The organism is Rhodoferax sp. RT4P68 (assembly GCF_056521305.1).
Map to the genome: position 1 here is coordinate 115344 of NZ_JBWMBB010000013.1, position 114763 is coordinate 230106.

Below are 114763 nucleotides of genomic sequence, written 5' to 3' on the forward strand. Positions count from 1 at the left end.
CGTCGGCGCCTCGGCTGCGATCTCCAGGCGCAGCAGCGCCTCGGTCGCTGCCTGCGCGTCGACTGCCGGGGCAGCGATGCTCTGCACCCACTGGCCGCGCGTGGCGGCATTGACACCACCGCCCAACTCCTGGGCGCTGGGCACCTGGTCGGCCTCGCGCTTCTCCCAGGCGCCGAGCAGGTGCGTCAGCACTTCGCCATGGGCTTGGGCCGCCAGCTTGCGCAGGGTCGCTTGCGCGTGGTCGACAGCGTCGCGCTGGGCGCGGAAGGCGGCATCGCCCAGACGCGGGCCGCGGTCTGCCATGGCCGGGCGGTCGCCGAAGCGGCCACCATCGCGGCTGTCGCGGCCTTCACGGTGCGGCTCGAAGCGGTTCTCGCCGGGTCGCGCAGGTCCACGGTCGCGCTCGCCGAAGCGGCCACCGCGCGCTGGGGCGGGCGCGGCCTTCTGCATGCCGGGGCGGTCGTCGCCGCGCCGTGCCACCACCGGCTTGCGCACGGGAACAGGCGCGGGTGCAGGTGCCGGTGCCTCGGCGACGGCGCCATCTGCAGCCGGCGCATCGGCATCTGCCGGTGCAGAAGCTGGTGCGCCATCGGTGGATGCAGCGGCAGGTGCATCGCCGTCTGCGGAAGCCGTTGCGGGCTCTGCAAACGCTGCAGATTCTGCGGGCGCAGCAGCTTGCGCTGGCGCTGCCGAACCACCCGCGGCACGCTCGGCCGCCACGGCCGCAGCCTGACCACGCGTGGCGGCTTCCAGATCGGCCAGCGCCTTGCGGATCTTCTGCGCATCGCCGCTGGCGTTGGCAGCCTCGACCGCGCGCGCGGCATCCAGCACGGCGCGGTCCACCAGGCTCATGGCACCTGCGGCTTTCTCGCGCTCCTCGGTCTTGCGCTGGAAGGCTTCGTCGATCGGCTTTCGGAAGGCGTCCCACAGCTTCTGCTCGAACTTGCGCTCCAGCGGAATGGTCTGCGCCTCGGTCTGCCAGCGCTGCTGCAGCGCCTTGACGGCGTCGATGCGCAGCATGGGCGCGGCGCCGAGCTCCTTGGCCTCTTCGATCAAGGCGCGGCGGCGGTCGATGCTGGCCTGCTGGGCTTGCTCCAGTGGGGCGGCGGCGGCCTTCAGGGCCTCTTTCCACTGGGTCAGCACCTCGGCGATGACCTTCTCGCCCGGGTAGCCGGCTTCACGCCAGCGGTGCTCGAACTGCTGCAGGCCACGGCCCAGCAGCTTCCAGTCGGTCGAACCGGCGTGCTCTGCACCCCAGGCCGTCAGCTCTTCGACGATAGCCAGGCGCTGGGCCTTGTTCTCGGCGGCCTCGGACTTGCGCTTGTCCAGCCAGGCTTCGACCACTTTGTGGGCTTCGTTGCAGGCTTCGTCAAAACGCTTCCACAGGCCATGGTTGGGCACCCCGCCCTGGTCGGTCTGCTTCCATTGCTCGCGCATCTGGCGCAGGGTGTCCTGCATCTTGCGGCCGCCCAGCGCATGCCCCTCGGGCCGCTTGAGCAAACCCTCGGCCTTGATGACCAGTTCTTCGCGCAACTGGTCGGCGCGCCAGCGCTGCCAGCCTTCGAGCTCGCCAGCAGACGCCAGCGCGGCGTGCACTTCGGCTTCCAGCTTGTCGTCCAGGAAGCGAGCGTTTTCCTTCAACGCGTTGCGCAGCGAAGCGGCGGCGGAGGCACTGGCCTTGCCGTGGCCCTCGGTCATCTCTTGCTGCAGTTTCAGCAGCGCTTCATTCACGCGCTGCTGCGCCTGGGCGCGCACGGCCGGATCAACCGGCGGGCGGGCCGGCCGGGGCGCCGGCGGGGCAACGGGCTCCAGCGTCTCACCACGCGCCAGGCGCAGGGCGTCCGCCCACACCGGCACCGGGGGAAGCGGGGCCTGCGGATCTTCAGAGGCGGCTCGGGCCTGCTCCAAAGAGGCCTGGAAGGCTTCCCACACCACGAGCAGCTGGGCCTTGGAGGCATCCAGCAAAGGCGGGAATTTGCCGTCCACGCTGGCCCAGTTGGCATCGGCCGCCAGGCTGTCGGCCTGTTCCTGCCAGTGCGCGATGTCGGTCTTGAGGACTTCCAGCACGGCCAGCGCGTCCTGCCACGGCTTGGTGGACAGCACTTCGATGCGCTGGGCCAGCAGAACAGCGGCCTCGCGCTGCACCTGCACACGGTGCTGCAGGTCTTCGATGCCTCGCACACGATCCGCCAGGCGGGTCTTCAGCGAGGTCAGCGGTTCCTTGGACAGTGGCGCGCCGGCCTTGGCGGCGTCGCGTTGCCAGGCCATCGCGTCGGCAATGTTCAACCGGGCCAAAGCCATCAGTGCCTCGGCCTTGGCAGCCCATTCGGCGGCGAGAACTTCCTGGCCACGGGCACGCTTGATCTCGTCGAGCTTCTCACGCAAGGGCTTGGCCGCCCCACGGTCGCGCACGCTGAGTTCTTGGAACACCTGTTGGATCTGCTCGGCATCGGGGTTACCGGCCAGCCAGTCGCGGATACGGGCCGCCCGCTCGCCCGAGGTGGGTGCGGAAAAGGCACCACCGGTCAGCACGTCGAGCGTTTGGTTGTCTTGGGTTTTGGAAGGGGTCGAGGTCACCACGGGCGTTCTAGGAAGATAAGTAGGAGGCGGACAAGCTCAGCGTCGACGAGCGGCGGCGATGGGCGCCGGGCGCTGGAGGACCCGGCATTTTCGCCGCATTTGCAAAGCAGGGCCCGATCAGGGCGTGGCCAGGTCAAGATCGGCCCGCGGCGACCAGCCGGCATCGCTGGTCACGGCCTTGGGCGCACCGAGGAACAGGCGCTCCAGCGGCACCTGTCGTGAGGCGAGATAGTCGCGTACGGCGACCCCGCGCTGCACTGCCAAGTTGCGGATCGAGTCTTCGGAGACTGTCATGTTGGCCAGCAGAAGTTGTTCCATTTGCGTCACAGGGATGTCCTTGGCCATGCCGATCGCGTTGCGCGGCTTGTCGGCCAGTTCTGCACGCCGGTAGAGCGACGCCAGCAGCGCCGGGAATTCCTCTGCGCTGACGACAACAGGTGCAGGCAGCGGCGGCGTCGCGGCCGCACCGGGCGTGGTCGACTCAGCGTTGGCCACACCGCCTGCGCCGGGCGGAACAACGCCGGGCGGCGTCTCCCGATTGGTCACAACCTGGCGACGCTTCTCGGCCTGCACCATGCGCTGCAGGCGTGCGCGCTTGTAGCCCTCGCGCTCGATCTGCAGGCTGGCGCTGCCGGCCACTGACAGCTTCAGCGCCGGACGGTTGATCAGCGCGGTCGCCACCTTGTCGAGTTTCTGCTCTGCGGCTGTGTCCAGCGCCGCGCTGCCGGCTGCGAAATCGATTTGACCCAGGGCTTCACCACCTCCGCCGAAAGCGCTGGCCAGCAGGCTGAACGGTGCCGTCACCGCCTTCATGATGAGGTTGCCCAGGATCTTCATGATCACCGGCCCAATGCTGAACTGAGGGTCGTTCAAGGAACCCTGGATCGGCAGGTTCAGATCGATCACGCCGTTGCGGTCGGCCAGCAGCGCCGTGGCCAGGCGAACCGGCAGGCTGGCTGGCGCCCCCGGCACCGGGTCGCCGAAGACCAACTGGTTCAGCACCAACGTGTTGTTGGCGGTCAGCTGGCCATTGGGCAGCACCTCGTAGTGCAGGTCGACGCTGAGCTTGCCGCGCTCGATGCCATGGCCGGCGTACTTGACTGAGTACGGCGACAACGGCGGCAGTTCCAGATCACGCACCTTCGCGCGGATGTCCAGGGCCAGTGGCTTGGCCAACGGGTTGAGCTTGCCGCTGATGTCCAGCGACGCCGTGCCCTCCGCCCGGCCTTTGAGCTCCAGGTCGGCCAGCGCTGGGGTGGCACCATCGGCTGCAGCCGACGCAAAGCTGCTGAGCCGTCCGTTCAGTTCGGTCAGATTGGCGGTGTAGTTGGGCTTGACGAAGCGGTCGGAGAACAGCACACGGCCGTTCTGCAGCTCGATCGGACCGAAACGGATGTTGGGCGCCGGTCCTTCAGTGGCTGGGGGTGGCGCCGCAACCACCGCTGCGGATGCAGGCGCCGGTGCCGACGCCGACGCCTGTGCGGCCTGCACTACAGGTGCCGGCGCAGTGGCAGATGCAGATGCAGATGCAGCCGCAGCGGGCACAGAGGCCGCAGCGCCTGCACTGGCAGCACTGGACTTGGTCAGGTCCTGCAAGTTGATGCGACCGGTCTCATCTACGATCACACGGGCGTAGAAATCGGTCATGGTCGTTTGCTGCACCACCACCGCGGTGGTGGTGCCAGGCGCCAGGTCGACCCCCAAGCCACGCAGGCGCAGGGCATTCCAGGTCAGCAGCTCGCGGCTGCTGCCCGCGCCCTGCTCGGCCCGCATGTCTTCCACCCCCAGGTCGCCCGCCAGTTTGACAGACGGCCCGGCGGCGCCAGCTGCATAGCGCAAGGTGCCCTGGTAGCTGGCATCGGCCCGCGTCAGGCGCAGGTTCAGCGCATCGCCGAAGTAAGGCTCGAGCGCGTGCACCGGAAACTGCCGGACGTCGACCTCCCCCTGGGCCAGCAACGGATTCGGCGTGAGCTGTCCCGTGAAGCCTACGCGCCCCGGCGTGGCCCCACCCGAGCCGACGTTGGCCGTCAGCTGCACGCGCATGGGCTTGTCCAGATCGGAATGCAGGTCGCGCACACGCAGCTTCAGCGCGGTCACGCCCAGTGCCACCGGGCGCGCGCTGGACTGGTCGGCATAGGAGACAGCGCCGTCGTCGAGCTCCAGGCCGGCCAACGCCACCGTCCAGGCGGGCGCAGCAGGCTTCGGCACGGCGGTCGCGGCGGCCGCAGAAGGCGGGGCGGCCGCCATCCAGTCCTCGAACATCCAGCGCCCCTGGCTGCTGCGGGCCACGTCGATGCGCGGACGGTCGATGCGCAGCAGCTCGGCGGCAACAGCCTGGCGCGCCAGGTCGACCCGCGCTTTGCGCAGCTCGACGGACCGGATGGTGGTCTCCTGGGGGCGCACGGCGGCGGGCGCCCCAGCGCGCGCGCGCTGGGGCGCCCCAGCGCGCGCGCGGGCACCAGCGTCCAGCGCCAGTCCGGCCAGCGTGAGGCGTTCGGCGGTGATCACCACGCCGGCATCGGCGTTCCAGTTCACGGTCATTTCGGCAGACAGCTCGCCCTGCAAACGAGGCTTCAGGATGCCGGCCAGATAGGGGGTCGCCCATGCCAAGGGCGTGCGGTCCAGACGGATTTGCACATCGGCAATACGGTCCGTCGCCGAGCCCGAAAACACCAGGTCGGCCGGCTGGCCAGCGGCGCTCCCACCGTCAGCTGCGTTCAGCTGCGCCGAGCCCTTCAGGCGCATGGGTTGCTCGAATGGCCACCGCACATCGTCCAGCTGCAGGGCAAGTCGGTCCGCCTGAAGTCTGGCGGTCTGACCCGGCGATGCCGCCTCGTCGGTCCAACGCACCGCGCCATCCTGCAACTGCAGCTTGGCCAGACTGACGGACCAGGCTGGCGCGGCTTGCACCTCCCCGGCCGGCGCAGAAGCAGCGGACGCCGGCGCGACGGCGTTGTTGGCGGCGGCGGGAGCCGCGTGGCCTTCTGCCGGCGCCAGGTTCACGCGGCCTTGCGCATCACGCCGCACGGAAAGCTGCGGGGCCACGATGTCCAGCGAAGCGAAGCGGGCGATACGCTCCAGCGGCCGCAGGTCGTCAATGGCCAGCGCGATGCGTTCCACCTCGAGCAGTTCGCCCTGCGCTGCATCTTTCACGGCCAAGTCTTGCAGCGTCAGCTTCCCGTCGAGCACCAGTGACACGCTGGGTGTCTGTTGAAAGCGCACCCGGATGTCGGCGTCGACCACGCCCGCTGCCAACGACACCGGCAGGCCGGCCGGCAGGTAGCCGAGATAGGGCGCCAGGTCCAGTTGCTGGACCTCCAGCTTCAACTCCGTCTTGCGCGACGCCACGAACGGCGTGCTCTGGGCTGCCGAATCGAAGGCGCTGCCATTGAGTTCAAACGCGAGCCGAGGTTCGGTTTCGATCTCCCGATGGGCGGGGAAGTTGCTGAGGAACGGCAGGCCGAGGTTCAGGTCGCGGATCGTGTGTGTCTTGCCGACGACCTGGTCGGTCACATCCGCACGGCCGCCAGACAGGGACACGTTGTAGACCGCGAACGCAAGCGGTTCGCCCGGCGGCTTGTCCGACGGTGTCGACAGCCGCGCGAGGATGTCGTCGACGTCATAACGCCCAGGCGCCATCTGTACCAACTGAAGGCGAGGCTGATCGATGCTGAGTGCGTCGATCACCGGTCCCAGCCGCAGCAGCGATTGCACCGCGAGGTTGGCGTACAACTGGTGAACGCTGAACTGCTCGGTACTGCCGTCCTGCGAACGCACGACGAGGCCGTGGACAGTCAGTTCCAGCGTCCATGGTCGAAAGTCGATCTTCTCGATCTGCACCTCGCGCCCCAGCGCCTCGCCACCGAGGCGTTCGATCTGCGGCTTGAGGATGGCCGGCAGCCACCACATGGCGGCGCTCCATAGAAAAGCCAGGGCCAGGAGCGTCAAACCCAGCCTGCGGGCCCACGATGGCAGGCGGTTTCGAAAGGCGGCGCGCATGCTCGGGATGGTACTTCGGGCCATTCGGACTACGCGATGGGGGGCCCAAATGAAAAGCCCGGTGACAGGCAAAACCTGACACCGGGCTGGGCGGCTGACTCATCGTCTTTTGCCGCCGGTTTCGCAGGCGGGAGGTCAATGTCCCGACCATACGGTGAAGGCAAGAGATTGCCTTCGTGGTGTACCGGGGCTACACGTGCGGGCCACAGCCTGCGTTGTGCTCCTACCGGTGAATGCTCGCGATGTGCAAGCGCCTTCACTCTAGTTGCCGGCTGGGCGCATTTCAAAGACACCGTGTCAATGGCAGAACCGCACGTCATTGAAGCGTTTGTGTTGACACGCAAGGGCGCTGCCGCACACAAAAAAAGCAGCGTCTCCAAAACACCAATTGATATAAAAGATAGCATCGTTATGCTTGACTCGATATTAGAACCATTTCTACAATTCGCCATCTCCAACCGGAGACCTGGGGTTTTCCCGTAGCGCCATGAGGCCAAGAATCGCTTTCCATCATCAGGAACGCCGCGATTCCCGGAAACAACCCGTCCAATCGACAGGACGACGATGGCGCCCCCGCAGGGCTCCACAAGTCGCCTTCTGAGATGAGGGAAGCGATGAAATCATTGCGAAAATTCGGCAACGGATTGCGGACTTTCGGGTCGGACGTTGCACAAGGATTCTTCGAAATCACCCACAACGGTTTTGCCTTGCTGGGTTTGGTGGTCGTGGTTTGTGCCGTCAGTGTGCTGGCCAAGCCAGAGCTGCGCCAGTCGGCCGAACTGGAACTGATGGGCTGGCTGAAGCAGCGTAACACCGTCGTGGCCGAACCAGTCTGGGAGCCGGTGGAACTCGGTGCGGTCGACCGCGCGACGGCCGCCAATCCAGCCAATCTGCCCAAGCAGCAAGCTGCTGTGGCGTTCTGGTTGAGCAAGAAGTACCGCGTCGCGCCGGAGCCGCTGAGCGCTCTGGTCTCCGAAGCGTACGAAGTGGGTCGCGCCACCAAGCTCGACCCCACCCTGATCCTTGCGATCATGGCGATCGAGTCAGGCTTCAATCCGTTCGCCCAGAGCACGGTGGGTGCTCAGGGCCTGATGCAGGTCATGACGCGCGTGCACACGGAGAAGTACGAGAACTTCGGTGGCACCATGGCCGCGTTCGACCCTGTCACGAACCTGCGCGTAGGGGTGAAGATCTTGCAGGAATGCATTGCGCGAGCTGGCTCCGTGCACGGCGGCTTGCAGCACTACGTTGGCGCTGGCAACAGCGATGCCGGCAACAGTTACGCGATGAAGGTGATGGCCGAGCATGCCCGGCTGTTCCGCGTCGCCACGGGCCAAGCGCTGCCGGCGCCAGCGCCGACTGCCATTCCCGTCCTTGCGCCAGTCGAGGCCGTGCCCTCGACTGCCGAGGACACCCTTGTGTCCTTGTCCACGTACTGAAGAGCCCCGCGCGGCGCTGGGCTACACTAGCGCCTGTACGCAACTGGCGATAGGCGGCGGTCTCTCGCAGACCGCGCTGACGTGGACCCGCCGGACACTCTGCTCCTCGACAACCACTGGGAAGCGTACCGCAGGATTTCTGATCCTCGCGTTCAGCCGTTCGCCTGGGCAGCCCTTGTTCTCCTACAAGGTCACACCGCTGAGGACTGCCATGTACGACCGCAATATCCTGATCGAACAAGTCGACCCCGAACTGTTCGCCGCTATCCAGGCCGAAAACGCGCGCCAGGAACACCATATCGAGCTCATCGCGAGCGAAAACTACGCCTCGCCTGCGGTCATGGCCGCACAGGGGTCGCAGCTGACCAACAAGTACGCCGAAGGCTACCCGGGCCGTCGCTACTACGGCGGTTGCGAACACGTGGATGTGGCCGAGCAATTGGCCATCGACCGCGTGAAGCAGTTGTTCGGCGCAGACGCCGCGAATGTCCAGGCACATTGCGGCGCATCGGCGAACGAGGCTGTATTCCTGGCGTTTTTGAAACCCGGCGACACCATCATGGGGATGAGCTTGGCCGAGGGCGGACACCTGACCCACGGCATGGCCTTGAACATGAGCGGCAAATGGTTCAACGTCGTCAGCTACGGTCTGAATGCGCAGGAAGAGATCGACTACGACGCCATGGAGCGCCGCGCCCATGAGACCCGACCCAAGCTGCTCATCGCCGGTGCGTCCGCCTACAGTCTGCAGATCGATTTCGCGCGCTTTGCCAAGGTGGCCAAGGACGTCGGGGCGATCTTCATGGTCGACATCGCCCACTACGCTGGTCTGGTGGCTGCGGGCGTTTACCCCAATCCGGTGCCGCACGCCGACGTCGTCACATCCACCACGCACAAGAGCCTGCGCGGCCCGCGTGGCGGCATCATCTTGATGAAGTCGCAGCACGAAAAGGCGATCAACAGCGCCATCTTCCCCGGCTTGCAGGGCGGGCCGCTGATGCACGTGATCGCCGCCAAGGCCGTTGCCTTCAAAGAAGCCATGGCGCCAGCATTCAAAGTCTACCAACAGCAGGTGGTCGCCAACGCCCGTGTCGTCGCCGAGACGCTGACCGAGCGCGGCCTGCGCATCGTCAGTGGGCGCACCGAAAGCCACGTCATGCTGGTCGACCTGCGCGCCAAGGGCATCACCGGCAAAGAAGCCGAAGCCGTTTTGGGATCGGCCCACATGACGATCAACAAGAACGCGATTCCCAACGACCCGGAAAAGCCGATGGTCACCAGCGGGATTCGCATCGGAACCCCCGCCATGACCACCCGTGGTTTCGGCCTGGACGAGGCACGTGCGACGGCCCATCTGATTGCCGACGTACTGGACAACCCCCGCGACGAGGGCAATCTGGCCAGCGCCCGAGCCAAAGTCGCTGAGCTGACCGCTCGCTTCCCGGTCTACCGCTGAGCGCCACGCGCCGAACCGAGCGATGAAGTGCCCGTTCTGCAGCCATGCGGAGACGCAGGTCGTCGAGACACGCGTCGCCGAGGACGGCGCCTTCATCCGCCGCCGCCGCCAATGTGGCGGCTGCGACAAGCGCTTCACTACGTACGAGCGGCCGGACGTCAGCTTCCCCACCGTCGTCAAGAAGGACGGGCGGCGCACTGATTTCACGGCGTCTAAGCTGCGGTCGTCGTTTTCGCTGGCGCTGCGCAAACGCCCGGTCAGCACCGAGCAGATGGACCAGGCCATCGATCGTGTTGAAGAAAAGCTGCTGAACCTGGGTGTCCGGGAGGTTCCGTCCAGCCGCATCGGCGAGCTTGTGATGCGCGAACTAAAAAAGCTCGACAAGGTTGCCTACGTGCGCTTCGCCAGTGTCTACCGCAGCTTTGCGGACATTGACGAATTCAAGACGCTCGTAGACGAAGTCAAAAAATAGCACGCAATTTCTCGCTTCGATTTCGCTCGCTCCATTGTGCATACATAACATCTAATTTGTGACCTTTGCACTAACTTGTAACTAAGTGCATCAATACACTGTCTCCAGTTGATCAACGCCACTGGAGGCACACGTGAACCAAACTCGGGCTCTGCCCAGCTCGCCACGCATCGGGGGGTTCACATTGCTGGAGGCCCTGCTGAGCCTGGCCATCCTGGCGGTGCTGGCCTCGCTTGCCGCCCCGCATTTCCAGGCCACGCTGAGCAAGCAACGCGTCGGCGCCGTGCGCACCGAGTTGGTCTCCGCTATTCAGTGGGCGCGCTGGGAAGCCCTGCGGCGCAACACCAGGGTCTCGCTACTGCGACGTACCGACTGCAGCGCACACCTCTCCTCAGCCGACCAATGGGACTGCGGCTGGACCATCGTGGCGGGTGAAGACATCACGCGCAACAGCGTCGCCACACCCGACAACATCCTGCAAAGCTTCTCCGTGCCTGCGGGCGTCCGCATCCTGCACCAAGGCGGCGGCCCCGCGTTCCAGGTCGCGCGGTCCGGCTACCCGCTGTTGGTCGCCAACAAATTTGTCATCGGCAATCCCGCCCCTGGCACGACCGGTGTCGCCTCCGGGCGCCACGTTTCAACCCTGTGCATGAACCGCACAGGCCGCATCCGCACCATTGAAGGACAAATCACATGCTGAACAGCCACCATGGCCAGGCTGGCCATTCTCTGATCGAGGCGCTCGTCGCCATGCTGGTGTTGGGACTGGGGGTCGCAGGCCTGGCCTGGGCCCAGGCGCGTCTCGTGGTGGATGGCCGCGATGCCAACGGTCGGTCGAACGCGATCCTTTTGGCGGCGGACCTGTCGGACCGCATGGCGTTCAATTCCGCGACAGCAGCGGGCGGCGGGTACGCACTGCGCTGGCATGAGACGCCTGCAGCGCGCGATTGCCACACTGCAGCGTGCAACGGCACCCAACGGGCGCAGTTCGACTTGGCAGATTGGCGCGGCGCACTCGCCCGGTCTTTGCCCGCAGGTAACGCCGCAGTGTTTCGCTCGTCTTCCGATCCACGGCAAATCGGAATCGCGATCGCTTGGGGGCACGATCCAATGGCGTCGACCGCGCCGCTGACAGCTGCCGCCAACGAAGAAGGCACGTGCCCATCCCGGCAGCAGTGCCATGTGGTCTACGTGCAACCCTGAAGATGCAGCAGCCTACAGCACGCCACGCCCAGCAGGGCGCCATGTTGGTCGAACTGATGACCGGCTTGGTGGTCGGCCTGCTGGTGACCATCACGGCCCTGGCGATGCTGGCGTTCTTGCAAGTGAACGCCAGCATCCAACGCGATGCTTTCCTCCTGCAGCAGCGCAGCGACCTTGCACTGCATGCCATCGGATCCCAGCTGCGCCAGGCGGGCGCCATCGAACTGCAGCCCGCCGCACAGGGCGACACCATCCGCTTCAGCAACGCCTACAGCAGCGCGGCCATCAGTGGCGACGATGGCACCACCGACAGCTTGCGGATCAGCTACCAATACGCTGCAGGCGCTCGCGATTGCCTTGGCAATGAGCCGGATCCGGAGGAGACCGGCTCCAGCGTCAACAGTCGGTTCAGCGTTCTGGCCGGGCAGCTGCGCTGTCTGGGTAGCGACACTCAGGCAGGCAACCAGGTCATTGCGGACCGGGTGGAGGACTTCCAGGTGCGCTACGGCATCCGCACGGCTTCGGCACTCGGCGCGCAGTTTCGCGACGAAGACGCGCGCACCATCGGCTCGCGCTGGAGCGATGTGGGCGTTGTACGTGTCTGCCTGCAACTCGCTGGTGACCTGCGTCGACGCAGTTTCTCTGGTCCCGCACAGCGAGACTGCCAGGGCCGCGTGCTGCCGCCAGACGGGCGCTTGCGCCGCGTCGTGCATGCCAGCTTCAGCCTGCGCAACGCCGCGCCGATCTGACCATGCGCGCCCTTCGCTCCACGCCCCGACGCTCGCGCGGGCTGGTATTGATCACAGTGCTCGTGGTGCTGGCGATGTGCGTTCTGATCGTCGCCGCCAGTGCGCGCTCCGGCCTGCTGCACGAGATGCTGACCGGCCACCAGAGCGACCAGCAACGCGCCCGCGCTGCAGCCGAGGCTCTTGTGCGGGATGCGCAGATCGACATCCTCGGCGTCCACCCCAATGGTCGGCCGTGTCGGCAAGCGGTCGCCACCGGCCAACCGCAGCAAGGGTTCATCGGGTGCCGAGAACGCGGCAGCGCTGCCGTACCGCTGGCGCCCTATTTCCCGCAAGACACGGACGAGTTCGAGGAAGTACGTGCATTGCTTCAGGTCGGCGCCGCCATTCCCTGCCGGGACGGCATCTGCTTTCCGTCCAGCCTTGCCGCGCTGGCCCACATCGAAGATGCTCTCGAAAGCATGAAGCCCACAGCCGCCGTATATGGGCAGTTCACACGCTCTGACGAGCCCGATGCCGGAAGCACCGGCAACCCGTTGCTCTCACGCAACGCGCCCCGAGGCTGGTACTGGGTCGAGGCGTTCCGCCACGAAGCGGACGCGCTGCCCACCCTGCGCCATGCGCATCTGGTGCCCGACCCCACCCGCCCGTTTGTCTACCGCATTACCGCCGTTGCAGAGGGTCTGAAACCGGGCACTCGAAGTGTGATCAAGACGCTATTTGTTCCCTACCCTAGCGCGCAGCTGCGATGAGAACTGCACGCGCCGCCAGCCTCATCACCGCGCTGCTGCTCTCGCAGACGGCTCTGGCGCAACTGCATACCGTCGCCATCGCGGCGGAAACATCCAGCCTGGCAGGCAACCCGCGCATCTATACAGGCAGCCGCGATGCGCTGACTGGCCAGGGCGACATCGTTGCCGCACGGGTCGCAGACAGCGCCGGCACGGCCCCCGCCTGGAGTGCTGCCAGCATGCTAGACGCGCAACCCATCGCCACCCGGCTACTGCTGACCGCAGATGCGACGGGTGCGGCTTTCGCGCTGGACTGGAGCCTGCTGCCCGACGTCCAACGCGTCCTGTTGGCCGGCCACGGGCTGGACGAATCCGCACTCGCCTACCTGCGCGGCGACCGGCGCGACGAGGGCACGGCATCAGGCTTGCGGCCACGCGCATCACGCTTGGGAGAAGTGGTCAACGGCAACTTCTGGCTGGTGCGCGCACCTGCGGGCACCAGCCCGTCGAGCAACACGCTCTACGTTGGAACCGGCGACGGCATGTTGCACGGCTTCGACACGGCAACCGGTGCAGAAACCCTCGCCTACGTGCCACGTGGCCTTCTGCCACGGCTGGCCGACAGGATGCGCGGCAGCGATCCGCAGCCCCACGCCGTCGACGGCCCGCTCTTCGCGTCCCAGGTGCCAATTGGCGCCAACCACGCCCGTAGAACCGTGCTGGTCGGCGCCCTAGGCGCAGGCGGCAAGGGCTACTTCGTGCTCGATGCCAGCGAGCCCGCAACGGCCAGCGCTGCGGCCGGTAGTGGTTTCGTCGTCGTCGATGCGACGGCATCCACCGACCCGGACATCGGCCACATCTACACACCACCCGTCGTGGACGCCGCCCAAGCGCACCGCTCCCGCCAGATCGTGCGGTTGAACGACCGGCGCTGGGCCATCGTCATGGGCAACGGGTATTTCAGCGCACACGGTCGCCCCGTTCTGCTGGTGCAGTACCTCGACGGTGCACGCGAACTGACCAAGGTGTCGCCCTGCAGCGACGGCCAGCCGTGCGCCTACGAGGGCGGCAACGGGCTGTCAGCGCCACAGTTGATCGACGTCAACGGTGACGGCATGGTCGACCTGGCCTACGCCGGCGACTTGCACGGCCAGGTGTGGAAGTTCGACTTGAGCGCCAACCCCGCCGGTGGCGGCACCTGGCGCGTCGGCTTCGGTGGCCAGCCCTTCTTCACGGCTCGCGCACCAGACGGGCGTCGCCAACCGATCACCACCGCACCCCACTGGATGCCGCATCCCCAGGGCGGCCTGATGCTGGCCGTCGGCAGCGGTCGCCACCTAAATGCCACCGACACCGTCGATTCCAGCATTCAGTCCATCTACGGGTTGCGCGACGACAGCGCCATGGCCATGATCGCCTCCGGCGTCACCATCACCGACGGCGCACCGATTCCATCGGACTCCATCCAAAATCGAGCAGCCGCCCTGGTTCAGCAGCACTACGGCGTCGGGCGTGCCGGCGGCGGGACCACTTACTACGACGCCAGCCGCGAGCCCGTCGTCATGTCCGGGCCGCAGGCACATCGCGGCTGGTGGATCGACCTGCCACACGCCGGCCAGCGCGTGCTGCAGAACCCACGCAGCTTTGAAGGCCAAAAGCTGCTGGTCCATAGCGTGCGGCCGGTACCAGATGCCAACGCGCCCGCCAATGCAGCTCGCGTGTGGACTGCTGGCGACAGCTATCTCTCCGTACTGAACATGCTGACTGGGCATCCACCTGCGGAGCCTGCGTTCAGCCCCTCAGACGCCACGCTACCGTCCATCACGATCGGCATGGCAACAACGCCCGCCGGGCCGGTGCTGCAATCGCGGGTCGGGCCCAACTCCCAACATCTGCAGTACCCCGGGGGCCAACAAGTCGTATTGCGTACTGGCCGCACTGTCGGCGCCCGCGCCGGCTGGCGCGAACGCTGACACACGAAAGACGTGTACGCAACGCCGTGTGGACAGCGGCAGTGCACCTTCACGGATTCCATACCGCCGAGCGGTCGATTGGCTTCGACGGACGGGCCGCTTTGGCCGCCACGCAATCTGCGCTCGCTTCTATGCTTGCGCCACAGTTTTCAGCGGTCAGGCAGAGGTATGCGACGCAGGGTGATCAGACAATCCGCCGGGCAGCTGCGCGGCTTTTCGTTGATCGAGGTCTTGATCTCCATCATCGTGCTGTCATTCGGCATGCTGGGCATGGTCGGCATGCAGGCGGCGGCGTTGCAGTCGAACCGGGAGGCACGCTTGCAGTCGGTGGCGTATGGGTTGGCGCAGGAGTTGGCTGAGATGATGCGGGGGAACAAGGATGTGGCTGTCCTACCTCAGGGGACTAACCCGTATTTGGTGGCACTAAAGACCCCATTCGCTCCCGCCACTGTGAGCGACTGTCTCAGCGTGGGCTTGAGCTGCCCCGGGACGAGCTTGGCAGACCAGACGACTTTGGCAGTTGCGCAAATGACGGAATGGCTGGCGCGTGTCGACGCAGAACTGCCCGGCGCCCGCGTCGTCGTCTGCCGAGACAGTGCCCCGTTCGACACGACGACCGACTTGGCGGTTTGGCCGTGTACGACATCGCCGACGACAGTGCCGCCCGGACCGGTCGCGCGGACCTACGTCAAGATTGGCTGGAACCAAACCAACACCAACCGCGCCGCCTCGCCTTCCAGCGCCATCCTCTTCGCCAAGGATGACACATCTCCTCCCGGCCTTGTAGTGCCGATCACTGCTGGCCGAACCAACGACTGACCGAGATGCTCCTGTCCCACCATCAACGTGGCCTGACTCTCGTTGAACTTCTGGTCGCTGTGGCGTTGTCCGTGCTCGTTGCACTGGCGGCCATCTCGGCGCTGGTCGTCAGCCGTAGAGGATTTACGACTATCGATGCCGCATCGGAGCTGAGAGACAACGCACGTTTTGCGGCTGCGCTGGTTCAACGACTGACGACACAGGCAGGCTTCCTCGACAGCGAGTTCGCAGGCAAGCAGCGCGACCTACCCAATCAAGGACCGATGTTGCCGGACGCAACTGTTCCACCGAATATTCAGGGTTTTGACAACGCCTCGATTGCGAATACCGGCAACCCATGGGCCGCCTCGGCCATCATTGGCCGCACGGCCGCGTGCAACACCATGGCTGGTGGAGGATGCAGCGACATCCTCGTCGTGCGCTACCAAGCGCAAGCACTATCGCGCGCCCAGACAGCTGCCAGCTCCCCCAGTGACTTGAGCATGATCGACTGCCGCGGCGAGCCAATTCCGGTGGCTCCACGCAGTCGCGACGAACGCGGTGTCAGCATCTTCTACGTGGCCGAGAACCGTGGCGAGCTGGCGCTGATGTGTCTGTCCGCCCTGGAGACCGTCGACGCCACCGGCGCACTGCAAGTCGTTCAGTACGACGATCCGCCCACGGCGGGTTGGTACGCGCCCGTCCCCGTCGTGCAGGGCGTTGAAGGCTTCCAGGTCTTGTACGGCACCGATGGGGTCGTTGCAGCAACTGCTCCCGTTGCCTCGGCCGCAGATTCCGTGCCGGACCGCTACCTGCGCGCCGACCAGATCGTGGTTTCGGGGAGCGCCGTCGATACCAATCGCAACTGGCGACGGGTGCGCAGTGTGCGCATCGGCATGGTGCTGCGCGGCGCCACAGGGTCTCAACAGGAGAGTGGCAATGTGGACACCGTGTTCCCGTTCGGGGCTGCGGCGCGCGCGGGCGCATCAGCGGGAACTGCATTGTCCAGCACCGACGACAGTGGTAGCCGCTACGTGCCTCCAAATGACCGCCGTCTCCGCCAGACACAGACTTTCACGGTCTATCTTCGCAACGACCAAGGGTTGTGCGTCGGGCCGACGTGCGCACCGGAATGATGGCTATGCACAAGATTGCACGAACCGAATTGCGGTCCGGCGCATTGGCGCAGCGCGGCGCATCATTGATCACGGTCATGCTGCTACTCATCGTCGTTTCGGCATTGGGAATCGGTGCGGTGCAGATTTCCATGATGGGCGAACGCAGCGCCCGCAACGACCGCGACATGCAGGTGGCTTGGCAGGCCACAGAAGCCGCCCTGATGGACGCACAGTTCGACATCCAAGGCGACGGAGCACTCACCAATACGATCAGCAGCCGCAGCGCAACCTTCGGCAAAGCACCCCTGACACCGCCATTGGTCGGGATGTTTTCTAAAGCCTGCGGCACCACTGGCGACGAAACAGGGCTTTGCGATGCCCGCGAGGTACCAGTGAACGACCCACCTCCATGGCTGGCCATCGACTTCACGCCAGGCAGCACCCCATCTGTCGAATTCGGCACTTTCACGGGCGCTTCATATCCCCACAGCGGAGGCGTGCGCTCGGCCCATGCGCCGCGCTACTTGATAGAACTTCTGCAGGACTACAACGCCGGCCTCGACGCACTGGACAAATCCAAACAGAGCGCTCACTACATGTATCGCGTGACGGCCATGGGGTTCGGGCCGCGCGAGGATATACGTGCGGTGGCTCAGATGTTGTTGCGTCCCTGATTTGGCGAGAACCACCATGACGACCCCAGCCTACCCACAGTCCAAAGCCCAGCGCCAAAGCGTGCCGCAGCATGCGTGGCGGCGTGCGAGCACCTGGCTGCGACACCGCGCGATCTTGTGGGTCGTCTTGCCGACGGCAGCGCTGCTGACTGTGATCGCAGTCACGCATGCCAGCACATCCGGCCCCTTGATGTTGCTCACCGCAGATCCGCCATTTGCGGCCAGCACCAGCGAGAAGCCGGCAATTGCGCTTGCGTTGTCAGTTGAGTTTCCAACAGTGGGCGCGCAGTACATTGGCACGGCCGGCTCCGCGACCGACGCGACTTACTCCAACACCAACGAATACCTTGGCTACTACGACGCGGAGGCCTGTTACAGCTACAACAATGCGCCGAGCGAGACCCCGCCGTCGGGCATGACCGCACCTGACCTCAAGCGCTTCGACCGCACCGGTCCCGCCACCGCCCGCCAGTGCAGCGACGGATTCAGCGGCAATTTCCTGAACTGGGCGACAAACTCCGCTGTGGACATGCTGCGCATGGCCTTGTCGGGCGGCGACCGCTACATCGACACACCTGACCTCACCATCCTGCAGCGTGCGGTCATTCCCAATGTCGACAACGACCCGACCTGCATGTGGAACTCTGGCAACTTTCCAGCCAAGCGCGTGCAACGCAACGGCGGCGGCACCGACGCCTACTGGGGTGCCGTGCCGCAAGCCATGATCACCGCAGCGAACGGCGACGACATCTGGGTCGCCAATACCCTCAACCGCATCTACTTCAAGGCGGGGACCGCAAGAAGCGGAAGCTGCACTGCCACGACCGACTACCGGCTCACCGGGGCGGGATCCACCATCGGCCCGATCACCGCCAACCGCTATGACAGCCAGGGCACTGCGGTCACCAACTTCAATGGAACTCTGTGCGCAACCGAGGCCGGCACCTGCAGCTTCACGGGCAAGATGGAGGTGCTGTATGGCGCGCCCACAAGCGGGAACATCGCCGGCGGTTGGATCACCTTCCTGGCCTCCAACGGTGCCGCCTGCACCAACAACGTCACTGGAACCTTCGTGGATCCAGCGCCGGGCATCGCCAAGAACTGTTACTTCCGTCCCTACACGGGCGCCAACACCTGGACCCCTCCAGCCACACCCGGCAGCCTGAATTCAGAAGGCTTCTTTTTCTCGCGGGTTCAGGTTTGCAACGTGGATGCAGCAGGCGTGCTGGAGGACGCGCGCAACTACGGCCCCGACATCACGTTCTGCCGCCAGTACCCGAACGGCAAGTACAAGCCCAGCGGCGCCATCCAGAAATACAGCGAAGACTTGCGCCTCGCCGCGTTCGGTTACGTGATGGACCAAACCCCCAGCTACAACAGCGGCGGGCGCTACGGCGGCGTGCTGCGCGCGCCGATGAAGTACGTCGGCGCCAAAACGTTCGACGAGAACGGCGTCGACAACACGCCCTCAGGCGGCAACCCCGCGAAGGAGTGGGACACCACCACTGGGGTGTTCTATGCCAATCCCGATGGCGACACGACGCAGGCCAAGCCGATCAGCGGGGTCATCAACTACCTCAACAAATTTGGTCGCACCGGGCCGGTGCAGGGGCGCTATAAGCGCTACGACCCGGTGGGCGAACTGCACTACGAGGCGCTGCGTTACCTGCAAGGCCTGCAGCCTTCGGCCGATGCAGTCAGCGGCCTGGCGACAGTTTCGGCCCTGTACGACGGCTTTCCGCTGTTCACTGCGTGGACCGACCCCTATGGCGGCACACGCACCAACACATCTGACTATTCATGCTTGAAGAGCAACATCGTGGTGGTGGGTGACATCAATACGCACGACGGTGGCCGCCTACCCGCTGTCAGCGCAGCGAACAACATTCCTGACATCAACCTCTGGCGGGGGATCGTCCAGGCGTTCGAGCGAAACACCGCGACCAACTACACAGACGGCCAAGGCGCCAGCCGCACCACCGGCAACCCCAATGGGGCCAACAACAACGTACCCGTGGCGTACTACGACAGCCAGATCATGGGGACGGCCTACTGGGCGCACACGCACGACATCCGAGGGGCAGACTGGACCAATGACACGGCCAAACAGCGGCCCGGCCTGCGTGTGAAGACCTTCCTTTTCGACGTCAACGAAAACGGGTCCCAGAACGACGCGACCAGACGGCGCACTGGCAACCAGTTCTTCCTGGCAGCGAAATACGGAGGCTTCGAAAGTCAGCAGCCGCTCAACGGCAGCAAGACCTACAACACCAAGGGCAACCCGTTCCAGACGGAGGATGGGGCCAACAACAATGACGTATGGCAAAAACCCTCAGACCCCGGCGAGGCCGGTACGTACTACCTGCAAAGCAGCGCGCGCGGCGTGCTCAATGCATTCGAGGACATCTTCGGGCGCGCGGCCACGGCAGCGCGCAGCATCGCCCCCCGCCCTGTCAGCAACAACAACTTAGTTGACCAAACGGGCCTGTCCTTCGAAGCGTTCTACAACACGCTGGATTGGAGCGGCGACCTCAAGGCCTACGACATGTCGGCCTCGAATGGCGTGCTGACCGTGATCGCCCAGGAGGCCTGGTCGGCCAGCGCCGAACTGTCGAAGCGCGACCAAAGCAGCAGTCCACGCAACATCGTCGTCGGCCATAGCGGGGGGGCTTCTACGCCAAAAGCGATCGCCTTCACCTGGGCGGCTGTCAATGGCTCAACGAACACCACCATTCGGGACGCGCTGAACCGGCCCGCTGCAGGCTCTCCTGTCGACAACCTGGCACAGGACCGGCTGGCTTTCCTGCGTGGCGATACCAGCAAGGATGGCACCACGTTCCGCCAGCGCAACAACAAGCTGCTGGGCGACATCATCAACTCGGGGGGCGTGTACTCGGGCAGCCCGAATCGGTCGATCAGCGGCACCGGATACTCGACGTTTGCCAGCAGCAATGCATCCCGTACTTCCGCCGTGTTCGTCGGCGCCAACGACGGCATGCTGCACGCCTTCAACGCAGAGAACGGCACGGAACTCTTTGCCTACATCCCCAGCTGGCTGGTACCCAACCTGCCACTGCTCAGTAGCAAGACCTATCTCAATTCGCACAAAGCTTTCGTAGATGCGACGCCGGCTGTCGGCGAGGCCGATCTGGGCACACCGACAACAAGCGACTGGAGGACCGTACTGGTGGGCGGCACTGGCGCCGGTGGCAAGGGCGTGTATGCCTTGGACGTCACCAACCCTGCTGCGTTCGGCGCGGCCAACGTCATGTGGGAATTCACGAACGCGGACGACGCAGACCTTGGCCATGTCACCGGCAGTCCGCGCATCGTAAAGCTGCGCACGAATGCGCCCAGCGTGGCGACTGCCACCTACAAGTGGTTTGCGATCGTCCCCGGTGGGGTCAACGGGACCAATCCATCGATCTTCGTGCTCGACCTGGCCAAGCCGGCCGGTACGGCTTGGACGCTCGGCAGCAACTACTACAAGATCACGCTGCCGGTCAATGCAACGTTGAGCACCACACTGTCCAGCGGCGTCACGCAGCTGACGGCTGAAATCGGCACGGCTGGCGAAGCTGTGCGGGTCTATGCGGGCGACCTGCATGGCCGCCTGTGGCGGCTCGAGTTCAGGCAAGTTGGCACCGCCGACTGGAACATGTCCAAGTTGACGGCGTTCAGTACCAGCTATGGCTCGGATGGGCTCCCGACTGGGACCCCGTTGCCGCTGTACATCGCAACCAACGCGGGGGGCCAGGTCCAGCCGATCACCATGGCGCCGTCGGTGCTCTATGGTGGCACCGCAAGCACCAACATCATCGCGTTCGGCACCGGCAAGCTCATGGAAGCCAGCGACAACACGTCCACGACCACGCAGTCGTTTTATGCGCTCTTCGACAACATCGGAACCGGCATGCAGGGCAAGGACACGTCCAACACGTCGAGCGCGGTGATCCAGGGCCGCGCGCGGCTCAAGGTCGGGACGGTCAACACCAGTGCGCGCACCGTCAATGTCGATGCTTTCAAGTGGGGGCGCCGAACCGACCAGGACGTGACCGGCAGCACGTCGATCTATTCGGGCTGGGCATTCGATTTTCCGGACACGGGCGAGCGCGAGATCTACAACGCTGTTGTCAACGGCATCAACCTGGCATTCAACACGGTGCTCCCCGTGAACACGACTGCGGCCGCGTGCAGTAGTTCAGGCCGAAGCAACAGCTACAGCGTTGACATCTCCACGGGGGACGGCAGCTATACCTCTCACCAAGAGCCTCTGTCCCAGCCCAACTTCGTGATCACCAATGTCGAGTACGCCACGCAGGGGGGCTTCCGGCAGGAGATCACCACGGGCTCTGCAGGACGCGGGGTGCGTAGGGTGACGAAGGTCGACGTTGGGACGGGTAAGGCTTCCGATGAAAGCGTGTTTGTCGGCCGTCTGAGCTGGCGGCGCATCAACAACTACGACGAGCTGCGGTAATGCCCACATCCACCAACGCCAACAACCGGGATCTCGGCCGGCAAAGCGGCTTCACTCTGATCGAACTGATGATCACGGTCGCGATCGTCGGGATCCTCGCGAGCATCGCTTATCCCGCATATACCGACTCTATTCTGAAGGGCCGCCGTGCTGAAGGGCGGACTGCTCTGATGGAACTGATGCAGCAGCAAGAGCGTTACGCAACGCAGCGTAACGAATACATGTGCTGGCCAGGATCGGCTCCTTGCAAATCCGTCGCCGACGCGAAGCTGGTGTTCAAGGTCTTCAGCGGCGACAAGGAATCCGGCGCTGCTTACACATTGACCGCCAGCATTTGCGCCGCCGGTGTTGACATCAGGGATTGCGTGCGGTTGAACGCCACGCCGTCGCGCCCAGACCCAGCAGCAGGCGTGCTGTCGATCACCAGCGTTGGCGAAAAGAGCTGCGACGGCACCAAACCTGCACTGTGTTGGAAATGAACAAGCTACGCGGCTTCACGCTGCTGGAGTTGATGGTGACGATTGCCATTGTGGCCATCGCGATGAGCGTCGCCGTACCCAGCATGCTGGAGTTCCAACGGCGGGCGGAGCTGACCACAGCCACCAACACACTCTCAAGCGCACTCAACGTAGCGCGTAGCGAGGCCATGAAGCGTTCGATGATGGCGTTTGTGGTGCCATTTAGTGGTACCGACTGGAACACGGGGTATCGCGTATTCGTGGACAAAGACCGCACAAGCACTTACGACGCCTCGAAGGACGAGACCGTCACGACCCAACAGGCGAGCCTTGGAGCTCTTGACGCCAATCTTGAGCTCACCGGCAGCGGCAGCGCCGCCGGAACCGCTCCTGCCTTCATATTTGACGCGACAGGCTACCTGCGCAACTCCGCGTTTGGCTTTGCAAGCGCCGCTGTCACGATCACGCGGCGCGACACCAAGGGGACCGCTGACGAACCTAGACAGACCCGCAACGTGATGGTGGCGCAGACCGGGCGCGTGCGCACCTGCACCCCTTTTCCTGCTTCAGAAGCGACCACCAACTGCAACCCCGCCTCCCCCTGACCGCTGTCCGCCCCCGTGACCCCGCCCCTCATGCAGGAAGCCCTCGCGCTAGCCCAGCGCGCGCTGACCCTGTCCAACCCCAACCCCCGCGTCGGCTGCGTCATCGCCACCCCTGGCGGCCAGGTGCTCGGCCGCGGCCACACCCAGCAAGCCGGCGGCCCCCACGCCGAAATCATGGCCCTGCGTGACGCCCAATCGCAAGGCCACAACGTCGCCGGCGCCACCGCCTGGGTCACCCTGGAACCCTGCGCCCACCACGGCCGCACCGGCCCGTGCTGCGACGCGCTGGCAGCCGCCGGCATCGCCCGTGTCGTGGCCGCCTGCACCGACCCGAACCCACTGGTGGCCGGCCAGGGCCAGGCGCGCCTGGCAGCCGCCGGCGTGCAAGTGGAAACCGGCCCTGGTGCCGAGCCCGCACGCGAGCTCAACCTGGGCTTCTTCAGCCGCATGCTGCGCAACACCCCCTGGGTGCGCATGAAGACCGCCGCCTCGCTCGACGGCACGACGGCACTGGCCGATGGCCGCAGCCAGTGGATCACCGACACACCGGCCCGCGCCGACGGCCACGCCTGGCGCGCCCGTGCCTGCGCCGTGCTGACCGGCATCGGCACCGTGCTGCAAGACGACCCGCTGCTGGACGTGCGTCTGGCCGAGACCACGCGCCAGCCCCACCTGGTGGTGGTCGACAGCCAGCTGCAACTGCCGCTGCAAGCCCGGCTGTTCGAACCTGACCGTCAGCTGTGGGTCTACACCGCCAGCGACGATGCCGACAAAACCGCCGCCCTGCTGGCCCGCGGCGCCACCGTCACGCGCCTGCCCGGCATCACACCCGACACCGCCACCAAGGTCGACCTGGCCGCCATGCTGCACGACCTGGCGCTGCGCGAGGTCAACGAACTGCATGTGGAGGCTGGCACCAAACTCAATGGCTCTTTGCTACGCGAGCAGCTCGTCGACGAGCTGCTGGTCTACCTGGCGCCCAAGCTGATCGGTCCCGGCATGGGCGTCGCCAGCCTGGCGCCGCTGGCGGATCTGGGGCAGGCCATGGCACTGGATTTCCGTGCCGCCGACATGGTCGGGCGCGACTTGCGCATCCTCGCGCGGCTGAGCGGACGCGACGTGTTCTGACCGCTTCAGAGGCCCCGCCAGGCCCGCCGCGCAAAGCCTGCGAAAATGCGCGGCTATGTTCACGGGAATCATCACCGCTGTGGGGCGCATCGCCGCTGTCCACGACCTCGGCAGCTCCTTGGCCTATGGCAAGAGGCTCAGCATCGCCGTGCCGCCCGGCTATCTGGACGATGTGGGCCTGGGTGACAGCATCGCGCTCAACGGCGCCTGCATGACGGTCACCTCACTCGACACTGCCGCCCTCACTTTCACCATCGACGTCTCGGCCGAATCCCTGGCCCGCACTGCGGGGCTGGACACCACCGGCCGCGTCAACCTCGAAAAAGCCTTGCGCGCGAACGACCGTCTGGGGGGGCACATCGTCTCTGGCCATGTCGACGGCTTGGGCCGCGTCAGCCGCTTCGAGCAGGTCGGCGAAAGCTGGGCGCTGGACATCCACGCCCCCGCAGATCTGGCGCGCTACATGGCCTACAAGGGCTCGGTCACGGTGCAGGGCGTGAGCCTCACGGTCAACACCGTGCAGGACGTGGCCGACGGCTGCCTCATCAGCATCAACCTCATCCCCCACACGGTGGAGAGCACGACACTGGGCGAGCTGCGAGCGGGCTCACCGGTGAACCTGGAAATCGACACCATCGCGCGCTATGTCGAGCGCATGTTGCGCCTGAACCCTGTGGCGCCGACCCAAGAGCCTTCATGACTTCCATCCTCACCCACCTCACGCCCGCCGCGATCTCCCCTGTCGAAGACATCGTGGCCGAGATGCGCGCCGGCCGCATGGTCATCCTCGTCGACGAAGAAGACCGCGAGAACGAGGGCGACCTGGTCCTGGCCGCCGACCACGTGACGCCGGATGCGATCAATTTCATGGCCCGCCACGCGCGCGGGTTGATCTGCCTCACGCTGTCGCGCGAGATGTGCGAACGCCTGCACCTTCCGCCGATGGTGGCGCGCAACGGCACCAAGCACGCCACCGCGTTCACCGTCTCCATCGAGGCGGCCGAGGGCGTGACCACCGGCATCTCGGCAGCCGACCGCGCGCGCACCGTGCAAGCCGCAGTGGCCCGCAACGCCACCGCCGCCAACCTGGTGCAGCCCGGCCACATCTTTCCGCTGCAGGCTGTGGATGGCGGCGTGCTGATGCGTGCCGGCCACACAGAGGCCGGTTGCGACCTGGCCACCATGGCGGGCTGCAGCCCGTCGGCCGTGATCTGCGAGGTCATGAACGACGACGGCACCATGGCGCGCCTGCCCGACCTGCAGGTATTCGCAGCGCAGCACGGCCTGAAGATCGGCACGATTGCCGACTTGATCGAGCACCGCAGCCGGCACGAATCGCTGGTCGAGCGCGTGGGCAGCCGCGAGATCCAGACCGCGTTCGGCCCGTTCACGGCCCATGCCTACAAAGACAAGCCCAGCGCCAGTGTGCACCTGGCGCTGGTCAAGGGCAGCTGGCAGGCGGATGACAACCTGGCCGTGCGCGTGCACGAGCCGCTGTCGGTGCTGGATTTGCTGGAGGGCGACCGCTCCATGCACTCGTGGAGTCTGCCGGCCAGCCTTGCGCACATCGAGGCGCAGGGCAAGGGCGTGATCGTGCTGCTCAACTGCGGCGAAAGCGCAGCCGACTTGCTGGCCCAGTTCGAAGGCACGGCCCGCTCAGCGCAGGCCCCGGAACGCGGCCGCATGGACCTGCGCACCTACGGCATCGGCGCGCAAATCCTGCGGGACTGCGGCGTGCACCGCATGCAGCTGATGAGCCACCCGCGCCGCATGCCCAGCATGGCCGGCTACGGCCTGGAGAACACCGGCTACCTCACCCCCGAATCCCACAAGGACACCGCATGAAGGGCGCCAACCAGGCCGAGCGCGCCAACACCGATGCGCTGATGACCGGGCAGGGTCTGGCCATCGGCATCGTGCAGGCCCGCTTCAATGCCGAGATCACCGACGCGCTGGCCAGCGCCTGCACCAGCGAGCTGCATGCCCTGGGCGTGGCGGATGCCCAGGTGACACATGTCAGCGTGCCCGGCGCGCTGGAGGTGCCGGTGGCGCTGCAGGCCATGGCCGCCTCGCGCCGCTTCGACGCGTTGATCGCGCTGGGCTGCATCGTGCGCGGCGAGACCTACCACTTCGAGCTGGTGGCCAACGAATCCGGCGCCAGCGTCAGCCGCATTGCGCTGGACCACGGCATCCCGATTGCCAACGCCATCCTGACCACCGAGAACATGGAACAGGCGGTCGCCCGCCAGACCGACAAGGGCCGGGACGCAGCCCGCGTCGCGGTTGAAATGGCCCGACTGCTGGAACAACTGAAATGACCGAACCCGACGACGTGGGCGCCCTGCCCTCAGCCCCGCCCGAACGCCAGACCCGCACCGGCCGCACCGCCACCGGCGCCCGCAAGGCTGCTGCCAAGAATCCGCGCAGCCGCGCACGCGAATTCGCGTTGCAGGCGCTCTACCAGCACCTGGTGGGCCGCAACGCGTCCACGGACATCGACGTGTTCACGCGCGATCTGTCGGGCTTTCACAAGGCCGACGCTGTGCACTACGACGCGCTGATGCACGGCTGCATCGCCGAGGCCACCGAGCTCGACGCGCTGATGCAGCCGTTGCTGGACCGGCCGATGGCCGAGATCTCGCCCGTCGAACACGCCGTGCTGTGGATCGGCATCTACGAGATGCGCCACTGCCTGGACGTGCCGTGGCGCGTGGTGCTGAACGAATGCATCGAGCTGGCCAAGGAATTCGGCGGCACCGACGGGCACAAGTACGTCAACGGCATCCTGAACGGGCTGGCGCCCTCGCTGCGTGCCACCGAGGTGCAGGCCGACCGCGGGCGTGAGAGACCTGCCAAGCCGCAGGCCGACGCATGAGGATCTCGCGCCGGGCGCAAGCGATCGAGCCGTTCTACGTGATGGAGGTCGCCAAGCAGGCGGCTGCGCTGGCACGTGAGGTCGAGGGCAGTGACAGGCCCATGGTGTTCCTGAACATCGGCGAGCCAGACTTCACCGCCCCACCCCTGGTGCAGGAAGCCGCCGCCCGCGCCATACGCGACGGCCGCACGCAGTACACGCCCGCCACCGGCCTGCCGGCGCTGCGCGAGCGCATCAGCGGCTGGTATGCCGAGCGCTTCGGCGTGGCGGTGCCGGCCTCGCGCATCGTGGTCACGGCCGGCGCCTCGGCGGCGCTGCAGTTGGCCTGTCTGGCGCTGATCGAAGCCGGCGACGAGATCTTGATGCCGGACCCGAGCTACCCCTGCAACCGGCACTTCGTCAGCGCTGCCGAGGGCCGCTCTATCTTGCTGCCGACCACGGCTGAAGAGCGCTACCAGCTCAGCGCAGACAAAGTGGCGGCGGCCTGGAATGCGCACACGCGTGGCGTGCTGCTGGCATCGCCCTCCAACCCCACGGGCACCTCGATCGCCACCGAAGAGCTGCGGCGCATCCACGAATTCGTGGCCCAGCGTGGCGGCATCACGCTGGTCGATGAGATCTACCTGGGCCTGTCGTACGACGCCGCATTCGGCCGCAGCGCGCTGGCGCTGTCGGACCAGATCGTCAGCATCAACAGCTTCAGCAAGTACTTCAACATGACTGGCTGGCGCCTGGGCTGGCTGGTCGTGCCCGAGGCGCTGGTGCCGGTCGTCGAGCGCATCGCGCAGAACCTGTTCATCTGCGCCAGCACCGTCGCCCAGCATGCGGCGCTGGCCTGCTTCGAAGCCGAGAGCCTGGCGCTGTACGAGCAGCGGCGCGCCGAGTTTCGCGCCCGGCGCGACTTCTTTGTGCCGGCCCTGAACGCATTGGGCCTGCCGGTGCCGGTGGTGCCCGACGGCGCCTTCTACGCCTGGGCCGATTGCTCGGCCGCCTGCCACAAGCTGGGCGTGAAAGACAGCTGGGACTTTGCCTTCGAAGTCATGCGGCGCGCCCATGTGGCGGTGACGCCGGGTCGCGATTTCGGGCAGGCGACGACTGCGAACTTCATCCGCTTCTCCACGGCCAGTTCGATGGCGCACTTGCAGGAAGCGGTCTCGCGGCTGCGCACGCTGCTGGCATGAGCGTGCACCGCAGTGCGCAGCACGCAGGCACTCCAGTGAGCGCAGGTTCGGCCTTCACCTTCCCGGTCCGCGTGTACTGGGAAGACACCGACGCCGGCGGCATCGTGTTCTACGTGAACTACCTCAAGTTCTTCGAGCGCGCCCGCACCGAATGGCTGCGCGCCAAGGGCGTGGGCCAGCGCGCACTCAAGGACGACGTGGGCGGCATGTTCGTCGTCAGCGAGACCCAGGTGCGCTATCTGCGCCCCGCACGCCTGGACGACCATCTGCTGGTCACCGTGCGCGTGGAACGTTTCGGAGCCGCCTCGCTCCTACTGGCGCAACAGGTGCTGGCAGGCGACACGCCGGGCGGGCCCGTGCTGTGCGAGGGCCAGATCCGCATCGGCTGGGTCGACGCCACCACACTGCGCCCTGCGAGAATCCCGCCCTCTCTTTTGGAACACATCGCCACATGATTCAGCACTCACCCCGAACTGCCTCGCAGAGCCGCGCCGCATGAACCAGGACATGTCAATCCTCACGCTGGTGCTGAACGCCAGCTTTGTCGTGCAGATCGTGATGGTGCTGCTGATCGGCGTCTCGATCGCCAGCTGGGCGGCCATCTTCCGCAAGCTCTTTGCGCTGAAGAAGGTCAACGGCCTGAACGAGGAGTTCGAGCGCGAGTTCTGGTCCGGCAAGAACCTCAACGAGCTGTACGCGGCGGCCACGCAGAACGCCAAGAGCGCCGGCCCCATGGAACGGATCTTTGCCAGCGGCATGCGCGAATACCAAAAGCTGCGTGAGCGCCGCATTGCCGACCCCGGCACGCTGATGGACGGAGCGCGCCGCGCGATGCGGGCCAGCTTCCAGCGTGAGATGGACGTGATCGAATCCAATCTGTCGTTCCTGGCGTCGGTGGGCTCGGTCTCGCCCTACGTCGGTCTGTTCGGTACGGTCTGGGGCATCATGCACGCCTTCACCGGCCTGGCCAGCCTGCAGCAGGTGACGCTGGCCTCGGTGGCGCCAGGCATTGCCGAGGCGCTGGTCGCCACCGCCATCGGCCTGTTCGCCGCCATTCCGGCCGTGATCGCCTACAACAACTTTGCGCGCGACATCGACCGCATCGCGATCCGGCTGGAGACCTTCATCGAAGAGTTCTGCAACATCCTGCAGCGCAACGTGGCGACGCAATCGCCTTCGGGACACTAGAGCATGACACCTCTACGCTCATCGCTTCGCGTATCGCTGCCGCCCGAGGGGGCGCGTCAATGCCTTCGGGCGGCCGGGCAGCACTGACATGCCCGCCATGGCATCCAGAGGCCGCGGCCGGCGGACCATCAACGAGATCAACATGGTGCCGTTCATCGACGTCATGCTGGTGCTGCTGATCATCTTCATGGTGACGGCGCCGATGATCACCCCCAGCCTGATCGACCTGCCCAGCGTCGGCAAGGCCGGGCGCCAGCCGGACAAGGTGATCCAGGTCCTCATCAGCAAAGACGAGCGCCTGGAGATCAAGGATGCGGACAGAACGCAACAGGTCACGGTGCGCGAGCTGGCTGCCGCCGTTCGGCGCGCGCAGGCCGGTGATGCGAACACGCCCGTGGTCATCAGCGCCGACCGCAGCGTGAAGTACGAGACCGTGGTGAAGGCCATGGACAGCCTGCAGAGGGCCGGGGTCGCCCGCGTCGGCCTGTCGGTACAACTGGGCAGCGGCCAGTAATCCAAGGATGTCGACACTGCTGCACCACGCGCCGCTGGATCCGTCGAGCCTGACGCCGCCGCCGCCGCCCGGCATGCTGCGTGCACTCGGCCTGGCCCTGCTGGCGCACGCGCTGCTGATCGCCGCGCTGACTTGGGGCGTCAACTGGCAGCAGCAGGAGAGCCCCGCCGTCGAGGCCGAGATCTGGTCGTCCGTGCGCCAGCAGGCGGCACCCCGCGCCGTCGAACCGCCACCGCCTCCCCCGGCACCCGCGCCCCCCAAGGCCGCACCCACGCCCGCCCCTGCGCCACCCAAGGCCGCACCACCGCCGCCGGACACCAGCGTGCGCGACGCGCAGATCGCCCTGGAGCGCGACAAGAAGGAGCGCGAGCGCAAAGAGCGCGAGCAGGAGCTGATCCAGCAGCGCAAGGCTGTGGAGAAGAAGCGGCAAGAGCAGCAAGAGGCGCAGGCCGAGCGCGCGGCGCAAGAGAAGTCCGAACGCCTGGAGAAGGCGGCCAAGGACAAAGCCGCGCGCGAGAAGGCCGACAAGGCGGCACGGGAAAAAGCCGAGAAGGCGGAGCAGGCTGAGAAGGCCGAGCGCGCCGAGAAGGCCGCACAGGAGAAGTCCGAGAAGGCTGACAAAGCCGCTGCCGAAGCCCGCCGTCAGGACAACATCCGCCGCATGCAGGGCATGGCCGGCGCCAGTGGCGGTGCCACCGCCACCGGCAGCGCCCTGCAATCCACCGGGCCCTCGGCCAGCTACGGCGCCAAGGTGTCGGCCCGCGTGCGGCCCAACATCGTCTTTGCCGATGACGTGAACGGCAACCCGGCCGCCGAGGTGGAAGTGCGTGCCGCGCCCGACGGCACCATCGTCGGCAAGCGCCTGGTCAAGTCCAGCGGCAACAAGGCCTGGGACGACGCGGTGCTGCGAGCCATCGACAAGACCGAGACGCTGCCGCGCGACACCGACGGCCGTGTGCCTTCGCTGCTGGTGATCAGCTTTAAACCCAAAGACTGAGCAGACAAGAAAAGGCCCGCGGATGCGGGCCTTTTCCTGGGCTGGCGGGCTTGCGCCCGCCGCAGCGATCAGGCGGTGACTACGCCATCCTTCACGGTGTCGGCCACGTCCGAATACTCCGCCACCTTGTCGAAGTTCAGGTACTGGTAGATCTGGTCGCTGGAGGCCGTCAGCACGCCCATGTCGGCCAGGTACTCGGCCTTGGTAGGGATGCGGCCCAGCTTGGAGCAGATCGAGGCCAGCTCGGCCGAACCCAGATACACGAAGGTGTTCTTGCCCAGGCGGTTCGGGAAGTTGCGCGTGCTGGTCGACATCACCGTGGCGCCCTCACGCACCTGCGCCTGATTGCCCATGCACAGCGAGCAGCCCGGCATTTCGGTGCGCGCGCCGGCATTGCCGAACACGCCGTAATGGCCTTCTTCGGTCAGCTGCTGCGCATCCATCTTGGTCGGCGGTGCGATCCACAACTTGACCGGGATGTCGCGCTTGCCCTCCAGCAGCTTGGACGCCGCGCGGAAATGGCCGATGTTGGTCATGCACGAGCCGATGAACACTTCGTCGATCTTGGCGCCAGCCACCTCGGACAGCGTCTTCACGTCGTCCGGGTCGTTCGGGCAGGCCACGATGGGCTCGTGAATGTCGGCCAGATCGATCTCGATCACGGCGGCGTATTCGGCGTCGGGGTCGCCCTTCATGAGTTGCTGGTCGCGAAGCCAGGCTTCCTGCGCGGCAATGCGGCGGGCCAGCGTGCGGGCGTCGGCGTAGCCCTCGGCAATCATCCACTTCATCAGCGTGATGTTGCTGGTGATGTACTCGGCGATGGGCTCCTTGTTCAGGTGCACCGTGCAGCCGGCGGCGGAGCGCTCGGCCGAGGCGTCGGACAACTCGAACGCCTGCTCGACCTTCAGATCCGGCAGACCTTCGATCTCCAGGATGCGGCCCGAGAAGATGTTCTTCTTGCCCTTCTTCTCCACCGTCAGCAGGCCAGCCTTGATGGCGTACAGCGGAATCGCGTTGACCAGGTCACGCAGCGTGACGCCGGGCTGCATCGTGCCCTTGAACTTCACGAGCACCGACTCGGGCATGTCCAACGGCATGACGCCGGTAGCGGCTGCGAAGGCGACCAGGCCAGAGCCGGCCGGGAAGCTGATGCCGATCGGGAAGCGCGTGTGCGAATCGCCGCCGGTGCCCACGGTGTCGGGGGTCAGCAGACGGTTCAGCCAACTGTGGATCACGCCGTCACCGGGGCGCAGCGAAATGCCGCCGCGGGTGGCCATGAAGTCGGGCAGCTCGTGGTGCATCTTCACGTCCACCTTCTTCGGGTAGGCGGCAGTGTGGCAGAACGATTGCATGACCAGATCGGCCGAGAAGCCCAGGCAGGCCAGGTCCTTCAGCTCGTCGCGGGTCATCGGGCCGGTGGTGTCCTGCGAGCCGACGCTCGTCATCCTGGGCTCGCAGTAGGTGCCGGGGCGCACGCCCTGACCTTCCGGCAGGCCGCAGGCGCGGCCCACCATCTTCTGCGCCAGCGAGAAGCCTTTGCCGGAATCGACCGGGGGCTGCGGCAGGCGGAACAAGGTGGATGCGGGCAACCCCAGGGCCTCACGCGCCTTGCCGGTGAGGCCGCGACCGATGATCAGCGGAATGCGGCCACCGGCGCGCACTTCGTCGAACAGCACGTCGCTCTTGACCGTGAACTCGGCGATGACCTGGCCGTCCTTCAGCGCCTTGCCTTCATAGGGGCGCAGCTCGATGGTGTCGCCCATGTGCATCTGGCTCACGTCCAGCTCGATCGGCAGCGCGCCCGCGTCTTCCATGGTGTTGTAGAAGATCGGCGCGATCTTGTTGCCCAGGCAGACGCCGCCGAACTTCTTGTTCGGGATGTAGGGGATGTCTTCGCCGGTGAACCACAGCACCGAATTGGTGGCCGACTTGCGCGAGGAGCCGGTGCCGACCACGTCGCCCACGTAGGCCACGGGCAAGCCGCGCTTGACCAGGTCTTCGATGAACTTGATCGGGCCGCGCTTGCCGTCTTCCTCGGGCGTGAAGGGCGCACCGTCGCGCTTGTTCTTCAGCATTGCCAGCGCGTGCATGGGAATGTCAGGGCGCGTGGTCGCATCGGGTGCGGGCGACAGGTCGTCGGTGTTGGTCTCGCCAGGCACCTTGAACACGGTGAAGGTGATGCTCTTGGGCACTTCGGGCCGGCTGGTGAACCATTCGGCATCGGCCCAGCTCTGCATCACGCTCTTGGCGTGGGCGTTGCCCTTGTCGGCCTTTTCCTTGACGTCATGGAACTGGTCGAACATCAGCAGCGTCTTCTTCAGCCCTTGTGCGGCGACAGCGGCGACCTCGGCATCGTCCAGCAAATCGACCATGGGGCCGATGTTGTAGCCCCCCAGCATCGTGCCCAGCAGCTCGGTGGCCTTGGCGCGGCTGATCAGCGGGCTCTTTTCCGTGCCATGCGCCACGGCCGCCAGGTAGCTGGCCTTGACCTTGGCGGCGTCGTCCACACCGGCCGGCACGCGGTAGGTGATCAGGTTCAGCAGGTATGCGTCCTCGCCCGCAGGCGGGGCCTTCAGCAGCTCGATCAGCTCGGCCGTCTGCTTGGCAGACAGGGGCAGCGGCGGGATGCCGAGCGCGGCGCGCTCGGCAACATGGTCACGGTAGGCTTGCAACATGGCGTGTTCTCCGGTTCTGGGATGTGGGGTTCTTGGGGTCGGTGCTTATTCGGGTGCCGCTGCGGGGGCCGCAGGCACCTCGGCCGCCGGCATGGACGCCGTCTGGGCCGGCGGTGGCGGTGGCGGTTGGGGTGGCAGTGCATCCAGCACGCTCGGCGGCGGCTGGATCCTGATCTGTTCGGCCACGATGATTTGCTGCGGGCTCTTGCACTCGTCGGCCATGCGCTGACCCAGCTTGTGGTTCATCAACATGGACTTGTTGCCCAGCTGCAGCCATACGGCGCCGGCCTTGGCGTCCTCCAGCCGGATCGCGCCGGTGGTGGTGGCCACCGGCACCAGGCGGTAGCGGGTCTTGTGCATGTGCAGATCGAAATAGCCAGGCTGCTTCGGGTCGGGCATGAGGTGCACGGAATTGCCAAGCTCACAGGGCAGGATGCCGACATGCACGCGCTCGGCCAGCGCCAGCTCGTTGGCGCCCAGCACCGCCTCGGCGATGGGTTCGTGCGGCACGGCGTTCTTGACGTCGACCCGCGTCTTGGGCGCCGGCTTGGCCTTCCTGACCGGGGCCGGCTTGGCGGACGCAGGCTTCGTGGCTGCGGGCTTGGCGGCGGCAGGCTTTGTGGTCTGTGCGCCCACCAGGCAGGCCGCTGTCGCCAACACCAGGGTCACAACGGCGTTCTTCATGCTGTCTCCGTCGCCGGGCTCAGGGTGCCCAGGCTGTCTTGAAAATAAACCTGCATCTCGGCAGGCAGGGGCCGACCGGTGCGGTGCGCGCGTTCGAGCACTTGCCAGAAGTAACGGTAGCTCGCGCGGTCGTGCAGTTGCTTGTCAAACGCCACCGGCGCCCATTGGGCCGCCACAGCGGCCTGGATCAGCCGGCCGGCGGTCTCGATCTCCTCGGCACTGGGCGCCAGCGCCTCGAGGATGGGTCGGATCTGCGCCGGGTGGATGCTCCACATGCGCGTGTAGCCAAATTCGCGGGCAGCCCGGCGGGCAGCAGCCTGCATGGCTGCGGCATCGCTGAACTCGGTGACCACGCAGTGCGACGGCACCTTGCCGTGCGCATGGCAGGCCGAGGCGATATCCAACTTGGCGCGCACCACCAAGGGGTGCGTGAACTGCCCGTGCGCACTCATGCCCTCGGCCGGGATTGCACCCGCATGGGCAGACACGAAGTCCATCAACCCGAAACTGAGCGACTGCACACGCGGATGGGCGGCCATGTCGAACGCCCGGTGCACGGCAGCCGGCGATTCGACGAGCGCGTGCAGCGGCAGGTGCCCGGCACCCGCCGAACGCAGCGCCCGCTCAGCGCGTTCGATATCGTCGACCATGTCGACTTTGGGCAGCATGATGTGTGCCAGCCGATGGCCGGCCTGCCCGGCAATGGTGGCAATGTCCTGCTCGAAGGCGGGGTGGTTCACCGGGTGCACGCGCACCGCCACGCGCGCACGCGGGTCGGCGGCCAGCGCCAGCGACACGACCAAAGCGGCGTGCTCAGCCTCACCACCGACCGGGGCCCCGTCCTCGCAATCCAGCGTGACGTCGAAGACGCAGGTGCCGAACTCTTCAGTCATCTCGGCCTGCAACTGCAGGCTCTTGCGCATCCGCGCTTCAACTCCGCTGTAGTGGTCACAGACGGGCAGAAAGCCCTGCACCGCCTGGGCACCCAGCAAGACCGCGCGGGGATGCTGCATGGTGCCGCCGCCGGGCCGCCCAACGGCGGTCACAGCCTTCCCTCGGGCGGTGGCGCAGCACACGCAGTGGCAAGCCGGGAGGCAGACATGGATCAGAGCAGGTGGGCGACGCCAGCCTGCTCGTCCTGCAGCTCCTTCAGCGTGGTGTTGATGCGCTCCTGGCTGAAGGCATCGACTTCCAGGCCTTCGACCACCTTGTATTCGCCGCCTTCGCAGGTGACGGCGAAGCCGAACATGGTGTCCTTGGGAATGCCGTACTGGCCGTCCGACGGGATACCCATGGTGACCCACTTGCCGTTGGTGCCCAAGGCCCAGTCGCGCATGTGGTCGATGGCGGCATTGGCAGCCGATGCAGCGGACGACACGCCGCGGGCCGCGATGATGGCCGCGCCGCGCTTGCCCACGGTGGGCAGGAAGGTGTTGGCGTTCCACTCCTGGTCATTGATCATGGTCTTGACGCTTTCACCGTTGATGGTGGCGAAGCGGTAGTCCGCGTACATCGTGGGCGAGTGGTTGCCCCACACGGTGAGCTTCTCGATGTCGGCCACGGCCTTGCCGGTCTTGGCGGCGATCTGGCTCAGTGCGCGGTTGTGGTCCAGGCGCAGCATGGCGGTGAAGTTCTTGCGCGGCAGGTCGGGCGCGCTCTTCATCGCGATGTAGGCATTGGTGTTGGCCGGGTTGCCGACCACCAGCACCTTGACGTTGCGGCTGGCCACAGCGTTCAGGGCCTTGCCCTGGGCGGTGAAGATCTCGGCATTCACGGCCAGCAGCTCGGCGCGTTCCATGCCCGGGCCACGGGGGCGCGAACCGATCAGCAACGCGTAGTCCACGTCCTTGAACGCGGTCATCGGGTCGCCGTGTGCTTCCATGCCGACCAGCAAGGGGAATGCGCAGTCCTGCAGTTCCATCATCACGCCCTGCAGAGCCTGCTGGGGTTTTTCCATCGGAACTTCGAGCAGTTGCAGGATCACCGGCTGGTCTTTGCCCAGCATTTCGCCGGAGGCGATGCGGAACAGGATGGCGTAACCGATTTGGCCAGCAGCACCAGTGACGGCGACGCGAACAGGCTTTTTGCTCATGGGGGATGCTCCGGGAAGAGAGTGGGGAAAGAACCAACCCCGCCCAGAGCGTCGGGCTACAAGCGCGGGGTCGACGGACCGCCTTCGAGTTTACCCGTGATTCCGCACGATCGTCAATTTGTCTTATGTCTTATATAAGATACCATTGCGGGCCTTGCCGAGGCGCTATGCAGGGAGCCCGCACCTCGACGCCAGCCCCTCTCCACCGAGACGCAACCCTAACGCCGATGGCTTCCAACTCCAGCACCATGTCCGCCCAGCCCCCGCTCTCCAGCGACACCGGCGCGCAGCATGCAGCGTCAACGCCAGCCTTCAGCCCGCTGTACCAGCAAATCAAGGAATTGATCCTGCGCAGCCTGCAAGCCGGCGAATGGAAACCGGGCGAGCTCATCCCGAGCGAGATCGAGCTTGCCGCGCGGTTCCGCGTCAGCCAGGGCACAGTGCGCAAGGCGGTCGACGAGCTGGCGGGCGACAACCTGGTCGTGCGGCGCCAAGGGAAAGGCACGTTCGTCGCCACGCACAGTGAGCAGCACGTGCGCTACCGCTTCTTGAAGCTGGTGCCCGACACCGGCGACATCCAGCGCGAAGGGCCAGCGCAGCGCCACATTCTGGATTGCCGGCGCACCCGCGCATCCGCCGAGATCGCCCGCGCACTGGCCCTGCGCAGCGGTGACGCGGTCATGCAGGTGCGACGCGTCCTGTCGTTTGCTGGTGAGGGCGGGGCGCAGGTGCCCACCATCCTGGAAGACCTGTGGCTGCCCGGCGGCCCGTTCAAAGGATTGACGGCCGAGCGGCTGGCCGAGTTCCCCGGCCCGACCTATGCGCTGTTCGAAGCCGAATTCGGTGTTCGTATGGTGCGCGCGGAAGAAAAAATCCGAGCCGTGTTGCCCGACGACGAACAGTGCGCCCTGCTGAATGTCGCGGCCGGCACGCCGTTGCTGAGCGTGGAGCGCATTGCGTTCAGCTACAACAACCTGCCGGTCGAGCTACGTCGTGGCATTTACCGCACCGATACGCACCATTACCGCAACGATCTGAACTGAACTTCGCGCGTGGGCGACACAGCCTGCAAACCTTCGTCGCAGTTGGGTTGCTGCATTGCAATAGAATTTTGAGCCGACACCGCGACCGATTACAAGGCAGTTACATCAAGAAAGCGCAGTCATGACCGAGATCGCCTCATCCGCACGCCCCAAGCGACCCCAGTTCCGCAACATCAATGCCTTGACCGATCTGCCGAGCTACCGCTTGCCGGCTGCCGGTTGGGTGTCCATCCTGCATCGCGTCAGCGGCGTGCTGATGTTCCTCCTGATGCCGTTCATCATCTGGATGTTCGATTCGTCGGTGTCTTCCGACATTTCGTTTGCCCGCTTCAAAGCGGCTTTCAACACCGGGATCGGTCTGGCCCCCGGCTGGTTCTTCAAACTGGTCGCGCTCGCCCTGATGTGGGCGTATCTGCACCATTTCATCGCCGGCGTCCGCCATCTGTGGATGGACGTGAGCCATGACGCCGTCAGCAAACAGTTCGGCAAGACGTCGGCCATGGTTACGCTGGTGCTGAGCCTGGGCCTGACCTTCGTGCTCGGCCTGAAACTTTTCGGCGTGTACTGACCCAAAAAAAAGAAAGCACCTTCATGGCTGTCAATTACGGTTCCAAGCGCGTCGTCGTCGGCGCTCACTACGGCCTGCGCGACTGGCTGGCCCAGCGCGTCACGGCTGTCCTCATGGCCCTGTTCACGGTCATCGTGCTGGCGCAGTTGCTGTTGGTCAAAGGCCCGATCGGCTATGACCTGTGGGCTGGCATCTTCTCCTCGCAGTGGATGAAGATCCTGACCTTTTCCGTGATCGTCGCACTGCTCTACCACGTCTGGGTGGGCATGCGCGATGTCTGGATGGACTACGTCACCTCGGTCGTCTGGCTCCGACTCGTGCTCCAGATTTTCACCATCGTCTGGCTCGTCGGCTGCGCCGGCTGGGCTATTCAAGTTCTTTGGAGACTGTAAGCATGAGCTACACCAAGCAAGCCATCAGCAAGCGCAAGTTCGACGTCGTGATCGTGGGCGCCGGCGGGTCGGGCATGCGCGCGGCGCTGGAGCTCTCGCGCGCCGGGCTGTCCGTGGCCTCGCTGTCCAAGGTATTCCCGACCCGTTCGCACACGGTTGCGGCGCAGGGCGGCGTCTCGGCCTCGCTGGGCAACATGTCCGAGGACAACTGGCACTACCACTTCTACGACACGATCAAGGGCTCCGACTGGCTGGGCGATCAGGACGCCATCGAGTTCATGTGCCGTGAAGCGCCCAAGGTCGTGATCGAGCTGGAGCACTTCGGCATGCCGTTCGACCGCAACCCAGACGGCACCATCTACCAGCGCCCGTTCGGTGGCCACACGGCCAACTATGGCGAGAAGCCGGTTCAGCGCGCCTGCGCCGCGGCCGACCGCACCGGCCATGCCATGCTGCACACGCTCTACCAGCAGAACGTGAAGTCCAAGACCAACTTCTTCGTCGAGTGGATGGCGCTGGACCTGATCCGCGACGCCGATGGCGACGTCGTCGGCGTCACTGCGCTGGAACTGGAGACCGGTGAGCTGTACGCCCTGCAGGCCAAGGCCGTGCTGCTGGCCACCGGCGGTGCCGGCCGCATCTTCGCCGCCTCGACCAACGCCTTCATCAACACCGGCGACGGCCTGGGCATGGCGGCGCGCGCCGGCATCCCGCTGCAGGACATGGAGTTCTGGCAGTTCCACCCGACCGGCGTGGCCGGCGCCGGCGTGCTGCTGACCGAGGGTTGCCGCGGCGAAGGCGCCATCTTGCTGAACAGCAACGGCGAGCGCTTCATGGAGCGCTACGCGCCCACGCTGAAGGACCTGGCGCCGCGCGACTTCGTCTCGCGCTCGATGGACCAGGAGATCAAGGAAGGTCGCGGCTGCGGTCCCAACAAGGACTACATCCTGATGAAGCTGGACCACCTGGGTGCCGACACCATCCGCAAGCGCCTGCCTTCGGTGGAAGAGATTGGCCACAACTTCGCCAACGTGGACATCACCAAAGAGCCGATCCCGGTGGTGCCGACCATCCACTACCAGATGGGTGGCATTCCGACCAACATCAACGGCCAGGTGGTCACGCACGATGGTCAGCAGAACAACGTCGTCAACGGCCTGTACGCGGTCGGTGAGTGCTCCTGCGTGTCGGTGCACGGCGCCAACCGCCTGGGCACGAACTCGCTGCTGGACTTGCTGGTGTTCGGCAAGTCGGCCGGCAAGCACATCGTCGCGCACGTCAAGGGCAGCGGTGAGCACAAGCCGATGCCGGCCGACGGCGCCGACCGCACGCTGGCGCGCTTGAACCAGTTGCAGGCGTCGACCGACGGCGCCTATGCGCAGGACATCGCGGGCGAAATCCGCACCACCATGCAGCAGCATGCCGGCGTGTTCCGCACGCAGGCCAGCATGGACGAGGGCGTGGGCAAGGTGAACGCCATCCGCGAGCGCGTGGCCGGCGTCACCATGAAGGACAAATCCATGGTCTGGAACACGGCCCGCATGGAGGCGCTGGAGGTTGACAACCTGATCGAAGTCGCCCAGGCCACGATGACCTCGGCCGCCGCCCGGCGCGAATGCCGCGGTGCCCACACGGTCTACGACTACGAGCACCCGGCCGACCATGCCGAGTTCCCGCTCGGTCGCAACGACAAGGAGTGGATGAAGCACACGCTGTGGCACAGCGAGGGCAACAACCTCACCTACAAGCCGGTCAACCTCCAACCGCTGACGGTCGATTCCATTCCGCCCAAGGTCCGCACGTTCTAACAAGGTCACCACGATGAAGCGCACATTCCAGATCTACCGCTACGACCCGGACAAGGACGCCAAGCCTTACATGCAGACCATCGAGATCGAGCTCGATGGCAGCGAACGCATGTTGCTGGACGCTCTGGTCAAGCTCAAGGCGCAAGACCCGACGCTTTCGTTCCGGCGCTCGTGCCGTGAAGGCGTCTGCGGCTCCGACGCGATGAACATCAGCGGCAAGAACGGCCTGGCCTGCCTGACCAACATGAACACGCTGAAGGACCCGGTCGTGCTGAAGCCGCTGCCCGGCCTGCCCGTGATCCGCGACCTGATCGTGGACATGACGCAGTTCTTCAAGCAGTACAACTCGATCAAGCCCTACCTCATCAACGAAAGCATCCCGCCCGAAACTGAGCGGCTTCAATCGCCTGAGGAACGCGACGAGTTGAACGGTCTGTACGAATGCATCTTGTGCGCCAGCTGCTCGACGAGTTGCCCTAGCTTCTGGTGGAACCCCGACAAGTTCGTCGGCCCGGCCGGCCTGTTGCAGGCCTACCGTTTCATCGCGGACAGCCGCGACGATGCAACGGCCGCACGCCTGGACAACCTGGAAGACCCGTACCGTCTGTTCCGCTGCCACACGATCATGAACTGTGTGGACGTGTGCCCCAAGCATCTGAACCCGACCAAGGCCATCGGCAAGATCAAGGAAATGATGGTGCTGCGCACCATCTAGACCCATGACGGTGCCTAAAGAGTTCCTCGACGAACGCGGCGTGAGCCTACTGCGCTGGCGCTGCCGGCGTGGTCTGCTCGAGAACGATCTGTTCCTTGAGAAATTCTTCGAACGCTGCGGTCCCACGCTCACGGTGGCACATGCCGACGCGCTGAACCGTCTCATGGATTTGGGAGACCACGACCTCCTGGACCTGCAACTGGCACGAAAGACGCTTGACCAGGTCAGTCCGCATTTGGACGACGCGAACACCCGCGAAGTTTTGAGTTTGTTGAGAGAAAACCGCTGAAAGGGCGAACATGAAATTAGCCGAGAACAAAGCCACACTGTCATTCAGCAACGGCAGCCCGAGCGTGGAACTGCCGGTCTATCAGGGAAGCGTAGGCCCCGACGTCGTCGACATCCGCAAGCTGTACGCGCAGACCGGCATGTTCACGTACGACCCTGGGTTCCTGTCCACAGCTTCGTGCCAGTCCGCCATCACGTACATCGACGGCGACAAGGGTGAGTTGCTGTACCGCGGCTATCCCATCGAGCAGCTCGCCACGAACTGCGACTTCATGGAAACCTGCCACCTGCTGCTGTACGGCGAGCTGCCGAACGCCGAAGGCAAGGCCAAGTTCACCAGCCTCGTGACCAACCACACCATGGTCAACGAGCAGATGCAGTTCTTCCTGCGTGGCTTCCGCCGTGACGCGCATCCGATGGCGATCATGACCGGCCTGGTGGGCGCGCTCTCGGCCTTCTACCATGACAGCACGGACATCAACAACCCGCAGCACCGCGAGATCTCGGCCATCCGCCTGATCGCCAAGATGCCCACGCTGGTGGCCATGGCCTACAAGTACACGGTGGGCCAGCCGTACATGTACCCGAAGAACTCGCTCTCGTACGCGGGCAACTTCCTGCACATGATGTTTGCCACGCCGTGCGAGGAGTACAAGGTCAGCCCGGTGCTCGAGCGCGCGCTGGACCGCATCTTCATCCTGCACGCCGACCACGAGCAGAACGCATCCACCTCCACGGTGCGCCTGTGCGGCTCCTCCGGCACCAACCCGTTCGCTGCCATTGCAGCCGGCGTGGCGTGCCTGTGGGGCCCCGCGCACGGCGGTGCCAACGAGGCGGCGCTGAACATGCTGGGCGACATCCAGAAGGCTGGCGGCGTTGAGAAAATCGGCGAGTTCATCAAGCAGGTGAAGGACAAGAACTCCAGCGTCAAGCTGATGGGCTTCGGGCACCGCGTCTACAAGAACTACGACCCGCGTGCCAAGCTGATGCAGGAGACCTGCAAGGAAGTGCTGGCCGAGATGGGCCTGGAGAACGACCCATTGTTCAAGCTGGCCATGGCGCTGGAGAAGATCGCCCTGGAAGACGACTACTTCGTCTCGCGCAAGCTCTACCCGAACGTGGACTTCTACTCCGGCATCGTGCAGCGCGCCATCGGCATCCCGGTGCCGCTGTTCACCGCCGTCTTCGCGCTGGCCCGCACCGTGGGCTGGATCGCGCAGCTGAACGAGATGATCGGCGATCCCGAGTACAAGATCGGCCGCCCCCGCCAGCTGTTCACCGGCTCGGCCAAGCGAGACGTGCAACCCCTGGCCACACGCTAAACGGCCGAACCGCGTCCAACCGACCGAACCAGCCCCGCCGGCCCAGCGCCCGCGGGGCTTTTTCACGCACTGCCCGTTCATGCGGCGGCAGCACGGTCATCGCAAATGGCGATGACAGACGCTGTTGCGCTGCGGGAAAATGGCGCGCCTCCTCGCCAGAGGAGAAGACTTCACCCCGATGAAACCGTCCGAACGCAACTTTGCCCGCCGCATCGACCTCACGTCGCTGCAGTTGTTCGTGGCCGTCTGCGAACTCGGCAGCATCGGCAAAGCTGCCGAGCGTGAATTCATCGCCGCATCGGCCGTCAGCAAGCGCCTGTCGGACCTGGAGACAACGCTGGACACCACGCTGCTGTACCGCCACACGCGGGGCGTCGACCTGACGCCCGCCGGCGAAAGCCTGCTGCACCACGCGCGCTCCGTGCTGTTCAGCCTGGACCGCATGCAGGGCGAGCTCAGCGAGTACACCGACGGCGTGCGCGGCCACGTGCGCGTGCACGCCAGCATCTCGGCGATCGTGCAGTTCCTGCCGGAAGACCTGGGCGATTTCATCCGCCGCCATGGCGGCGTGAAGATCGATCTGGAAGAGCATCTGTCCAGCGAGGTGGTGCGCGCTGTGCAGGAAGGTGCGGCCGACCTGGGCATCTGCAATGCCGGCTTGCCCGACGCCGCCGCTGGCGCAGCGCTGCAGACGCGGGCCTACCGGCGCGACCGGCTGGTGCTGATCGTCCCGCGCGGCCATGCGTTGGCGGGGCATGGCGCGCTGCGCTTCGAAGACACGCTGGAATTCGACCACGTCGGGCTGCACAGCAACAGCTCCATCCACCTGGCCATGCGCCATGCCGCAGCCGGCGCGCAACGCGGCATCAAGCTGCGCATCCAGGTCACGGGTCTGGACGCGATGTGCCGCATGATCCACAACGGCCTGGGCATCGGCGTCATGCCACAGCGCGCGTTCGAGTTGATGCACGGTGTGGGCGACCTCGCATGCGTCACCCTCACCGACGACTGGGCCGAGCGCCAGATCAGCATGGTCGCGCGTGATTTCTCCACGCTGCCGGTCACCGCCCGACTGCTCGTGGCGCATCTGGAGGGCCGCGCCGAGCCTGCCGCCCCCATCACGCCCGAGAACAGTGCGCTGGCCGCACTCTGAGCCCCACCTTTCCCAAGATTTCAGCCCCACGAAGGAACCCCATGGCCATCACCACCAGCACTGTCAGCGCTCGCACGCTGTACGACAAGATCTGGGACGAGCACGTCGTCCACACCGAGGACGACGGCACCTCGGTGCTCTACATCGACCGCCACCTGGTGCACGAGGTCACCAGCCCGCAGGCGTACGAGGGCATCCGCCAGGCCGGCCGCAAGGTCTGGCGCATCAGCTCCATCGTCGCCACGGCCGACCACAACACGCCCACCACCAACTGGGACCAGGGTTACGACGGCATCGCCGACCCGATCAGCAAAGAGCAGATCACCACGTTGGACGACAACATCCGCCAGTTCGGCGCGGCCGCGTACTTCCCCTTCCTGTCGCGGCGCCAAGGCATCGTGCACGTGATCGGGCCGGAGAACGGCGCCACGCTGCCTGGCATGACGGTGGTCTGCGGTGATTCGCACACCTCCACACACGGTGCCTTCGGCGCGCTGGCCCACGGCATCGGCACCAGCGAGGTCGAGCACGTGATGGCGACGCAGACCCTGCTGGCCAAGAAGGCCAAGAACATGCTGGTGCGCGTGGAAGGCCGGTTGTCCAAGGGCTGCACCGCCAAGGACATCGTGCTGGCCATCATCGGCAAGATCGGCACGGCCGGCGGCACCGGGTACACCATCGAGTTTGCGGGCGCGGCGATCCGCAGCCTCAGCATGGAAGGCCGCATGACGGTCTGCAACATGGCCATCGAGGCCGGTGCGCGCGCCGGCATGGTGGCGGTGGATGAGAAAACCATCGAGTACGTGCGCGGCCGCCCGCTGGCGCCGACGGGAGTGGCGCTGGAACATGCCATCGCCTACTGGCGCACGTTGCAGTCCGACCCGGGCGCGAAGTTCGACACCGTGGTCGAGCTGGACGCCAACCAGATCGTGCCGCAGGTCACCTGGGGCACCTCGCCCGAGATGGTGCTGGGCATCGACGCCCGCGTGCCCGACCCGGACAAGGAAAAGGACGCCAACAAGCGCAGCGCCATCGAGCGCGCGCTGACCTACATGAACCTTGCGCCCGGCAAGCCGCTGGCCGACATCACGATCGACAAGGTCTTCATCGGCTCGTGTACCAACAGCCGCATCGAGGACATGCGCGAGGCCGCCGCCGTGGTCAAAAAGTTGGGCCAGAAGGTTGCCAAGAACGTCAAGCTGGCGCTGGTCGTGCCGGGCTCCGGCCTGGTGAAGGAACAGGCCGAGCGTGAGGGTCTCGACGTGATCTTCAAGGCCGCTGGCTTCGAGTGGCGCGAGCCGGGCTGCTCGATGTGCCTGGCCATGAACGCCGACCGGCTGGAGCCGGGCGAGCGCTGCGCCTCCACCAGCAACCGCAACTTCGAAGGTAGGCAAGGCGCCGGCGGCCGCACCCATCTGGTGAGCCCCGCCATGGCAGCCGCCGCTGCGGTCCACGGCCACTTCATCGACATCCGCCCATTCGCCTGAGCGCCAAGGAAGAATCACCATGCAGAAATTCACCGTGCACAAGGGCCTGGTCGCGCCCATGGACCGCGAGAACGTCGACACCGACGCCATCATTCCCAAGCAGTTCCTCAAATCGATCAAGAAGACCGGCTTCGGCGTGAACCTGTTCGACGGGTGGCGTTACCTGGACCATGGCGAGCCCGGGATGGACCCCTCCAGCCGCAAGCCCAACCCCGACTTCGTGCTGAACCAGCCGCGTTACGCCGGTGCCTCGGTGTTGTTGGCACGCAAGAACTTCGGCTGCGGGTCCTCGCGCGAGCACGCGCCTTGGGCGCTGGACCAATACGGCTTTCGCGCCATCATCGCGCCCAGCTACGCCGACATCTTTTTCAACAACAGCTTCAAGAACGGTCTCTTGCCCATCGTGCTGCCCGAGGCGCAAGTGGCCCAGCTGTTCGACGAGTGCCTCGCGTTCCCCGGCTACCAGCTGACCGTCGACCTGGAACGCCAGGTCGTCGTCAAAGCCCAGGGTGAAGAGTTGCCGTTCGAGGTGCAGGCTTTCCGCAAGTACTGCCTGCTGAACGGCTTTGACGACATCGGCCTCACGCTGCGCCATGCCGACAAGATCCGCGCGTTCGAAGCCCAGCGCCTGGCCGAAAAGCCGTGGCTGGCCGGTCAGTTGATCGATTGACGTGCTGCGCAGACTCTTCAGGCGATGGGTGCTGTCGCGGCTGTGGCTGACCTTCATGGTGATGGCGCTGGCGTTCCTGGCCTTCGGCGCCGGCACGCCGAACCTGATCCACCTGTTTCAAGCGAATGCGCGCTTCATCGCCGAGCAGGGCTGGCTAGCCGTCATGGACGGCGCTCTCTACCAACTGGCAGAGTTGCTCGTCACCGGAGCTGCCAGCATGGCGGCCTACGTCGTGATGAAGGCCTGCGAACACCGGCTGGCACACTGGCTCGCCGACGAAGAACTGCCGTGAAACCCGCCACGCCTCAATCCCAACCTGCTGAAACCCTCGCCGGTTTCGCAAGTCAACCTCGCACTGGTCAACACCCATGAAAATCGCAGTCCTCCCCGGTGACGGCATCGGCACCGAAATCGTCGAGCAGGCCGTGCGCGTCCTGAAATCACTCGATCTGAAATTTGAGATGGAAACCGCCCTGGTCGGCGGGGCCGCCTACGACGCCCATGGGCACCCGCTGCCCGAGGCCACACTGAAGCTGGCCAAGGAAGCCGACGCAGTCCTGTTCGGCGCCGTGGGCGGCTGGAAGTACGACACGCTGGACCGACCGTTGCGGCCCGAGCAGGCCATCCTGGGCCTGCGCAAGAACCTGGGTCTGTTCGCCAACTTCCGCCCCGCCATCTGCTATGAGCAGCTGGTCGGCGCCTCCAGCCTGAAGCCCGAGTTGGTGGCGGGGCTGGACATCCTCATCATCCGCGAGCTGACGGGCGACATCTACTTCGGCCAGCCACGCGGCCGCCGCACGGCAACCGACGGCCACTTCCCCGGCGCTGAGGAAGCTTTCGACACCATGCGCTACTCGCGCCCCGAGATCGAGCGCATCGCCCGTGTGGCGTTCGAGGCTGCGCGCAAACGCGACAAGCGCGTGACCAGCGTGGACAAGGCCAACGTGCTGGAGACCTTCCAGCTCTGGAAAGACGTGGTCACCGAGATCGGCAAGGAATACCCCGATGTGGCGCTGGACCACATGTACGTCGACAACGCTGCCATGCAGTTGGTCAAGGCGCCGAAGAAGTTCGACGTCGTGGTCACCGGCAACATGTTCGGCGACATCCTGTCGGACGCGGCGGCCATGCTGACCGGCTCCATCGGCATGCTGCCCTCGGCCAGTCTGAACGCCAGCAGCCAGGGTCTGTACGAGCCCAGCCACGGCAGCGCGCCCGACATCGCGGGCAAGGGCGTGGCCAATCCGCTGGCTACAATCCTGTCCGCCGCCATGATGCTCCGTTTCTCCCTCCAGCAAGCCGAAGCCGCTGACCGTATCGAGTCTGCGGTGCAATCGGTGCTGGCCTCGGGTTTGCGCACTGGTGACATCTGGTCCGAAGGCACGACCAAGGTCGGCACCCGCGAGATGGGTGACGCCGTGGTGGAAGCGATTACCAAGACGACCAAAGGCTGATCCAGCCCGTCTCGTCACGCCCCTTCCCGGCTCGACGAGCCGGGCTTCCAAGATGGCCGGCGCAACCGGCCGATGCCGGGAAGAAGACAACAACTGAAAGGGCAGTGTGATGAAGGTGGGTAATCTGGTCGGCCTGGTCGGCTGGCGCGGAATGGTCGGCTCGGTGCTGATCGATCGCATGCAGGCCGAGGGCGACTTCGACCTGATCGAGCCGGTGTTCTTCTCGACCTCCAACGCCGGTGGCAAGGCCCCGGCGCAGGCCAGGAACGAAACCACGCTCAAGGACGCCTACGACATCGAGGCGCTCAAGCGCTGCGACATCATCGTCACCGCCCAGGGCGGCGACTACACCAGCGAAGTCTTCGGCAAACTGCGCGCTGCCGGCTGGAACGGCCACTGGATCGACGCCGCGTCCACCCTGCGCATGCAGGACGACGCTGTCATCGTGCTCGACCCGGTGAATCTGCCCGTGATGCAACGCGCCCTGGCCAAGGGCGGCAAGAACTGGATCGGCGGCAACTGCACGGTCAGCTGCATGCTGATGGGCGTGGGGGCGCTGTACAAGGCCGGCCTGGTCGAATGGATGACGACCATGACCTACCAGGCCGCGTCCGGCGGTGGGGCGCAGCACATGCGCGAGCTGCTGACGCAGTTCGGCAGCGTGAACGCCGAGGTCAAGTCCCTGCTGGACGACCCCAAGTCCGCCATCCTGGAGATCGACCGCAAGGTGCTGGCCCGCCAGAAGGCGCTGTCGGCAGACGAAACGGCCAATTTCGGTGCACCACTGGGTGGCAGTTTGATTCCGTGGATCGACAAGGATCTGGGCATCGGTAAGTCGCAGACCGACGCCGAATGGGGAATGTCGAAGGAAGAGTGGAAGGGCGGCGTCGAGACCAACAAGATCCTGGGCCAGGGCCGCGGCTTCGATGTGCCCGCCACGCCGGTCGATGGCTTCTGCGTGCGCGTGGGCGCCATGCGCTGCCATAGCCAGGCGCTGACCTTCAAGCTCAAGAAGAACGTGCCGCTGGCGGACCTCGAAGCCATGATGGCGGCCGACAACGACTGGGTACGCGTGGTGCCCAACACGCGCGAAGACACCATCAAGAGCCTGACGCCCGTGGCCGTGACCGGCACGCTGCAGATTCCGGTGGGCCGCGTGCGCAAGTTGGCGATGGGGCCGGAGTACGTGGGCGCCTTCACGATCGGCGACCAGCTGCTGTGGGGCGCGGCCGAACCGCTGCGCCGCACGTTGCGCGTGCTGCTGCAGGACTGAGCAGCACCAGAGCGCCCCCGCTGGCTCGTTGTCGCTTGGCAACAGGCCGGTGGGCGCCGGTCGCCGTGGCGGGCCCGGCCATACCTTAGGCGTCGCCTCAGCTTGTCAGCCCAAAGCATTGCTGCTACCGTGATTTTTTGATTTGAGGACGGGTTCCGACCGCATGATGACGCCACAACGACCTGCCCCCCAAGCTGCCGCCGCGCCACATGTGCAGGGTGCTTTTGCGGATTGGAGGGCAAGGTCGATCGCGGCGGTGGCCGTGGTCGCATCGCTGACCCTTCCAGTGCACGACGCCCAGGCACTGACGCTCGGTCGCCTGACGGTGCAATCGGCCCTGGGCCAGCCCCTGCGGGCCGAGATCGACATCCCTGAGATCAGCAGCGAAGAGGCCGCCACGCTGCAGACCTCGATCGCCGCGCCCGAAGCGTTTCGCGCGGCGGGCCTCGAATACCACGCCGCCCTGCAGGGCGTGCGCATCGCACCGCAGCGCCGGGCCGATGGCCGCATGGTGCTGCAGTTGACCAGCGATGCCGCTGTCAACGCGCCTTTCGTCGATCTGATCCTGCAGGTGAACTGGGCGTCTGGCCGCGTGGTGCGGGACTACACCATCCTGCTCGATCCACCCGGCTCTGGGCAGGCGCCGCCGACGGTGACCACGGCACCGCAGGTGACGCCCGCGCCGGCCGCAGCGTTGCCAGCCAGCCCGCCCCCCGCCGCAGCCGAGCGCGCAGCGGCCCCTGTACCGACGGTGCCGCAGGCCCCTGCTCCTGCTCCTGCTCCTGCTCCTGCTCCTGCTCCTGCTCCTGCTCCCGAGGCAGCACCAGCACCAGCACCAGCATCAGCACCAGCACCAACACCGCCACCGGCACCGGCTCCCAGGCCCGCAGCTGCGGCACCTGCAACGGCGCCGGCGGGTGGGCAGGTCGTCGTCAAGCCGGGCGACATGGCCGGCCGCATCGCCGCCGCCTACAAGCCGGCCGACGTGTCGCTCGACCAGATGCTGGTCGCGCTGCTGCGCAGCAACCCGGATGCCTTTCTACAGGGCAACGTGAATCTGCTCAAAGCCGGTGCCGTGCTCGACATGCCGGCGCCCGATCAGGCTGCGGCCATCCCGGCGGCCGAGGCCTCGCAGACCATCACGGCACAAAGCCGCGACTTCAATGCATTCCGCCGCCGGCTGGCGGCCAATGCGGCTGCCGTACCGGCCGACGCTGCCCAACGCTCGGCCAGCGGGCGGGTGCAGACCGAGGTCACGGACAGCCGCCCTGCCGCCACCGCCCCCGACCGGCTGACCCTGTCCAAGGGAGGGTTGCAGGCCAAAGCCGCCGACGAGCGCATCGCCAGCGAAAAGGCTGCGCGCGATTCGGCCGAACGCGTGGCGGAGCTGTCACGCAACATCACCGAGCTGAACCAGCTGGGCATTGCGACCGGCACGCCCGGGGCGACGCCACCGGCCACCGCGGCGAGCACGGCCAGCGAACAGGCGCCGTCTGCCAGCACCGACGCCACGGCCCCCGCAGCACCTGCCCAGGCGGCCACCTCTGCGCCCGAGTTGGCCGTGGCCGCCCCTGCCGCCTCCGCGCCGGAGCCGGCGCCCCCCTCCACAGAGCCCACGCGCTGGATCGACAGCCTGCTGGGCCATCCCTGGGTGCCTGCGGCGGCGGGGGCGCTCATCGCGCTGCTGGCCGCTTTCGGTCTGTACCGCGCGCGCCAGCGGCGCAAGGCACTGGCCGCCGCACAGGCCGGCAGCGGCGCGGCGCCAGCCGACTCCTTCTTCGCCGCCAGCGGTGGCGAGCGTGTGGACACCTCGGCGCTCGACGCGCCGGCGGCGTCCATGGAAGACCGCCTGGGCCCACTCTCCGCCGCCACCGATGCCGACCCGGTGACCGAGGCAGAGGTCTACCTGGCCTATGGCCGCGACCTGCAGGCCGAGGAAATCCTCAACGAGGCTCTGCGCAACACCCCCGAGCGCCTGGCCCTGCACGCCAAGCTGGCCGAGATCCATGCCAAGCGGCGTGACCTGCCGGCCTTCGAAGCCCTGGCCGAGATGGCGCATGCGCTGAGCGGTGGCGCGGGCCCCGAGTGGGCGCGCATTGCCGAACTGGGGCGCACACTGGCCCCCACCCACCGGCTGTGGTCAGACGCAGGCGCAGGTGTCAGCGGCGCGGCCCTGGCGGCGGGCGCAGGCCTGGCGGCGGGCGCCGGCCTCGCTGCCAGCGCGACCACCAGCGCTGCGGACGAAGCAGCGCCAGGGCAAACGCAAGAGCCAGCCGTGGCCCCACCTGCGCCACCGGCCGCCGCGCTCGATTTCGGCCTGGATCTCGACCTCGACCTGGACCCGACGACGCCCCCCGGCACGCCCGCGCCGCGCCCGGCCACCACCCCTGTAGTCGATGCCGCCGGGCTGTCACCAGCCACCGTGCCAGCACCCGCTGCCGCCACGTCTGCGCCCGAGGATCTGCCCCCGCCGCCGCTGGCCAATGACCTGGACTTCGACATTGACCTGGACGCCACAGACGCGCCGACGCCGACAGCTTCGGGGCCAGGATCGCCGGGCTTCCCCGCCGCCCCGCTGGATTTGGGCTCGTTGAGCCTGGACCTGGGCGAGCCGCCCGAAGCAGATGTGGCAGCAGCGGCCACCGAGATGCCAGATGTCGACGACCCGCTGGCCACCAAGCTGGCGCTGGCCGAAGAGTTCAGCGCCATCGGCGACAGCGATGGCGCCCGTGCGCTGGCCGAAGAAGTGCTGGCCGAAGCCACCGGCGCGCTGAAGGCACAGGCCGAACGCTTCCTGGCCGAGCTCGCCTGACGGCGGGAAGGCACGCGTGCGTCTGGCGCTGGGGGTCAGCTATGCGGGCCAGGATTACGAAGGCTGGCAAAGCCAGGCCTCGGGCCGCACGGTGCAAGACCGCCTGCAGGCCGCGCTGCACGCCTTCACGCAGCAACCGGTGTCCACCATCTGCGCCGGCCGCACCGATGCCGGCGTGCACGGCCTCATGCAGGTGGTCCACTTCGACACCCTGATTGAGCGCCCACCGAATGCCTGGGTCCGCGGCACCAACGCCCATCTGCCAGGCGACATCGCCGTGCACTGGGCGCAGCCGGTGCCCGACAGCTTTCACGCGCGTGCCAGCGCGATCGCCCGCCGCTACGCCTATGTGCTGCTGGAGTCGCCGGTGCGCCCAAGCGTGGAGCGCGGGCGCGTGGGCTGGGTGTTCCGCCCGCTGGACGAGGCAGCAATGCGGGCAGCGGCGCAGTTGCTGATCGGCACGCATGATTTCTCCTCGTTCCGCGCCTCGCAGTGCCAGGCCAAGACCCCGGTCAAGACGCTGCACCGCATCGACATCGTGCGGCGCGGCGCCTACTGGCGCTTCGAGTTCGAGGCCAATGCCTTTCTGCACCACATGATCCGCAACCTGATGGGCTGCCTGCTGGTCGTCGGCCGGGGCGAGCAACCGGTGCCTTGGATCGGCGAGGTCCTGCAGGCCCGCAGCCGCAAGGTGGCCGCACCCACGTTCTCGCCGGACGGCTTGTACTTCCTCGGGCCGCGCTACGAAGACCATTGGGGCCTGCCGGACCGCACCGCTGCCTATGATTGGCTGCCTTGAACATGACCATGACCACTCCTGTACCCCTGCCCGCTGCGCGTGATGCGAACGCGCCTCAGGTCGCGCGCACCCGCGTCAAGATTTGCGGCATCACACGCGAGCAAGACCTGGACGCCGCTGTCGCCGCCGGGGCCGACGCCGTGGGCTTGGTGCTGTACGCCAAGAGCCCGCGCCATGTCACACCGCAGCGCGCGGCCGCGCTGGCCCGCCGGCTGCCGCCCTATGTCACGCCGGTGCTGCTGTTCGTGAACGCCCCGGCTGCCGACGTCATCGCCGCGTGCGACCAGGTGCCCGGCGCCGTCGTGCAGTTCCATGGCGACGAGTCGCCCGCGGACTGCCTGGCTGCCACTGCGCGGCCGGCACGCCCGTTCATCCGCGCGGCCCGCATTCCGCTTGGCGACGACGGGCATTTCGACTTGGTAAGATTCGCCGCCGACTTCTCCCAAGCCCAAGCCATCTTGCTCGACGCCCATGTCGAGGGATACGGCGGCGGCGGCAAGGCATTCAATTGGTCACTGCTTCCACCAAACGTCGCATCTCACCTCGTCTTGAGTGGTGGACTCACGCCTGCAAACGTGACCGATGGCATCTTGCAAGTGCGGCCACGCGCCCTGTCGCTGGCCGTTGATGTGAGCTCCGGCGTCGAGGTCTCCAAGGGGATCAAGGACGCCGACAAGATCAATCAGTTCGTGGCGGCCGTTCGCGCCGCCGACGCGCACTTCGCAAGGTATCAACATGTCGACCCCCTATCAGCAGCCTGACGCTTCAGGCCATTTCGGCGTCTACGGCGGCAGCTTCGTCTCCGAGACCCTCACGCACGCCATCGAAGAGCTGAAAGACGCCTACGCACGCTTTCAGCACGACCCGGAATTCATCGCCGAATTCAAGAGCGAACTGGCCCACTTCGTCGGCCGGCCCTCGCCCGTCTACCACGCCGCGCGCAGCAGCCGCGAGCACGGCGGCGCGCAGATCTTCTTGAAGCGCGAAGACCTCAACCACACCGGCGCCCACAAGATCAACAACGTGATCGGCCAGGCCATGCTGGCCCGGCGCATGGGCAAGCCGCGCGTGATCGCCGAGACCGGCGCCGGCCAGCACGGCGTGGCCACGGCCACCATCTGCGCCCGCTACGGCCTGGAGTGCGTGGTCTACATGGGCAGCGAAGACGTCAAGCGCCAAAGCCCCAACGTGTTCCGCATGAAGCTGCTGGGCGCCACCGTGGTGCCGGTGGACAGCGGCAGCAAGACGCTGAAGGACGCGCTGAACGAGGCCATGCGCGACTGGGTCGCCAATGTGGACGACACCTTCTACATCATCGGCACCGTGGCCGGCCCGCACCCCTACCCGATGATGGTGCGCGACTTCCAGAGCGTGATCGGCAACGAGTGCCTGGTGCAGATGCCCGAGATGCTGGCTGCGGCCGGTTGCAAGAACGACCAGCCCGATGCCGTTTTGGCCTGCGTGGGCGGCGGCAGCAATGCCATCGGCATCTTCTACCCCTACATCGGCCATGCCGGCACGCGCCTGATCGGCGTGGAAGCCGCCGGCGAAGGGCTGGACAGCGGCAAGCATGCGGCCTCGCTGCAGCGCGGCACGCCGGGTGTGCTGCACGGCAACCGCACCTATCTGCTGCAAGACGAAAACGGCCAGGTGACAGAGACGCACAGCATCAGCGCCGGCCTGGACTACCCCGGGGTTGGCCCCGAGCATGCGTTCCTGCAGGACATCGGCCGCGCCGAATACGTGGGCGTGACGGACACCGAGGCGCTCGAGGCCTTCCACTACCTGTGCCGCACCGAAGGCATCATCCCGGCGCTGGAGTCGGCCCACGCATTCGCCTACGCGCGCAAGCTGGCGCCGACGATGCGTGCGGATCAGAGCATCCTGGTGAACCTCTCCGGCCGCGGCGACAAGGACATCGGCACCGTGGCCGACCTGTCGGGCGAAGACTTCTACGACCGACCGTCCATGCGCGGCCACGCAGTCAAGGGCGGAGTGAAAGCATGAGCCGCATCCAGACCACCTTCGCCAGGCTCAAGTCCGCGAACCGCAAGGCCTTGATCCCGTACGTCACCGCCGGCTTCCCCTACGCCGACGTCACGCCCGAACTCATGCACGCCATGGTCGAGGCCGGTGCCGACGTCATCGAGCTCGGCGTGCCTTTCAGCGACCCGATGGCCGACGGCCCCGTGATCCAGCAGGCGGGCGAGAAAGCCCTGGCGCTGGGCATCGGCATGGCCCAGGTGCTGGCGATGGTCAAGACCTTCCGCGCCCGGGACGCGCAGACGCCCGTGGTGCTGATGGGTTACGCCAACCCGGTCGAGCGTTATGACCAGCGCCATGGCGAACACAGCTTCGTGCGCGACGCGGCTGCGGCCGGCGTGGACGGTGTGCTCGTCGTCGACTACCCGCCCGAGGAGTGCGTGGACTTCGCCGCCCGCCTGCGCGAGAACGGCATGGACCTGATCTTTCTGCTGGCTCCGACGTCCACCGAACAGCGCATGCGCCAGGTCGCCGAGGTGGCCAGCGGCTACGTCTATTACGTCTCGCTCAAGGGCGTGACCGGCGCTGGCACGCTGGACACGGCGGCGGTCGAGGCCATGCTGCCGCGCATCCGCCAGCACGTGAGCCTGCCAGTGGGCGTGGGCTTCGGCATCCGCGACGCGGCCTCGGCGCAGGCCGTGGGCCGCGTGGCCGATGCGGTCGTCATCGGCAGCAAGATCATCCAGCTGATCGACGGCCAGCCGCGCGACCGCGTCGCCCCAGTCGCCGCCGAGTTCCTGCGCGAGATCCGCCAGGCCCTCGGCGCATAATCGGCACCCCCTTCAGCCCCATCGGAGTTCCAACGCCCATGTCCTGGCTCGAAAAACTGCTTCCCGCGAAAATCCAGCCCAGCGACCCGGCGGACCGGCGCAGCGTGCCCGAGGGGCTGTGGATCAAGTGCCCCAGCTGCGAAACGGTGCTCTACAAGACCGATCTCGAAAAGAACCTGAACGTCTGCCCCACCTGCGGCCACCACCACCGCATCGGCGCACGCGCGCGGCTCGATGCCTTCCTGGACCCGGAAGGCCGCTACGAGATCGGCCAGGAGGTCATCCCCGTCGACCCGCTGAAATTCAAGGACAGCCGCAAGTACCCCGAGCGGCTCAAGGAGGCGCTGGAGAACACCAACGAGACCGATGCGCTGATCGTGATGGGCGGTGCGGTGCACGGCCTGAATGTGGTCGTCGCCTGCTTCGAGTTCGAGTTCATGGGCGGCAGCATGGGCAGCGTGGTGGGCGAGCGCTTCGTGCGCGGCGTGCACGCGGCCATCGAGCAGAAGGTGCCCTTCATCTGCTTCACCGCCACCGGTGGCGCGCGCATGCAGGAGGGCCTGCTCTCCCTGATGCAGATGGCCAAGACCAACGCGTCGCTGACGCGCCTGGCCAAGAAGGGCCTGCCCTATATCAGCGTGCTGACCGACCCGACCATGGGCGGCGTCAGCGCGGGCTTTGCCTTCGTGGGTGACGTGGTGATCGCCGAGCCCAAGGCGCTGATCGGCTTTGCCGGCCCGCGCGTGATCGAGTCGACCGTGCGCGTGACATTGCCCGAGGGCTTTCAGCGTGCCGAGTTCCTGCAGCAAAAGGGCGCCATCGACCTGATCTGCAACCGCAAGGACCTGCGCCGCACGATCGCCAACACGCTGGCCATGCTGCAGCGCCAGCCGGCCGACGCCGTTACCTGAGCGAGGCGGCCAGCGCCTGAGCGTCGCACGGCCGCCCGACGCGGCGTTCACCGACCGCGGTGCCGAAAGCGGCCCAGTCAGCGCTGTTCTTCAGATCAGCGCGCCCAACGTGGCGCCCAGTGCGTGCCGCAACACGATGGCGGCCACCTGCAGCAGCACCAGCAGCACCAGCGGCGTGAGGTCCATCCCCCCCACCATCGGCACCACGCGGCGCAGCGGCCGCAGCGGCGGCGCCACCAGCCGATCGATCACATCGGCCATCGGCGAGCGGGTTTGCACCCACGACAGCACGGCATAGACGATCAGCAGCCCGGTCAGCCCGTGGATCACCAGCCCCAGCAAGCCGAACAGCGCCATCACCGGCACGAGCGCCAGCGCGCCGCCCGTCATGGCCCACAGCAGCAGGTACTGCAGCAGCTTGAGCAAAAAAGCCGCAAGCAGGCTGGCCATGTCCCAGCGGCCGACCGGTGGCACCACGCGCCGCATCGGCACCACCAGCCAGTCGGTCAGGGCGAAAACCAGGCTGCCGATGGGGTTGCCGAAGGGAATGCGCTGGTGCTGCATGTACAGCCGCAGCAGGCAGGCGCTGCCCAGCAGGCCGGTCACGACTTCGAGCAAAAAAACGGCGATTTGGTAGAGCATCAGGTCGTGACAAAAAGGGCATGGGATGATAGCGGCTGTCCGACAACCGAACGAATTCACGCTGTGCCCGTCCCGTCGCTGCCCCTGTTCCCTCTCGGCACCGTGCTGTTTCCCGGCGGGCTGCTGCCGCTGCGCATTTTCGAGGTGCGCTATCTGGACATGGTCGGCCAATGCCACCGCAACGGCACACCATTCGGCGTGGTGGCGCTGCAGGAGGGCAGCGAAGTGCAGCGTGCCGGCGCGGCGGCGGAGAGCTTCCACGCCGTCGGCACGCTGGCGCGCATCGTGCAGTTCGAGGCCACGCAGCCCGGGTTGATGACGATCCAGTGCCAGGGCGCCGAGCGCTTTCGCATCACCGAACGCCGCCAACTCAAGCATGGCCTGTGGACCGCTGACGTGGACCTGCTGCCGCCCGACATGGCGGTGCCGGTACCCGACGACCTGCAGGCAGCGGCGCGCTTGCTGGACGAGTGGCTGCAGAGTCTGCGTGCCCAGGGTCTGGCCGAGGCCGATTGGCCGATGGCGCTGCCTTTGCAGCTGCAGGACTGCGGCTGGCTGGCCAACCGCTGGTGCGAACTACTGCCGCTGCCGGTGGCGACGAAACAGCAACTGATGGAGCTGGACAACCCGCTGGTGCGGCTGGAACTCGTGGTCGACCTGCTGGCCCGCCAGCAGGACGCCCCAGGCCCGGCCGCGTGATGCTCGCGCTGCAGTCATCCGCCAACGCCGTGCTGGGCTGGCCGCGCGCCGTCAAGCGCGTGGTCGTGGTCGGCATGGACGTGGGCCTGTCGCTGGCGGCCATGTGGATGGCCTTCACGCTGCGACTCGACGCGCTGCACTGGCCGAGCAATGCGCAGTGGGCTGTCTATGCCGTCGGCCCCCTGCTTTCGGTCCCGGTGTTCATCCGCTTCGGCTTGTACGACGCCATCTTTCGCTACACCGGGCTGGAGGCCCTGCTGACCCTGGCGCGCGCCACCGCGCTCTATGGCCTGATGCTGCTCATCGCGCTGGCGCTGATGCAGCGCGCCGGCCTGTCCGTCGTGCCGCGCAGCCTGGGCATCCTGCAGCCGCTGATCTTTCTGCTGCTGACGGTGGCAAGCCGCGCCATCGCGCGCAACTGGCTCGACAGCCTGGCCCGGCGCGGGCCACGTGGCTCGGCGCGGCTGCTGATCTACGGCGCCGGCATGGCGGGCGCGCAGATGGCCGCCGCGCTGACCAGCGCACGCCAGCCCTATGCGCTGGTCGGCTTCGTCGACGACGACCCCGGCAAGGTCGGGCGCACGATCAATGGCACGCGCGTGCACGCGCCGCAGGAACTCACTGGCCTGGTGGCGCGCCAGCGCATCACCGACATCCTGCTGGCGCTGCCCAGCGCCACGCGCGAGCGGCGCAACCAGATCCTGCACCGGCTGCAGCCGCTGGCCGTGCGCGTGCGCACCCTGCCCGGCCTGTCGGACCTGGCCAGCGGCCGCGTGACGGTGCAGGACATCCGCGAGCTGGACATCGAAGACCTGCTGGGCCGCGAGCCGGTGCCGCCCCGGCCCGAGCTGCTGGCGCGCAACCTGGCCGGCCGCACGGTGCTGGTGACCGGCGCCGGCGGCAGCATCGGCAGCGAGCTGTGTCGCCAGATCGTCCGCGTCCAGCCCGAGCGCCTGCTGCTGCTGGACCACAGCGAATTCGCGCTGTACAGCATCCATGAGGAACTGCGTGGCCTGTGCATCGCGCAGGGCTGGCACATCGAGCTGGTGCCGGTGCTGGGCAGCGTGGTGAATGCGGAGCGCGTGGCGGCGGTGTGCGCCCGCTGGCGCCCCGCCACCGTCTACCACGCAGCCGCCTACAAGCACGTGCCGCTGGTGGAAGACAACGCCGCCGAGGGCGTGCTCAACAACGTGCTGGGCACGCTGAACATGGCGCGCGCGGCGATGGCGCATGGCGTGGAGCATTTCGTGCTGGTCTCCACCGACAAGGCGGTGCGGCCCACCAACGTGATGGGCGCCAGCAAGCGCGTGGCCGAGCTGATCCTGCAGGCGCTGGCGGCCGAGCCGCAGTCGCCGTTCGACACAGCGCAAGCCGGCGCTGCGGCCGTCGCGCCCGGCCACCGGACGCAGTTCTCGATGGTGCGCTTCGGCAATGTGCTGGGCTCCAGCGGCAGCGTGGTGCCGCTGTTCCGGCGGCAGCTGCTGGAAGGCGGCCCGTTGACGGTGACGCACGCCGAAGTGACGCGCTATTTCATGACCGTCACGGAAGCGGCGCAGCTGGTGCTGCAGGCGGGCGCCATGGCGCGCGGAGGGGATGTGTTTGTGCTGGAGATGGGGCAGCCGGTGAAGATTTATGACCTGGCGCTGCGGATGGTGAAGCTGGCGGGGCTGTCGGTGCGGGATGCGGAGCATCCAGGTGGGGACATCGAAGTCACCGTCACGGGGCTGCGGCCGGGGGAGAAGCTGTATGAGGAGCTGTTGATCGGGGATCATCCCGAGGCGACGGAGCACCCGCGGATCTTGCGGGCGCAGGAGGAGTTTTTGGGGTGGTCTGAGTTGCAGGGGCCGCTGCAGGCGCTGGTGGATGCAGCGCAAGCCGGGCACGATCCCTCTATGCTGGCCCTGCTCCAAAGGCTCGTACCGGAATTTCGCCTTGAACCCGGCACGCGTAGTCACCAGGGATCAGAAACCGGGCCACCGTGCGGGTCCAGACCAGGCGTTGCAACATGATGCGCCCGGCGAGCCGTGTCCTTTCCGGCAACCTGCGGGCCAATGTGCTCGGCCAGGCGTGGGCGGCATGGATGGCGCTGGCATTCGTTCCGGTCTACCTGAAGCACCTCGGTATGGAAGGCTATGGCCTCGTCGGCTTCTTCGCGCTGTTGCAGGCCTGGCTCTCGCTCGTGGACCTGTGCATCGGCCAAACCCTCAGCCGGGCCGTGGCACGTTCGGGCGCAGGGCAGAACCCCCAGCACGGGTTGCGGGCACTGCTGCGAAGCTGCGAGCTGGTGTGCGGTCTCTGCGCTGTCCTGTTCGGCGCGGTCATCTATTGGCAATCAGGCTGGTTGGCCCAGCACTGGGTCGATGCGCGTGCCGTGTCGGCTGACGAGGCAACACAGGCGATCGGGCTCATGGGAGCGGTCGTCGGCCTGCGGATGCTGGAAGGCATGTACCGGGGTGCCATCGTGGGCAGCCAACGGCATGCCGCACTGAATGCCGTCGGCGCGTTCGTCGCGACCTGGCGTTGGGCCGGCGCTGCAGCCGTTTTGGCCGGACTGCAGGCAGGCGTCGTCGGATTCTTCCTGTGGCAGGGACTGACATCGTTGCTGGCAGCTGCACTGTATGCCGCCATGCTCTACCGTCTGCTACCACCGTCTACGGCTCCCACGGGTTGGTCGCTGCGACCGCTGGCGGAAATCGCTCGCTTCTCGGGTGGCCTGCTGGCTACGGCGCTGCTCGCACTGGTGCTGACGCAGCTCGACAAGCTCGTGCTTTCAAATCAACTGAGCCTGGAAGCGTTCGGCGGCTATTCCGTGGCGGTGCTGGCATCCAACGCGCTGTACCAGCTCGTCGGCCCCATCACACAGACTTATTCGCCGCGTCTGGCCAGCCTGGTCGCCCAGGACGATGCGCCGCTGCTGCGCGCCACCTATCACCAGGGCGCTCAAGTGCTCGTCACTGTGCTCGCCCCCTTCGCCTTGGTGCTGGTCGTCTTTCCGCAAGAGGTGCTACGAGTCTGGACGCAGGACGCCCAACTGGCACGGGCGATGGCGCCAACCCTGTCTTTGCTGGCGCTGGGGACCCTGCTCAACGGGCTGATGGGTTTGCCGCACATGCTGCAACTGGCCCATGGATGGCCCGGTCTGGCCGTGCGTGTCAACAGCGCCGCAGCCTGCGCCTACGTGCCGGCGCTTCTCCTCGTCGTTCCACACCATGGCACCGAGGGCGCGGCGCTGCTGTGGATGGTGCTGCACGCGGCCACCATGGTCGCCGGCACCTACTGGATGCACCAGCGTCTCTTGGTGGGCGACCAAGTCCGCTGGTACTTGAAGGATGTGGCCCAGCCCACGCTGGCCGCGTCTGCCATCGTGCTGTGTAGCGCCAGTCTGCACCCGGGCCAGCTGGACCGTCCGGTGGAGATGCTGTGGCTTGGGATGACCGTTGCATTGGCGTTCTGCGCGGCCGCACTTGCATGCAGCCAAACCCGCGAACGGCTGCGTGACCTGTCCTGGTGAACGCAGTGACAGCAGCCGTCATAGTGGTCCGCGTTTCGATCGGCATGCCGGTCTACAACGGCGAGAGAACGCTGCGGATGGCGCTGCAATCGCTGCTGGCGCAAAGCGTGACGGACTTCGAACTGCTGATCTCCGACAACGCCTCCACCGACGCGACCGCCTCGATCTGCCAGGAGTTCGCAGCACGCGATCCACGCGTCCAATACCACCGGCAGCCCAGCAACATCGGCGCGGCCGCCAACTTCCGCTATGTGCTGGACCACTCACGCGGCATCTACTTCATGTGGGCTGCGGCTGATGACCAGCGCTCGGCCGACTTCCTGCACCACAACCTCCAGTTCCTGCAAACCCATCCGGACTACGTCTCGTCGGGCAGCCCGGTGCGATTCGAGGACGGGGATTTTGATGCCATCCGCATGGGTGATGCCAGCCTGGACGGGGTGCTCGACCAACGGCTGTGCCAGTTCTTCCGCACCTGGCATGCCAACGGGCGCTTCTACAGCCTCGTACGCCGCGCAGCGCTGCTTGACTGCCCGGCGATCAACCAGCACTACTTGGGTTCGGACTGGGCCGTGGTGTTGCACCTCGCCAGCAAAGGCAAGCTCCAGCGCATACCGCAAGGGTGGACCGTTCTCGGCAGCCGCGGCGTCAGCCGCAGCCGGGACATCTTCAAGTTGTACCGCACCCACGCGCTGATGTGGTTGTTTCCGTTTCTGCGGCTGACGCGCTTCACTTGGCGGTGCAGCCGGCCCATGCACGTCGTCGGCAGAATCAGGCTGGTTCTGGTGCTGCTCAAGCTCAATGCGATGGCGGTGGTGGTGCAATTTCTCGTGCGCTGGCGCTAACACCCCCACCCACCCATGCGCGTCCAGTTCGACTCCCAGATCTTCTGCGCCCAGGCGTACGGCGGCATCTCGCGTTACATCACCAACCTCGCCACCGCGCTGGACCAGCATGCCCTGGCCAAGGTGCAGGTCCTAGCACCCCACCATTGCAATGCACACTTGGAACAGGCGCCCACCCATCTGGTGCGCGGCGCGAGGGCGGGCGCCGAACCCACCACCGCCGGTCGCGCCGTCAGCCTGCTCGGCAGCCTGTGGATGCAGCGCCGGGACCCGGCGGACATCCTGCACCACACGTACTACTACCCCTTCACGCTGCCGCCCGCGCGATCGCGGACCGTGTTGACGGTGCACGACATGATCCACGAGCGCTTCCCGAACAGCTTCATGGCGACGGACCCCATCCGCCGCTGGAAGCGGCGCGCGCTCGGCCGTGCGGACGCACTGATCTGCGTCTCGCAGAACACGCGCGCGGATCTGTTGGAGCACTACCCGGCGCTGGACCCCCAGCGCGTCTACGTCACCCACCTCGGCGTCAACCAATGGCGGCCTGCAACCGGCTCCGCCGCAGATGAACACGGCACGACAAACACCGAGCCCACCATCCTCTTCGTGGGTAGCCGGCACGGCTACAAGAACTTCGGCCGCCTGTTGGTCGCCTACCAAGCGTCGCATTGGCTTCAAGAGAACTTCGGGCTGGAGTGTTTCGGCGGTGGGCCTTTCTCGGCCACCGAGCAGGCGGAGATCGCGCGCGGACTGCGGCCTGAAAACGTGCGGCAACGCGGCGGGTCGGATGCTGATCTGATGCAGCGCTACGCCCGCGCCGCGCTGTTCGTGTACCCCTCGCTGTACGAGGGCTTCGGCCTTCCCCCCCTGGAGGCCATGTCGATGGACTGCCCCGTGGCGTGCAGCCGCACCAGCGCGATCCCGGAGGTGGTTGGCGACGCTGGTGCCTATTTCGATCCGCACGATTCGGAATCGATCGCTGCCACGATGGAGCGCCTGTTGGGCTCTGCCGCCGAACGGCAGGATTTGGTGCGCAAGGGACGACAACGCTGCACACAGTTTTCCTGGACGCGCTGTGCGGAAGAGACGCTGGCGATCTACCAGGCCACGGCGGGGCATCGTCCATGAGCGGAGAGCCGTTTGCGCGAGCCTCGGGCGCCTGGCAAACGGATGCGTCACATCACGCCCCCGCATTCAGCGTCATCACCGTCGCCTACAACAGTGCGCCGACCATCCTGGCGACGCTGCAATCCGTAGCGGGGCAGACACTGAAGGGCGTGCAACACATCGTCATCGATGGCGCGTCACCCGATGGAACGGCTGCGCTCGTACGCGCCCATGGCCAGAGCGCGGCGCTACTCGTCTCCGAACCCGACGCCGGCATCTACGACGCCATGAACAAGGGCCTGCGCCTGGCCACAGGCGAGATCGTCTGTTTTCTGAATGCCGACGACCGCTATGCGCATGACGACGTGTTGACGCAGGTGGCCGCCGCCATGCAGCCCGAATCCCTGGACGCCCTGTTCGGCGATGTCGCCTTCTTCCGTGCCGACGCGCCGGCACGCCTGATGCGTCGCTACGACTCCTCGCGCTTTCGCCCCGACAGAATCGGCTGGGGCTGGATGCCTGCGCATCCGGCCGCCTTCTTCCGCCGCAGCGTCTTCGAGCGGGTCGGCGAGTTCAAGACCGACTACCGGATCGCAGGCGACTACGAGTGGATCGCCAGGGCCTTCTCACGCGGGCCGCTGGCCTACCGCCACATGGCTCAGGTGCTGGTCCACATGCAGACCGGAGGCATCAGCACGCAAGGCTGGCGCAGTACGCTGCGGCTGAACCAGGAAGTGCTGCGCGCCTGTCGGGAGAACGGCATCGCGACCAGTTGGGGCCGCTTGCTGTCCAAGTACCCCGCCAAGCTGCTGGAATATCTGCGGCCATGAAGCTCGTGCTGACGGGAGGCCGTGGCTTTGTGGGCACTGCCGTGTCGAAGCAGCTCGACGGCCATACGCGGCTGGCCCTGCTCGCGGCCGGTGAGCGCCGCCTTTCCACGCGTGCAGGCGGCGCCGAAGAGATGACAGATTGGCGCCCCGTGCTCGCGCAGGCGGACGCCATCCTCCACCTCGCCGCCCGCGCCCACATCCTCCACGACGACGCCGCCGACCCGCTGGCCGCGTACCGCGCCGTCAACACCACTGGCACGCTGCACCTGGCGGAACAAGCCGCCGCAGCGGGCGTGCGCCGCTTCGTGTTCGCCAGCACGGTCAAAGTGCATGGAGAGTCCAGCCCCGCCGGCCAGCCCTGGACGGAGGCCGTGCACCCAGCCCCCACCGACCCCTACGCCATCAGCAAATGGGAGGCCGAACAAGGCCTCGTCGCCATCGGCGCGCGCACCGGCATGGAGGTTGTCATCGTCCGCCCGCCGCTGGTCTACGGCCCGGGCGTCAAGGCCAACTTTGCCGCGCTGATGCACGCCGTCGCGCGCGGCTGGCCTCTGCCCCTGGGCGCCATCGACAACCGGCGCAGCCTGGTGGCGCTGGACAACCTGGTGGACTTCCTGCTGCTCTGCCTCACGCATCCGGCCGCAGCCGGCCAGACCTTTCTGGTCAGCGACGGGGAAGACCTGTCGACCGCTGCGCTGCTGCGCCGCCTGGGCCAGGCCATGGGCCGCCCGGCCCGGCTACTGCCGGTGCCCACCGCCCTGTTGACCGCCACGGCCACGCTGGCTGGCCGCGGGGCCGCCGCCCAGCGCCTCTGCGGCAACCTGCAGGTCGACATCACCAAAGCCCGCACGCTGCTCGGCTGGACGCCCCCGATCAGCGTGGACGAAGGCCTGCGCCGCGCCGCGCAAGGCATCGCCCCATGAAGCGCCTGCTCGACCTCGCCCTGGCGCTGGCGCTGCTGCCCCTGCTGGCGCTGCCGCTGCTGTCCATCGCCCTCGCCGTGCGCCTCACCTCCCCCGGCCCGGCGCTCTACTGGTCCGACCGCGTGGGGCGCCACAACCGCATCTTTCGCATGCCCAAGTTCCGCAGCATGCGCACCGACACCCCCGCCGTCGCCACGCACCTGCTCGACAAGCCCGAGCGCTACCTCACTCCCATCGGCAGCTTGCTGCGCCAAAGCAGCCTGGACGAGTTGCCGCAGCTCTGGAGCATCCTCATCGGCGACATGAGCTTCGTCGGCCCGCGCCCGGCCCTGTTCAACCAGCACGACCTGATCGCGCTGCGCACCGCGCAGGGCGTCGATGCCCTGCTGCCCGGGCTCACCGGCTGGGCGCAGATCAACGGCCGCGACGAGCTGCCGATCCCCGCCAAGGTCGCGCTCGACCACCACTATCTGCAGCACCGCAGCCTGGGGATGGACCTGCTGATCCTGTGGCGCACGGCGCGCAAGGTGATCGCTCGCGACGGCGTGGCGCATTGAACCCGTCGCTCTCACGCCGCTCCCACGCCGCTCCTACGCCACCGTCACGCCGCCGTCACGCCGCTGGCCGGACGCGCCATCGCGCCCACCTAAAATGCCCGGTTCGCCGCGCGCAGGGTCCCCCTCGCCGCGCCCCGCTTTTCCGCTCCCAGCCCGCCGCACCCACCATGTCTGACCAGACCCCGACCCCCGCCACGCCCACGGACGACAACCAGCTGATCGCCGAGCGGCGCGAGAAGCTCAAGGCCCTGCGCGAGCAGCAGCGCCAGGGTGGCGGTGTCGCTTTCCCCAACGACTTCAAGCCTGGCGACAAGTCCGCCGACCTGCACCGCCAGCACGACGGCGTGGACAACGAACAGCTGGAGGCGCAGGCCATCGGCGCCGTCGTGGCCGGCCGCATGATGCTCAAGCGCGTCATGGGCAAGGCCTGCTTTGCCACCCTGCAGGACGCGACGGGCCGGATTCAGCTCTACATCACGCAGGACGCGGTGGGCCCCGAGGTGCTGGCCGCGTTCAAGCATTGGGATCTGGGCGACATCGTCGGCTGCGAGGGCACCTTGTTCCGCACCAAGACGGGTGAGCTGTCGGTGCGCGCCACCAGCGTGCGGCTGCTCACCAAGTCGCTGCGGCCGCTGCCCGACAAGTTCCACGGCATGACGGACCAGGAACAGAAGTACCGCCAGCGCTATGTGGACCTGATCACCGACGGCGACGCGCGCAAGCGCTTCGTCGCGCGCAGCCAGGGTGTGTCGGCGATCCGCAACTTCATGGTCGAGCACGGTTTTCTCGAGGTCGAGACGCCGATGCTGCACCCCATCCCCGGCGGTGCCAACGCCAAGCCGTTCAAGACGCACCACAACGCGCTGGACCAGGAGATGTTCCTGCGCATCGCGCCTGAGCTGTACCTGAAGCGCCTAGTCGTCGGCGGCTTCGACCGCGTGTTCGAGATCAACCGCAACTTCCGCAACGAAGGCATCTCGGTCCGGCACAACCCCGAGTTCACGATGATGGAGTTCTACGCGGCCTACTGGAACTACCGCGACCTGATGGACTTCACCGAATCGCTCGTGCGCCATGCCGCGCAAACGGTGGCCGGCAGCCAGCAGCTGAGCTACGGCGGCAAGGCGGTGGACCTGACGCAGCCCTTCGCGCGGATGACCATCCGCGAGGCCATCCTCGCCCACACGGATGCCGGCGACAACGTGGACGACACGGCCTGGTTGGTGGCCGCACTGCGCAAGCTGGGCATGACGGAGGAGAAAAATCGCCTGTCCACCCGCAGCCTGGCCAGTTTGCAGGTGCTGTATTTCGAAGAGACCGTCGAAGAGAAGCTCTGGCAGCCCACCTTCATCATGGAGCATCCGACCGAGATCTCGCCGCTGGCGCGCGCCAACGACGAGCGGCCTGAGGTGACCGAGCGGTTCGAGCTCTACATCACCGGCCGCGAGTTCGGTAACGGGTTCTCGGAGTTGAACGACGCCGAAGAACAGGCCGCCCGCTTCCACGCCCAGGTTGCCGCCAAGGACAGTGGCGACGACGAGGCCATGTTCTACGACCATGATTTCGTGCGCGCCCTCGAATACGGCATGCCGCCCACCGGTGGCTGCGGCATCGGCATTGACCGGTTGATGATGTTGCTGACGGATGCGCCCAGCATCCGCGATGTGATCCTGTTCCCCGCACTGCGCCGCGAAAGCTGAACGCGTGAGACTGCGCGCCTACCTGCCCGCCTGGGCGCACGAGTGGATCGACGTTCTCGTGCCCGGCCTGCAGATCCTGGGCATCCTGCTCGTGGCCTGGCTGCTGTTGGTGCTGGTGCACCGCGTGCTCAAGCGCACGGCCGAGCGCTACCAGCTGCCAGCCGACCTGGTGCGCCCGGTGCGCAATGCGCTGCGCTGGATCATCTATGGCGCCGCCGCGCTGCTGGCGATGGAGCGGCTGGGCGTCTCGGCCACCGTGCTGTGGACGGGCTTCACCGGCTTCGTGACGGTGGCGGCGGTGGCGTTCTTTGCCGCGTGGAGCGTGCTGTCCAACCTGTTCTGCGCGGTGCTGATTTTCAGCACGCGACCATTCCGGCTGAACGATGTGGTCGAGGTCATCGACGTGGGGCACGAGGCGGGCATCAAGGGCCGGGTGGTCGATATCCGCCTGGTCTACACCACGCTGGAAGACGTGACGCCCGAGCACCAGGGCGCGCTACTGCAGGTGCCCAACAGCATGTTCTTTCAGAAGGTGGTGCGGCGTTGGCGCGCGCCCGAGACAGCCGGCGCTTCGGCGCTGGAGCTATGAGGCGATGGCTCGCGTGAAGGCGCCAGCGCTCGGTATCGATTTCGGCACGTCCAACTCGGCCGCAGCCTGGGTGGCGGCCGGTGGCCTGGCGCAGGCCCTGCCGCTGGAGGACGCGGCCACCACCCTGCCGACGGCGGTTTTCTTCAACACCGAGGACCGCAGCACGCACTTCGGACGTGACGCGATGACGCTGTACCTTGCCGGCGTCGAAGGCCGCTTGCTGCGCTCGCTCAAGAGCGTGCTGGGCAGCCCGCTGATGCGGGACGCCACGTCCATCGGCGACCAGCTCGTGCGCCTGGAGGACGTGGTGGCCTTGTTCCTGGACGAGGTCGCCCGCCGGGCCGAACACCAGATGGGCATCCGGCCACGCCAGGTGGTGCTGGGCCGGCCGGTGCACTTCGTCGACGACGACGCGGCGCGCGACCAGGCCGCCGAGGACAGCCTGCGGCAGGCGGCCGACACCGCCGGGTTCGACGACGTAGCCTTTCAGTACGAGCCGATCGCCGCAGCCTTCGACTACGAGCGCCGCATCAGCCGCGAAGCCGTGGTCCTGGTGGCCGACATCGGTGGCGGCACCTCGGACTTCAGCGTGGTGCGGCTGGCGCCAGGCCATGTGCCGGGCGAAGACCGCACGCGCGACATGTTGGCCACGCGCGGCGTGCACATCGGCGGCACGGACTTCGACCAGCGGCTGAGCCTGGCGCGCGCCATGCCGGCGCTTGGCCTGCGCCATACCGGGCCGGACGGGCGCGAAGTGCCGAGCACGGTGTTCTTCGAGCTGTCGTCCTGGCATCTGATCCACTGGCTGTCCACCCCACGGGCGCTGCGCGAGGCGCGCCAGCTGCGCGTCAACTACAGCGACACGCGTCTGCACAACCGGCTGATGCAGGTGCTGGCCGAGGGCCAAGGCCACCACATCGCCCAGGTGGTCGAGCAAGGCAAGATCGACGTGTCGGTGCAGGAAGCGGCCACCGTGCTGGACCTGTCGTTCGTGGAAGCCACGCTGCGCATCGCGCTGACGCCCGAGCAGATGGCCGTTGAGCTGGCCGATTCGCTGCGCCGCGTCGTGGCCTGCGCCCTGGACTGCGTGCGGGCTGCGGGCCTGGCGCCGCAGGCGCTGGACGCGGTCTATCTGACGGGCGGCTCGTCGGCGCTGCGGCCGTTCCAGCAGGCGCTGCGCGAGGCCTTTGCCGGTGTGCCGCTGGTCGAGGGCGACCTGTTCGGCGGCGTAGCTGCCGGGCTGGCCTATGAGGCCCAGGCGCGCTATGGGGCCTGAGGGCTCGGCCGGAGAAGCGCCAGCGGTCAGGCGCTCCCGTTCAAGCGCTCAAGGCAGCTTCCACAAAGCCTGCATGTAGGCCGGCTGGACCATCAGGGCGTCCCACTCGGGGGCCGGCGTGGTCGGCAGCAAGGCCTGGCGCCGTGCCTCGGATGCTTCGCTGGGTTGCCAGCGGCCCTCGATCTGCGCGCGCGCGACGCCGTCGATCAACTCGTCGATGGCCGTGCCGCCGCCCGGGCTGTCGGGCAGGCTCTGGTTGCAGAGCAAGGCTAAGTCGCAGCCGGCCTGCAAGGCAGCCAGCGCGGCATCGGCATAGCCGACCTGCTGGCCATCGATCACGCGGGCGCCGGCCATGCTGAGGTCGTCGCTGAAGATGGCGCCGTCAAAGCCTAGCTGGCCGCGCAGGATGTCCTGCAGCCAGCGCTGCGAGAAGCCGGCCGGGCGGCTGTCGACCTTGGGGTAGACGACGTGGGCCGGCATGACAGCCGTCATCACCGTGTCGAGCCAGCGGTAGGGCTGGGCGTCGTCGGCGAGGATAGCCTTCAGGCTGCGGCGGTCGACCGGCATGTCGGTGTGCGAATCGGCGCGCACGAAGCCGTGGCCAGGGAAGTGCTTGCCGCAATTGCCCATGCCGCTTTGCAGCAGGCCTTGCATCAGGCAGCGCGCCAGCATGGTGACGACACGCGGGTCGCGCGCGAAGGCCCGGTCGCCGATGACGCCGCTCTCGCCGTAGTCCAAATCCAGCACTGGTGTGAAGCTGAAGTCCACGCCACAGGCGCGCAGCTCAGCGCCCATCACGTAGCCGCAGGCCGTCGCCGCGCCCATGGCCTGCATGGCGGCCTCGCCTTCCGTCTTGTGTTCGCCCTGCAACCACATGCGGCCCAGCGCGCGCATGGTGGGCAGGTGGGTGAAGCCGTCGGTCCTGAAGCGCTGCACGCGGCCACCTTCGTGGTCCACGCAGATCAAGAGGTCGGGCCGCAGCTTCTTGACGGCGCGGCACAGGGCCGTGAGCTGCTCGCGATCCTGCCAGTTGCGGGCGAACAGGATCAGGCCGCCGACCAGCGGGTGGCTCAGGCGGCGGCGGTCGTCGTCGGTCAGTTCCAGGCCGGCGATGTCGATGATCAAAGGGGCGTGTTGCATGGCATCAGGAAGTTTCAACGATCACGAAGCTGGCCGCATAGTCGGTCTCGTCGGTGACGCTGACCTGGGCGCGCAGGCCCTTGGCCTCGAACCAGGTCTTGAGTGCGCCGTGCAGCACGATGACGGGCTGGCCGCTCGGCAGGTTGGCGATCTCGCACGAGCGCCAGGTCATGGGCATGCGCATGCCCATGCCGATGGCTTTGCTGAACGCTTCCTTGGCGGAGAAACGCGTGGCCAGGAAGCGCAGTCCACGGTCGGGCCAGCGTTCGCTGCGGCGGCGGTACACCGCCAGTTCGCCCTCGGACAGCACCTTTTCGGCAAAGCGCTCGCCGTTGCGCTCGACGCTGGCGCGGATGCGCCGCACGTCGCAGATGTCGGTGCCGATGCCGTAGACCATCAGCGCGTAGCCGCCTCGGCGATGCACTGCAGGTAGGCCTTGACGGTGGCGTCGTAGCCAAGCTCCAGCGCGTCGGCGACGAGCGCGTGGCCGATGGACACCTCTTGCACTTCGGGGCACGCGGCGAGGAAGGGCGCGAGGTTGTCGCGGTTCAGGTCATGACCGGCGTTGACGCCCAGGCCGGCTGCGGCCGCCGCACGGGCCGTCTGCGCGAACGCTTGCAACACGCTTTGGCCGTGGGGCAGGCCAAAGGTGGCGGCATAGGGCTCGGTGTACAGCTCGACGCGGTCGGCACCCACCGCGCGGGCGGCGGCCATGGCGGTAGGGTCCGGATCCATGAACAGGCTGACGCGCACACCCAGAGCCTTCGCCTCCGCAATCAGCGGACGCAGACGCTCACCGTCCTGCACCAGGTTCCAGCCATGGTCGCTGGTGAACTGGTCTTCGCCATCGGGCACGAAGGTGCATTGCGTCGGCCGCACGGCGCGCACGAAGTCCATGAGGTTCTGGAACGGATTGCCTTCGATGTTGTATTCGCGGCCCGGCCAGGCTTGCATCAACGTCGCCAGCGCGTGCACGTCGTCAGCGCGGATGTGGCGAGCGTCCGGCCGCGGGTGCACGGTGATGCCGTGGGCGCCGGCGGCCAGGCACAACTCGGCAGCGCGCAGCACGCTGGGGATGCCCAGGTGCCGCGTGTTGCGCACCAGCGCCACCTTGTTGACGTTGACGGACAGCGCCGTGCGCGGGGATGTAGAGGTCATAGGGCTTGCAGGTCCATCATGAGCTGCCGGGTGTGCAGCATGGCACCGCCGCAATGGTAGTGCAGCATTTGGCGCAACTGCGGCTTGAGCATGCCCGCCACATGGGCGCCGGCCTGCAGCAGCGCGTGGAAGGGCGCCGGGTCCTGTAGCGCCTGCTGCAGCGCTTTCCACTGTGCGCCCGGCAATCCCGCGCGGTCGTCTTCATGGCTCTCGCGCAGGCCGCCTTCGGGCACGAGGGTGTAGCGGGTGGTGTCGTCCAGCGGCGCGAGTGTCTGGGTCTGCAAGTCCAGCGCCGGCAGCACACCGGTTTCGCGCAGCAGCAGCAACTCGAAGCTGCGCAACGCCGCCTGCAGCACCTCGCCATGCTCGGAGGCCAGCAGCGCGACAGCCTGGCCATAAGCATCGAAGAGCTCGGGGTGCGGGTCATCGCGCGCGAGCAGACGCATCAGCAGCTCGTTGAGGTAGTAGCCCGACAACAGCGCGTCGCCGGTGGGCATGACATGGCCGCCGACCCACTCCACGCCCTTCAAGGTACGGATCTCGGCATCACCGCCGAAGCCCACGCGCAGCGCCTGCAGCGGCAGCAGCACCGGGCGAAAGTTCGAGCTGGGCCGCTTGGCGCCCTTGGCCACCAGCGCTACGCGGCCGCAGTGGCGCGTGAACACGTCCAGGATCAGGCTTGACTCGCTCCAGTCATAGCGGTGCAGCACATAGGCCGGCTCGTCGAGCGTGCGCTTGGTGGCCACACCCAGCGCGTCACTCGTAGCCAAACGAGCGCACGCGCGCTTCGTCGTCGGCCCAACCCGAACGCACCTTGACCCACAGCTCGATGAAGACTTTGGCATCCATGAGCTTTTCCAGATCCATGCGGGTCTCGGTGCCGATGCGCTTGATGCGCTCGCCCTTGTCGCCGATCACCATGGCCTTGTGGTTGTCGCGTTCGACCACGATGGTGGCGGCTACGCGCACCAGGCGCTTGTTGGGGCCGCGGCCGGGCTCTTCGCTGTACTGGTCGATGATGACGGTGGAGGTGTAAGGCAGCTCGTCACCGGTCAGGCGGAACAGCTTCTCGCGCACGGTCTCGGTCACCAGAAACTTCTCGCTGCGGTCGGTCAGCTCGTCCTCGGCGTAGAACCAGCCCTGCTCGGGCAGGTACTTCTCGCAGATGCCGAACAGGCGCTCGATGTCCTTGGCGTTCTTGGCCGACATGGGCACGAACTCGGCGAAGGCATGGCGTTCCTGCATCGACTTGAGCCACGGCGCGATCTCGGCGCGCCGGTGGATGTTGTCCAGCTTGTTGGCCAGCAGCACCACGGGGATGCCCGGCTTGAGCAGCGACAGCACCTTGGCGTCGGCCAGTGTGAAGCTGCCGGCCTCAACGACGAAAAGCACCAGGTCGACATCGCTGACCGCCCCCACCACGGTCTTGTTCAGAGAGCGGTTCAGCGCGTTGTCATGCCGGGTCTGGAAGCCCGGCGTGTCCACGAAGACGAACTGCGTCGCGCCGCGCGTGCGCATGCCGGTGATGCGGTGGCGCGTGGTCTGCGCCTTGCGCGAGGTGATGCTGATCTTCTGGCCTACCACTGCGTTCAACAGGGTCGACTTGCCGACGTTGGGCTTGCCGACGATGGCGATCAGGCCGCAGCGCTGGCCTGCGGCGCCATCCGTTGGGTGCGGGGCAGCGGGTGCATCCGTTTCGTCGGACGCGTGCGGCGCATCGAGAGCGTCGGACTCGTCGGACACATCCGGACCTTCCGACGCATCGGGTGCGTCAGCGGGGTCGGTGGCGTCAGCGGCGTCAGCGGCATTGGTTGCATCCGGAGCATCGGCAGACTTTCGTGCCTTCCGTGCCCTCCGTGCCTTCGGAGCGTCTTGTGCTGTCGGTGCAGAAGATGCATCCGGTGCGTCCGAAATCGGCTCCTGTTCGGCCGGCGGTGTGGTGTCGTGGTTCATGCGTTGTTCGCTTTCAGTTTGGCCAGCATGGCGGCAGCCGCCGCCTGCTCGCCGGCGCGGCGCGAGCCGCCGATGCCGCGCTCGACCAGGCTCAATTCCTCGATGACGCACTCCACGTCGAAAGTCTGCCGGTGCGCCGCGCCCAGCGTGCTGACCACGCGGTAGGCCGGCACCTTCATCTTGCGACCCTGCAGCCACTCTTGCAACTCGGTCTTTGGGTCCTTGCCGATCGCCTGCATCTGCGGGTTGATGGCCACAGATGCGAACAGGCGGTGGACCAGCGCCTCGCCGGCTGCAAAACCACCATCCAGGTAGACGGCGCCGATGAGCGCCTCCAACGCATCCGCCAGGATCGACGGGCGCTTGTGGCCACCCGATCGCGCCTCGCCCTCGCCCAACCGCAGAACGGTCGCCAAGGCCAGCGTCAACGCGATCTGGTGCAGCGTCTCCTGCTTGACCAGGTTGGCACGCACGCGCGAGAGATCGCCCTCGGGCTGGTCGGCCAGCCGCTGGTACAGCAGACTGGAGATCGCCAGGTTCAGCACCGAATCGCCGAGGAATTCCAGGCGCTCGTTGTGGTCGGCCGAAAAGCTGCGGTGGGTGACCGCGCGCAGCAACAGCCGGTCGTCCTTGAAGCGGTGCTGCAGGCGCTGTTGCAGCGCCGTCAGTTCAGGGTTCACGCTATTTCGACTGGCCCTGGTACTTCAGCAGCAGGTACGCAGGGGCAAACAGTTCGATCTCTTTGTCGTAGGCAAACGCCACGACGACCTTGTCGCCGTTCTTGCTGATTTTCAAGTCGTTGCCATTGATGGAGGTGATGTCGTCGATGGCTGCGGCCCGGTCGAAAATGGCGCGGACCTCGGCCACCGTGGTGCCGGCGCTCGCCTTGTCGGCAGCCTTGCTGATCGCCTGGTATTCAAGCGCCGTGGGCACCACCTTGGCGCCGATCACGAAGCCGAACACGAGGACGGCCCCCACGAAGACCACGCCGAAAAACGACATGCCACGCTGCCGGCCCCCGAACGGATGGTGCTTGCTCTTCATCTCTGTGTCCTCTTGCCGCACGGTTCAGTTGAACGCGCCGATGCGCTTGAAACTGCCGAAGTTCATCCAGATGAAAAAGGCCTTGCCGACGATGTTGGCGTCCGGCACGAAGCCCCAATAGCGCGAGTCCAGCGAGTTGTCGCGGTTGTCACCCATCATGAAGTAGTGGCCCTGCGGCACTTTGCAGACCACCCCTTCCACACTGTATCGGCAGTTGTTCTTGAAAGCGAAGTCTTCTGCGCCGGGAATGAAGGCCGGCCGGTCGTCGTCGATCAGCAGGCGATGGGGCTTGTCGCCCAGCTTCTCTTCGTACTGCTTGAAGTAGCGCATCGCGTCCTGGTCGAAGAACTCGGGCACTGCGCTGGTGGGCACTGGCTGGCCGTTGACCGTCAAACGCTTGTTCAGGTAGGCCACCTCATCGCCCGGCACGCCGACGACACGCTTGATGTAATCCAGGCTGGGCTTGGGTGGATAGCGAAACACCATCACATCGCCGCGCTGCGGCTTGTTGCCGTCGGTGAGCTTGGTGTTCATCACCGGCAAGCGCACGCCGTAGTGGAATTTGTTGACGAGGATGAGGTCGCCCACCAGCAAGGTCGGGATCATGGAGCCGGATGGGATCTTGAACGGCTCGTACAGGAACGATCGCAGCAGGAACACGACCAGGATCACCGGGAACAGGCCGGCGGTCCAATCCAGCCACCACGGCTGCATCAACAACCGGCCCCTGGCTTCGGCCATGTCGACGTTGTCGACCTGCGTGATGCCCTTGCTGGCCAGATCGGTCTTGCGCCGGGCGGCCTCGTGTTCCAACTGTGTCACCGCGGCGCGGCGGCGCGGCAGGAAATAGAAACGCTCGGCCAGCCAGTAGATGCCGGTCACCATGGTCGCCAGAAACAGCAACAAGGCGAAGTTGCCTTCCAGCCGCCCCATGTACCAGGCCCCCGCGTACGCCACGAAGGCCGCGAGGATCGCTGCGGTCAGAACTGGCATCAGTCTTCCACCTGCAAAATGGCCAGAAAGGCCTCCTGGGGAACTTCAACTGAACCAATCTGCTTCATGCGTTTTTTGCCGGCCTTTTGTTTTTCGAGGAGTTTGCGTTTGCGGCTGATGTCACCGCCATAGCACTTCGCCAGCACGTTCTTGCGCAGGGCTTTGATTGTCTCACGCGCAATGATGTTGGGCCCGATGGCGGCCTGGATCGCCACGTCGTACATCTGGCGCGAAATGATCTCGCGCATCTTGGCCACGACGGCGCGTCCGCGATACTGCGACTGGCTGCGGTGCACGATGATGGACAGGGCATCGACCTTCTCGCCGTTGAGCAGGATGTCGACCTTCACCACGTCGGCGGCGCGGTACTCCTTGAACTCGTAGTCCATGGACGCGTAGCCGCGGCTCACGGATTTGAGCTTGTCGAAGAAGTCCAGCACGATCTCGCCCAGCGGCATCTCGTAGGTCAGCACGACCTGGCGGCCCTTGTACGCCATGTTCATCTGCACGCCGCGCTTCTGGTTGGCCAAGGTCATGACCACGCCGACATACTCCTGAGGCATGTACAGATGCACGGTGACGATGGGCTCGCGGATCTCGGCCATCCGGCCCACGTCGGGCATCTTGGAGGGGTTCTCCACCATCAACGCTTCGCCGTCGCTCTTCATGACCTGGTAGACGACGCTAGGTGCCGTGGTGATCAGATCCTGGTCGAACTCGCGTTCGAGCCGCTCCTGCACGATTTCCATGTGCAGAAGGCCGAGAAAGCCGCAGCGAAAGCCAAAGCCCAACGCCTGACTCACCTCGGGTTCGTAGTGCAGCGAGGCATCGTTGAGCTTGAGCTTTTCCAGCGCGTCGCGCAGCGAGTCGTACTCGCTGGCTTCGGTGGGGTACAGACCTGCGAACACCTGGGGCTGGATTTCCTTGAAGCCCGGCAAGGCTTCCGACGCGGGGCCCAGGTTGTTGGGCAGCTTCTTCTCGAGCGTGACGGTGTCGCCGACCTTGGCGGCCTGCAACTCCTTGATGCCCGCGATGATGTAGCCCACTTCACCCGCTTCGAGCGAGGGACGCGGCTCGTTGGCAGGCGTGAAGACGCCGAGGTTGTCCGCGTTGTAGACGGCGCCCGAGGCCATCATCTTGAAACGCTCGCCCTTGCCGAGCCGCCCGTCGACGACGCGCACAAGCATGACCACGCCGACGTAGGTATCGAACCAGCTGTCGATGATCATCGCGCGCAGTGGTGCATCGGGCTTGCCCTTGGGCGCGGGCACGTGGGCGACCACAGCTTCGAGGATGTCGTCGATGCCCACGCCCGTCTTGGCCGAGCACGCAATCGCGTCAGTCGCATCGATGCCGATCACGTCTTCGATCTCGGAGCGCGCGTTCTCCAGATCGGCATTGGGCAGGTCGATCTTGTTGAGCACCGGCAGCACCTCGACACCGAGGTCCAGTGCGGTGTAGCAGTTCGCCACGGTCTGCGCTTCCACACCCTGCGATGCATCCACCACGAGCAGTGCGCCTTCGCATGCGGACAGCGAGCGACTCACCTCATACGAGAAGTCGACATGGCCCGGCGTGTCGATCAGATTGAGATTGTAGACCTGCCCGTCGCGGGCCTGGTAGCGCAGTGCTGCTGTCTGCGCCTTGATAGTTATCCCGCGCTCTTTTTCGATGTCCATCGAGTCGAGAACCTGGGCTTCCATCTCGCGGTCTGCGAGCCCGCCGCAGCGCTGGATCAGCCGGTCCGCGAGGGTTGATTTGCCATGGTCAATGTGCGCGATGATCGAAAAATTTCTGATGTGCTGCATCAACGAGAAGCTTCAAGTAATTGAATTAAAAAGACGCGCAAAAGAAAAAGGGCGCGTCGATCAACGACGCGCCCAGAACCAACAATCTTTGGCAACTGCGATGGTTGGAGCTTCATTGTAGGCAAAAAGCCCTACCTGCATAGCCGTGAAAAGAGGACAAAGCGGTCGTTGCAAGGTCACAACAAGAAACTTGTGCACAGCTTATCAACAATATTTGGGGACAAATTTCTGGACAACTTGTGGGCGCCCTGTGGATCGTCGATCGTTAACGTGGCGGTATCCCGTATCGTGGGTTGCAGGAGCGTTGTTATGCCGTTCCAGCGCGTACCGGGCCACGGATTCTATCCAAACTGCTTGAAGCGAAGACCGGTGCTAGCGCCCACTCACATCGAGAAATCTGGACGCAAGCACAAAATTTGGTGAGCCGCAGTGGCGTTTGCACCACCTGCCCGGCCCCTCAACCCCATTTCCGAGAACAAATTGGGGCTTTTTGCATACGATATCAGGGGCTGGATCGGATCAATGCGTACTGTGCCCACTCTCCGCGGCGGAACAACACGCTGACCGGCTTGCTGCGATCGGCCTTGGCCACTGCAGCTTCGAAGCCCTTGGTGCCGTCGATCTCCATGTTGGCAATCGCCACGATGACATCGCCCTCGCGCAGGCCGGCGCGCGCCGCGCCTTCCGCTACTGCCTCCACCTTGACGCCGCCTTTGATCTTCAGCTCCTTCTTCTGGGCGTCGGTCAACTCGCTGACCACGAGGCCGAGCGCTTGGCCGGCCGCCGAGGCACGTGGTTTGTCTTCCTTGACGGGCGCCTTGGCGACGGCCTTCTCGGGCTCGATTTCCGCAATGACGACGCTGAGGTCGCGGGTGCCGCCGCGCCGGAACACGGTGATGGCGCTCTTGGAGCCCGGCTTGGTGTTGCCGACCATGCGCGGCAGGTCGCCCACACGCTCGATCTGCTTGCCTTCGAAGCGCGTGATGATGTCGCCGGCTTCGATGCCGGCCTTCTCCGCAGGTGAACCGGGCTCGACGCTGCGCACCAGCGCACCCTGCGGCTTGCCCAGGCCGATGGACTCGGCGACGTCCTTGGTGACCTGGTCAATCTGCACGCCGATGCGGCCGCGCGAAACCCGGCCGACCGTGCGCAACTGCTCGCTGACGCGCGTCGCCTCGTCGATCGGGATCGCAAACGAGATGCCCATGAAGCCGCCCGAGCGTGAGTAGATCTGGCTGTTGATGCCGACGACTTCGCCGCGCATGTTGATCAGCGGACCACCCGAATTGCCGGGATTGATCGCCACATCGGTCTGGATGAAGGGCACGTACTCGCCGGTGTCGCGCTGCTTGGCGCTCACGATGCCCGCCGTCACGGTGTTGTCCAGCCCAAAGGGCGAGCCGATCGCCATCACCCATTCACCAACGCGCAGCCGGCCGACGTCGCCCAGCTTGACGGCCGGCAGCCCGGTGGCTTCGATCTTGACCACAGCCACGTCGGTGCGCTTGTCGGCGCCGATCAGCTTGGCCTTGAACTCGCGCTTGTCGGTCAACGTGACCAGCACCTCGTCGGCGCCGTCCACCACATGCGCATTGGTCATGATGAGGCCGTCTGACGTGAGGATGAAGCCCGAACCCACACCACGCGGCTGTTCGCCGTCGGGCTGCTGGGGCCGGGGCCCTTGACGCGGCACGTTCGGCATCGGCATGCCGAAACGACGGAAGAATTCGAGCATCTCCTCGTCCATGGCACCGGGCGCCTGCCGCGGCGCGACACGCTCCGAAGTGCGAATGTTCACGACCGAGGGCCCGACCTGGTCCACCAGATCGGTGAAATCGGGAAGCGAACGCCCCTGAGCCTGCACCGACGGAGCCGGCACCAGCACGGCCAGCCCCACGATCGCCAGCATCCACACCGTCGCCTGGCGACGCAACTTTGCTACAGCAAGCACCTGCATGATCATCCTTTTCATCAAACCACCACGACGCGCAGCGCTGCGATGAACGCAAGCGCTGCACGCCGCTACTTTTGTCGTTCCAGCGCCTCGGCGAATGCCTTCAAGGTCTTGGGCGGAACCTCACCCACGGCGGTCAGCCACCAGTCCTCGGCACGCTGCGTCAACGACTGCGTCGCGCCGACCGTCATCACGCCTGGCTTGACGTGCCGTTGCGCATCGAAGGGCTCAAGGAACAGCGACACGGACGCAAGACCGTCGGAAAACACCCACTGGACCATGCCGTGCTCCACCACGCCATCCTTGGACGCGCGCTTGATGCAACTCACGGACTTGAAGCCAGCCACCGGAATTTGCATCGACCAGCCTTCGGCGGCCGGATCGGTGCGCTGCGTCTCCAGTGTCTCGGTCCGATAGCCTGCGGTCTGGCCCATCAGCTTCGTGAGTCGGTCCAGCCGCAGGGGTGCATCGAGCTGCAGCTCCGAGAACGCGGCCTGTTCCAGCACCCGACCGTTGGCAGCCAACGTCTGCAACTTGATCACCAGGCCGGACTTCTTTTCGCTCCAGATCCGGTAGCCGTAACGGAAGTGGTCCTTAGGCTTGAGCAACACAACATCGGCTTCGAACCCCGCGACGCGATCGTCGCCAATCTGGCGCGCTGAATAGAACTCGGGGATCGAGGTGTCTGTCGCCTGTAGAACGTTGGGGAACAAGCCCAAGGATTCGCGCCGCTCGATGCGCACGACCTTGGTGTCCTGCATGAAGGTCACCATGTGGTCGTTGCGACGGAAGGTAGAGCGCGGTGGCCCCGTCAACGCGTCGACGCGCTCGATCTGCTGGTCGCCCTCACACGCATGCCAGATGCGAGCACTGGCCATGCTGGCGTCCGAAGACACGACAAACGTGCCCACATAGGCACGCTTGCGCGAGGCTTCATGCATCCGCATCAACCACTCGCCAATGCTGCGCTGCGGAGTGGGGGCCGTCGTCGACGCGCTCTCGACAGCAGGTACAGGCACGGTTTGGCCAACCGCCGCACAAGCGGACAGCGCCAGCCACAAGGCGGTCAGCGTGAAGCAACGGAAGGAACGTGGGTGCATGCTGTCGAAAGTCTTGGCTGCGTTCAGCGTTCGGGTGACGCGAAGGTCGCGCTGCGCAGGACGCCAGCTGGCAGCAACAGCGCCGTCGTGCCGCCTTGTCGATGCTGGGCGAGCAGTTCGTCCAGGCGCGCATCGCGGATCATGATCTGTTCCTCGCCGCCAAGCGGCCGCACCGGCATCTCCACGGTTTGCGAAACGGCCGCTGCGGGGGCCGCCACGGCCAACTGCTGCGACATGGAGCTCGGAGCGACGCCACCGCCCGTCAAGCCCCAGGCCAGTACCGCGACGGCAGAAAAGGATGCCACGCCCGTCACCAGCTTCCAGCGGAAGACCGCCTCGTTCGCCGGCTCGGCATGCCCCGTCACCGGCATGGCTGTGGGCGAGACCTCGGGACGTCCATTCGCCGTACCGGCGGCAGGCAAGGCCACCTCAGACCGGTGGACCGACAAAGGCTCCTCGGTCTGCAAGCGTACTTGCAGGCGCTGCAAAAAACCGGGCGAGCCGCGCACCATCATCGGGTCGCCGCCGCGCAGAACATCTCCGATCACATGGTAGGTGGCCCAGGTGGCCGCCAGATCGGCGTCCGCAGCCGCAGGCATCGCCATCCACTGCGCACATTCAGCGCGGTCCAACTCGCCATCCGCCAACGCGGACAACAACGCGCTGTGCTCTTGGGTTCCGTATTCGTTCATCTTCTTCACCTGCATCGTGTGTCTCGACCACCGTGTGGCTATCAGCGCTTACCAGCGCTTGCCGGACTGGTTTTCCAGCAACGGCTTGACCCGGGCGGAAATCGCTTCCCGCGCCCTGAAAATGCGCGAACGCACCGTGCCGATCGGGCAATCCATGACCTCGGCAATTTCTTCGTAGCTCATGCCTTCGATCTCGCGCAGCGTCACAGCCTGCCGCAAGTCCTCGGGCAAACCTTCCATCGCCGCGTTCACCACGGCTGAGATCTGTTTGGCCGCCAGCACGGTGTCCGGCGTTTCATGGCTGATTGGTTCGGTTTCGCGCCGGGAAGTTTCATCGTCGTCGTCCGAGCCGCGCAACGCGCTCTCGCTGACCGTGGGATCGCGCTTGAAATCCATCAAGGTCTTCTTGGCGGTGTTCACGGCGATCCGGTACAGCCACGTGTAGAACTGGGCGTCACCGCGGAATTTGGGCAGCGCCCGGTAGGCACGGATGAAGGTTTCCTGGGCGATGTCCTCGACCAGATCGACATCGCGGACCATCCGCCCGATCAAACGCTGGATGCGGCGCTCGTACTTGATCACCAGCAACTCGAACGCGCGCTGGTCACCAGCGACGGTGCGCTCCACCAGAATCAGGTCACTGTCTGCTGGAGGTGGCAGTGGCGTAGGCGTTGCGTCCTCCGTCACGACGCAGTGCCCCCATCCGCAGCCAGCGTGCGGCCGGCCCGGGGCGACGCATGCAGCGCGCAGCGCATGTCGTTCCAGGCCCGCGGCAATACAGCACGTTCGACACAGCACCAGGGGTCGCGGCCCGGCAGACCAGCCACGCGCAGGACCATCAAATGCTGGAAGTCAAAATGCAGCGCCACTGTCACCTGGATCTCGGTCTCACCGGCATGCCACCACCACGCCTGGCCGTCCCAGCGCAAGCTGCCCTGGGGCATGGCGCGCAGCAGGAACACGGCCGCCGCGCCGCTGCAGAGCAGACTCGCCGCTCCGGCTGCGAGCCGCCATCCCGCGCCGCCCGTTGCATACCACCACCAGCCGCCCAGCGCGGCCGCCGCCAGCCACAGCACCGCCACAGCCAGCACGAGGGGGCGCGCAAGCGCCACCGGGTAGCGAACAGCCGGAGCGCTGTGCATGGCGCAGCAGTGAAGGACGACAGCTCAGACGCGCTTGAAGACCAAGGAACCGTTGGTGCCGCCGAAGCCGAAGTTGTTCTTCAGCGCGACATCCACGGCCAGATCACGTGCCGTGTTGGCGCAGTAATCCAGATCGCATTCGGGATCCGGATCGACCAGATTGATGGTCGGCGGCACTTTCTGGTGGTGCAGGGCCAAAATGGTGAACACGCTTTCGATGCCACCCGCGCCACCCAGCAAGTGGCCGGTCATCGACTTGGTCGAGTTGATGACCAGCTTCTTGGCATGATCACCGAACACCAATTTGACGGCATTGGTCTCGTTCACGTCGCCCAGAGGAGTGGACGTCCCGTGTGCATTGAGATGTTGCACCTCGTCGGGGTTGATGCCGGCGTTGCGCAGCGCCATCTGCATCGACCGGCGTGGCCCGTCCACATTCGGGGCCGTCATGTGAAACGCATCCCCGCTCATGCCGAAGCCCAGCACTTCGGCGTAGATCCGCGCGCCGCGGGCCTTGGCACGCTCGTACTCCTCGAGCACGACCACGCCTGCGCCTTCGCCCAACACGAACCCGTCACGCCCCTTGTCCCATGGACGCGAGGCCCCTTGCGGGTCGTCGTTGCGTGTGCTGAGCGCCCGGGCGGCAGCAAAGCCGGCGATGCCAAGCGGCGAGACCGTTGACTCGGCGCCCCCAGCCACCATGACATCGCAATCGCCGTACTCGATCATGCGCGCAGACAGGCCGATCGCATGCAAGCCTGTGGTGCACGCCGTCACCACCGCCACGTTCGGCCCCTTGAAGCCGAACTTGATCGAGACATGGCCGGAGATCATGTTGATGATCGACGCCGGCACAAAAAACGGCGACACACGCCGCGGACCACGGCTGACCAACTCGGCATGCGTCTGCTCGATCATCGGCAAACCGCCGATGCCCGAGCCGATGTTGCAACCGATGCGCGTGGCCTCTTCTTCGCTCAACGCCTCGCCAGTGGTCAGCCCAGCGTCCGCCACGGCCTGGCAGGCCGCCGCGATGCCCAGGTGCATGAAGCGGTCCATGTGACGCGCTTCTTTCTCGGCGATGTAGTGCGTGATGTCGAAACCCTTGACTTCGCCTGCGAACTTGCAGGCCAAGCCGCTCGCGTCGAAGCTCTTGACCAGATCGATACCGGACTGCCCGGCCAGCAAGGCCTGCCAGGACGACTCAACGTCCGCTCCAACAGGGCTGACGCAACCAAGACCGGTGACGACGACACGACGACGCGACATATTGCAGGTCCTACTGGTCTCAAGCCTTTTGATGGTTGTTGGCGTAGTCGATCGCGTTCTGAACGGTCGTGATCTTCTCGGCGTCTTCGTCCGGGATCTCAATGCCGAACTCATCTTCCAATGCCATCACCAGCTCCACCGTGTCCAGGGAGTCGGCGCCCAGATCAGCCACGAACGACTTTTCGCTCGTGACTTGAGACTCCTCCACCCCCAGCTGCTCGGCAATGATTTTTTTGACGCGTGCTTCGATATCGCTCATGGTTCCCTCTCTTGGGGTTGTAAAGAATCGGTGATTTTAGCTGGGCTGCCTGCACCGCATTGGCCCCTGCAGGACAGGGACAAACGCCAGCGCCGACGGGCCGGCTACATGTACATGCCGCCGTTGACGTGCAGTTCCTGCCCCGTCACATAGGCGGCTTGAGGCGATGCCAGATACGCGACCGCGTGCGCGACGTCTGCAGGCCGGCCCAGGTGGCCCAGCGGGATCTGCCCCAACAGCGCCTTGTGCTGCTCGGCAGACAGTTTGCCGGTCATGTCGGTCTCGATGAATCCGGGCGCGATGCAGTTGACCGTGATGCCGCGCGAACCCAGTTCACGCGCCAGTGCGCGCGTCATCCCGGCCACGCCGGCCTTCGCTGCCGCGTAGTTGGCCTGGCCGGCATTGCCGGACGCGCCGACGACCGAGGTGATGTTGACGATGCGGCCATAGCGTTGCTTCATCATGGTCCGCATCACGGCACGGCTCATGCGAAAGACCGCCTTGAGATTGGTGTCGAGCACGGCGTCCCAGTCGTCGTCCTTTAGCCGCATGGCCAACATGTCGCGCGTGATGCCTGCGTTGTTGACCAGGATCTGCAGCGCGCCATGCTGCTGCACGATGGATTCGACTAGTGTGTCACCGGCGCCCGTCTCGTTGACGTCCAAGACGCGGCCTTCGCAGCCGGCGTGGGCCGACAGCGTCTGTGAAATCTTCTCCGCGCCCTGCGCGGTGGTGGCGGTTCCGATCACCTTGAGCCCAAGAGCAGCCAACTCCAGTGCGATCGCGGCGCCAATGCCGCGTGATGCGCCCGTCACCAGGGCGACTTGCCCTTCGAGATTGGTGTTGCTCATGCTGCCGTTGCCTCCAGTTGCGTTCTGGTTTGTGCCAAGGACGCCAGGTCATAGACAGCGCCAGAGGCCATCTCCGGATCGATCCGCTTGATCATGCCGGCGAGAACCTTGCCTGGGCCGCATTCGACCACCGTGGCAATGCCGCGCGCCTTGATGGCTCGCACGCATTCCACCCAACGCACCGGACCGAACGCCTGCCGGTACAGAGCATCGCGGATGCCGTCGGCATCGTCGAGAACCGCCACGTCGATGTTGTTGACCACGGGAATCTGCGGCGCGCCCAGCGTCAACGCGGCCAGACGCTCGCGCAGGCGCTCGGCTGCCGGCCGCATCAGGCTCGAATGAAATGGCGCGGACACCGGGAGCGGCAAAGCGCGCTTGGCGCCTTGCGCTTTCAGCACCTCACAGGCGCGCTCCACGGCCGCCTTGCTTCCCGCGATCACCGTCTGCGCCGGATCGTTGAAGTTCACAGCTTCAACCACCTCACCGCCGACGCCGCCCAAAGCTTGCGTCACTTCAGCGCAGCCGGCAATCACGCGTTGGCTGTCCATGCCCAAGATGGCAGCCATGGCACCCGTGCCCACTGGAACTGCGTCTTGCATGGCCTGTGCGCGAAAGCGCACCAACGGAACAGCCTGTGCCAGCGTCAACACGCCGGCGGCCACCAGCGCTGAATACTCGCCCAGCGAATGACCGGCAACGAGCGCCGGCGCAGCGCCGGTCTCTGCCAACCACGCGCGGTAGGCAGCCAGCCCTGCGACCAGCATCACCGGCTGGGTGTTGGTTGTCAGCGCCAGATCTTCCTTCGGCCCCTCATGGATCAGACGGGCCACGTCCTGGCCGAGCGCATCGGAAGCCTCGGCCAACACGGAGGCAACGGCGGGATGGTCGCCCCAGGCGTCAAGCATGCCGACGGCCTGCGAACCTTGACCAGGAAAAACAAAAGCAAATGGTGTCATGGTGAACGGTGGAGGCACCTCACAGCGCCATCGAGTTCAGAGGGTCAGCAGAACCGCGCCCCAGGTAAAGCCGCCGCCGACACCCTCGAGCATCAGCAACTGGCCCTTCTTGATCTTGCCGCTGCGCACACCGGCATCCAACGCCAGCGGAATCGAGGCCGCCGAGGTGTTGCCATGCTGGTCCACTGTCACGAGCAACTTGTCGAAAGGCAGCTTCAGCCGCTTGGCCGTTCCTTGCATGATGCGAATGTTGGCCTGATGCGGAATCAGCCAGTCGATCTGGTCGGCCGTCTTGCCTGCCTTGAGCAGGGTCGCGCGCGCAGCTTCCTCCAGCACGCCGACCGCCAGCTTGAACACGGCCTGGCCGTCCATTTTCAGCAAGGGATCGCCCACGACATGTCCACCGGAGACATGACCTGGCACACAGAGGATGCCGACATACTTGCCGTCGGCGTGCAAGTCGCTGGCAAGGATGCCCGGGGTCTCGGAAGCCTCGAGCACCACTGCACCGGCGCCGTCACCGAACAGCACGCAAGTCGTGCGATCCGAGAAGTCCAGGATGCGGGAGAACACTTCGGCCCCGACGACCAGCGCACGCGTCGCTGCGCCTGATCGGATCATGGAATCGGCCACCGTCAGCGCATAGACGAAGCCACTGCAGACTGCCTGGAGGTCGAAAGCCGGGCACCCGGCGACACCGAGCTTGTGTTGCAGGATGCACGCGGCCGATGGGAACACCATGTCAGGAGTCGACGTCGCCACGATGATCAGGTCGATCTGATCGGCCGTCACACCAGCGGCCTGCAGCGCAGCCTGCGCGGCTGGGAGGGCCAGATCGCTGCAAGTCACATCGGGCGCTGCGAAGTGGCGCGCCCGGATGCCGGTCCGCTCGACGATCCACTCGTCGGAGGTTTCGATGCCCTTGCCTGCAAGCTCAGCCGCCAGATCCGCATTGCTCAATCGCCTTGGGGGCAAGAAGCTTCCGGTTCCTGTGATGCGTGAGTAAGTAGGCATGGATTTTCGTTAGTGCACCGCAGAGACCGGCGACACCAGGGCGCCGGGGTCGACGGGTGCCTGCGTCAACACCGTGCGCGCGATGCGCGCCTGCACGCGGTCCAGCAGCTTGTTGCGCGCCGCATCATACCCGCGGTTCAAGGCCTGTTCGAATGCGAACGCATCGGCCGATCCATGGCTTTTGAAGACCAGCCCACGCAAGCCCAACAGGGCAGCGCCGTTGTAGCGACGGTGGTCCATGCGACGCTTGAGCGCCTGCAACACCGGGTAGGCCAGCAGCCCAGCGGCCTTGGTCAGCAGGCTGCGCGAGAACTCAGCCCGTAGGAAGCCGCCGATCATGGTTGCCACACCTTCGCTGCTCTTCAGCGCGACATTGCCCACAAAACCGTCGCAGACGACGATGTCGGTCGTGCCCTTGAAGATGTCGTTGCCTTCGACGTTGCCGCGAAAGTTCAGATTGCCGGCGCTGGCGGCAGCCTGGAGCAGTTCGCCAGCCCGCTTGATGACTTCGCTGCCCTTGATGGTCTCTTCACCAATATTGAGCAGGCCGACCGAGGGCTCATCCACATTGTTCAAGACAGATACCAGCGCTGATCCCATGACGGCGAACTGCAGCAGGTGCTCAGCCGAACAGTCGACATTCGCGCCCAAGTCGAGCACGGTGGTCGCCCCGCCACGGGCGTTGGGCAACTGCGTGGCGATCGCCGGGCGGTCGATGCCCGGCACAGTCTTGAGCAGGTAGCGCGCAATCGCCATCAAGGCGCCGGTGTTGCCGGCAGAGATGGCCACATCGGCGGCCTGATCTTTGACCTGCATCACGGCCACACGCATGGAGGAATCTCGCTTCTTGCGCAGCGCGACCTCGACCGGATCGTCCATGCTGATCACTTCCGTCGCCGCAACGATGCGCGCGCGAGGATGTGAGAAAGCGGCGAGAGCGTCAGGCAGCCCTACGAGCAGGAGTTCAGCATCCGGGTGTGCGGCCAGAAACGCGGTGCACGCGGGCAGGGTGATCCGCGGCCCGTGATCACCCCCCATGCAGTCAACAGCCAGCTTGATCATGGAGTTCACTGCAGGACTGCCGTCCATACGCTAGTGGCAACAAATGGACAACCATCGGCGCAAAAACAAAGGCCCGCAGCTACAGATGTCGTAGCGACGGGCCTGGCAGCCGAGAAGATCAGGCTTCGGATTTGTTCTTCAACACCTGCCGGCCGCGGTAGAAACCGTTGGGGCTGATGTGATGGCGCAGATGGGTTTCGCCGGTGGTCGGCTCGACCGCGATGCCGGGCACGTTCAGCGCATTGTGCGAACGGTGCATACCGCGCTTGGACGGGGACTTTTTGTTTTGCTGGACTGCCATGCTTGGCTCCTGGACGAGTAGGGATTGCAACAATCGCACCACACGACATGGTGCAAGCTGGCCAAACGGACGATCGGTGCAAAAGCACACTAGGTCCATGGCGCGCGAAGCCCACGATTATAGCCCAGGCCGTACGGGCCAGCTAGTGGTCGTCCTTGCCCGGTCCGATCTTCAGGCCCGCCAGCGCGTTGAACGGGTTCGGCTTGGCTTGCTGGGCTTCCTCGAAGTCGGCATCCACATGCTCCATCGGAACCGCAGTCGGGCAAGCTTCGTGGCGCGGCACCAGCGGCATCGCCATCAGCAGTTCGTCCTCGATCAAGGCCATGAGGTCGAACTGAGGATCGAGCACCAACACATCTTCTTCCGCTTCTTCGTCCTCGGTGTCGGCCGTCGCCTCGTCGGCCACGAACCGGAACCAGCGGTCGACAGTAAGCGCCAGATCCACGGGCTCCAGGCAGCGCTGGCAGATTGCGGGCAGCTCGGCCTGGACTTCGAGGTGCAACCAGACCTGCGAAAGACCCGCGACAAGACGCATTGCACCCTGCGCCTGCCAATGCACCACCTGGTCGCCAGCGGGGCCCGCGGCCTCTTGCACCAACCGTGGAAAGTCCGCCAGCGGGCTGACTTGTCTGCGTGCGCCGCCCGATCGGGCGAAGGCCTGGACATCGAAACCAGGCGCCAGCTTGTCGGAGTTCATGCAGGGCAGTGTAAGAGAATCGCCCCATGCCATCTTCCACCCCGCCTGCCCTGCAGGCCAGGCTGATCCTTGGGTCGACCTCGCGCTACCGCCACGAACTGTTGACCCGACTGCGGTTGCCGTTCGACGTGGTCGCCCCCGATGTCGACGAGTCACCGCGGCCCTCCGAATCACCCGCTGACCTGGCCTGCCGACTGGCCCTGGCGAAGGCGCGGGCCGTGTCGGCGCTGCACCCAGATGCCGTGGTCATCGGCTCCGACCAGGTGGCGGACCTGCACGGGCGCCCGCTCGGCAAGCCCGGCAACCATGCCCGCGCAACCGCCCAACTGCGCGAGATGCGCGGCCAGACCGTGGTGTTCCAGACCGCCGTCAGCGTCGTGCATGTGGCGCGCGGATTCGAGCAGACCGCGCTGGCCGCCGTTCAGGTGCGCTTTCGCGCCTTGGAAGACGCAGAGATCGAAGCCTATTTGCAAGCCGAACAGCCTTACGACTGCGCCGGCAGCGCCAAGAGCGAGGGCCTGGGCATTGCATTGCTCGATGCGATCGTGAGTGACGACCCGACCGCCTTGATCGGCCTGCCGCTGATCCGCACCTGCCAGTTGCTGCGCGCTGCCGGTCTGACGGTGATCGGATGACGGGCCGCCTGTACCTGGTGCCAGCGCCGCTGGATTTCGGCTGCGCCACCCAAGCGGCGTTGCAGGACGCCATTCCGCTCGGCACGCTGCAGGTCGCGGCCAGACTGCAACATTGGATCTGCGAGAACAGCAAGAGCACGCGCGCCTATCTCAAGCGTGTCGATAGCGTCGTCCCGTTGGCAACGCCGATCCAACAGCTGACATTGACCGAGCTGCCGCGCGAGGTCCACAAGAAGGGCGACCACGGCCCAGGCTTTGACGCGGCGCCGTTGTTGGCTGCGGCCATGCAGGGGCATGACATGGGACTGGTCAGCGAGGCCGGCATGCCCGCTGTTGCGGACCCTGGCGCCTCGGTGGTGCGCGCCGCCCATGCGCTCGGCATCCCGGTGACGCCGCTGGTGGGGCCCAGCGCCATCCTGCTGGCCGTGGCGGCCAGCGGCCTGAGCGGCCAGGATTTCGCCTTCGTCGGCTATCTGCCGCAGGATGCCGACGCCCGGGCCCAGCGCATCCGCACGCTCGAATCTTTGGCACTGAAGACCGGCCAGACCCAGCTGTTCATCGAAACGCCCTACCGCGGCGAAGTGCTGCGCCGCGCGCTGTTGCAGACGTTGCAACACAACACGCGGCTGGCGATTGCCAGTGGTCTGACATTGGCGGGAGCGCAGGTCGTCAGTCGCACGGTGAAGGAATGGCGGCAGCAGGAAACTGTTGCCCTGGCCGACATGCCGGCCATGTTTGCCATCGGACGCTGAGGCGCCCGGCCTCAGCGGATCGCAGGCAGCGACCTGAGCGCCCGCACGGCGCCCTCGCCAAGTGCAGCGCCGAACCGCTTGGCCAGGCGTTCGGCTACATTGTCGCGCCGGGTGTAATCGATGATTTCCTCGGCCTTGACAACGTCCCGCGCCACGGAATCCAGATTGCCATACGCATCCGCAAGGCCCTGCTCGACCGCCTGTTCACCGCTCCAGAAGAGGCCGCTGAAGGTCTCCGGCGTCTCCTTGAGTCGATCGCCACGGCCGGTTTTGACGACCGCGATAAATTGCCGGTGGATGGTGTCGAGCATGGACTGCGCCAGCGCACGCTGCGTCTCACTCTGCGGGCTGAACGGGTCCAGGAAGCCCTTGTTCTCGCCAGCCGTCAGCAGCCGCCGCTCAACGCCCAGCTTGTCCATGAGCCCGGTGAAGCCAAAACCGTCCATCAACACGCCGATGCTGCCAACGATGCTGGCTTTGTCGACATAGATCTGATCTGCCCCGACAGCGATGTAGTAGGCGGCGGAAGCGCAGGCCTCTTCCACGACAGCATAAACCGGCTTCTTGTGGATCGCCTTCAGGCGCAGGATCTCGTCGTTGATGATGCCGGCCTGCACCGGGCTGCCGCCGGGTGAATTGATGAGCAGCACGACAGCCTGCGCACCTTCGTCCTCGAAGGCGCTGCGCATGGCGGCGATCACGAACTCGGCACTGGCATCGGCGCCGGAGGCGATCTCACCCTTGATCTCGACAACCGCCGTGTGCGCCACCGTCTTGTCGGTCACCGGAGACCCACGCGACAGCAGCACCCACGCCATGCCGACGAAGAACACCAGCCAGGCCAGACGCAGGAAAGTCTTCCAGCGCCGCGAGGCCCGTTGCTCCTTCAACGAAGCAAAGGCAAGCCGCTCCAGTGTGTCGCGCTCCCAGCGCAGGTCGGAAGGTTTGCTGCCGGCCTCAAGAGAACTGGGGTACTGCGGATCGCTCATAGGGGTGAAAAGCCGAGGTGGTCGGCCTGCTAGAAATCAAGAGGCTGCAACTGTTCACGAGTATGCCAGTGCACGACGCCATCGAATTCGGACAATTCGATCTTGACCAGCCCACCCCGACACGGCCCACCGGCGCACGCGCCCGTTTCTGGCTGGTAGGCGGCGCCATGCGTGGCGCACAGCAGCCACTGGCCGGAATCGTCGAATACACGGTTTGGCTGGTAGTCCAGTTCCATGGCGACATGGGTGCAGCGATTCAGGTAGGCATGGGGCAGCCCATTGAAGCGCACGGCGAACGCCCGGCAAGTCATCCCCTGATAGAGCACGTCGAACGGCACCGCAGCGGCGCCGTCGCCCAAGTCCCTGGAACTGCACAACGCCACGACGTCCATGTCCACGTGCCCGCCAGCTTCAAGTGGGCCCGAGCAGCCAGTCATGCAATTCGCGGACCGAGTGGGCCACGAACAGCGGACGCAGGCTGGCGAACTCGCCAAACGGATGGGCGCCGTAGCCCACGCCCACACTGGGACAGCCAGCGTTCACGGCCATCTGCAGGTCGTGCGTCGTATCGCCCACCATCAAGGTGCGACCAGGGTCGACACCGAACTGGCGCATCAGTTCGTGCAACATCCGCGGATGGGGCTTGCCGGCAGTTTCGTCGGCCGTCCGGGAACCGTCGAACAGACCTTGCAGCTCGACCGTCCGCAGGGCTTCGTCGAGGCCGCGCCGCGACTTGCCCGTGGCCACGGTCAATAGAACCTGCTGCGACTTGAGCTGTTCCAGCATGCCCAGCACGCCGGTGAATAACACGATGTCGTGCTGGTGCGCCGTGTAGTGGTGGCGGTAGCGCGCCCCCAGTTCCGGGTAACGCTCCTTGGGCACGTCCGGCGCCGCGTGTGCCAGCGCCTGCGGCAGCGCCATGCCGATCACGAAGGACGCTGCCTCATCGCTGGGCACGGCCCCGCCGACGTCGCGCACGGCCTCCTGGATGCAACGGGTGATGATGGCCGTCGAGTCGAACAGGGTGCCATCCCAGTCGAAGGCGATCAGGTCAAATTTTCGGGCTTGCATGGACAGATTGTGCTGTGGCCGGAGGGTTGGGACGGGTCAGGCTGGCCAGAAAGTCTGCCAGCGCAGGGGGCAACGGCGCCTCGATCTGCAGCACCTCACCTGTTGCCGGATGGTTCACCCGCAGACGCCAGGCGTGCAGGAACATCCGCGAGAGGCCCTGCGAGCCCAGGGATTTGTTGCGGGCGAAATCGCCATACTTGTCGTCCCCCGCGATCGGGTGGCCTTCGCTGGCCAGATGCACCCGGATCTGGTGCGTGCGCCCGGTCTTGATGGTGACCTCCAGCAAGCTGAAATCCGCGAGTTGCTCGGCCACCTTGACCAAGGTGATCGAGCGCATGCCTTCCGGATCGTCGCGCGCCGCCACGCGGACGCGGCGCTCGCCCTCGGCACCGGGCTTGGCCGGCAGCAAAAACTTGACCAGTGACTTGTCCAGTACCTTGAGCCTGGCAGGCCAGGCGCCCAGCGTCAGCGCCAGGTAGGTCTTGCCCGTCTCGCGCTCGCGAAACTGGTCCTGCAATTGCTTCAGCGCGCTGCGCTTCTTGGCGATCAGCAGCACGCCCGACGTCTCTCTGTCGAGCCGGTGCACCAGTTCCAGGAAAGGTGCCTGTGGCCTGGCCATGCGCAACTGCTCGATCACACCGAAGTCGATGCCGCTGCCGCCGTGCACCGCCACGCCGGCAGGCTTGTCGATGGCCAAAAAGCTGTCGTCTTCGTGCAGCACCGGAAAATTGCGCCACGGCGTGGCCTGCGCCATGGCGGCGGATTTGAGTTCGACCCGCTCGGACACGCGCACCGGCGGCAAGCGCACGCTGTCCCCCTCGGACAGCCGTGTGCTGGCAGCCGCACGGCCCTTGTTCACGCGCACCTCGCCGCTGCGGATGATCCGGTACACATGGCTCTTGGGCACGCCTTTGAGTTCGCGCACAAGGAAGTTGTCCAGGCGCTGGCCATCGGCGTCAGGCCCGACCGGTACCAATTTGCTGGCAGGCACGGCGGACTGGCTCTGTGCACCTATAATCTTTTTCACCAGCGTCTAGGCCTAAGTGCTTGATAAATCACGAGTTTAGAGCACAACTCGCCGACGCTGCGAGGCGATGTCACTCCGAGGCGTCGGCTGTCGATCCTGTCCGCACTGGTCAGGGTGGCAGCAGGCGTCGACCGAGGCGGACCGACGCAATTGAAACCCTGATACGGAATACCCCAAACCGGGCTGACCACCATGTACTGCATGACGGTCAGCTTGGCGGATCTGAGCAAGACATGGTGCACAGACTGACGATGCGAACCTGCCTGCGCTGGCCTCTGCCAGCGTGGCCCGGCTCTGGCACGCGCCGCGCACCATCCCGGCAAACTTCGTCTCACGCCGCATCGGCGCCATGGCGGAGCCACCTGCAACTTGCACCCATCCACGCGCCCATGCCCCACCTGAAGAGCTAGGTGCTCGCAGGTGTCGGCTCTCCGGCAATTCCCTTCGTTTCAAGCGCGTCGTTCAGGCATCAAAGGTTCCCACCGAACCGAGACGTTTTGACGACACACCGGGTCTCGCAAGAGCCCACTGAAGGACCGCTACCCATGAAACGGATGCTGATCAATGCCACGCAGGCCGAAGAACGCCGCCTGGCCATCGTCGACGGGCAGAAGCTGCTCGACTATGAAATCGAGATCGAAGGGCGCGAACAGCGCAAAGGCAACATCTATAAAGCCGTTGTCACCCGGGTCGAGCCCTCGCTCGAAGCCTGCTTCGTCGACTATGGCGAAGATCGCCACGGCTTCCTGCCGTTCAAGGAAATCTCCAAACAGTACTTCGCCGAAGGCGTTTCGGTCAGCCAGGCGCGCATCAACGATGTGATCCGTGAAGGCCAGGAACTGCTGGTTCAGGTCGAAAAGGAAGAGCGCGGCAACAAGGGCGCGGCGCTGACCACGTTCATCTCGCTGGCGGGGCGCTATGTGGTGCTGATGCCCAACAACCCGCGTGGCGGTGGCGTGTCGCGCCGCATCGAAGGCGACGACCGCGCCGAGCTGAAGGAGGCGATGGACCAGCTCGAGCACCCCAAGGGCATGAGCATCATCGCGCGCACCGCCGGCATCGGCCGCAGTGCTCCCGAGCTGCAATGGGACCTGAACTACCTGCTCAAGCTGTGGAACGCCGTCGAAGGCGCGGCCAAGGGACTGCGCAAACCTGAGTTGATCTACCAGGAATCCAACCTGGTGGTGCGTGCGCTGCGCGACTATTTCAACCATGACATCGGCGACATCCTGATCGACACCGACGACGTGTACGAGCAGGCCCAGCAGTTCATGGCGCATGTGATGCCCGAGCACGCCGCCCGTGTGAAGCGTTACCGTGACGACGCGCCGCTGTTCAGCCGCTTCCAGATCGAGCACCAGATCGAATCGGCCTATGCCCGCACGGTCAACCTGCCCTCCGGCGGCGCCATCGTGATCGACCACACCGAGGCACTGGTCTCGGTGGACGTGAACTCGGCCCGCTCCATCCGCGGCGGTGACATCGAGGAGACGGCCACCCGCACCAACCTGGAAGCCGCCGAAGAAGTGGCGCGCCAGATGCGGCTGCGCGACCTGGGCGGCTTGATCGTGATCGACTTCATCGACATGGAAGAAAGCCGCAACCGTCGCGACGTCGAGAACCGCCTGCGCGACTCGCTGCGACAAGACCGTGCGCGCGTGCAGTTCGGCACCATCAGCAAGTTCGGCCTCATGGAAATGAGCCGCCAGCGCCTGCGCCCGGCATTGTCGGAAGGCTCGTCCATCCCCTGCCCGCGTTGCGGCGGCTCCGGCCACATCCGCGACACCGAAAGCTCGGCGCTGCAGATCCTGCGCATCATTCAAGAAGAAGCGCAGAAGGACAACACCGCCTCGGTGATGTGCCAGGTGCCGGTCGACGTCGCCTCGTTCCTGCTGAACGAGAAGCGCACCGAGATCGCCAAGATCGAGCTGAAGCAGCGCATCAACGTGCTGATGGTGCCCAACAAGACACTGGAAACGCCGAACTACAAGCTCGAACGCTTGAAGCACGACGACCCGCGCCTGGACCACATGGAGGCCAGCTACAAGATGGCCGACGAGATGGAGGACGCGACCGCCGTCACGCGCCGCTCGCAAGAGCCCACCAACAAGCAGACGCCTTTGATCAAGGGCGTGCTGCCCGACGCGCCAGCGCCGCAACCGGTGGTCAAGGCCGTGCAGGCCCCCGCCCCTGCCCCGGCGCCCGTCGCACCGACCGTGGTCCCGACCCCGGCGCCCGCGGAAGCCGAAAAGGGATTCCTCGGCTTCATCAAGGGCTTGTTCGGTGCGCGTCCGGCACCGGCGCCGCTGCCCCAGCCGCCCGTCGCCGCGCCGGCTCCGGCCGCTGCACCTGTCGGCGGACAGGACAGGACCCCGCGTCCACCCCGCGCTGATGGCCAGGGCGGCCGTGGCCGCGGTGGTCGCAGCCGCCAAGGCGAGGGCCGGGAAGGCCGCGAGCCTCGTGAAGCCCGCGAGGGACGTGAGGCCCGCGAAGGCCGTGAAGGCCGTGAAGGACGGGACGTACGTGAGGGCCGCGAAATCCGCGAGCCCCGCGAGCCCCGCGAGCCGCGCGCACCGCGCGAAGGCCAGCAGCCACGCACCGAAGAACTGCGCGCCGAAGGCAGCGTGGACACGCAGCCACGCGGCAACCGCGGTGGCCGTGGCGGCCGTCAGCGCCAGGATGGCGAGGCCCGTCCCCCGGTGGACGGGGACGTCATGCCGCAGGACGGCGCTGGCGAAGCGCCTGTCGGCGAGCGCACGCCCCGGCCGCCGCGCCAGGCTGGCGAACGCACTGAGCGCCCCGAAGGCCGTGAGCCCCGTGAACCGCGTGAGCCGCGCGAGCGCGGTGGCCGAGGCCGTGGCCGTGGCGAAGGTGGCCGAGAGCGCGACATGAGCGAGGCAACCGGAGCCGACGTCCAGGGCGACCTCGAGCAGGTCGCGCCGCTGGAGCGTGAGCCGCAGGCCCGGTCGGAGCGCCCGTCGTACTTCTCGGCACCCGATGCGACGTCGATGGAGCCCGTGGAGACCGCTCTTCCAGCCGGCGCGTCCGAAGAGGGTGCGGAGAACGCCCCGGACGTGGCCGCGACTGACGGTGAGGAGGCCCCGCGCCGCGAAAAGCGCTCGCGGGACCGTTATGGCCGCGACCGCAAGGACCGTCCGGCCCGCGCGCCGGCCGCCGAGGTGGCCGACGCGAGCGAAACGGCGGAGATGGCCGAGGCGACCTACGCGACCGAGAGCACGCGCCCGGCCGCTGTCGAAGCCATGGCCGTGGAGCCAGCGCCGGCATTTGCACCAGCACCCGCGCCCGCGCCTGCACCTGCACCCGCACCTGCACTTGCAACGGCGCCAGCCCCGGCCCCAGTGGCACCGGCACCGGTTGCTGTGATGCCTGCACCTGCCCGCTCCGTGCCGCCCATGCCAGCCGTCGCGTCGGTCATGGCAGCCCCGTCGGCCCCGACAGTGACCATTGCGCCGGCCAACGGCCTGCCGAAGGTCCAGGTGTTCGACCTGCCGGTATCGGAGTTGGAGCAGGTGGCCCAGGGCTCAGGGTTGCAGTGGATTTCGACCGACGCCAGCAAGAGCGCTGCAGTGCAAGCCGCCATTGCCGCCGAGCCGCGCCCAGTGCATGTGCCGCGCGAACGCCCGCCCGTCACCGTGGTGGCCGACGAGCCTTTGGTGATGGTCGAGACGCGCCGCGATCTGCGCGACATGAACCTGCCGTTCTGACCGCAACGTGCGCCCAAGAAAAACCGCCCCTCGGGGCGGTTTTTTCATGGGGCGTGGATGCGCGTCAGATGGGGCTGGTGCGAACTACAGCAGTGCGGTCTGGCGCCAGGCATGCTGGGCGGCTGACTGGTCATCGCGCTGCTCGGCCAGAGCAGCCAAGGCGCGCCAGCCGCTGCGTCGCAACGGCACGTCCGTCAGGTGCGTCACAGCCTGGGCCAGCAGCAACTGGGCCTTGCCCCACAGCTGGTGCTGCAGGCAGGCAATGCCGGCCAGGTACTGCAGTTCCGCGCTGCGGGGGTGACGCAGCTGAGCCGCCTCGATGCGCTCTAGCCACTGCAGATCGGCGCTGCCGCCATCGGCGCCGAAGGCGTCTTCCATTGCCCGGATCAGCTTGACCAACAAGGGCCCCTGGTCCGCCAGCGACGGCTGGCGCATCAGGTCGTCCCACACGGGCTCCAGCCACTGGCGCGCCAGTGTCGCGTCACCCTGCAGATGCACGAGCCGCTGAGCGGCGCAGACGGCGACGTCGGGCATGCGGCGTTCGGAGACCTCCAGCTGGGACCAGGCCCGCTGCAGCTGAGATGGGTCATGGGCGCCCTGGATCAACTCCAGAGCCAGGCCCTTGAGGATCAGGGGGCCCGCATCGCTCGAGAAAGCGCGGTGCTTGGCCAGCAGCCGCGCGGTCTCCAACGCAGGCAGCGTCTGCTGCGCATGGCGCGTGGCTTTGAGCCGCGCACGCAGGGCCAAGGTGCGCCGCGCCGCACCCTGCGGCATGTCGTCCAGCCAACGCAATGCCGCTTGTGGATCACGGTCGGCCAGCGCCCAGCGCGCGGCGCGCATCTGCACGCCTTCGCGCAGTTCCTGGGATTCGCGCGCCCCGGTTTCAGCCAGCGCCGACTGCAGGTGCTGGTCGCGCGTGGCGCGGTCCTGCAAGGCGTGGGCGCTTTCGGCCGTGACCAGGTGCGAGATCGCGCGCAATCGGGTGGCGTGCTGCAGCTTGTGGCCGCTGGCGGTCAGGGCCTCTTCCTGCACCAGCGCGGCTTCGGCTGCCCTGCGCGCTCGCAGGAAACGGCCTGCCAGCAGGTGCATCAGCCCCTCCAGCACCGCAGCGTGCGTGGCCCGCTCGCGTTGCTGCACGCGCCAAAGCTGTACCTGACGCGGCATCGAGAACAGCGCCGCCACCCCCCGCAAGGCGAAGTGCATCAGCGCAAAGCCGCCCACCAGCAGCAGCAGCACCAGGTTCAGCGAGACGTCGATGCGATACGGCGGCCAGTACAGCGTGACGGTGCCCTGGTTGTTCCCCACCAGCAGCGCCACCGCCACGGCGAGACCGAACAGCGCCAGGAGCCAGGCGAGCGCGCGCATGCCGCGTTAGCGTCCGGCTGCCGCGGTGGCCAGCGCGGAGAGCGTTTCGTCCACGCGTGGCAGTTCGACCACCGTGAGCTGCGACTGGATTTGCGACAGACTCTCGACCGCCGCCTGGGTGCGTCGCGATGCCGGATCGAAGTAGCGGTTCAACAGAAAGGCAGCCGCCGCAGCGTCCGCGCGCGACGACTCGAACTGGCGGGCCAGCAGGCCCATGCGCGCATTCAGCAGCTTGAGCTTCAAGTTCTCGCGCAGGAAATACGACTGCTCCGGCGCCACCAGCGCCGCCTCGGGTTGGTCGATGCGCGACACGCGCAGCAACCGCGAGGCCTCGGCGCGCACCGTGTCCAGCGCACGCATCCACCAGCGCTCGTCCGGCGCAGGAGCCGTTGCACGGTCGGCCAGCGACCTGGCCGGCACCGTGGCGTTGAGCAGCGGCACGCTGTCGACCTGACGCGCCAGGTCATCGAGCTTGGCGAGCAAACCCTGCGTGTCCATGGTCTGGGTGGAACGGATGCGCTCGATATCGCGGGCGATGGCACGGCGCACCGGCTCCAGGCGCGGATGGGCGGCACGTTCGACGCGCTGGTCCGCCGTGCGCAGCGCGGCAAGCAACGGCTCCACGCTCAGCGTCAGCTGGGCTTGTTGCTGGGCCAGCCGCAAAGACGATTCGATGTCGACCACCAGGGTTTCATCCCGCGAGCGCGACAGGCTCAGCATCAGGTCGTCGAGCTGGGTACGCTGCAGCGTGGCCTCGCTCAGGCGCGCATCGGACACCGCCTGACGGGCGGCGGTTTCGCGGGCGAGATCCTGCGCCTCGCGCGCCAGACTGCGCGCCTCCAGCGACTGCGACTGCGCATCCGCGCTCTGGCGCGCCAGGTTCTCCTGGACGCCCGCGAGCTTCTGCCACAGCAGCCCATTGGCCACCAGCGCCACCACGACCAGCAGCGCCAGAAACAGCACCAGCACGCGGGAGGCCGAGGGCGACGCGGCCCTGCTTGGGCTGGCCACGCTGGCCGTGGCCGCACCGGGCGTGGTCGCTTGGGGCATCTCGGCGTTCATTCGAACGATTCTATCGACGCAAGAAGGTCGTCCAGACCGGGCCGAGAGGCCTGCACGTGGCCAAAGCCGAGCGCCTGGGCGGCCTGCGCGATGCGCGGATGCGTCGCCACGGCACGGGCCTGTTCCCAGGTGTGGCCGGGCAGCAAGCGGGCCAGGTGGCGCACGGCATCGGAGCTGCTGAACAGCCAGACCGTGCCATCGCCAGCAGCAGCCCGGGCCAACGCCAGCTGCGCCGCATCCCACTGTGGCAGGCCGCGTCCATAGGCCACGATGGCATCGACCTGCGCGTGCGCCGCGGTCAACTGATCGGCCAGCCAGGGGCGCCCGGCCAGTTGCCCCTGCGCATCGGCCCCGCGCACGATCAGCACATGGGCGCCGGCCAGGGGGCCGTGGGCGATGCTCTGCCACAGCGCCTCCGAATCGAACTGCGCAGCATCGGCCGGCGGCGCGTCGACGCAGGCAACGTCAACGCCCGCGTCCAGCAGGGCCTGCGCCGTGCCGGGCCCGGTGGCCCAGGCGCGCGCTGCAGCCGGCCAGTGGCACGCGGCGGGCCGGGCGGCAAAAAAGGCATGGACGGCATTGGCGCTCACGAACATCACGGCGTGGTAGCGAGCCAAGCCCTGCCAGGCCGCCACCAACGGCGCCGGCTCGGCCGGCTCGATCGCGATCAGCGGCAAGGCCTGTGCGATGTAGCCCCGTGCCTGCAGCTTGGCGGTCCAGCGCAACGCCTCGCGCAGAGGCCGCGTGACCAGCACGCGCGCGGCTGGGGCCCTGGCGCTTGAGAGGCCATTGCTCAAGCGGCTGCCCCTCAAACTCTCAACCCGCACCACCCGCGCGCAGGTCTGCCGCGACGCGCACACCCAGCGCTTCGGCCTGCTCCAGGCTGGCCACGGCGTCGGTCGCCTCGGCGCGCACCAGCGGCGCGAAGGTCTGCGCATCGCCCCATGCCGCCTGCAGACGCAGCGCCGTGCCATGCCAGCGCGCGTGGGCGGCCAGTGGCATCGAGCAACTGCCCCCCATCGCACGGCTGACGGCGCGCTCGGCCGTGACGGCCAGCCAGGTCGGCATGTGCGCGAGCGGCGCCAGCGCCAAGGCCAACTCGGGCCGGTCGGACCGCAATTCGATGCCCAGCGCGCCCTGCCCGGCCGCCGGCAGCATGGTGTCGGCGTCGAACAACTCGCGGATGCGCGAGACCAGGCCCAGCCGCTTGAGGCCCGCAGCCGCCAGCACGATGGCCGCGTAATGTCCCTCGTCGAGCTTGCGCAAGCGCGTGTCCAGGTTGCCGCGCAGGGGCTGGATGTCCAGGTCCGGCCGCAGTGCCTTCAGCAACACGCTGCGGCGCAAGCTGGAGGTGCCGACCACGGCGCCGTGCGGCAGTGCTTCCAGGCTGGCGTGGTCGGGGCAGACCAGTGCGTCGCGCGGGTCTTCGCGCTCCATCACACAGGCCAGCACGAAGCCTTCCGGCAGTTCCATCGGCACATCTTTGAGTGAATGCACGGCCAGATCGGCACGGCCTTCTTCGAGCGCGTTTTCCAGCTCCTTGACGAACAAGCCCTTGCCACCGACCTTGCTCAGCGAGCGGTCCAGGATCTGGTCGCCCCGTGTGGTCATGCCCAACAGTTCGACGCCGTGGCCGCGCTGCGTCAGCAGCGACTTGACGTGTTCGGCCTGCCACAGGGCCAGGCGGCTTTCCCGGGTGGCGATGACGATGGGAGCAGTGGAGGTGCGCACGCAGTAACCAAGTTGTAATCGATCGCGGGGGCCGGATGCTAGCATGGGGTAAACCTCATAGCGGCCACTCAACACGCGCCGCGCAGCCCATGAAAACACAAGATCAGGCCGCCACCCCTCCTCCTGTTTCGACCAAGGCTGCAGCCTCCCCAGCCGCACCTCGAACCCGCGCATCGACACGCGACAACGAACGCCCGCTGGTCGAAGACATCCGCCTGCTCGGGCGCCTGCTCGGCGATGTCATCCGCGAGCAGGAAGGCGACACCGCCTACGAGCTTGTGGAGCAGGTGCGCAAGCTGTCCGTCGCGTTTCGGCGCGATGCGGACCAGGAGGCCGACAAGGCGCTCAAGAAGCTGCTCAAAGGCCTGTCGGGCGACCAGACGGTCAGCGTGATCCGCGCGTTCACCTACTTCAGCCACCTGGCCAACCTGGCCGAAGACCGGCACCACATCCGCCGGCGCAATGTGCACGAGCGCGCCGGCGACACGCAGGAAGGCAGCGTGGATGTGGCCTTGTCGCGCCTGCGCTGGGCCGGCATTGCGCCCAAGGCCATTGCGATGACGTTGGCGCACAGCTACGTGTCGCCGGTGCTGACCGCGCACCCGACCGAGGTGCAGCGCAAGAGCATTCTGGACGCCGAGCGCGTCATCGCCCAATTGCTGACCGCGCGCGACGAGATCCGCATGCGCGCGTTGCTGACCAGCGCGGGCAAGGACGCGCTGACGCCGCGCGAACTGGCCGCCAACGAAGCACAGCTGCGGGCACGCGTGATGCAGCTGTGGCAGACACGGCTACTGCGCTTCTCCAAGCTCACCGTGGCCGATGAGATCGAGAACGCGCTCTCCTACTACGAAGCGACTTTTCTGCGCGAGATCCCCAAGCTCTACGCCCACCTGGAACGCGAGTTGGGCAACCAGCCGGTGGCCAGCTTCCTGCGCATGGGCCAGTGGATCGGCGGCGACCGCGACGGCAACCCCAACGTCAGCGCGCAGACCATGGAATACGCGCTGCGCCGCCAGTCCGAGATCGCGCTGCGCCACTACCTGACCGAGGTGCACCACCTGGGCGCCGAGCTGTCGCTGTCGGCCCGGCTGGTCGACATCCCGCCGGCCATGCACGCCCTGGCCGAGCGCTCGCCCGACACCAGCGAACACCGCAAGGACGAGCCCTACCGCCGCGCGCTGACCGGCATGTACGCGCGCCTGGCTGCCACGCTGAAGGACCTGACCGGGGGCGAGGCGGCCCGCCATGCGGTGGCGCCCCAGAACGCCTATCTGCGGGCCGAAGAGCTGCTGGCCGACCTGCGCACGATCGAGACCTCGCTGAAGTCGCACCACGGCGGCGCCTTCGCGGCGCAGCGCCTGCACCCGCTGATCCGCGCGGTCGATGTGTTCGGCTTCCACCTGGCCACGCTGGACCTGCGCCAGAGCTCGGACAAGCACGAGGAAGTCATCGCCGAACTGCTGGCCACCGCCCGCGTCGAGCCGCGCTACGCCACGCTGGACGAGACCGCCAAGCGCGAGCTGCTGATGCGCCTGTTGAACGACGCGCGCCCGCTGCGCGTGCTGGGCGCCCAGTATTCCGACCTCGCCAAGCATGAGCTGGCCATCTTCGAGATGGCGCGCAGCGTGCTCGACCGCTATGGCCGCATGGCGATCCGCCACTACATCATCAGCCACACCGAGACGGTGAGCGATCTACTGGAAGTGCTGCTGCTGCAAAAGGAAGTGGGCCTGATGCACGGCGTGCTGGAAGAGCCCAAGGGCGCCGGCGCCCGCACCGAGGGCGCCACCTGCGACCTGATCGTGGTGCCGCTGTTCGAGACCATCGAAGACCTGCGCAACGCCGCGCCCATCATGCGCGACTTCTACGCGCTGCCCGGCGTCGCGAGGCTGGTGCAGCGATCGGGTGCCGAGCAGGACATCATGCTGGGCTACTCGGACAGCAACAAGGACGGCGGCATCTTCACCAGCAACTGGGAGCTCTACCGCGCCGAGCTTGCGCTGGTGGACTTGTTCGACCAGTTGGCCAACAGCCACGACATCACGCTGCGCATGTTCCACGGCCGCGGCGGCACGGTGGGCCGCGGCGGCGGCCCGAGCTACCAGGCCATCCTGGCGCAGCCCCCAGGCACCGTGCGCGGCCAGATCCGCTTGACGGAACAGGGCGAGGTCATCGGCTCCAAATACGCCAACCCCGAGATCGGCCGGCGCAACCTCGAAACGCTGGTCGCCGCCACGCTGGAGGCGACGCTGCTGCAACCCACCAAGGCGGCGACACCAGCGTTCCTGACGGCGGCAGCGGCCTTGTCCACCGCCAGCATGGCGGCCTACCGCCAACTGGTCTACGAGACACCGGGCTTCACCGAATACTTCTTCGATTCCACGCCGATCCGCGAGATCGCCGAACTCAACATCGGCTCGCGGCCGGCCTCGCGCAAGGCCAGCCAGAAGATCGAAGACCTGCGCGCCATCCCCTGGGGCTTCAGCTGGGGGCAGTGCCGCCTCACGCTGCCCGGCTGGTATGGGTTCGGCTCGGCTGTCGAGGCCTATCTGGCAGGCGAGCCCGCCACCGAGACCGGCGCGCGCAAGACCGCAGCCGCCAAAGACCGGCTGGCCCTGCTGCAGAAGATGTACCGCCAATGGCCGTTCTTCCGCACGCTGCTGTCCAACATGGACATGGTGCTGGCCAAGAGCGACCTGGCACTGGCCTCGCGCTATGCGGAACTGGTGGGCGATGCGCGGCTGCGCAAGAAGGTGTTCGGCGACATCGAAGCCGAGTGGCACCGCACGGCCAAGGTGTTGACGCTGATCAGCGGCGAGAAGCAGCGCCTGGCCGGCAATGCCGCTTTGCAGCGCTCGATCCGCCACCGCTTCCCCTACATCGACCCGCTGCACCACCTGCAGGTGGAACTGGTGCGCCGCTACCGTGCGGGCCAGGGCGATGAGCGGGTGCAGACCGGCATCCACATCTCGATCAACGGCATCGCCGCCGGCCTGCGCAACACGGGTTGACGCCCCGCACCTGAACGCGCTTCAAGCGTAGGTGTTCAGGCGCGTGCCCAGGTTGCCTTCGGTGGCCAGGGCTGGCACGGCCGGCAGCGACTGGATCAGCGTCGCCGCCGCCGTGGCCTGCGCATCCAGCGCCTTCTTCAGCACCAGCATCTGCACCGCATTCGCCGTCGTCCCTTGCGAGGCTGCCGCAGTGGCCGACTGCACGGCGGCGGTGCTGGCGATGTTCACTTCGACCGCCCGTACACGTCTTCGAAGCGCACGATGTCGTCCTCGCCCAGGTAGCTGCCGGACTGCACTTCGATCATCTCCAGCGGCACGCGGCCGGGGTTTTCCAGCCGGTGCGTGGTGCCCAGCGGGATGTAGGTCGATTCGTTCTCCGACACCAGAAAGGTCTCTTCGCCACGCGTGACCTTGGCCGTGCCGGACACCACGATCCAGTGCTCCGCCCGGTGGTGATGCATCTGCAGCGACAGCTGGCCCGCGGGCTTGACCACGATGCGCTTGACCTGAAAGCGCGCGCCGTTGTCCACGCTGTCATACCAACCCCAGGGGCGAAACACCTTGCGGTGCAGCTGGCCTTCTGAGCGGCGCTCGCGCTTGAGCGTGTCGACGATCTTCTTCACGTCCTGCGTCTTGTCCTTGTGCGCGACCAGTACGGCGTCGGCCGTCTCGACCACGATCAGGTTGTCCACGCCCACGCAGGCGATCAGCCGGCCTTCGGACAGCGCCAGCGTGTCGTGGCATTCGTGCAGCAGCACATCGCCCTGCGCCACATTGCCCTCGCTGTCCTTGGGCAGCACCTTCCACAGCGCGTCCCAGGCGCCCACGTCGGACCAGCCGGCCGCCAGCGGCAGCACGACGCCGGGCGGCAGGCCCTGGGCGCCGGAGGCCAGGCGCTCCATCACCGCGTAGTCGATGGAATCGCTGGGGCAGGCGGCGAACGCATCCTTGCCCACGCGCAGGAATTCGCCATCGGTCGAGCCCTGGTCCCAGGCGCTCTGGCAGGCCGCCAGGATGTCGGGCCGGCAGGCGGCAATCGCCGCCAGCCAGACCGAAGCGCGCAGCACGAACAGGCCGCTGTTCCAGGAATAGCCGCCGGCATCCAGATACGTTTGCGCGGTGGCGAGATCCGGCTTTTCAACGAAGCGGGCGATCAGGCAGGCGCCGCCCTCACCGGCGCCGTGAGGGCCGCCGGCCTGGATGTAGCCATAACCCGTCTCCGGCGAATCCGGCGTGATGCCGAAGGTGACCACTGCACCTTCCTGCGCCAGCCGGGCGCCCTGTTCCACCGCCGCCTGAAAGGCCTGCGTGTCTACGATCACATGGTCGGCCGGCATCACCAGCAGCACCGGGTCGGCGCCGTCGCGCCGCGCTGCGAGGGCGGCCAGCGTCAGTGCCGGCGCCGTGTTGCGGCCCATGGGCTCCAGAACGATGGAGCCCGGCTTGCCCATCAGCCGCAGTTGCTCGGCGATGACGAAGCGGTATTCCTCGTTGGAGACCACCATCGGCGGCGCCACCTCGATGCCGGGCACACCCTCGACACGGCGCACCGTGGCCTGTAGCAGCGAATCCGCGCCGATCAGCGGCAGCAATTGTTTGGGGTATTTCTCGCGCGACAGCGGCCACAGGCGCGTGCCGGAGCCGCCAGACAGGACAACGGGTTGAATCAGCATCGGTTGGACAAACAAAAGTTGAAAAGAAGTTCAGGCGCCGAAGCCCTGCGGGTTCTGGCTTTGCCAGCGCCAAGCGTCCTCGCACATGGCACGCAGGTCACGCTCGGCGCGCCAGCCCAGCAGCGCGGCCGCCGAGGCCGGGTCGGCATAGCAGGACGCGATATCGCCCGGCCGGCGCGGCGAGATCTGGTAGGGCACGGGCTTGCCGCTGGCGTGCTCGAACGCACGCACCATGTCCAGCACGCTGTAGCCGGTGCCGGTGCCCAGGTTGACGGTGACGCCGCCGGGCTGCGACTGCAGCCGCTCCAGCGCGCGCAGGTGGCCCACCGCCAGATCGACCACATGGATGTAGTCGCGCACGCCGGTGCCGTCGGGCGTGGGGTAATCGTCGCCCCAGACCTGCAGCTGCTCGCGCCGGCCGATCGCCACCTGTGCCACATAGGGCAGCAGGTTGTTCGGCACGCCGCGCGGGTCTTCGCCGATCAGCCCGCTCACATGCGCACCCACCGGGTTGAAGTAGCGCAGGATGCCGATGCGCCAGCTGGCGTCGCTGACCTGCAGGTCGCGCAGCATGTCCTCGATCATCAGCTTGCTGCGGCCATACGGGTTGGTGGCCGAGAGCGGATGGTCCTCCGTCAGCGGCAGGCGCTGCGGGTCGCCATAGACCGTGGCCGACGAGCTGAACACCAGCTGGCGCACATCGCAACTGCGCATGGCCTCCAGCAGGCGCAGCGTGCCGACGACGTTGTTGTCGTAATAGTCCAGCGGCATTTGCACCGATTCGCCCACGGCCTTGAGCCCGGCGAAGTGGATGACGGCACTGGCGCCGCTGTCGCGCAAAGCCTGCTCCATCGCGGCCGCGTCGCGGATGTCGCCGCGCACCAGCGCCGGGGCCTTGCCGGTGATGCGCTCGACGCGGGCCAGCGACTCGGGGTTGCTGTTGCTGAAATTGTCGAAGACCGTGACGGCATGGCCGGCCTGGAGCAATTCGACACAGACATGGGAGCCGATGTATCCGGCGCCGCCGGTGACAAGAATCATGTGGTTGTTCTGGCAATGCCGACGCGGGTCGGCGTGATGGTGGTGGTGGCCGCACCGCTCGGGGCCTGTGCCCTGCGACGCCGGTGGCAAAGCAAGAATAGCATGTGCCATGCCGGCCCAGATGTCAGCCGCGCCCGCCAGTCGCCAGGCGCATCACGGCTGTAGCGCGGCAGCCAGCGGCGCCTGCAGTGCCTACTGGCCTGAGGATTTGTCCAGCCCCATCAGCAGCGGCCGCACATACAGATCGACCGCAGCCTGCGGTGTCGTGCCCGGCATGAAGCGCTGCAGCTCGGCCGCAGCGTTGATGCCGACCATCACCAGCTGGGCGGCCTGCATCGGGTCGAGCGGCCGGATCGAGCCATCCACCATGCCGGCCACCACCAGCGATGACAGCCGCTCGGCGATGCGCCCCATCGCCATGCGGATGCGGCTGCGCTCGGCGGCGTCCGGCAAGGCGGCCACGGCCGACCACTGCAGCAGCGGGCTGCCCTCGGGCGTGATCTGGTAGAGCACCAGCGCGCGCAGCACCGCGCACAGCCGGTCCCACCCGTTGGCGTCCTCCTGTTCGGCCTGCGCCAGCGCCTGGCGGATGATGCTGAAGGTCTGGTCGAAGCAGCAGCTGACCAGGTCGTCCTTGGTCTCGTTGTGGTAGTAAAAGCCGCCCTTGGTCATGTTCAGCCGCTCGGCAATGCGGTTGACCGACGCGCCCCGGTAGCCCTGCTCGTTGATCAGCTGCGTCGCCGTGCGCAGAAAGGCGGCGGAGGGCGATTGGTCGGCCGAGCCCAGCTGCCAGCGCGCCTCGCAACCCTGCGCCTGCCAGCAAGCGCCGGGTGTCATCAGGCCCTGCGTCAACAGCGCCTGCATGTGGCTGGCGACAGCGCCGAACCGCGCCGCCTCGTGACGCAGCAACCACATGCGCTGCGCGTTGACCACGGCCAGCACGATGTGCGTGCGCGCATTGCTGGCGCTGCGGCAGGCGGCCACCTCGTCGTTCAGCAGATGGCGCAGCCGGCGGAACATGGCGACGTAGGCGGCGGACACCGGCTCCATGTGCGGCGCGCCGAGCGCCCGCAGGTCGTGAAACCGCGTCACCGGCGGATGGCGCCCCTGCTCCACGGCCGCCAGCAGCTCGGCATGCAGGCGCAGCAGCGTGGCCAGCCGCGCGTGCAGGCCCGTGTGCTGCAGGGCCTCATCGGTCAGGCGGTCGTAGATCTCGATGGAGCGCAGGTAGCAGGCCGCGGCCAGGTCTTCCTTGCGGCGGAAGTAGTAGGTGACGCTGTTCTTGATCAGCCCCACGCCCTCGCCCACGGCCGACAGCGTGGTGCCCCGGATGCCGCGCTCGTTCAGCAGCCCCGATGCCGAGGCGATCAGCGCTTCTCGCTTGTCGGTGAACTTGGCGGTGGGCGCAGTGGCGGCATGCATGGGCGGCCGCGATTGTGCGCGAGCCGCCGCCGCGCGTGCGCCGTCAGTTGCGGAACACGGCCGCCATGCTGGCGTCTTCTTCGTTGCTGCCTTCGCGCATGCGGATCTCGTTGCGGCCCACCACCAGGTGGTGCACCTCGTCCGGCCCGTCCGCTAGGCGCAGCGTGCGCTGCTGCGAATACATGTGCGCCAGCGGCGTGTGCTGCGAGACGCCCAGCGCGCCGTGCATCTGGATCGCCTGGTCGATGATCTTGCACACGCGCTCGGGCACCATGGCCTTGACCATGTGCACCCACTGGCGCGCCTCGCGGTTGCCCAGCACGTCCATGGCCTTGGCCGCCTTGAGCACCATCAGCCGCATGCTTTCGATTTCGATGCGGGCGCGCGAGATGATCTCCACGTTGCCACCCAGCCAGACCAGCTGCTTGCCGAAGGCCTCGCGTGACAGGCCGCGCTGAACCATCAGGTCCAGCGCCTTCTCGGCCGCGCCGATGGAGCGCATGCAGTGGTGGATGCGGCCCGGCCCCAGGCGCAGTTGCGAGATCTCGAAGCCACGGCCCTCGCCCAGCAGCATGTTGGCCTTGGGCACGCGCACGTTGTCGAACGTGATGTGCATGTGGCCGTGCGGCGCGTGGTCTTCGGCGAACACGTGCATGGCGCCGACGATCGTGACGCCGGGCGTGTCGCGCGGCACGAGGATCATCGACTGCTGCTTGTGCGAGGGCGCATCGGGGCTGGTGCGCACCATGGTGATGAAGATCTTGCAGCGCGGGCTGCCCGCACCGGAGATGTAGTGCTTCTCGCCGTTGATGACCCACTCGTCGCCCTCCAGCACGGCGGTGGTGGCGATGTTCTTGGCGTCCGACGAGGCGTGGTGCACCTCGGTCATGGCATAGGCCGAGCGGATTTCGCCGTTTAGCAGCGGCTTCAGCCAACGCTCTTTCTGCTCGGGCGTGCCCACGCGCTCCAGCACTTCCATGTTGCCGGTGTCCGGTGCCGAGCAGTTCATCGTCTCGCTGGCCAGCGGCACCTTGCCCAGCTCGGAGGCGATGTAGGCGTAGTCCAGGTTCGACAGGCCTTCGCCGGTCTCGGCGTCGGGCAGGAAGAAGTTCCACAGCCCTTCCTTCTTGGCCTGGTCCTTCGCGGCATTCAGCATCTCGAGCTGGCCGGGCGCGTACTGCCAGCGCTCTTCGCCGTGGCGGTTCTTGCCCAACGCCTCGTACTTCTCCGCCATGGGCGCCACGGTCTCGGCGATGAAGCGCTTGACGTGCTCGTACAGCGGCAAGGCCTTGGCGGACATGCGCAGATCGTTCAGTTCGTCGGTCGGGTTGAACCCGAATGCCGGGGTGGGCTTGCTCATGGTGGTATCTCCAGGCGGTGGCAGGGTGGTCGATGATTTCAGACCGATAGTATGGAAGAAGAAGACGCTTCGCGGAGTCCGGTACGAGACAGTAAACGACAGGGTTTGCACGGATCAACACGCCACACCTCGCCGCTACCATCGATCGGCGTTTCATACATTGGGTACGGCCAACCCCGGCGCACCCCAGTCGGCACGACGGGCGTACACCACGCCGACTGACGCCACCGCCCCCTTCCACCGCTTAACCCAGATCGGACCCTGCCATGCGCCAAGCCGTCATCGTTTCCTATGCCCGCACGGGGCTGGCCAAGGCCGGCCGCGGCGGCTTCAACGACACCCCCAGCATGACCATGCTGGGCCACGCCATCCGCCACGCCGTGCAGCGCTCGGGCGCCGACCCGGCCGAGGTGGAAGACGTGATCGCCGGCTGCGTGGCCGCATCCGGCAACGTGGCGCGCGCCGCCGGCCTGCTGGCCGGCCTGCCCGTCACCACCTCGGGCATGACGCTGAACCGCGCCTGCTCGTCCGGCCTGAACGCCATCGCCATTGCCGCGCACCACATCGTCGAAGGCGGCGCCAGCGTCATGGTGGGCGGCGGCGTCGATTCCGTCAGCTTCCAGGGCGGCGGCGGCGGTGGGCGCGACGACAGCCTGCTGCAGACGCACCCCGCCATCTGGATGCCGATGATCGACACCGCCGACATCGTGGCCGAGCGCTATGGCCTGTCGCGCGCCTACCAGGACGAATACGCCCTGCGCTCGCAGCGGCTGATGGCCGCGGCGCAGGAGGCCGGCAAGTTCAAGGACGAAATCATCTCCGTCAAGACCCGCATGAAAGTGGTCGACAAAGCCACCAAGGCCGAGAGCTATGTCGACGCCGTGGTCGACCGCGACGAGTGCAACCGGCCCGACACCACGCTGGCCGGCCTGGCCAAGCTCGAGCCGGTCAAGGGCCCGGGCAAGTTCGTCACCGCCGGCAACGCCAGCCAGCTGTCCGATGGCGCCGCTGCCGTGGTGCTGATGGAGGCCAGGGAGGCCGAGCGCCGCGGCCTGCAGCCGTTGGGCGCCTTCAAGGGCTGGGCCGTGGCCGGCTGCGAGCCCGACGAAATGGGCATCGGCCCCATCTACGCCATCCCGCGCCTGCTGAAGCGCCACGGCCTGAGGATTCAGGACGTCGACCTGTGGGAGCTGAACGAAGCCTTCGCCAGCCAGTGCCTGTACAGCCGCGACAAGCTGGGCATCGACCCCGCGATCTACAACGTCAACGGCGGCTCGATTGCCATCGGCCACCCGTTCGGCATGACGGGCGCGCGCCTCACCGGCCACGCGCTGATGGAAGGCAAGCGCCGCGGCGCCAAGCATGTGGTGGTGTCGATGTGCATCGGCGGCGGCATGGGTGGCGCGGGCCTGTTCGAGGTGCTGTGACGGCGGCGACGGGCCGCCACAAAGTGCCCGGCAGCGCGGGCCGCCAGGCCGGGGCCGGCCCCAAAGCGTCGGACGCCGGCCGGCCGCGCACGCGCCGCGCCGCAGCGCCTGCCGCCACGGCTGCGCCACCCTCCACGCCCAGCCTGCCGGCCGCCAAGCCCACCGACCGCTTCCAGGTCAAGCGCGAGGCCATCCTCGCGGCTGCGGCCGAAGAGTTCAACGAGCATGGGCTGAAGGGCGTCACGCTGGCCGGCGTGGCCGTGCGCGTGGGCCTGCAGAAGGCCAGCGTCAACTACTACTACCGCCGCAAGGAAGACCTGGCCGCCGACTGCATGCTGCAGGCCATCGCCGCCGTGCACAGCGACGCGCAGACCGCACTGGCGCAGGCCGCGCCGGAGGACAAGATCCGCGCCTTCCTGGCCGGCCAGGCCGCGCTGCTGGCCGACATCGCCACGGGCCGGCGCGGCGCACTGGTCTCGTTCAACGAGATCCGCGCGCTGGCTGCCCCGCAGGTCGGCCAGGTGGTCGAGGCCTACACCGCGCTCTTCCGCAGCCTGCGCGGCTGCTTTCCTGCCGACAGAGGCTGGACGCACGCGCAGCGCAACGCCCGCACGCATCTGCTGCTGGCTCTGTCGAACACCATGCGCACGTGGATCGACCGCTACGAGCCGGCCGACTACGCGCTGGCTGCCCACGCCCTGGCCGACATGCTGCTCGGCGGCCTGGCCACCGCAGCGCAACGCTGGCACGAACAGCCGGGCCCTGCCCTCATGCCCACGCACCCGGCGCAGGCCAATGGCGATGCATCGGACGTGCGCGAAGCCTTCCTGCGCGCGGCCACTGCGCTCGTCAACGAGCAGGGCTTTCGAGGCGCTTCCGTCGACGCCATCTCGGCCCGGCTGCACCTCACCAAAGGATCGTTCTACCACCACCACGCCAGCAAGGACGACCTGGTCGCGCAGTGCTTCGAACGCAGTTTCGACGTGATCCGCCAGACCCAGCTGCAGGCCATGGCGCAGACCCCATCGGGCTGGGAACAGCTGGTCGCCAGCACCTGCGCGCTGGTGCGCTACCAGCTGTCTGACGCCGGCCCGCTGCTGCGCTCGTCTGCCCGCAGCGCGCTGGCCGAGGGCGCGCGCCACGACACCGTGCAGCGCGGCAACCAGCTCACCGAGCGCTTCGGCCTGTTCATCGTCGATGGCATGGTTGAAGGCGCCATCCGCCCGCTGGACGCCAGCCTGGCCGCGCAGCAGGTGGCCAGCATGGTGAACGCCGCATCGTCGCTGCGCGCATGGGTGCCCGGCATTGGCATGGACGACGCCGTGCCGCTGTATGTCGCGCCGCTGTTCACCGGCATCCTCACGCCGCCTTCCGCCTGAACCACCTTTTGTCTGCCACTCCCAGAAAGCACCCGACCATGACCACTGCCACCCTGCCCGCCCACTCGCTTGCCGTCGAGGGCGACATCGGCGTCCTCACGCTGCGCTACCCGCCTGTCAACGCTCTGTCGCAGGTGATGCGCCAGGCCATCATCGACGGCATGCGCGAGGCCGATGCCCACCCCGCCATCCAGGCCATCGTGCTGATCTGCGACGGCCGCACCTTCCTCGCCGGGGCCGACATCACCGAGTTCGGCAAGCCGCCCAAGGCGCCTTCGCTGTGGGAGGCGCAAGACGAGATCGAGAACGCGCGCAAGCCCGTCATCGCCGCCATCCATGGCACGGCGCTGGGCGGCGGGCTGGAGGTGGCGCTGTGCTGCCACTACCGCGTGGCCGTGCCCAGCGCCAAGTGCGGCCTGCCCGAAGTGCACCTGGGCCTGCTGCCGGCCGCGGGCGGCACGCAGCGCCTGCCGCGCATCGTGGGCGTGGAGAAGGCGCTGGACATGATCCTCAACGGCAGCCACGTGCCCGCGCGCCAATGCCTGGAGATGGGCCTGGTCGACGCGCTGGTGCCCGAGGGCGAGTTGCGCGCCGGGGCCATCGCCTTCGCGCGCACCGTGCTGGCCGAGCGCCGGCCGCTGCGCAAGGTGCGCGACAACGACGACAAGCTGCTCGCCGCCCGCGCGCACCCCGAAATCTTCGCCAAGGTGCGGCAGGACAACGCGCGCAAGTTCCGCGGCTTTCCGGCGCCGGAGGCCAACATCCAGTGCATCGAGGCGGCCGTGAACAGCAGCTTCGACGAGGGCCTGGCCACCGAGCGCCGGCTGTTCATGGACCTGATGGTCGGCACGCCCTCCATCGCGCAGCGCTACGCCTTCTTCGCCCAGCGCCAGGCGACCAAGATCCCCGACGTGCCCGACGACACGCCGACGGTGAAGGTGGCCAAGGTCGGCATCATCGGCGCCGGCACCATGGGCGGCGGCATCGCCATGAACTTTGCCAACGTCGGCATCCCCGTCGTGCTGGTGGAGACCCAACAGGCCGCGCTGGACCGGGGCCTGGCCGTGGTGCGCAAGAACTATGAGAACTCCGCCAAACGCGGGCGCTTCACCCCCGAGCAGGTGGAGCAGCGCATGGCCCTGCTGACCGGCAGCCTCAGCATGGAATCGCTGGCCGATTGCGACCTGGTGGTCGAGGCCGTGTTCGAGAACATGGCCGTGAAGAAAGAGATCTTCGGCACGCTGGACCGCATCTGCAAACCCGGCGCCGTGCTGGCCACCAACACCTCGGCACTGGACGTGAACGAGATCGCCACTGCCGCCACATCACGCCCCGAGGCCGTGGTGGGCATGCACTTCTTCTCGCCGGCCAACGTGATGAAGCTGCTGGAAGTCGTGCGCGGCACCAAGACCAGCGCCACCGCGCTGGCCACCGCCATGCAGGTCGCCAAGAAGATCGGCAAGGTGGCGGCCGTCTCGGGCGTGTGCCCCGGCTTCATCGGCAACCGCATCCTGGCCGCGCGCGGCGCGCAGGCGCAGATGATGGTGCTGGAAGGCGCGATGCCGTGGGACATCGACGCCGTGCTGTACGACTTCGGCATGCCCATGGGCCCGTTTGCGATGAGCGACCTGGCGGGGCTGGACATCGGCTGGAGCAAGGAGACCAGCAAAGGCGCGACGGTGCGCGAAGTGCTGTGCGAGATGGACCGGCGCGGGCAAAAGAACGGCGCGGGGTATTACGACTACGAGGTGGTGGATGGCACGCGCATCGCCAGGCCGAGCGAGGTGACGCGCGGGATCATTCGGGACTTCATGGCGAAGCAGGGCAAGGTGGCGCGCGAGATTGGGAAGGACGAGATCCTGGAGCGCTGCCTGTACGCGATGGTGAATGAGGGCGCGAAGATCCTGGACGAGGGGATTGCGATTCGCGCCAGCGACATCGATGTGGTGTGGGTCAATGGGTATGGCTGGCCGGTGTACCGGGGTGGGCCGATGTTCTATGCGGATACGGTGGGGGTGCCCACGGTGCTTGCCAAGCTCAGGGAATACGGGGAGAGGATGGGGGCGGGGTTTGCGCTCTCGCCGTTGTTGGAGCGGATGGCGGTGGAGGGCAAGGCGTTCACAAACTGAGTGGGCGGCGCGTTGGCTGGTCCGTCCAGTGCCTGAAGGCGTCCAGCGCGGGGCCGGCTGGTTGGTGTGCCGCTTTGGACGGGATGCGGCTGTAGCAAACGGAGAGGCGACTGCGCACCAGCGGCCAGGTGGCGTCGCCCGCGACCGGCTGCTGCAGGCGCACTCGCCTTTCAACCACGTCGACATTACGGTCGACATCAGACGCCCAGGCACTGGACGACATGGTCAAGGAATGCTCGAATCTTTGTTGAATGTCGTCTGCCGGGAACGTACAGAGCATTGATGTCCTGAGCCGGCAAGCCGGCTCCCGGAACCACAGCGATCAGCCGGCCCGCCTCGATATCGTCGTGCACGAACGTGTCCGGGATGACGGCGATGCCGGCGCCATGGCGCGCTGCCGTCGCGAGCACGTCAGGATCGTTCGACCAGAGCGCGACCCTCGCGGGACGAATGTTGTGCAACTTCCCCATCGCGTCGAACAGCTCCGTCGTGCCATTCGCGCGCGCAGGTCGAAAGTCGAGCAGGGCGTGGTGGGCAATGTCGCGCAGCGAATTCAGCGGCACTCGCCCGCGCAAGTATTCGGGCGACGCGCACAGCAGCACGCGGTCGCGAGCCAGCCGACGCGCCGCCAGTTGCTCGCTTCCCGGGTTGCCGACGCGAATCGCGACATCGGCCTCATCGGCGAGCAGGTCGACGCGGCGGCTCGAAAGCTCCAGCTCGATCGAGACCTCCGGGTAACGCGCCATGAAACCCGGCAGCATCGGCGCGATCACGACGCGACCATAGGTGGTCGGGGCCGTCACGCGCAGCCTTCCCTCGATTCCCTGGCTTGGATCAGCCAGCCGGCGCAGCGCGTCTTCGATCGCTGCGACCGGCTCGCTGACTCTTAGCAGCAACTCTCGTCCTTCTTCAGTCAGCGCGAACCGGCCATCGCCTCGGTGCAGCAAGCGCTGACCTACGGCCGCCTCCAGCCGCTGCAGCTGGCGCGTGACCGATGCCTTCGACTGCAATGACGCGCGGGCCGCCGCGGCCAAGCCGCCAAGCTCGACGACTTGGGCGAGCAAGTGCAGGTCTGACAACGCAACATCCAGAGTTGCAGTTTTCGGAACCGTGGGTTTCATGTACCGGGGATAGTCTCACAGAGCGCAACCTCCTAGGATGCCGCTTTCCATCGAGAACCACCATGCAAGCAGCCCGCATCACATCATTCGGCCCCGCCAGTGATCTGCGAATCATCGACATCGGAACGCCGGCGCTCTCACGCGCCTCGGACGTTCTTGTCCGCGTGGTCGCCAGCGGCGTCAACGCGATC

105 protein-coding genes and 1 riboswitch (2 of these 106 only partly in view) are annotated in these 114763 nt (G+C 66.6%); of the genes, 62 read left to right on the forward strand and 43 right to left on the reverse strand.

Annotated features, from left to right (window positions below):
- Positions 1–2577: the 5' portion of a DUF349 domain-containing protein gene (locus AC099J_RS24465; protein ID WP_479617897.1), read on the reverse strand. Its footprint begins 177 nt before the window's first position; only the first 2577 of its 2754 coding nucleotides appear in the window; its start codon is at positions 2575–2577; the stop codon falls past the left edge of the window.
- Positions 2578–2697: 120 nt separating this feature from the next.
- Positions 2698–6603 (reverse strand): DUF748 domain-containing protein, encoded by a 3906-nt coding sequence (locus AC099J_RS24470; protein ID WP_479617898.1) that lies wholly within the window; start codon positions 6601–6603, stop codon positions 2698–2700.
- Between the two features lie 590 nt (positions 6604–7193).
- Here AC099J_RS24470 and AC099J_RS24475 point away from each other — a divergent pair.
- From AC099J_RS24475 to tolA, 24 genes are all read left to right on the forward strand, one after another.
- The gene (locus tag AC099J_RS24475) at positions 7194–8018 is read left to right on the forward strand and encodes a lytic transglycosylase domain-containing protein (RefSeq protein ID WP_479618007.1); all 825 of its coding nucleotides are present in this window, start codon (positions 7194–7196) and stop codon (positions 8016–8018) included.
- A 29-nt stretch (positions 8019–8047) separates the two neighbouring features.
- Positions 8048–8195, forward strand: a riboswitch (ZMP/ZTP riboswitch).
- A gap of 34 nt (positions 8196–8229) precedes the next feature.
- A complete protein-coding gene (gene glyA / locus AC099J_RS24480; protein ID WP_479617899.1) occupies positions 8230–9474 on the forward strand; it encodes a serine hydroxymethyltransferase in 1245 nt (414 codons plus the stop codon).
- A 22-nt stretch (positions 9475–9496) separates the two neighbouring features.
- Complete coding sequence (gene nrdR, locus AC099J_RS24485) at positions 9497–9946, forward strand: transcriptional regulator NrdR (RefSeq protein ID WP_479617900.1); 450 nt, start codon at positions 9497–9499, stop codon at positions 9944–9946.
- Positions 9947–10079: 133 nt separating this feature from the next.
- Positions 10080–10646, forward strand: a complete 567-nt coding sequence (locus tag AC099J_RS24490) for a GspH/FimT family pseudopilin (protein ID WP_479617901.1) — start codon at positions 10080–10082, stop codon at positions 10644–10646.
- Positions 10640–11149 carry a type IV pilus modification protein PilV gene (gene pilV, locus AC099J_RS24495; RefSeq protein WP_479617902.1) on the forward strand — a complete coding sequence of 170 codons (510 nt, stop codon included), beginning with the start codon at positions 10640–10642 and terminating at the stop codon, positions 11147–11149. The genes AC099J_RS24490 and pilV (AC099J_RS24495) overlap by 7 nt, the downstream gene beginning before the upstream one ends.
- A gap of 41 nt (positions 11150–11190) precedes the next feature.
- Complete coding sequence (locus AC099J_RS24500) at positions 11191–11898, forward strand: PilW family protein (protein ID WP_479617903.1); 708 nt, start codon at positions 11191–11193, stop codon at positions 11896–11898.
- Between the two features lie 2 nt (positions 11899–11900).
- The gene (locus tag AC099J_RS24505) at positions 11901–12647 is read left to right on the forward strand and encodes a hypothetical protein (RefSeq protein WP_479617904.1); all 747 of its coding nucleotides are present in this window, start codon (positions 11901–11903) and stop codon (positions 12645–12647) included.
- Entirely contained in the window at positions 12644–14599 is a 1956-nt protein-coding gene (locus AC099J_RS24510) for a pilus assembly protein (protein WP_479617905.1), read from the forward strand. The genes AC099J_RS24505 and AC099J_RS24510 overlap by 4 nt, the downstream gene beginning before the upstream one ends.
- Positions 14600–14779: 180 nt before the next feature.
- Positions 14780–15418: a type IV pilus modification protein PilV gene (gene pilV, locus AC099J_RS24515; RefSeq protein WP_479617906.1), complete on the forward strand. Its 639-nt coding sequence runs from the start codon at positions 14780–14782 to the stop codon at positions 15416–15418.
- Positions 15419–15423: 5 nt separating this feature from the next.
- Positions 15424–16533: a PilW family protein gene (locus AC099J_RS24520; protein ID WP_479617907.1), complete on the forward strand. Its 1110-nt coding sequence runs from the start codon at positions 15424–15426 to the stop codon at positions 16531–16533.
- A gap of 5 nt (positions 16534–16538) precedes the next feature.
- Positions 16539–17189: a pilus assembly PilX family protein gene (locus tag AC099J_RS24525; RefSeq protein WP_479617908.1), complete on the forward strand. Its 651-nt coding sequence runs from the start codon at positions 16539–16541 to the stop codon at positions 17187–17189.
- Between the two features lie 16 nt (positions 17190–17205).
- A complete protein-coding gene (locus tag AC099J_RS24530; RefSeq protein ID WP_479617909.1) occupies positions 17206–21666 on the forward strand; it encodes a pilus assembly protein in 4461 nt (1486 codons plus the stop codon).
- Positions 21666–22145: a type IV pilin protein gene (locus AC099J_RS24535; protein WP_479617910.1), complete on the forward strand. Its 480-nt coding sequence runs from the start codon at positions 21666–21668 to the stop codon at positions 22143–22145. The genes AC099J_RS24530 and AC099J_RS24535 overlap by 1 nt, the downstream gene beginning before the upstream one ends.
- Positions 22142–22729, forward strand: coding sequence for a GspH/FimT family pseudopilin (locus AC099J_RS24540; RefSeq protein ID WP_479618008.1), 588 nt, complete (start codon positions 22142–22144; stop codon positions 22727–22729). The genes AC099J_RS24535 and AC099J_RS24540 overlap by 4 nt, the downstream gene beginning before the upstream one ends.
- A 30-nt stretch (positions 22730–22759) precedes the next feature.
- Positions 22760–23857 (forward strand): bifunctional diaminohydroxyphosphoribosylaminopyrimidine deaminase/5-amino-6-(5-phosphoribosylamino)uracil reductase RibD, encoded by a 1098-nt coding sequence (gene ribD / locus AC099J_RS24545; RefSeq protein ID WP_479618009.1) that lies wholly within the window; start codon positions 22760–22762, stop codon positions 23855–23857.
- A 55-nt stretch (positions 23858–23912) separates the two neighbouring features.
- Positions 23913–24557 (forward strand): riboflavin synthase, encoded by a 645-nt coding sequence (locus tag AC099J_RS24550; RefSeq protein ID WP_479617911.1) that lies wholly within the window; start codon positions 23913–23915, stop codon positions 24555–24557.
- Entirely contained in the window at positions 24554–25702 is a 1149-nt protein-coding gene (gene ribBA / locus AC099J_RS24555) for a bifunctional 3,4-dihydroxy-2-butanone-4-phosphate synthase/GTP cyclohydrolase II (protein ID WP_479617912.1), read from the forward strand. Before AC099J_RS24550 ends, ribBA begins: the two co-directional genes overlap by 4 nt.
- Positions 25699–26175, forward strand: a complete 477-nt coding sequence (ribH, locus tag AC099J_RS24560) for a 6,7-dimethyl-8-ribityllumazine synthase (RefSeq protein WP_479617913.1) — start codon at positions 25699–25701, stop codon at positions 26173–26175. Before ribBA ends, ribH begins: the two co-directional genes overlap by 4 nt.
- Positions 26172–26732, forward strand: a complete 561-nt coding sequence (gene nusB, locus AC099J_RS24565) for a transcription antitermination factor NusB (protein WP_479617914.1) — start codon at positions 26172–26174, stop codon at positions 26730–26732. Before ribH ends, nusB begins: the two co-directional genes overlap by 4 nt.
- Positions 26729–27913 (forward strand): pyridoxal phosphate-dependent aminotransferase, encoded by a 1185-nt coding sequence (locus AC099J_RS24570; RefSeq protein WP_479617915.1) that lies wholly within the window; start codon positions 26729–26731, stop codon positions 27911–27913. The genes nusB and AC099J_RS24570 overlap by 4 nt, the downstream gene beginning before the upstream one ends.
- Complete coding sequence (gene ybgC, locus AC099J_RS24575; RefSeq protein ID WP_479617916.1) at positions 27910–28368, forward strand: tol-pal system-associated acyl-CoA thioesterase; 459 nt, start codon at positions 27910–27912, stop codon at positions 28366–28368. Before AC099J_RS24570 ends, ybgC begins: the two co-directional genes overlap by 4 nt.
- Positions 28369–28420: 52 nt before the next feature.
- Positions 28421–29101, forward strand: coding sequence for a protein TolQ (gene tolQ / locus AC099J_RS24580; protein ID WP_479617917.1), 681 nt, complete (start codon positions 28421–28423; stop codon positions 29099–29101).
- A gap of 88 nt (positions 29102–29189) precedes the next feature.
- Positions 29190–29615 (forward strand): protein TolR, encoded by a 426-nt coding sequence (gene tolR / locus AC099J_RS24585; RefSeq protein ID WP_479617918.1) that lies wholly within the window; start codon positions 29190–29192, stop codon positions 29613–29615.
- A gap of 7 nt (positions 29616–29622) precedes the next feature.
- On the forward strand, positions 29623–30612 hold the full coding sequence (gene tolA / locus AC099J_RS24590) for a cell envelope integrity protein TolA (protein ID WP_479617919.1): 990 nt from the start codon (positions 29623–29625) through the stop codon (positions 30610–30612).
- 68 nt (positions 30613–30680) lie between these two features.
- Here tolA and AC099J_RS24595 read toward each other — a convergent pair whose 3' ends face one another.
- From AC099J_RS24595 to AC099J_RS24610, 4 genes are all read right to left on the reverse strand, one after another.
- Positions 30681–33287 (reverse strand): bifunctional aconitate hydratase 2/2-methylisocitrate dehydratase, encoded by a 2607-nt coding sequence (locus tag AC099J_RS24595; RefSeq protein WP_479617920.1) that lies wholly within the window; start codon positions 33285–33287, stop codon positions 30681–30683.
- Between the two features lie 45 nt (positions 33288–33332).
- On the reverse strand, positions 33333–33971 hold the full coding sequence (locus AC099J_RS24600; RefSeq protein ID WP_479617921.1) for a hypothetical protein: 639 nt from the start codon (positions 33969–33971) through the stop codon (positions 33333–33335).
- Entirely contained in the window at positions 33968–34984 is a 1017-nt protein-coding gene (locus AC099J_RS24605) for an HpcH/HpaI aldolase/citrate lyase family protein (RefSeq protein ID WP_479617922.1), read from the reverse strand. Before AC099J_RS24605 ends, AC099J_RS24600 begins: the two co-directional genes overlap by 4 nt.
- Before the next feature lie 92 nt (positions 34985–35076).
- Positions 35077–36063 carry a malate dehydrogenase gene (locus tag AC099J_RS24610; RefSeq protein WP_479617923.1) on the reverse strand — a complete coding sequence of 329 codons (987 nt, stop codon included), beginning with the start codon at positions 36061–36063 and terminating at the stop codon, positions 35077–35079.
- Between the two features lie 248 nt (positions 36064–36311).
- Here AC099J_RS24610 and AC099J_RS24615 point away from each other — a divergent pair, with 248 nt between their 5' ends.
- From AC099J_RS24615 to accD, 19 genes are all read left to right on the forward strand, one after another.
- Entirely contained in the window at positions 36312–37106 is a 795-nt protein-coding gene (locus tag AC099J_RS24615) for a GntR family transcriptional regulator (RefSeq protein ID WP_479617924.1), read from the forward strand.
- 121 nt (positions 37107–37227) lie between these two features.
- Positions 37228–37674, forward strand: coding sequence for a succinate dehydrogenase, cytochrome b556 subunit (sdhC, locus tag AC099J_RS24620; protein ID WP_479617925.1), 447 nt, complete (start codon positions 37228–37230; stop codon positions 37672–37674).
- A 23-nt stretch (positions 37675–37697) separates the two neighbouring features.
- Positions 37698–38066 (forward strand): succinate dehydrogenase, hydrophobic membrane anchor protein, encoded by a 369-nt coding sequence (gene sdhD / locus AC099J_RS24625; RefSeq protein WP_479617926.1) that lies wholly within the window; start codon positions 37698–37700, stop codon positions 38064–38066.
- A 2-nt stretch (positions 38067–38068) separates the two neighbouring features.
- Positions 38069–39874, forward strand: coding sequence for a succinate dehydrogenase flavoprotein subunit (gene sdhA, locus AC099J_RS24630; RefSeq protein WP_479617927.1), 1806 nt, complete (start codon positions 38069–38071; stop codon positions 39872–39874).
- A gap of 13 nt (positions 39875–39887) precedes the next feature.
- Positions 39888–40589 (forward strand): succinate dehydrogenase iron-sulfur subunit, encoded by a 702-nt coding sequence (locus AC099J_RS24635; protein ID WP_479617928.1) that lies wholly within the window; start codon positions 39888–39890, stop codon positions 40587–40589.
- A gap of 4 nt (positions 40590–40593) precedes the next feature.
- The gene (locus AC099J_RS24640) at positions 40594–40878 is read left to right on the forward strand and encodes an FAD assembly factor SdhE (protein ID WP_479617929.1); all 285 of its coding nucleotides are present in this window, start codon (positions 40594–40596) and stop codon (positions 40876–40878) included.
- 10 nt (positions 40879–40888) lie between these two features.
- Positions 40889–42199 carry a citrate synthase gene (gene gltA, locus AC099J_RS24645; RefSeq protein ID WP_479617930.1) on the forward strand — a complete coding sequence of 437 codons (1311 nt, stop codon included), beginning with the start codon at positions 40889–40891 and terminating at the stop codon, positions 42197–42199.
- 178 nt (positions 42200–42377) lie between these two features.
- Positions 42378–43352, forward strand: a complete 975-nt coding sequence (locus tag AC099J_RS24650) for a LysR substrate-binding domain-containing protein (RefSeq protein WP_479617931.1) — start codon at positions 42378–42380, stop codon at positions 43350–43352.
- 41 nt (positions 43353–43393) lie between these two features.
- Complete coding sequence (gene leuC, locus AC099J_RS24655; RefSeq protein WP_479617932.1) at positions 43394–44839, forward strand: 3-isopropylmalate dehydratase large subunit; 1446 nt, start codon at positions 43394–43396, stop codon at positions 44837–44839.
- A gap of 19 nt (positions 44840–44858) precedes the next feature.
- Positions 44859–45509: a 3-isopropylmalate dehydratase small subunit gene (gene leuD, locus AC099J_RS24660; RefSeq protein WP_479617933.1), complete on the forward strand. Its 651-nt coding sequence runs from the start codon at positions 44859–44861 to the stop codon at positions 45507–45509.
- Between the two features lies 1 nt (position 45510).
- Positions 45511–45801 (forward strand): hypothetical protein, encoded by a 291-nt coding sequence (locus tag AC099J_RS24665; RefSeq protein ID WP_479617934.1) that lies wholly within the window; start codon positions 45511–45513, stop codon positions 45799–45801.
- Between the two features lie 76 nt (positions 45802–45877).
- Positions 45878–46963 (forward strand): 3-isopropylmalate dehydrogenase, encoded by a 1086-nt coding sequence (gene leuB, locus AC099J_RS24670; protein ID WP_479617935.1) that lies wholly within the window; start codon positions 45878–45880, stop codon positions 46961–46963.
- A 109-nt stretch (positions 46964–47072) separates the two neighbouring features.
- Positions 47073–48236 (forward strand): aspartate-semialdehyde dehydrogenase, encoded by a 1164-nt coding sequence (asd, locus tag AC099J_RS24675; protein ID WP_479617936.1) that lies wholly within the window; start codon positions 47073–47075, stop codon positions 48234–48236.
- Between the two features lie 262 nt (positions 48237–48498).
- On the forward strand, positions 48499–51048 hold the full coding sequence (locus AC099J_RS24680) for a motility hub landmark protein FimV (RefSeq protein WP_479617937.1): 2550 nt from the start codon (positions 48499–48501) through the stop codon (positions 51046–51048).
- 16 nt (positions 51049–51064) lie between these two features.
- Positions 51065–51847 carry a tRNA pseudouridine(38-40) synthase TruA gene (gene truA / locus AC099J_RS24685; RefSeq protein ID WP_479617938.1) on the forward strand — a complete coding sequence of 261 codons (783 nt, stop codon included), beginning with the start codon at positions 51065–51067 and terminating at the stop codon, positions 51845–51847.
- A 2-nt stretch (positions 51848–51849) separates the two neighbouring features.
- Entirely contained in the window at positions 51850–52608 is a 759-nt protein-coding gene (locus AC099J_RS24690) for a phosphoribosylanthranilate isomerase (RefSeq protein WP_479618010.1), read from the forward strand.
- Positions 52583–53854, forward strand: a complete 1272-nt coding sequence (gene trpB, locus AC099J_RS24695) for a tryptophan synthase subunit beta (protein WP_479617939.1) — start codon at positions 52583–52585, stop codon at positions 53852–53854. The genes AC099J_RS24690 and trpB overlap by 26 nt, the downstream gene beginning before the upstream one ends.
- Positions 53851–54660 carry a tryptophan synthase subunit alpha gene (gene trpA, locus AC099J_RS24700; RefSeq protein WP_479617940.1) on the forward strand — a complete coding sequence of 270 codons (810 nt, stop codon included), beginning with the start codon at positions 53851–53853 and terminating at the stop codon, positions 54658–54660. Before trpB ends, trpA begins: the two co-directional genes overlap by 4 nt.
- Positions 54661–54698: 38 nt before the next feature.
- Positions 54699–55571, forward strand: coding sequence for an acetyl-CoA carboxylase, carboxyltransferase subunit beta (gene accD / locus AC099J_RS24705; RefSeq protein ID WP_479617941.1), 873 nt, complete (start codon positions 54699–54701; stop codon positions 55569–55571).
- A gap of 90 nt (positions 55572–55661) precedes the next feature.
- Here accD and AC099J_RS24710 read toward each other — a convergent pair whose 3' ends face one another.
- Complete coding sequence (locus AC099J_RS24710) at positions 55662–56213, reverse strand: YggT family protein (RefSeq protein WP_479617942.1); 552 nt, start codon at positions 56211–56213, stop codon at positions 55662–55664.
- 63 nt (positions 56214–56276) lie between these two features.
- Between AC099J_RS24710 and AC099J_RS24715 the strand changes: the two genes are divergently transcribed.
- The 11 genes from AC099J_RS24715 to AC099J_RS24765 all read left to right on the forward strand — a co-directional run bounded on the left by AC099J_RS24715 (position 56277) and on the right by AC099J_RS24765 (position 68253).
- Positions 56277–56912, forward strand: a complete 636-nt coding sequence (locus AC099J_RS24715; RefSeq protein WP_479617943.1) for an LON peptidase substrate-binding domain-containing protein — start codon at positions 56277–56279, stop codon at positions 56910–56912.
- Positions 56912–58921, forward strand: coding sequence for a polysaccharide biosynthesis protein (locus tag AC099J_RS24720; RefSeq protein WP_479618011.1), 2010 nt, complete (start codon positions 56912–56914; stop codon positions 58919–58921). The genes AC099J_RS24715 and AC099J_RS24720 overlap by 1 nt, the downstream gene beginning before the upstream one ends.
- A complete protein-coding gene (locus AC099J_RS24725; protein WP_479617944.1) occupies positions 58918–60423 on the forward strand; it encodes a lipopolysaccharide biosynthesis protein in 1506 nt (501 codons plus the stop codon). The genes AC099J_RS24720 and AC099J_RS24725 overlap by 4 nt, the downstream gene beginning before the upstream one ends.
- A 23-nt stretch (positions 60424–60446) precedes the next feature.
- Entirely contained in the window at positions 60447–61268 is an 822-nt protein-coding gene (locus AC099J_RS24730) for a glycosyltransferase family 2 protein (RefSeq protein ID WP_479617945.1), read from the forward strand.
- 15 nt (positions 61269–61283) lie between these two features.
- Positions 61284–62399 (forward strand): glycosyltransferase family 4 protein, encoded by a 1116-nt coding sequence (locus tag AC099J_RS24735; RefSeq protein WP_479617946.1) that lies wholly within the window; start codon positions 61284–61286, stop codon positions 62397–62399.
- Positions 62396–63208 carry a glycosyltransferase family 2 protein gene (locus AC099J_RS24740; RefSeq protein WP_479617947.1) on the forward strand — a complete coding sequence of 271 codons (813 nt, stop codon included), beginning with the start codon at positions 62396–62398 and terminating at the stop codon, positions 63206–63208. The genes AC099J_RS24735 and AC099J_RS24740 overlap by 4 nt, the downstream gene beginning before the upstream one ends.
- Complete coding sequence (locus AC099J_RS24745) at positions 63205–64131, forward strand: UDP-glucose 4-epimerase family protein (protein ID WP_479617948.1); 927 nt, start codon at positions 63205–63207, stop codon at positions 64129–64131. Before AC099J_RS24740 ends, AC099J_RS24745 begins: the two co-directional genes overlap by 4 nt.
- On the forward strand, positions 64128–64688 hold the full coding sequence (locus AC099J_RS24750) for a sugar transferase (RefSeq protein WP_479617949.1): 561 nt from the start codon (positions 64128–64130) through the stop codon (positions 64686–64688). The genes AC099J_RS24745 and AC099J_RS24750 overlap by 4 nt, the downstream gene beginning before the upstream one ends.
- A 167-nt stretch (positions 64689–64855) precedes the next feature.
- Positions 64856–66388 carry a lysine--tRNA ligase gene (lysS, locus tag AC099J_RS24755; protein ID WP_479617950.1) on the forward strand — a complete coding sequence of 511 codons (1533 nt, stop codon included), beginning with the start codon at positions 64856–64858 and terminating at the stop codon, positions 66386–66388.
- Between the two features lie 4 nt (positions 66389–66392).
- A complete protein-coding gene (locus tag AC099J_RS24760) occupies positions 66393–66977 on the forward strand; it encodes a mechanosensitive ion channel domain-containing protein (protein WP_479617951.1) in 585 nt (194 codons plus the stop codon).
- A 4-nt stretch (positions 66978–66981) separates the two neighbouring features.
- The gene (locus tag AC099J_RS24765; RefSeq protein WP_479617952.1) at positions 66982–68253 is read left to right on the forward strand and encodes an Hsp70 family protein; all 1272 of its coding nucleotides are present in this window, start codon (positions 66982–66984) and stop codon (positions 68251–68253) included.
- 48 nt (positions 68254–68301) lie between these two features.
- Here AC099J_RS24765 and nagZ read toward each other — a convergent pair whose 3' ends face one another.
- The 22 genes from nagZ to AC099J_RS24875 all read right to left on the reverse strand — a co-directional run bounded on the left by nagZ (position 68302) and on the right by AC099J_RS24875 (position 87649).
- Positions 68302–69393 (reverse strand): beta-N-acetylhexosaminidase, encoded by a 1092-nt coding sequence (gene nagZ / locus AC099J_RS24770; protein ID WP_479617953.1) that lies wholly within the window; start codon positions 69391–69393, stop codon positions 68302–68304.
- 4 nt (positions 69394–69397) lie between these two features.
- A complete protein-coding gene (gene acpS, locus AC099J_RS24775) occupies positions 69398–69790 on the reverse strand; it encodes a holo-ACP synthase (protein WP_479618012.1) in 393 nt (130 codons plus the stop codon).
- Positions 69790–70551, reverse strand: a complete 762-nt coding sequence (locus AC099J_RS24780; protein ID WP_479617954.1) for a pyridoxine 5'-phosphate synthase — start codon at positions 70549–70551, stop codon at positions 69790–69792. Before AC099J_RS24780 ends, acpS begins: the two co-directional genes overlap by 1 nt.
- Positions 70548–71297 (reverse strand): DNA repair protein RecO, encoded by a 750-nt coding sequence (gene recO, locus AC099J_RS24785; RefSeq protein WP_479617955.1) that lies wholly within the window; start codon positions 71295–71297, stop codon positions 70548–70550. The genes AC099J_RS24780 and recO overlap by 4 nt, the downstream gene beginning before the upstream one ends.
- A 10-nt stretch (positions 71298–71307) precedes the next feature.
- A complete protein-coding gene (era, locus tag AC099J_RS24790; protein WP_479618013.1) occupies positions 71308–72189 on the reverse strand; it encodes a GTPase Era in 882 nt (293 codons plus the stop codon).
- Between the two features lie 311 nt (positions 72190–72500).
- Positions 72501–73184: a ribonuclease III gene (gene rnc, locus AC099J_RS24795; RefSeq protein ID WP_479617956.1), complete on the reverse strand. Its 684-nt coding sequence runs from the start codon at positions 73182–73184 to the stop codon at positions 72501–72503.
- A gap of 1 nt (position 73185) precedes the next feature.
- Positions 73186–73548: a DUF4845 domain-containing protein gene (locus AC099J_RS24800; protein ID WP_479617957.1), complete on the reverse strand. Its 363-nt coding sequence runs from the start codon at positions 73546–73548 to the stop codon at positions 73186–73188.
- A 24-nt stretch (positions 73549–73572) separates the two neighbouring features.
- Positions 73573–74541 carry a signal peptidase I gene (lepB, locus tag AC099J_RS24805; RefSeq protein ID WP_479617958.1) on the reverse strand — a complete coding sequence of 323 codons (969 nt, stop codon included), beginning with the start codon at positions 74539–74541 and terminating at the stop codon, positions 73573–73575.
- Positions 74541–76349, reverse strand: a complete 1809-nt coding sequence (lepA, locus tag AC099J_RS24810; RefSeq protein ID WP_479617959.1) for a translation elongation factor 4 — start codon at positions 76347–76349, stop codon at positions 74541–74543. Before lepA ends, lepB begins: the two co-directional genes overlap by 1 nt.
- Positions 76350–76851: 502 nt before the next feature.
- The gene (locus AC099J_RS24815; RefSeq protein ID WP_479618014.1) at positions 76852–78258 is read right to left on the reverse strand and encodes a DegQ family serine endoprotease; all 1407 of its coding nucleotides are present in this window, start codon (positions 78256–78258) and stop codon (positions 76852–76854) included.
- A gap of 113 nt (positions 78259–78371) precedes the next feature.
- Positions 78372–79403 carry a MucB/RseB C-terminal domain-containing protein gene (locus AC099J_RS24820; protein WP_479617960.1) on the reverse strand — a complete coding sequence of 344 codons (1032 nt, stop codon included), beginning with the start codon at positions 79401–79403 and terminating at the stop codon, positions 78372–78374.
- Between the two features lie 23 nt (positions 79404–79426).
- Positions 79427–80110: an RseA family anti-sigma factor gene (locus tag AC099J_RS24825; protein ID WP_479617961.1), complete on the reverse strand. Its 684-nt coding sequence runs from the start codon at positions 80108–80110 to the stop codon at positions 79427–79429.
- A 33-nt stretch (positions 80111–80143) separates the two neighbouring features.
- Positions 80144–80782 (reverse strand): RNA polymerase sigma factor RpoE, encoded by a 639-nt coding sequence (gene rpoE / locus AC099J_RS24830; protein ID WP_479617962.1) that lies wholly within the window; start codon positions 80780–80782, stop codon positions 80144–80146.
- A complete protein-coding gene (locus AC099J_RS24835) occupies positions 80779–81237 on the reverse strand; it encodes a hypothetical protein (protein WP_479617963.1) in 459 nt (152 codons plus the stop codon). Before AC099J_RS24835 ends, rpoE begins: the two co-directional genes overlap by 4 nt.
- Positions 81238–81261: 24 nt before the next feature.
- A complete protein-coding gene (gene fabF / locus AC099J_RS24840) occupies positions 81262–82506 on the reverse strand; it encodes a beta-ketoacyl-ACP synthase II (RefSeq protein WP_479618015.1) in 1245 nt (414 codons plus the stop codon).
- Between the two features lie 19 nt (positions 82507–82525).
- A complete protein-coding gene (gene acpP / locus AC099J_RS24845; RefSeq protein WP_056185396.1) occupies positions 82526–82765 on the reverse strand; it encodes an acyl carrier protein in 240 nt (79 codons plus the stop codon).
- A 104-nt stretch (positions 82766–82869) separates the two neighbouring features.
- Positions 82870–83616: a 3-oxoacyl-ACP reductase FabG gene (fabG, locus tag AC099J_RS24850; RefSeq protein ID WP_479617964.1), complete on the reverse strand. Its 747-nt coding sequence runs from the start codon at positions 83614–83616 to the stop codon at positions 82870–82872.
- Positions 83613–84575: an ACP S-malonyltransferase gene (gene fabD, locus AC099J_RS24855; RefSeq protein ID WP_479617965.1), complete on the reverse strand. Its 963-nt coding sequence runs from the start codon at positions 84573–84575 to the stop codon at positions 83613–83615. Before fabD ends, fabG begins: the two co-directional genes overlap by 4 nt.
- A gap of 36 nt (positions 84576–84611) precedes the next feature.
- Positions 84612–85589, reverse strand: a complete 978-nt coding sequence (locus AC099J_RS24860; RefSeq protein WP_479617966.1) for a beta-ketoacyl-ACP synthase III — start codon at positions 85587–85589, stop codon at positions 84612–84614.
- A gap of 9 nt (positions 85590–85598) precedes the next feature.
- Complete coding sequence (plsX, locus tag AC099J_RS24865; protein ID WP_479617967.1) at positions 85599–86651, reverse strand: phosphate acyltransferase PlsX; 1053 nt, start codon at positions 86649–86651, stop codon at positions 85599–85601.
- Between the two features lie 118 nt (positions 86652–86769).
- Complete coding sequence (gene rpmF, locus AC099J_RS24870; RefSeq protein WP_005794249.1) at positions 86770–86952, reverse strand: 50S ribosomal protein L32; 183 nt, start codon at positions 86950–86952, stop codon at positions 86770–86772.
- Between the two features lie 142 nt (positions 86953–87094).
- Positions 87095–87649, reverse strand: coding sequence for a YceD family protein (locus tag AC099J_RS24875; RefSeq protein WP_479617968.1), 555 nt, complete (start codon positions 87647–87649; stop codon positions 87095–87097).
- A 26-nt stretch (positions 87650–87675) separates the two neighbouring features.
- On the opposite strand from AC099J_RS24875, the gene AC099J_RS24880 reads away from it, so the two are divergent.
- Positions 87676–88284 (forward strand): Maf family protein, encoded by a 609-nt coding sequence (locus AC099J_RS24880; RefSeq protein ID WP_479617969.1) that lies wholly within the window; start codon positions 87676–87678, stop codon positions 88282–88284.
- Positions 88281–89036, forward strand: coding sequence for an SAM-dependent methyltransferase (locus AC099J_RS24885; protein WP_479617970.1), 756 nt, complete (start codon positions 88281–88283; stop codon positions 89034–89036). The genes AC099J_RS24880 and AC099J_RS24885 overlap by 4 nt, the downstream gene beginning before the upstream one ends.
- Before the next feature lie 11 nt (positions 89037–89047).
- On the opposite strand, the gene AC099J_RS24890 is transcribed toward AC099J_RS24885, so the two are convergent.
- From AC099J_RS24890 to AC099J_RS24905, 4 genes are read right to left on the reverse strand one after another with little or no spacing between them, the layout of a single operon-like run.
- Positions 89048–90025, reverse strand: coding sequence for a S49 family peptidase (locus tag AC099J_RS24890; protein WP_479617971.1), 978 nt, complete (start codon positions 90023–90025; stop codon positions 89048–89050).
- Between the two features lie 29 nt (positions 90026–90054).
- The gene (locus AC099J_RS24895; RefSeq protein WP_479618016.1) at positions 90055–90417 is read right to left on the reverse strand and encodes a Rieske (2Fe-2S) protein; all 363 of its coding nucleotides are present in this window, start codon (positions 90415–90417) and stop codon (positions 90055–90057) included.
- Between the two features lie 19 nt (positions 90418–90436).
- Positions 90437–91096 (reverse strand): HAD family hydrolase, encoded by a 660-nt coding sequence (locus AC099J_RS24900; protein ID WP_479617972.1) that lies wholly within the window; start codon positions 91094–91096, stop codon positions 90437–90439.
- A complete protein-coding gene (locus AC099J_RS24905; RefSeq protein ID WP_479617973.1) occupies positions 91077–92123 on the reverse strand; it encodes an RluA family pseudouridine synthase in 1047 nt (348 codons plus the stop codon). Before AC099J_RS24905 ends, AC099J_RS24900 begins: the two co-directional genes overlap by 20 nt.
- Positions 92124–92668: 545 nt before the next feature.
- Between AC099J_RS24905 and AC099J_RS24910 the strand changes: the two genes are divergently transcribed.
- A complete protein-coding gene (locus AC099J_RS24910; RefSeq protein ID WP_479617974.1) occupies positions 92669–95848 on the forward strand; it encodes an Rne/Rng family ribonuclease in 3180 nt (1059 codons plus the stop codon).
- 84 nt (positions 95849–95932) lie between these two features.
- Here the strand turns inward: AC099J_RS24910 and AC099J_RS24915 are convergent, their stop codons facing one another.
- Genes AC099J_RS24915 through hemC form a run of 4 tightly spaced genes read right to left on the reverse strand, consistent with a single transcriptional unit; the run spans position 95933 to position 100006 of the window.
- A complete protein-coding gene (locus AC099J_RS24915) occupies positions 95933–97213 on the reverse strand; it encodes a heme biosynthesis HemY N-terminal domain-containing protein (protein WP_479617975.1) in 1281 nt (426 codons plus the stop codon).
- A 6-nt stretch (positions 97214–97219) separates the two neighbouring features.
- Entirely contained in the window at positions 97220–98275 is a 1056-nt protein-coding gene (locus AC099J_RS24920) for a uroporphyrinogen-III C-methyltransferase (protein ID WP_479617976.1), read from the reverse strand.
- Positions 98272–99072: a uroporphyrinogen-III synthase gene (locus AC099J_RS24925; protein WP_479617977.1), complete on the reverse strand. Its 801-nt coding sequence runs from the start codon at positions 99070–99072 to the stop codon at positions 98272–98274. Before AC099J_RS24925 ends, AC099J_RS24920 begins: the two co-directional genes overlap by 4 nt.
- A 19-nt stretch (positions 99073–99091) precedes the next feature.
- Positions 99092–100006, reverse strand: a complete 915-nt coding sequence (hemC, locus tag AC099J_RS24930) for a hydroxymethylbilane synthase (protein WP_479617978.1) — start codon at positions 100004–100006, stop codon at positions 99092–99094.
- An 89-nt stretch (positions 100007–100095) separates the two neighbouring features.
- On the opposite strand from hemC, the gene ppc reads away from it, so the two are divergent.
- Positions 100096–103020 carry a phosphoenolpyruvate carboxylase gene (gene ppc / locus AC099J_RS24935; protein ID WP_479617979.1) on the forward strand — a complete coding sequence of 975 codons (2925 nt, stop codon included), beginning with the start codon at positions 100096–100098 and terminating at the stop codon, positions 103018–103020.
- A gap of 21 nt (positions 103021–103041) precedes the next feature.
- Here the strand turns inward: ppc and AC099J_RS24940 are convergent, their stop codons facing one another.
- From AC099J_RS24940 to AC099J_RS24960, 5 genes are all read right to left on the reverse strand, one after another.
- Positions 103042–103248, reverse strand: a complete 207-nt coding sequence (locus AC099J_RS24940; protein WP_479617980.1) for a putative motility protein — start codon at positions 103246–103248, stop codon at positions 103042–103044.
- Complete coding sequence (locus AC099J_RS24945) at positions 103245–104693, reverse strand: mannose-1-phosphate guanylyltransferase/mannose-6-phosphate isomerase (RefSeq protein ID WP_479617981.1); 1449 nt, start codon at positions 104691–104693, stop codon at positions 103245–103247. The genes AC099J_RS24940 and AC099J_RS24945 overlap by 4 nt, the downstream gene beginning before the upstream one ends.
- A gap of 30 nt (positions 104694–104723) precedes the next feature.
- The gene (gene galE, locus AC099J_RS24950) at positions 104724–105734 is read right to left on the reverse strand and encodes a UDP-glucose 4-epimerase GalE (RefSeq protein WP_479617982.1); all 1011 of its coding nucleotides are present in this window, start codon (positions 105732–105734) and stop codon (positions 104724–104726) included.
- Positions 105735–105926: 192 nt separating this feature from the next.
- Positions 105927–107156, reverse strand: coding sequence for a TetR/AcrR family transcriptional regulator (locus AC099J_RS24955; protein WP_479617983.1), 1230 nt, complete (start codon positions 107154–107156; stop codon positions 105927–105929).
- A gap of 43 nt (positions 107157–107199) precedes the next feature.
- Complete coding sequence (locus AC099J_RS24960; protein WP_479618017.1) at positions 107200–108456, reverse strand: acyl-CoA dehydrogenase family protein; 1257 nt, start codon at positions 108454–108456, stop codon at positions 107200–107202.
- Between the two features lie 326 nt (positions 108457–108782).
- On the opposite strand from AC099J_RS24960, the gene AC099J_RS24965 reads away from it, so the two are divergent.
- The 3 genes from AC099J_RS24965 to AC099J_RS24975 are packed head-to-tail and all read left to right on the forward strand — an operon-like array spanning position 108783 to position 113451.
- Complete coding sequence (locus AC099J_RS24965; RefSeq protein WP_479617984.1) at positions 108783–109943, forward strand: acetyl-CoA C-acyltransferase; 1161 nt, start codon at positions 108783–108785, stop codon at positions 109941–109943.
- Positions 109940–111322, forward strand: a complete 1383-nt coding sequence (locus AC099J_RS24970) for a TetR/AcrR family transcriptional regulator (RefSeq protein ID WP_479617985.1) — start codon at positions 109940–109942, stop codon at positions 111320–111322. The genes AC099J_RS24965 and AC099J_RS24970 overlap by 4 nt, the downstream gene beginning before the upstream one ends.
- Before the next feature lie 38 nt (positions 111323–111360).
- Complete coding sequence (locus tag AC099J_RS24975; RefSeq protein ID WP_479617986.1) at positions 111361–113451, forward strand: 3-hydroxyacyl-CoA dehydrogenase NAD-binding domain-containing protein; 2091 nt, start codon at positions 111361–111363, stop codon at positions 113449–113451.
- Between the two features lie 197 nt (positions 113452–113648).
- Here the strand turns inward: AC099J_RS24975 and AC099J_RS24980 are convergent, their stop codons facing one another.
- A complete protein-coding gene (locus AC099J_RS24980) occupies positions 113649–114572 on the reverse strand; it encodes a LysR family transcriptional regulator (protein ID WP_479617987.1) in 924 nt (307 codons plus the stop codon).
- Positions 114573–114634: 62 nt separating this feature from the next.
- Between AC099J_RS24980 and AC099J_RS24985 the strand changes: the two genes are divergently transcribed.
- Positions 114635–114763, forward strand: partial view of an NADP-dependent oxidoreductase gene (locus AC099J_RS24985; RefSeq protein ID WP_479617988.1) — the 5' end (the start) only. The gene runs 807 nt beyond the window's last position; only the first 129 of its 936 coding nucleotides appear in the window; its start codon is at positions 114635–114637; its stop codon lies beyond the right edge, outside the window.

What these genes read in the sequence shown, in the direction of transcription:
- AC099J_RS24470 (WP_479617898.1), bottom strand. Translation starts at nt 6,603, where the DNA reads ATGGCCCGAAGTACCATCCCGAGCATGCGCGCCGCCTTTCGAAACCGC.
- AC099J_RS24475 (WP_479618007.1), top strand. Translation starts at nt 7,194, where the DNA reads ATGAAATCATTGCGAAAATTCGGCAACGGATTGCGGACTTTCGGGTCG.
- glyA (WP_479617899.1), top strand. Translation starts at nt 8,230, where the DNA reads ATGTACGACCGCAATATCCTGATCGAACAAGTCGACCCCGAACTGTTC.
- nrdR (WP_479617900.1), top strand. Translation starts at nt 9,497, where the DNA reads ATGAAGTGCCCGTTCTGCAGCCATGCGGAGACGCAGGTCGTCGAGACA.
- pilV (WP_479617902.1), top strand. Translation starts at nt 10,640, where the DNA reads ATGCTGAACAGCCACCATGGCCAGGCTGGCCATTCTCTGATCGAGGCG.
- AC099J_RS24500 (WP_479617903.1), top strand. Translation starts at nt 11,191, where the DNA reads ATGTTGGTCGAACTGATGACCGGCTTGGTGGTCGGCCTGCTGGTGACC.
- AC099J_RS24505 (WP_479617904.1), top strand. Translation starts at nt 11,901, where the DNA reads ATGCGCGCCCTTCGCTCCACGCCCCGACGCTCGCGCGGGCTGGTATTG.
- AC099J_RS24510 (WP_479617905.1), top strand. Translation starts at nt 12,644, where the DNA reads ATGAGAACTGCACGCGCCGCCAGCCTCATCACCGCGCTGCTGCTCTCG.
- AC099J_RS24520 (WP_479617907.1), top strand. Translation starts at nt 15,424, where the DNA reads ATGCTCCTGTCCCACCATCAACGTGGCCTGACTCTCGTTGAACTTCTG.
- AC099J_RS24525 (WP_479617908.1), top strand. Translation starts at nt 16,539, where the DNA reads ATGCACAAGATTGCACGAACCGAATTGCGGTCCGGCGCATTGGCGCAG.
- AC099J_RS24530 (WP_479617909.1), top strand. Translation starts at nt 17,206, where the DNA reads ATGACGACCCCAGCCTACCCACAGTCCAAAGCCCAGCGCCAAAGCGTG.
- AC099J_RS24535 (WP_479617910.1), top strand. Translation starts at nt 21,666, where the DNA reads ATGCCCACATCCACCAACGCCAACAACCGGGATCTCGGCCGGCAAAGC.
- AC099J_RS24540 (WP_479618008.1), top strand. Translation starts at nt 22,142, where the DNA reads ATGAACAAGCTACGCGGCTTCACGCTGCTGGAGTTGATGGTGACGATT.
- ribD (WP_479618009.1), top strand. Translation starts at nt 22,760, where the DNA reads ATGCAGGAAGCCCTCGCGCTAGCCCAGCGCGCGCTGACCCTGTCCAAC.
- AC099J_RS24550 (WP_479617911.1), top strand. Translation starts at nt 23,913, where the DNA reads ATGTTCACGGGAATCATCACCGCTGTGGGGCGCATCGCCGCTGTCCAC.
- ribBA (WP_479617912.1), top strand. Translation starts at nt 24,554, where the DNA reads ATGACTTCCATCCTCACCCACCTCACGCCCGCCGCGATCTCCCCTGTC.
- ribH (WP_479617913.1), top strand. Translation starts at nt 25,699, where the DNA reads ATGAAGGGCGCCAACCAGGCCGAGCGCGCCAACACCGATGCGCTGATG.
- nusB (WP_479617914.1), top strand. Translation starts at nt 26,172, where the DNA reads ATGACCGAACCCGACGACGTGGGCGCCCTGCCCTCAGCCCCGCCCGAA.
- AC099J_RS24570 (WP_479617915.1), top strand. Translation starts at nt 26,729, where the DNA reads ATGAGGATCTCGCGCCGGGCGCAAGCGATCGAGCCGTTCTACGTGATG.
- ybgC (WP_479617916.1), top strand. Translation starts at nt 27,910, where the DNA reads ATGAGCGTGCACCGCAGTGCGCAGCACGCAGGCACTCCAGTGAGCGCA.
- tolQ (WP_479617917.1), top strand. Translation starts at nt 28,421, where the DNA reads ATGTCAATCCTCACGCTGGTGCTGAACGCCAGCTTTGTCGTGCAGATC.
- tolR (WP_479617918.1), top strand. Translation starts at nt 29,190, where the DNA reads ATGCCCGCCATGGCATCCAGAGGCCGCGGCCGGCGGACCATCAACGAG.
- tolA (WP_479617919.1), top strand. Translation starts at nt 29,623, where the DNA reads ATGTCGACACTGCTGCACCACGCGCCGCTGGATCCGTCGAGCCTGACG.
- AC099J_RS24595 (WP_479617920.1), bottom strand. Translation starts at nt 33,287, where the DNA reads ATGTTGCAAGCCTACCGTGACCATGTTGCCGAGCGCGCCGCGCTCGGC.
- AC099J_RS24600 (WP_479617921.1), bottom strand. Translation starts at nt 33,971, where the DNA reads ATGAAGAACGCCGTTGTGACCCTGGTGTTGGCGACAGCGGCCTGCCTG.
- AC099J_RS24605 (WP_479617922.1), bottom strand. Translation starts at nt 34,984, where the DNA reads ATGCAGCATCCCCGCGCGGTCTTGCTGGGTGCCCAGGCGGTGCAGGGC.
- AC099J_RS24610 (WP_479617923.1), bottom strand. Translation starts at nt 36,063, where the DNA reads ATGAGCAAAAAGCCTGTTCGCGTCGCCGTCACTGGTGCTGCTGGCCAA.
- AC099J_RS24615 (WP_479617924.1), top strand. Translation starts at nt 36,312, where the DNA reads ATGTCCGCCCAGCCCCCGCTCTCCAGCGACACCGGCGCGCAGCATGCA.
- sdhC (WP_479617925.1), top strand. Translation starts at nt 37,228, where the DNA reads ATGACCGAGATCGCCTCATCCGCACGCCCCAAGCGACCCCAGTTCCGC.
- sdhD (WP_479617926.1), top strand. Translation starts at nt 37,698, where the DNA reads ATGGCTGTCAATTACGGTTCCAAGCGCGTCGTCGTCGGCGCTCACTAC.
- sdhA (WP_479617927.1), top strand. Translation starts at nt 38,069, where the DNA reads ATGAGCTACACCAAGCAAGCCATCAGCAAGCGCAAGTTCGACGTCGTG.
- AC099J_RS24635 (WP_479617928.1), top strand. Translation starts at nt 39,888, where the DNA reads ATGAAGCGCACATTCCAGATCTACCGCTACGACCCGGACAAGGACGCC.
- AC099J_RS24640 (WP_479617929.1), top strand. Translation starts at nt 40,594, where the DNA reads ATGACGGTGCCTAAAGAGTTCCTCGACGAACGCGGCGTGAGCCTACTG.
- gltA (WP_479617930.1), top strand. Translation starts at nt 40,889, where the DNA reads ATGAAATTAGCCGAGAACAAAGCCACACTGTCATTCAGCAACGGCAGC.
- AC099J_RS24650 (WP_479617931.1), top strand. Translation starts at nt 42,378, where the DNA reads ATGAAACCGTCCGAACGCAACTTTGCCCGCCGCATCGACCTCACGTCG.
- leuC (WP_479617932.1), top strand. Translation starts at nt 43,394, where the DNA reads ATGGCCATCACCACCAGCACTGTCAGCGCTCGCACGCTGTACGACAAG.
- leuD (WP_479617933.1), top strand. Translation starts at nt 44,859, where the DNA reads ATGCAGAAATTCACCGTGCACAAGGGCCTGGTCGCGCCCATGGACCGC.
- leuB (WP_479617935.1), top strand. Translation starts at nt 45,878, where the DNA reads ATGAAAATCGCAGTCCTCCCCGGTGACGGCATCGGCACCGAAATCGTC.
- asd (WP_479617936.1), top strand. Translation starts at nt 47,073, where the DNA reads ATGAAGGTGGGTAATCTGGTCGGCCTGGTCGGCTGGCGCGGAATGGTC.
- AC099J_RS24690 (WP_479618010.1), top strand. Translation starts at nt 51,850, where the DNA reads ATGACCATGACCACTCCTGTACCCCTGCCCGCTGCGCGTGATGCGAAC.
- trpB (WP_479617939.1), top strand. Translation starts at nt 52,583, where the DNA reads ATGTCGACCCCCTATCAGCAGCCTGACGCTTCAGGCCATTTCGGCGTC.
- trpA (WP_479617940.1), top strand. Translation starts at nt 53,851, where the DNA reads ATGAGCCGCATCCAGACCACCTTCGCCAGGCTCAAGTCCGCGAACCGC.
- accD (WP_479617941.1), top strand. Translation starts at nt 54,699, where the DNA reads ATGTCCTGGCTCGAAAAACTGCTTCCCGCGAAAATCCAGCCCAGCGAC.
- AC099J_RS24710 (WP_479617942.1), bottom strand. Translation starts at nt 56,213, where the DNA reads ATGCTCTACCAAATCGCCGTTTTTTTGCTCGAAGTCGTGACCGGCCTG.
- AC099J_RS24720 (WP_479618011.1), top strand. Translation starts at nt 56,912, where the DNA reads ATGCTCGCGCTGCAGTCATCCGCCAACGCCGTGCTGGGCTGGCCGCGC.
- AC099J_RS24725 (WP_479617944.1), top strand. Translation starts at nt 58,918, where the DNA reads ATGATGCGCCCGGCGAGCCGTGTCCTTTCCGGCAACCTGCGGGCCAAT.
- AC099J_RS24735 (WP_479617946.1), top strand. Translation starts at nt 61,284, where the DNA reads ATGCGCGTCCAGTTCGACTCCCAGATCTTCTGCGCCCAGGCGTACGGC.
- AC099J_RS24740 (WP_479617947.1), top strand. Translation starts at nt 62,396, where the DNA reads ATGAGCGGAGAGCCGTTTGCGCGAGCCTCGGGCGCCTGGCAAACGGAT.
- AC099J_RS24745 (WP_479617948.1), top strand. Translation starts at nt 63,205, where the DNA reads ATGAAGCTCGTGCTGACGGGAGGCCGTGGCTTTGTGGGCACTGCCGTG.
- AC099J_RS24750 (WP_479617949.1), top strand. Translation starts at nt 64,128, where the DNA reads ATGAAGCGCCTGCTCGACCTCGCCCTGGCGCTGGCGCTGCTGCCCCTG.
- lysS (WP_479617950.1), top strand. Translation starts at nt 64,856, where the DNA reads ATGTCTGACCAGACCCCGACCCCCGCCACGCCCACGGACGACAACCAG.
- AC099J_RS24765 (WP_479617952.1), top strand. Translation starts at nt 66,982, where the DNA reads ATGGCTCGCGTGAAGGCGCCAGCGCTCGGTATCGATTTCGGCACGTCC.
- nagZ (WP_479617953.1), bottom strand. Translation starts at nt 69,393, where the DNA reads ATGCAACACGCCCCTTTGATCATCGACATCGCCGGCCTGGAACTGACC.
- acpS (WP_479618012.1), bottom strand. Translation starts at nt 69,790, where the DNA reads ATGGTCTACGGCATCGGCACCGACATCTGCGACGTGCGGCGCATCCGC.
- AC099J_RS24780 (WP_479617954.1), bottom strand. Translation starts at nt 70,551, where the DNA reads ATGACCTCTACATCCCCGCGCACGGCGCTGTCCGTCAACGTCAACAAG.
- AC099J_RS24800 (WP_479617957.1), bottom strand. Translation starts at nt 73,548, where the DNA reads ATGAAGAGCAAGCACCATCCGTTCGGGGGCCGGCAGCGTGGCATGTCG.
- lepB (WP_479617958.1), bottom strand. Translation starts at nt 74,541, where the DNA reads ATGCCAGTTCTGACCGCAGCGATCCTCGCGGCCTTCGTGGCGTACGCG.
- lepA (WP_479617959.1), bottom strand. Translation starts at nt 76,349, where the DNA reads ATGCAGCACATCAGAAATTTTTCGATCATCGCGCACATTGACCATGGC.
- AC099J_RS24815 (WP_479618014.1), bottom strand. Translation starts at nt 78,258, where the DNA reads ATGCTGGCGATCGTGGGGCTGGCCGTGCTGGTGCCGGCTCCGTCGGTG.
- AC099J_RS24820 (WP_479617960.1), bottom strand. Translation starts at nt 79,403, where the DNA reads ATGCACCCACGTTCCTTCCGTTGCTTCACGCTGACCGCCTTGTGGCTG.
- AC099J_RS24825 (WP_479617961.1), bottom strand. Translation starts at nt 80,110, where the DNA reads ATGCAGGTGAAGAAGATGAACGAATACGGAACCCAAGAGCACAGCGCG.
- AC099J_RS24835 (WP_479617963.1), bottom strand. Translation starts at nt 81,237, where the DNA reads ATGCACAGCGCTCCGGCTGTTCGCTACCCGGTGGCGCTTGCGCGCCCC.
- fabF (WP_479618015.1), bottom strand. Translation starts at nt 82,506, where the DNA reads ATGTCGCGTCGTCGTGTCGTCGTCACCGGTCTTGGTTGCGTCAGCCCT.
- acpP (WP_056185396.1), bottom strand. Translation starts at nt 82,765, where the DNA reads ATGAGCGATATCGAAGCACGCGTCAAAAAAATCATTGCCGAGCAGCTG.
- fabG (WP_479617964.1), bottom strand. Translation starts at nt 83,616, where the DNA reads ATGAGCAACACCAATCTCGAAGGGCAAGTCGCCCTGGTGACGGGCGCA.
- fabD (WP_479617965.1), bottom strand. Translation starts at nt 84,575, where the DNA reads ATGACACCATTTGCTTTTGTTTTTCCTGGTCAAGGTTCGCAGGCCGTC.
- AC099J_RS24860 (WP_479617966.1), bottom strand. Translation starts at nt 85,589, where the DNA reads ATGCCTACTTACTCACGCATCACAGGAACCGGAAGCTTCTTGCCCCCA.
- plsX (WP_479617967.1), bottom strand. Translation starts at nt 86,651, where the DNA reads ATGATCAAGCTGGCTGTTGACTGCATGGGGGGTGATCACGGGCCGCGG.
- rpmF (WP_005794249.1), bottom strand. Translation starts at nt 86,952, where the DNA reads ATGGCAGTCCAGCAAAACAAAAAGTCCCCGTCCAAGCGCGGTATGCAC.
- AC099J_RS24875 (WP_479617968.1), bottom strand. Translation starts at nt 87,649, where the DNA reads ATGAACTCCGACAAGCTGGCGCCTGGTTTCGATGTCCAGGCCTTCGCC.
- AC099J_RS24880 (WP_479617969.1), top strand. Translation starts at nt 87,676, where the DNA reads ATGCCATCTTCCACCCCGCCTGCCCTGCAGGCCAGGCTGATCCTTGGG.
- AC099J_RS24885 (WP_479617970.1), top strand. Translation starts at nt 88,281, where the DNA reads ATGACGGGCCGCCTGTACCTGGTGCCAGCGCCGCTGGATTTCGGCTGC.
- AC099J_RS24890 (WP_479617971.1), bottom strand. Translation starts at nt 90,025, where the DNA reads ATGAGCGATCCGCAGTACCCCAGTTCTCTTGAGGCCGGCAGCAAACCT.
- AC099J_RS24895 (WP_479618016.1), bottom strand. Translation starts at nt 90,417, where the DNA reads ATGGACGTCGTGGCGTTGTGCAGTTCCAGGGACTTGGGCGACGGCGCC.
- AC099J_RS24900 (WP_479617972.1), bottom strand. Translation starts at nt 91,096, where the DNA reads ATGCAAGCCCGAAAATTTGACCTGATCGCCTTCGACTGGGATGGCACC.
- AC099J_RS24910 (WP_479617974.1), top strand. Translation starts at nt 92,669, where the DNA reads ATGAAACGGATGCTGATCAATGCCACGCAGGCCGAAGAACGCCGCCTG.
- AC099J_RS24915 (WP_479617975.1), bottom strand. Translation starts at nt 97,213, where the DNA reads ATGCGCGCGCTCGCCTGGCTCCTGGCGCTGTTCGGTCTCGCCGTGGCG.
- AC099J_RS24920 (WP_479617976.1), bottom strand. Translation starts at nt 98,275, where the DNA reads ATGAACGCCGAGATGCCCCAAGCGACCACGCCCGGTGCGGCCACGGCC.
- ppc (WP_479617979.1), top strand. Translation starts at nt 100,096, where the DNA reads ATGAAAACACAAGATCAGGCCGCCACCCCTCCTCCTGTTTCGACCAAG.
- AC099J_RS24945 (WP_479617981.1), bottom strand. Translation starts at nt 104,693, where the DNA reads ATGCTGATTCAACCCGTTGTCCTGTCTGGCGGCTCCGGCACGCGCCTG.
- galE (WP_479617982.1), bottom strand. Translation starts at nt 105,734, where the DNA reads ATGATTCTTGTCACCGGCGGCGCCGGATACATCGGCTCCCATGTCTGT.
- AC099J_RS24955 (WP_479617983.1), bottom strand. Translation starts at nt 107,156, where the DNA reads ATGCATGCCGCCACTGCGCCCACCGCCAAGTTCACCGACAAGCGAGAA.
- AC099J_RS24960 (WP_479618017.1), bottom strand. Translation starts at nt 108,456, where the DNA reads ATGTCCGCCAAGGCCTTGCCGCTGTACGAGCACGTCAAGCGCTTCATC.
- AC099J_RS24965 (WP_479617984.1), top strand. Translation starts at nt 108,783, where the DNA reads ATGCGCCAAGCCGTCATCGTTTCCTATGCCCGCACGGGGCTGGCCAAG.
- AC099J_RS24975 (WP_479617986.1), top strand. Translation starts at nt 111,361, where the DNA reads ATGACCACTGCCACCCTGCCCGCCCACTCGCTTGCCGTCGAGGGCGAC.
- AC099J_RS24980 (WP_479617987.1), bottom strand. Translation starts at nt 114,572, where the DNA reads ATGAAACCCACGGTTCCGAAAACTGCAACTCTGGATGTTGCGTTGTCA.